General features: G+C 69.3%; 114 protein-coding genes, 1 tRNA gene, 1 pseudogene and 1 riboswitch (2 of these 117 cut by a window edge). Of the genes and pseudogenes, 75 read left to right on the forward strand and 41 right to left on the reverse strand.

From position 1 onward, the window contains the following. The 13 genes from ACQY76_RS13065 to ACQY76_RS13125 all read left to right on the forward strand — a co-directional run. Positions 1 to 387, forward strand: the 3' portion of a protein-coding gene (locus tag ACQY76_RS13065; protein WP_428029169.1) for a heme o synthase. It extends 570 nt beyond the left edge of the window; 387 of the gene's 957 nt are visible here — the last part of the coding sequence; the start codon falls outside the window, past its left edge; its stop codon occupies positions 385 to 387. A gap of 22 nt (positions 388 to 409) precedes the next feature. Beyond that, entirely contained in the window at positions 410 to 592 is a 183-nt protein-coding gene (locus ACQY76_RS13070) for a hypothetical protein (protein WP_428029170.1), read from the forward strand. 7 nt (positions 593 to 599) lie between these two features. Next, positions 600 to 1229, forward strand: coding sequence for a cytochrome c oxidase assembly protein (locus ACQY76_RS13075; RefSeq protein ID WP_428029171.1), 630 nt, complete (start codon positions 600 to 602; stop codon positions 1227 to 1229). A gap of 73 nt (positions 1230 to 1302) precedes the next feature. Continuing rightward, entirely contained in the window at positions 1303 to 2139 is an 837-nt protein-coding gene (locus ACQY76_RS13080; protein ID WP_428029172.1) for a cytochrome c oxidase subunit 3, read from the forward strand. A 103-nt stretch (positions 2140 to 2242) separates the two neighbouring features. Next, positions 2243 to 2629: a DUF983 domain-containing protein gene (locus tag ACQY76_RS13085; protein WP_428029173.1), complete on the forward strand. Its 387-nt coding sequence runs from the start codon at positions 2243 to 2245 to the stop codon at positions 2627 to 2629. Continuing rightward, entirely contained in the window at positions 2626 to 3372 is a 747-nt protein-coding gene (locus ACQY76_RS13090) for an SURF1 family protein (RefSeq protein WP_428029174.1), read from the forward strand. The genes ACQY76_RS13085 and ACQY76_RS13090 overlap by 4 nt, the downstream gene beginning before the upstream one ends. A gap of 203 nt (positions 3373 to 3575) precedes the next feature. Then, positions 3576 to 4985, forward strand: coding sequence for a threonine synthase (thrC, locus tag ACQY76_RS13095; RefSeq protein WP_428029175.1), 1410 nt, complete (start codon positions 3576 to 3578; stop codon positions 4983 to 4985). A 68-nt stretch (positions 4986 to 5053) separates the two neighbouring features. Continuing rightward, positions 5054 to 6268, forward strand: coding sequence for a M16 family metallopeptidase (locus tag ACQY76_RS13100; RefSeq protein WP_428033008.1), 1215 nt, complete (start codon positions 5054 to 5056; stop codon positions 6266 to 6268). Positions 6269 to 6289: 21 nt separating this feature from the next. Next, complete coding sequence (locus tag ACQY76_RS13105) at positions 6290 to 6946, forward strand: GNAT family N-acetyltransferase (protein ID WP_428029176.1); 657 nt, start codon at positions 6290 to 6292, stop codon at positions 6944 to 6946. Positions 6947 to 7113: 167 nt separating this feature from the next. Beyond that, a complete protein-coding gene (locus ACQY76_RS13110; RefSeq protein ID WP_428029177.1) occupies positions 7114 to 7572 on the forward strand; it encodes a (2Fe-2S)-binding protein in 459 nt (152 codons plus the stop codon). 201 nt (positions 7573 to 7773) lie between these two features. After that, positions 7774 to 8250, forward strand: a complete 477-nt coding sequence (gene bfr, locus ACQY76_RS13115) for a bacterioferritin (protein WP_428029178.1) — start codon at positions 7774 to 7776, stop codon at positions 8248 to 8250. A 282-nt stretch (positions 8251 to 8532) separates the two neighbouring features. Then, entirely contained in the window at positions 8533 to 9573 is a 1041-nt protein-coding gene (locus tag ACQY76_RS13120) for an extracellular solute-binding protein (RefSeq protein ID WP_428029179.1), read from the forward strand. 94 nt (positions 9574 to 9667) lie between these two features. Beyond that, positions 9668 to 11332 (forward strand): ABC transporter permease, encoded by a 1665-nt coding sequence (locus ACQY76_RS13125; protein ID WP_428029180.1) that lies wholly within the window; start codon positions 9668 to 9670, stop codon positions 11330 to 11332. A gap of 136 nt (positions 11333 to 11468) precedes the next feature. Here the strand turns inward: ACQY76_RS13125 and ACQY76_RS13130 are convergent, their stop codons facing one another. Then, positions 11469 to 13466 carry an acetoacetate--CoA ligase gene (locus tag ACQY76_RS13130; protein ID WP_428029181.1) on the reverse strand — a complete coding sequence of 666 codons (1998 nt, stop codon included), beginning with the start codon at positions 13464 to 13466 and terminating at the stop codon, positions 11469 to 11471. Positions 13467 to 13691: 225 nt separating this feature from the next. Between ACQY76_RS13130 and ACQY76_RS13135 the strand changes: the two genes are divergently transcribed. Beyond that, positions 13692 to 15614 (forward strand): AsmA family protein, encoded by a 1923-nt coding sequence (locus ACQY76_RS13135; protein ID WP_428029182.1) that lies wholly within the window; start codon positions 13692 to 13694, stop codon positions 15612 to 15614. Positions 15615 to 15623: 9 nt separating this feature from the next. Here the strand turns inward: ACQY76_RS13135 and ACQY76_RS13140 are convergent, their stop codons facing one another. Next, positions 15624 to 17741 (reverse strand): DEAD/DEAH box helicase, encoded by a 2118-nt coding sequence (locus tag ACQY76_RS13140; protein ID WP_428033009.1) that lies wholly within the window; start codon positions 17739 to 17741, stop codon positions 15624 to 15626. A 157-nt stretch (positions 17742 to 17898) separates the two neighbouring features. Next, positions 17899 to 20577 (reverse strand): PAS domain-containing sensor histidine kinase, encoded by a 2679-nt coding sequence (locus tag ACQY76_RS13145; RefSeq protein ID WP_428029183.1) that lies wholly within the window; start codon positions 20575 to 20577, stop codon positions 17899 to 17901. A 319-nt stretch (positions 20578 to 20896) separates the two neighbouring features. Here ACQY76_RS13145 and ACQY76_RS13150 point away from each other — a divergent pair, with 319 nt between their 5' ends. From ACQY76_RS13150 to groL, 4 genes are all read left to right on the forward strand, one after another. Beyond that, the gene (locus ACQY76_RS13150) at positions 20897 to 21280 is read left to right on the forward strand and encodes a phasin family protein (RefSeq protein WP_428029184.1); all 384 of its coding nucleotides are present in this window, start codon (positions 20897 to 20899) and stop codon (positions 21278 to 21280) included. Between the two features lie 220 nt (positions 21281 to 21500). Then, positions 21501 to 22010, forward strand: a complete 510-nt coding sequence (locus ACQY76_RS13155; RefSeq protein WP_428029185.1) for a phasin — start codon at positions 21501 to 21503, stop codon at positions 22008 to 22010. Positions 22011 to 22248: 238 nt separating this feature from the next. Further along, the gene (locus ACQY76_RS13160; protein ID WP_018389796.1) at positions 22249 to 22545 is read left to right on the forward strand and encodes a co-chaperone GroES; all 297 of its coding nucleotides are present in this window, start codon (positions 22249 to 22251) and stop codon (positions 22543 to 22545) included. Between the two features lie 47 nt (positions 22546 to 22592). Then, positions 22593 to 24233 carry a chaperonin GroEL gene (gene groL / locus ACQY76_RS13165; RefSeq protein ID WP_428029186.1) on the forward strand — a complete coding sequence of 547 codons (1641 nt, stop codon included), beginning with the start codon at positions 22593 to 22595 and terminating at the stop codon, positions 24231 to 24233. Positions 24234 to 24786: 553 nt separating this feature from the next. Here groL and ACQY76_RS13170 read toward each other — a convergent pair. Continuing rightward, entirely contained in the window at positions 24787 to 25410 is a 624-nt protein-coding gene (locus ACQY76_RS13170; RefSeq protein WP_428029187.1) for a MarC family protein, read from the reverse strand. Positions 25411 to 25545: 135 nt separating this feature from the next. Here ACQY76_RS13170 and ACQY76_RS13175 point away from each other — a divergent pair, with 135 nt between their 5' ends. Then, positions 25546 to 26196 (forward strand): ribonuclease HII, encoded by a 651-nt coding sequence (locus ACQY76_RS13175; RefSeq protein WP_428029188.1) that lies wholly within the window; start codon positions 25546 to 25548, stop codon positions 26194 to 26196. Between the two features lie 7 nt (positions 26197 to 26203). Here ACQY76_RS13175 and ACQY76_RS13180 read toward each other — a convergent pair whose 3' ends face one another. From ACQY76_RS13180 to ACQY76_RS13195, 4 genes are all read right to left on the reverse strand, one after another. Next, positions 26204 to 26647: an SRPBCC family protein gene (locus ACQY76_RS13180; RefSeq protein ID WP_428029189.1), complete on the reverse strand. Its 444-nt coding sequence runs from the start codon at positions 26645 to 26647 to the stop codon at positions 26204 to 26206. A 117-nt stretch (positions 26648 to 26764) separates the two neighbouring features. Beyond that, positions 26765 to 27787, reverse strand: a complete 1023-nt coding sequence (gene cydB / locus ACQY76_RS13185) for a cytochrome d ubiquinol oxidase subunit II (RefSeq protein ID WP_428029190.1) — start codon at positions 27785 to 27787, stop codon at positions 26765 to 26767. Between the two features lie 2 nt (positions 27788 to 27789). Then, positions 27790 to 29199, reverse strand: a complete 1410-nt coding sequence (locus ACQY76_RS13190; RefSeq protein ID WP_428029191.1) for a cytochrome ubiquinol oxidase subunit I — start codon at positions 29197 to 29199, stop codon at positions 27790 to 27792. A 162-nt stretch (positions 29200 to 29361) separates the two neighbouring features. After that, positions 29362 to 30282, reverse strand: a complete 921-nt coding sequence (locus tag ACQY76_RS13195; RefSeq protein WP_428029192.1) for a uracil-DNA glycosylase — start codon at positions 30280 to 30282, stop codon at positions 29362 to 29364. Between the two features lie 112 nt (positions 30283 to 30394). On the opposite strand from ACQY76_RS13195, the gene ACQY76_RS13200 reads away from it, so the two are divergent. From ACQY76_RS13200 to ACQY76_RS13210, 3 genes are read left to right on the forward strand one after another with little or no spacing between them, the layout of a single operon-like run. Then, a complete protein-coding gene (locus tag ACQY76_RS13200; protein WP_428029193.1) occupies positions 30395 to 32053 on the forward strand; it encodes an electron transfer flavoprotein-ubiquinone oxidoreductase in 1659 nt (552 codons plus the stop codon). Positions 32054 to 32060: 7 nt separating this feature from the next. After that, entirely contained in the window at positions 32061 to 33101 is a 1041-nt protein-coding gene (locus ACQY76_RS13205) for a hypothetical protein (RefSeq protein ID WP_428029194.1), read from the forward strand. A gap of 35 nt (positions 33102 to 33136) precedes the next feature. Further along, positions 33137 to 34030: an alpha/beta hydrolase gene (locus tag ACQY76_RS13210; protein ID WP_428029195.1), complete on the forward strand. Its 894-nt coding sequence runs from the start codon at positions 33137 to 33139 to the stop codon at positions 34028 to 34030. On the opposite strand, the gene ACQY76_RS13215 is transcribed toward ACQY76_RS13210, so the two are convergent. Then, positions 34017 to 34478, reverse strand: a complete 462-nt coding sequence (locus ACQY76_RS13215; RefSeq protein WP_428029196.1) for a hypothetical protein — start codon at positions 34476 to 34478, stop codon at positions 34017 to 34019. The two genes, ACQY76_RS13210 and ACQY76_RS13215, sit on opposite strands and share 14 nt — an antisense overlap. Before the next feature lie 279 nt (positions 34479 to 34757). On the opposite strand from ACQY76_RS13215, the gene phnC reads away from it, so the two are divergent. From phnC to ACQY76_RS13235, 4 genes are all read left to right on the forward strand, one after another. Then, the gene (gene phnC, locus ACQY76_RS13220) at positions 34758 to 35600 is read left to right on the forward strand and encodes a phosphonate ABC transporter ATP-binding protein (protein WP_428029197.1); all 843 of its coding nucleotides are present in this window, start codon (positions 34758 to 34760) and stop codon (positions 35598 to 35600) included. Positions 35601 to 35613: 13 nt separating this feature from the next. After that, the gene (phnD, locus tag ACQY76_RS13225) at positions 35614 to 36615 is read left to right on the forward strand and encodes a phosphonate ABC transporter substrate-binding protein (protein WP_428029198.1); all 1002 of its coding nucleotides are present in this window, start codon (positions 35614 to 35616) and stop codon (positions 36613 to 36615) included. 140 nt (positions 36616 to 36755) lie between these two features. Beyond that, positions 36756 to 37580, forward strand: a complete 825-nt coding sequence (phnE, locus tag ACQY76_RS13230; RefSeq protein WP_428029199.1) for a phosphonate ABC transporter, permease protein PhnE — start codon at positions 36756 to 36758, stop codon at positions 37578 to 37580. Positions 37581 to 37776: 196 nt separating this feature from the next. After that, entirely contained in the window at positions 37777 to 39522 is a 1746-nt protein-coding gene (locus tag ACQY76_RS13235) for an ABC transporter ATP-binding protein/permease (RefSeq protein ID WP_428029200.1), read from the forward strand. A 2-nt stretch (positions 39523 to 39524) separates the two neighbouring features. Here the strand turns inward: ACQY76_RS13235 and clcA are convergent, their stop codons facing one another. From clcA to ACQY76_RS13255, 4 genes are all read right to left on the reverse strand, one after another. Next, a complete protein-coding gene (gene clcA, locus ACQY76_RS13240) occupies positions 39525 to 40826 on the reverse strand; it encodes a H(+)/Cl(-) exchange transporter ClcA (RefSeq protein ID WP_428029201.1) in 1302 nt (433 codons plus the stop codon). A gap of 115 nt (positions 40827 to 40941) precedes the next feature. Continuing rightward, entirely contained in the window at positions 40942 to 41886 is a 945-nt protein-coding gene (locus ACQY76_RS13245; protein ID WP_428029202.1) for an ABC transporter substrate-binding protein, read from the reverse strand. 75 nt (positions 41887 to 41961) lie between these two features. Beyond that, a riboswitch (TPP riboswitch) is annotated at positions 41962 to 42078 on the reverse strand. 236 nt (positions 42079 to 42314) lie between these two features. Further along, a complete protein-coding gene (locus ACQY76_RS13250; protein WP_428029203.1) occupies positions 42315 to 43514 on the reverse strand; it encodes a winged helix-turn-helix domain-containing protein in 1200 nt (399 codons plus the stop codon). Continuing rightward, positions 43511 to 44263: an ABC transporter permease gene (locus ACQY76_RS13255; protein ID WP_428029204.1), complete on the reverse strand. Its 753-nt coding sequence runs from the start codon at positions 44261 to 44263 to the stop codon at positions 43511 to 43513. The genes ACQY76_RS13250 and ACQY76_RS13255 overlap by 4 nt, the downstream gene beginning before the upstream one ends. A gap of 152 nt (positions 44264 to 44415) precedes the next feature. Here ACQY76_RS13255 and ACQY76_RS13260 point away from each other — a divergent pair, with 152 nt between their 5' ends. The 3 genes from ACQY76_RS13260 (at position 44416) to ACQY76_RS13270 (ending at position 46850) form a co-directional block, all read left to right on the forward strand. Next, positions 44416 to 45261: a universal stress protein gene (locus tag ACQY76_RS13260; protein WP_428029205.1), complete on the forward strand. Its 846-nt coding sequence runs from the start codon at positions 44416 to 44418 to the stop codon at positions 45259 to 45261. 195 nt (positions 45262 to 45456) lie between these two features. Continuing rightward, positions 45457 to 46557, forward strand: a complete 1101-nt coding sequence (locus tag ACQY76_RS13265; protein ID WP_428029206.1) for a choloylglycine hydrolase family protein — start codon at positions 45457 to 45459, stop codon at positions 46555 to 46557. A gap of 98 nt (positions 46558 to 46655) precedes the next feature. Further along, positions 46656 to 46850, forward strand: coding sequence for a hypothetical protein (locus ACQY76_RS13270; RefSeq protein WP_428029207.1), 195 nt, complete (start codon positions 46656 to 46658; stop codon positions 46848 to 46850). A 57-nt stretch (positions 46851 to 46907) separates the two neighbouring features. On the opposite strand, the gene ACQY76_RS13275 is transcribed toward ACQY76_RS13270, so the two are convergent. Both ACQY76_RS13275 and ACQY76_RS13280 read right to left on the reverse strand, forming a co-directional pair. Then, a complete protein-coding gene (locus tag ACQY76_RS13275; RefSeq protein WP_428029208.1) occupies positions 46908 to 47270 on the reverse strand; it encodes an A1S_2505 family phage non-structural protein in 363 nt (120 codons plus the stop codon). A 132-nt stretch (positions 47271 to 47402) separates the two neighbouring features. After that, positions 47403 to 47479, reverse strand: a tRNA-His gene (locus ACQY76_RS13280). 178 nt (positions 47480 to 47657) lie between these two features. On the opposite strand from ACQY76_RS13280, the gene ACQY76_RS13285 reads away from it, so the two are divergent. Together ACQY76_RS13285 and ACQY76_RS13290 are read left to right on the forward strand one after the other, a co-directional pair. After that, positions 47658 to 47873, forward strand: a complete 216-nt coding sequence (locus ACQY76_RS13285) for a DUF4089 domain-containing protein (protein WP_428029209.1) — start codon at positions 47658 to 47660, stop codon at positions 47871 to 47873. A gap of 8 nt (positions 47874 to 47881) precedes the next feature. Further along, complete coding sequence (locus ACQY76_RS13290) at positions 47882 to 49306, forward strand: AtzE family amidohydrolase (protein ID WP_428029210.1); 1425 nt, start codon at positions 47882 to 47884, stop codon at positions 49304 to 49306. Between the two features lie 3 nt (positions 49307 to 49309). Here the strand turns inward: ACQY76_RS13290 and ACQY76_RS13295 are convergent, their stop codons facing one another. Both ACQY76_RS13295 and ACQY76_RS13300 read right to left on the reverse strand, forming a co-directional pair. Then, complete coding sequence (locus tag ACQY76_RS13295; protein ID WP_428029211.1) at positions 49310 to 50083, reverse strand: TIGR02186 family protein; 774 nt, start codon at positions 50081 to 50083, stop codon at positions 49310 to 49312. After that, on the reverse strand, positions 50080 to 51006 hold the full coding sequence (locus ACQY76_RS13300) for a sulfite exporter TauE/SafE family protein (RefSeq protein ID WP_428029212.1): 927 nt from the start codon (positions 51004 to 51006) through the stop codon (positions 50080 to 50082). The genes ACQY76_RS13295 and ACQY76_RS13300 overlap by 4 nt, the downstream gene beginning before the upstream one ends. A gap of 310 nt (positions 51007 to 51316) precedes the next feature. On the opposite strand from ACQY76_RS13300, the gene ACQY76_RS13305 reads away from it, so the two are divergent. Both ACQY76_RS13305 and ACQY76_RS13310 read left to right on the forward strand, forming a co-directional pair. Then, on the forward strand, positions 51317 to 52597 hold the full coding sequence (locus ACQY76_RS13305; RefSeq protein WP_428029213.1) for a PQQ-dependent sugar dehydrogenase: 1281 nt from the start codon (positions 51317 to 51319) through the stop codon (positions 52595 to 52597). 71 nt (positions 52598 to 52668) lie between these two features. Further along, on the forward strand, positions 52669 to 52986 hold the full coding sequence (locus tag ACQY76_RS13310) for a c-type cytochrome (RefSeq protein ID WP_428033010.1): 318 nt from the start codon (positions 52669 to 52671) through the stop codon (positions 52984 to 52986). A gap of 88 nt (positions 52987 to 53074) precedes the next feature. Here the strand turns inward: ACQY76_RS13310 and ACQY76_RS13315 are convergent, their stop codons facing one another. The 6 genes from ACQY76_RS13315 to ACQY76_RS13340 form a co-directional block, all read right to left on the reverse strand. Continuing rightward, complete coding sequence (locus ACQY76_RS13315; RefSeq protein WP_428029214.1) at positions 53075 to 53707, reverse strand: peptidase C15; 633 nt, start codon at positions 53705 to 53707, stop codon at positions 53075 to 53077. Further along, complete coding sequence (locus ACQY76_RS13320) at positions 53707 to 54093, reverse strand: response regulator (RefSeq protein WP_428029215.1); 387 nt, start codon at positions 54091 to 54093, stop codon at positions 53707 to 53709. The genes ACQY76_RS13315 and ACQY76_RS13320 overlap by 1 nt, the downstream gene beginning before the upstream one ends. Positions 54094 to 54206: 113 nt before the next feature. Further along, positions 54207 to 55139 carry a methylmalonyl Co-A mutase-associated GTPase MeaB gene (meaB, locus tag ACQY76_RS13325; protein WP_428033011.1) on the reverse strand — a complete coding sequence of 311 codons (933 nt, stop codon included), beginning with the start codon at positions 55137 to 55139 and terminating at the stop codon, positions 54207 to 54209. Positions 55140 to 55261: 122 nt separating this feature from the next. Continuing rightward, the gene (locus tag ACQY76_RS13330; protein WP_428029216.1) at positions 55262 to 56122 is read right to left on the reverse strand and encodes a branched-chain amino acid aminotransferase; all 861 of its coding nucleotides are present in this window, start codon (positions 56120 to 56122) and stop codon (positions 55262 to 55264) included. A gap of 8 nt (positions 56123 to 56130) precedes the next feature. Further along, a complete protein-coding gene (locus ACQY76_RS13335) occupies positions 56131 to 57513 on the reverse strand; it encodes a dipeptidase (protein ID WP_428029217.1) in 1383 nt (460 codons plus the stop codon). Between the two features lie 9 nt (positions 57514 to 57522). Further along, positions 57523 to 59202, reverse strand: a complete 1680-nt coding sequence (locus tag ACQY76_RS13340) for a helicase HerA-like domain-containing protein (protein WP_428029218.1) — start codon at positions 59200 to 59202, stop codon at positions 57523 to 57525. A 162-nt stretch (positions 59203 to 59364) separates the two neighbouring features. Here ACQY76_RS13340 and folP point away from each other — a divergent pair, with 162 nt between their 5' ends. Next, complete coding sequence (gene folP, locus ACQY76_RS13345; RefSeq protein WP_428033012.1) at positions 59365 to 60207, forward strand: dihydropteroate synthase; 843 nt, start codon at positions 59365 to 59367, stop codon at positions 60205 to 60207. After that, complete coding sequence (gene folK / locus ACQY76_RS13350) at positions 60197 to 60748, forward strand: 2-amino-4-hydroxy-6-hydroxymethyldihydropteridine diphosphokinase (RefSeq protein ID WP_428029219.1); 552 nt, start codon at positions 60197 to 60199, stop codon at positions 60746 to 60748. Before folP ends, folK begins: the two co-directional genes overlap by 11 nt. A gap of 68 nt (positions 60749 to 60816) precedes the next feature. On the opposite strand, the gene ACQY76_RS13355 is transcribed toward folK, so the two are convergent. Continuing rightward, positions 60817 to 61194 (reverse strand): hypothetical protein, encoded by a 378-nt coding sequence (locus tag ACQY76_RS13355; RefSeq protein WP_428029220.1) that lies wholly within the window; start codon positions 61192 to 61194, stop codon positions 60817 to 60819. 185 nt (positions 61195 to 61379) lie between these two features. Here ACQY76_RS13355 and ACQY76_RS13360 point away from each other — a divergent pair, with 185 nt between their 5' ends. Together ACQY76_RS13360 and ACQY76_RS13365 are read left to right on the forward strand one after the other, a co-directional pair. Beyond that, positions 61380 to 62369, forward strand: a complete 990-nt coding sequence (locus ACQY76_RS13360) for a zinc transporter ZntB (RefSeq protein ID WP_428029221.1) — start codon at positions 61380 to 61382, stop codon at positions 62367 to 62369. Positions 62370 to 62449: 80 nt separating this feature from the next. Continuing rightward, complete coding sequence (locus ACQY76_RS13365) at positions 62450 to 62824, forward strand: hypothetical protein (RefSeq protein WP_428029222.1); 375 nt, start codon at positions 62450 to 62452, stop codon at positions 62822 to 62824. Positions 62825 to 62893: 69 nt separating this feature from the next. Here ACQY76_RS13365 and ACQY76_RS13370 read toward each other — a convergent pair whose 3' ends face one another. After that, a complete protein-coding gene (locus ACQY76_RS13370) occupies positions 62894 to 63490 on the reverse strand; it encodes a superoxide dismutase (RefSeq protein WP_428029223.1) in 597 nt (198 codons plus the stop codon). Between the two features lie 127 nt (positions 63491 to 63617). On the opposite strand from ACQY76_RS13370, the gene ACQY76_RS13375 reads away from it, so the two are divergent. Next, positions 63618 to 64796, forward strand: coding sequence for a hypothetical protein (locus ACQY76_RS13375; protein WP_428029224.1), 1179 nt, complete (start codon positions 63618 to 63620; stop codon positions 64794 to 64796). A gap of 79 nt (positions 64797 to 64875) precedes the next feature. Here ACQY76_RS13375 and ACQY76_RS13380 read toward each other — a convergent pair whose 3' ends face one another. After that, the gene (locus ACQY76_RS13380; RefSeq protein WP_428029225.1) at positions 64876 to 66966 is read right to left on the reverse strand and encodes a S9 family peptidase; all 2091 of its coding nucleotides are present in this window, start codon (positions 66964 to 66966) and stop codon (positions 64876 to 64878) included. Beyond that, positions 66963 to 67400 (reverse strand): peptide-methionine (R)-S-oxide reductase MsrB, encoded by a 438-nt coding sequence (msrB, locus tag ACQY76_RS13385; protein WP_428029226.1) that lies wholly within the window; start codon positions 67398 to 67400, stop codon positions 66963 to 66965. The genes ACQY76_RS13380 and msrB overlap by 4 nt, the downstream gene beginning before the upstream one ends. Before the next feature lie 366 nt (positions 67401 to 67766). Between msrB and ACQY76_RS13390 the strand changes: the two genes are divergently transcribed. The 3 genes from ACQY76_RS13390 to ACQY76_RS13400 all read left to right on the forward strand — a co-directional run bounded on the left by ACQY76_RS13390 (position 67767) and on the right by ACQY76_RS13400 (position 69648). After that, complete coding sequence (locus ACQY76_RS13390) at positions 67767 to 68192, forward strand: MucR family transcriptional regulator (protein ID WP_428029227.1); 426 nt, start codon at positions 67767 to 67769, stop codon at positions 68190 to 68192. A 549-nt stretch (positions 68193 to 68741) separates the two neighbouring features. Continuing rightward, positions 68742 to 69104, forward strand: a complete 363-nt coding sequence (locus tag ACQY76_RS13395) for a helix-turn-helix domain-containing protein (protein ID WP_428029228.1) — start codon at positions 68742 to 68744, stop codon at positions 69102 to 69104. Then, a complete protein-coding gene (locus tag ACQY76_RS13400) occupies positions 69097 to 69648 on the forward strand; it encodes a DUF6456 domain-containing protein (RefSeq protein ID WP_428029229.1) in 552 nt (183 codons plus the stop codon). The genes ACQY76_RS13395 and ACQY76_RS13400 overlap by 8 nt, the downstream gene beginning before the upstream one ends. Here ACQY76_RS13400 and ACQY76_RS13405 read toward each other — a convergent pair. Together ACQY76_RS13405 and ACQY76_RS13410 are read right to left on the reverse strand one after the other, a co-directional pair. Continuing rightward, positions 69645 to 70079 (reverse strand): SufE family protein, encoded by a 435-nt coding sequence (locus ACQY76_RS13405; protein ID WP_428029230.1) that lies wholly within the window; start codon positions 70077 to 70079, stop codon positions 69645 to 69647. The genes ACQY76_RS13400 and ACQY76_RS13405 overlap by 4 nt on opposite strands. Before the next feature lie 61 nt (positions 70080 to 70140). Next, positions 70141 to 70677: a DUF5330 domain-containing protein gene (locus ACQY76_RS13410; protein WP_428029231.1), complete on the reverse strand. Its 537-nt coding sequence runs from the start codon at positions 70675 to 70677 to the stop codon at positions 70141 to 70143. Between the two features lie 252 nt (positions 70678 to 70929). Between ACQY76_RS13410 and ACQY76_RS13415 the strand changes: the two genes are divergently transcribed. Together ACQY76_RS13415 and ACQY76_RS13420 are read left to right on the forward strand one after the other, a co-directional pair. After that, complete coding sequence (locus tag ACQY76_RS13415) at positions 70930 to 71595, forward strand: peptidoglycan-binding domain-containing protein (RefSeq protein ID WP_428029232.1); 666 nt, start codon at positions 70930 to 70932, stop codon at positions 71593 to 71595. A 5-nt stretch (positions 71596 to 71600) separates the two neighbouring features. Next, entirely contained in the window at positions 71601 to 71948 is a 348-nt protein-coding gene (locus ACQY76_RS13420) for a DUF1491 family protein (RefSeq protein ID WP_428029233.1), read from the forward strand. A gap of 32 nt (positions 71949 to 71980) precedes the next feature. Here the strand turns inward: ACQY76_RS13420 and ACQY76_RS13425 are convergent, their stop codons facing one another. The 4 genes from ACQY76_RS13425 to ACQY76_RS13440 all read right to left on the reverse strand — a co-directional run bounded on the left by ACQY76_RS13425 (position 71981) and on the right by ACQY76_RS13440 (position 76942). Next, a complete protein-coding gene (locus tag ACQY76_RS13425) occupies positions 71981 to 73057 on the reverse strand; it encodes a DUF2336 domain-containing protein (protein WP_428029234.1) in 1077 nt (358 codons plus the stop codon). 407 nt (positions 73058 to 73464) lie between these two features. Next, positions 73465 to 74010 carry a DUF1254 domain-containing protein gene (locus tag ACQY76_RS13430; RefSeq protein WP_428029235.1) on the reverse strand — a complete coding sequence of 182 codons (546 nt, stop codon included), beginning with the start codon at positions 74008 to 74010 and terminating at the stop codon, positions 73465 to 73467. Positions 74011 to 74056: 46 nt separating this feature from the next. Next, positions 74057 to 74647: a DUF1214 domain-containing protein gene (locus tag ACQY76_RS13435; protein WP_428029236.1), complete on the reverse strand. Its 591-nt coding sequence runs from the start codon at positions 74645 to 74647 to the stop codon at positions 74057 to 74059. A gap of 72 nt (positions 74648 to 74719) precedes the next feature. Then, complete coding sequence (locus ACQY76_RS13440) at positions 74720 to 76942, reverse strand: transglycosylase domain-containing protein (protein ID WP_428029237.1); 2223 nt, start codon at positions 76940 to 76942, stop codon at positions 74720 to 74722. Positions 76943 to 77115: 173 nt separating this feature from the next. Here ACQY76_RS13440 and ACQY76_RS13445 point away from each other — a divergent pair, with 173 nt between their 5' ends. After that, the gene (locus ACQY76_RS13445; protein ID WP_428029238.1) at positions 77116 to 77619 is read left to right on the forward strand and encodes a YcgN family cysteine cluster protein; all 504 of its coding nucleotides are present in this window, start codon (positions 77116 to 77118) and stop codon (positions 77617 to 77619) included. Between the two features lie 244 nt (positions 77620 to 77863). On the opposite strand, the gene ACQY76_RS13450 is transcribed toward ACQY76_RS13445, so the two are convergent. Further along, the gene (locus tag ACQY76_RS13450; protein ID WP_428029239.1) at positions 77864 to 79003 is read right to left on the reverse strand and encodes an alpha-hydroxy acid oxidase; all 1140 of its coding nucleotides are present in this window, start codon (positions 79001 to 79003) and stop codon (positions 77864 to 77866) included. A gap of 223 nt (positions 79004 to 79226) precedes the next feature. Here ACQY76_RS13450 and ACQY76_RS13455 point away from each other — a divergent pair, with 223 nt between their 5' ends. Beyond that, a complete protein-coding gene (locus tag ACQY76_RS13455; protein ID WP_428029240.1) occupies positions 79227 to 79988 on the forward strand; it encodes an FCD domain-containing protein in 762 nt (253 codons plus the stop codon). Positions 79989 to 80209: 221 nt separating this feature from the next. On the opposite strand, the gene ACQY76_RS13460 is transcribed toward ACQY76_RS13455, so the two are convergent. Next, positions 80210 to 81109 carry a DMT family transporter gene (locus ACQY76_RS13460; RefSeq protein ID WP_428029241.1) on the reverse strand — a complete coding sequence of 300 codons (900 nt, stop codon included), beginning with the start codon at positions 81107 to 81109 and terminating at the stop codon, positions 80210 to 80212. Between the two features lie 112 nt (positions 81110 to 81221). On the opposite strand from ACQY76_RS13460, the gene ACQY76_RS13465 reads away from it, so the two are divergent. Further along, complete coding sequence (locus ACQY76_RS13465; RefSeq protein ID WP_428029242.1) at positions 81222 to 81599, forward strand: DUF6481 family protein; 378 nt, start codon at positions 81222 to 81224, stop codon at positions 81597 to 81599. An 85-nt stretch (positions 81600 to 81684) separates the two neighbouring features. Here ACQY76_RS13465 and dcd read toward each other — a convergent pair whose 3' ends face one another. Next, positions 81685 to 82245 (reverse strand): dCTP deaminase, encoded by a 561-nt coding sequence (gene dcd, locus ACQY76_RS13470; RefSeq protein ID WP_428029243.1) that lies wholly within the window; start codon positions 82243 to 82245, stop codon positions 81685 to 81687. Between the two features lie 233 nt (positions 82246 to 82478). Here dcd and ACQY76_RS13475 point away from each other — a divergent pair, with 233 nt between their 5' ends. The 8 genes and pseudogenes from ACQY76_RS13475 (at position 82479) to ACQY76_RS13510 (ending at position 91610) form a co-directional block, all read left to right on the forward strand. Next, positions 82479 to 83048: an NADPH-dependent FMN reductase gene (locus ACQY76_RS13475; RefSeq protein ID WP_428029244.1), complete on the forward strand. Its 570-nt coding sequence runs from the start codon at positions 82479 to 82481 to the stop codon at positions 83046 to 83048. A gap of 1128 nt (positions 83049 to 84176) precedes the next feature. Beyond that, the gene (locus ACQY76_RS13480) at positions 84177 to 85733 is read left to right on the forward strand and encodes a serine hydrolase (protein ID WP_428029245.1); all 1557 of its coding nucleotides are present in this window, start codon (positions 84177 to 84179) and stop codon (positions 85731 to 85733) included. Positions 85734 to 86238: 505 nt separating this feature from the next. Continuing rightward, on the forward strand, positions 86239 to 86817 hold the full coding sequence (locus ACQY76_RS13485) for a hypothetical protein (RefSeq protein ID WP_428029246.1): 579 nt from the start codon (positions 86239 to 86241) through the stop codon (positions 86815 to 86817). Then, positions 86783 to 88105: pseudogene (locus ACQY76_RS13490) on the forward strand (DNA-packaging protein). The gene ACQY76_RS13485 and the pseudogene ACQY76_RS13490 overlap by 35 nt, the downstream one beginning before the upstream one ends. A 944-nt stretch (positions 88106 to 89049) precedes the next feature. Further along, complete coding sequence (locus tag ACQY76_RS13495; RefSeq protein WP_428029247.1) at positions 89050 to 89238, forward strand: hypothetical protein; 189 nt, start codon at positions 89050 to 89052, stop codon at positions 89236 to 89238. After that, positions 89235 to 89435: a hypothetical protein gene (locus tag ACQY76_RS13500; RefSeq protein WP_428029248.1), complete on the forward strand. Its 201-nt coding sequence runs from the start codon at positions 89235 to 89237 to the stop codon at positions 89433 to 89435. Before ACQY76_RS13495 ends, ACQY76_RS13500 begins: the two co-directional genes overlap by 4 nt. Continuing rightward, complete coding sequence (locus ACQY76_RS13505) at positions 89432 to 90043, forward strand: HK97 family phage prohead protease (RefSeq protein WP_428029249.1); 612 nt, start codon at positions 89432 to 89434, stop codon at positions 90041 to 90043. Before ACQY76_RS13500 ends, ACQY76_RS13505 begins: the two co-directional genes overlap by 4 nt. A gap of 319 nt (positions 90044 to 90362) precedes the next feature. Then, a complete protein-coding gene (locus tag ACQY76_RS13510; protein ID WP_428029250.1) occupies positions 90363 to 91610 on the forward strand; it encodes a phage major capsid protein in 1248 nt (415 codons plus the stop codon). Positions 91611 to 91687: 77 nt separating this feature from the next. Here the strand turns inward: ACQY76_RS13510 and ACQY76_RS13515 are convergent, their stop codons facing one another. From ACQY76_RS13515 to ACQY76_RS13525, 3 genes are all read right to left on the reverse strand, one after another. Next, positions 91688 to 91912: a hypothetical protein gene (locus ACQY76_RS13515; RefSeq protein WP_428029251.1), complete on the reverse strand. Its 225-nt coding sequence runs from the start codon at positions 91910 to 91912 to the stop codon at positions 91688 to 91690. 71 nt (positions 91913 to 91983) lie between these two features. Then, positions 91984 to 92208: a hypothetical protein gene (locus ACQY76_RS13520; RefSeq protein ID WP_428029252.1), complete on the reverse strand. Its 225-nt coding sequence runs from the start codon at positions 92206 to 92208 to the stop codon at positions 91984 to 91986. 70 nt (positions 92209 to 92278) lie between these two features. Next, on the reverse strand, positions 92279 to 92491 hold the full coding sequence (locus ACQY76_RS13525; protein WP_428029253.1) for a hypothetical protein: 213 nt from the start codon (positions 92489 to 92491) through the stop codon (positions 92279 to 92281). A 299-nt stretch (positions 92492 to 92790) separates the two neighbouring features. Here ACQY76_RS13525 and ACQY76_RS13530 point away from each other — a divergent pair, with 299 nt between their 5' ends. After that, a complete protein-coding gene (locus ACQY76_RS13530) occupies positions 92791 to 93114 on the forward strand; it encodes a low molecular weight protein tyrosine phosphatase family protein (protein ID WP_428029254.1) in 324 nt (107 codons plus the stop codon). 26 nt (positions 93115 to 93140) lie between these two features. On the opposite strand, the gene ACQY76_RS13535 is transcribed toward ACQY76_RS13530, so the two are convergent. Continuing rightward, the gene (locus tag ACQY76_RS13535) at positions 93141 to 93860 is read right to left on the reverse strand and encodes a S1 family peptidase (protein WP_428029255.1); all 720 of its coding nucleotides are present in this window, start codon (positions 93858 to 93860) and stop codon (positions 93141 to 93143) included. Positions 93861 to 93944: 84 nt separating this feature from the next. Here ACQY76_RS13535 and ACQY76_RS13540 point away from each other — a divergent pair, with 84 nt between their 5' ends. From ACQY76_RS13540 to ACQY76_RS13610, 15 genes are all read left to right on the forward strand, one after another. Then, on the forward strand, positions 93945 to 94511 hold the full coding sequence (locus ACQY76_RS13540; protein ID WP_428029256.1) for a head-tail connector protein: 567 nt from the start codon (positions 93945 to 93947) through the stop codon (positions 94509 to 94511). Next, complete coding sequence (locus ACQY76_RS13545) at positions 94508 to 94828, forward strand: phage head closure protein (RefSeq protein WP_428029257.1); 321 nt, start codon at positions 94508 to 94510, stop codon at positions 94826 to 94828. The genes ACQY76_RS13540 and ACQY76_RS13545 overlap by 4 nt, the downstream gene beginning before the upstream one ends. 73 nt (positions 94829 to 94901) lie before the next feature. Continuing rightward, entirely contained in the window at positions 94902 to 95312 is a 411-nt protein-coding gene (locus ACQY76_RS13550; protein WP_428029258.1) for a DUF3168 domain-containing protein, read from the forward strand. Between the two features lie 222 nt (positions 95313 to 95534). Then, entirely contained in the window at positions 95535 to 95942 is a 408-nt protein-coding gene (locus ACQY76_RS13555; protein ID WP_428029259.1) for a phage major tail protein, TP901-1 family, read from the forward strand. A gap of 73 nt (positions 95943 to 96015) precedes the next feature. Then, complete coding sequence (locus ACQY76_RS13560) at positions 96016 to 96372, forward strand: gene transfer agent family protein (RefSeq protein WP_428029260.1); 357 nt, start codon at positions 96016 to 96018, stop codon at positions 96370 to 96372. A 35-nt stretch (positions 96373 to 96407) separates the two neighbouring features. Beyond that, positions 96408 to 96566, forward strand: coding sequence for a phage tail assembly chaperone (locus ACQY76_RS13565; RefSeq protein WP_428029261.1), 159 nt, complete (start codon positions 96408 to 96410; stop codon positions 96564 to 96566). Between the two features lie 108 nt (positions 96567 to 96674). Beyond that, positions 96675 to 97274: a phage tail tape measure protein gene (locus ACQY76_RS13570; RefSeq protein ID WP_428029262.1), complete on the forward strand. Its 600-nt coding sequence runs from the start codon at positions 96675 to 96677 to the stop codon at positions 97272 to 97274. Further along, the gene (locus tag ACQY76_RS13575; protein WP_428029263.1) at positions 97275 to 97916 is read left to right on the forward strand and encodes a phage distal tail protein, Rcc01695 family; all 642 of its coding nucleotides are present in this window, start codon (positions 97275 to 97277) and stop codon (positions 97914 to 97916) included. Then, the gene (locus ACQY76_RS13580) at positions 97913 to 98776 is read left to right on the forward strand and encodes a DUF2163 domain-containing protein (protein ID WP_428029264.1); all 864 of its coding nucleotides are present in this window, start codon (positions 97913 to 97915) and stop codon (positions 98774 to 98776) included. The genes ACQY76_RS13575 and ACQY76_RS13580 overlap by 4 nt, the downstream gene beginning before the upstream one ends. Beyond that, the gene (locus ACQY76_RS13585) at positions 98776 to 99213 is read left to right on the forward strand and encodes an NlpC/P60 family protein (RefSeq protein WP_428029265.1); all 438 of its coding nucleotides are present in this window, start codon (positions 98776 to 98778) and stop codon (positions 99211 to 99213) included. The genes ACQY76_RS13580 and ACQY76_RS13585 overlap by 1 nt, the downstream gene beginning before the upstream one ends. Positions 99214 to 99391: 178 nt before the next feature. Beyond that, entirely contained in the window at positions 99392 to 103294 is a 3903-nt protein-coding gene (locus ACQY76_RS13590; RefSeq protein ID WP_428029266.1) for a baseplate multidomain protein megatron, read from the forward strand. A gap of 86 nt (positions 103295 to 103380) precedes the next feature. Then, entirely contained in the window at positions 103381 to 104070 is a 690-nt protein-coding gene (locus ACQY76_RS13595; protein ID WP_428029267.1) for a DUF2793 domain-containing protein, read from the forward strand. 16 nt (positions 104071 to 104086) lie between these two features. Further along, complete coding sequence (locus ACQY76_RS13600) at positions 104087 to 104392, forward strand: spike base protein, RCAP_Rcc01079 family (protein WP_428029268.1); 306 nt, start codon at positions 104087 to 104089, stop codon at positions 104390 to 104392. Position 104393: 1 nt separating this feature from the next. Continuing rightward, a complete protein-coding gene (locus ACQY76_RS13605) occupies positions 104394 to 105284 on the forward strand; it encodes an arabinofuranosidase catalytic domain-containing protein (RefSeq protein ID WP_428029269.1) in 891 nt (296 codons plus the stop codon). After that, on the forward strand, positions 105281 to 105556 hold the full coding sequence (locus tag ACQY76_RS13610) for a hypothetical protein (RefSeq protein WP_428029270.1): 276 nt from the start codon (positions 105281 to 105283) through the stop codon (positions 105554 to 105556). The genes ACQY76_RS13605 and ACQY76_RS13610 overlap by 4 nt, the downstream gene beginning before the upstream one ends. A gap of 9 nt (positions 105557 to 105565) precedes the next feature. Here the strand turns inward: ACQY76_RS13610 and ACQY76_RS13615 are convergent, their stop codons facing one another. Further along, positions 105566 to 106051: a hypothetical protein gene (locus tag ACQY76_RS13615; RefSeq protein ID WP_428029271.1), complete on the reverse strand. Its 486-nt coding sequence runs from the start codon at positions 106049 to 106051 to the stop codon at positions 105566 to 105568. A gap of 148 nt (positions 106052 to 106199) precedes the next feature. Here ACQY76_RS13615 and ACQY76_RS13620 point away from each other — a divergent pair, with 148 nt between their 5' ends. From ACQY76_RS13620 to ACQY76_RS13640, 5 genes are all read left to right on the forward strand, one after another. Continuing rightward, on the forward strand, positions 106200 to 106997 hold the full coding sequence (locus ACQY76_RS13620; protein ID WP_428029272.1) for a glycoside hydrolase family 108 protein: 798 nt from the start codon (positions 106200 to 106202) through the stop codon (positions 106995 to 106997). Next, positions 106997 to 107242 carry a hypothetical protein gene (locus tag ACQY76_RS13625; RefSeq protein ID WP_428029273.1) on the forward strand — a complete coding sequence of 82 codons (246 nt, stop codon included), beginning with the start codon at positions 106997 to 106999 and terminating at the stop codon, positions 107240 to 107242. Before ACQY76_RS13620 ends, ACQY76_RS13625 begins: the two co-directional genes overlap by 1 nt. A gap of 295 nt (positions 107243 to 107537) precedes the next feature. Then, on the forward strand, positions 107538 to 107822 hold the full coding sequence (locus ACQY76_RS13630) for a hypothetical protein (protein ID WP_428029274.1): 285 nt from the start codon (positions 107538 to 107540) through the stop codon (positions 107820 to 107822). A gap of 84 nt (positions 107823 to 107906) precedes the next feature. Then, positions 107907 to 108608, forward strand: a complete 702-nt coding sequence (locus ACQY76_RS13635; protein WP_428029275.1) for a response regulator transcription factor — start codon at positions 107907 to 107909, stop codon at positions 108606 to 108608. After that, on the forward strand, positions 108608 to 109877 hold the 5' portion of the coding sequence (locus ACQY76_RS13640; protein ID WP_428029276.1) for a sensor histidine kinase. Its footprint extends 116 nt past the window's final position; the window shows 1270 of its 1386 coding nt (coding positions 1-1270); the start codon lies at positions 108608 to 108610; its stop codon lies beyond the right edge, outside the window. The genes ACQY76_RS13635 and ACQY76_RS13640 overlap by 1 nt, the downstream gene beginning before the upstream one ends.

The following is a 109877-nucleotide window of genomic DNA, read 5'->3' on the forward strand; positions in this document are numbered from 1 at the left end:
CTCATCATCTTCTTCTGGACGCCGCCGCATTTCTGGGCGCTGGCGCTCTACAAGTCCGACGATTATGCCCGCGCCGGCGTGCCCATGCTGCCGGTCGTCTCCGGCACCGCCGAGACCCGCCGCCAGATCCTGCTCTACACGCTGCTGCTGGTGCCGCTGGCCATGTCGCCCTTCTTTCTGGGCATGGCGGGCCTCGCCTATGGCATCGTCTCGGGCATTTCCGGCGCGCTGATGCTGCTGCTGGCGGTGCAGGTGTATCGCCGCCGCGAGGGCGCGCCGGCCGAGCTGGCGGCCCGCCGGCTGTTCGGCTTCTCGATCCTTTTTCTTTTCCTGCTCTTCGCGGTCCTCCTCGTGGAGGCGGTCGCGCCGGCCTGGTTCGGGCTGTGAGCGCATGCTGGCAGGTGCTGGAATGACCGACGACAACAAGATGCCGGGCCTCGAGCCCGAAGGCGTGGTGCTGACAGAGGAGCAGAAGCGCCGCCGGCGCGCGCGCTCCGTCGCCATCGCGCTGGTGCTCGCAGCGCTATGCGTGCTGTTCTACGCCGTCACCATCGTCAAGCTCGGCCCCGCCGTGCTGATCCGGCCGCTGTGAGGGTGCAATGGCAGCAGGACGCGAAGACCCGGTAGGAGCCCGCGGCGCGGCAGAAGGCCCGGAGCGTCGCCGCTCCCGCAGCCACCGCGTGGTGGCGCTGAGCTGCGCCGCCTTCGTCGCCACCATGGTCGGTGCCGCCTATGCCGCCGTGCCGCTCTACCAGATGTTCTGCCAGGTCACCGGCTTCGGCGGCGCCACCCGCGTGGCGGGCGCGGCGCCTACCGCCCCGCTGGAGCGCACGGTGGAAGTGCGGTTCGACGCCAATATCTCGCCGGGCCTCGACTGGAGCTTCGAGCCGGAGGCGCGCTCCGTCACCGTGCGGGTCGGCGAGACCAAGCTGGCCTTCTACCGCGCCCATAACCGCAGCTCGCAGCCGGTGACGGCGTCGGCGACTTACAACGTCACCCCCGCCCAGTCGGGCTATCATTTCGCGAAGATGCAGTGCTTCTGCTTCACTGACCAGACGCTGCAGCCTGGCGAGACGCTCGATATGCCCGTCGTCTTCTTCGTCGATCCCGCCTTTGCCGAGGATCCGGAGATGAAGGGCGTGAAGACCATCACCCTTTCCTATACCTTCTTCCCCAAGGCGACCCCGCTCGCCGCCGGCAAGACGAAGGACGGGAAAGCGCCCCTGTGAAGGGGGCGGAACGCCACATTGCGGCCGCGCCGACGGCCCGCTAGAGAAGCAGACGGAACGGAGAGCGCGACCCATGGCTGACGCCCACGCCAAGCATCACGACTACCACCTCGTCGACCCGAGCCCGTGGCCGTTCGTCATCTCGATCTTCGCCTTCATCCTGGCGGTGGGCGCCGTGTTCTGGATGCATGGCCAGCTCACCTCGCTGGTCATGATCGCGGGCTTCATCGGCGTCGTCTACACGATGATCGTGTGGTGGCGGGACATCATCCGCGAGGCGGAGCACGAGCACGCGCACACCCCGGTGGTGCAGTTGCATCTGCGCTACGGCATGATCCTGTTCATTGCCTCCGAAGTGATGTTCTTCGTGGCGTGGTTCTGGGCCTTCTTCGATGCCTCGCTCTTCGTCGGCGAGGAGATCAATTACGCCCGCGCCGAGGTCACCGGCGGTCACTGGCCGCCGACCGGGATCGAGACCTTCGACCCCTGGCACCTGCCGCTGCTGAACACGCTGATCCTGCTGACCTCCGGCACGACGCTCACCTGGGCGCATCACGCGCTGGTGCATGGTGACCGGCAGAGCGCCAAGTGGGGCCTGTGGCTCACGGTCGGCCTTGGCGTGCTGTTCTCGATGCTGCAGGGCTTCGAGTACAGCCATGCCGAGTTCGCCTTCTCGGGCAACATCTACGGCGCCACCTTCTTCATGGCGACCGGCTTCCACGGTTTCCACGTCATCGTCGGCACCATCTTCCTCGCCGTGTGCCTGGGCCGCCTCTATGCCGGCCACTTCACCCCGACGCACCATTTCGGCTTCGAAGCGGCGGCGTGGTACTGGCACTTCGTCGACGTGGTGTGGCTGTTCCTCTTCACCTTCATCTATGTGTGGGGCAGTGCCGGCGCGGCGCACTGACGTCATCGCTAAAGTCAGGCGGGGGGCGGCTTAAGGCCGCCCTTTTCGTTTGGCGCGCGATTGCGGCTGGTGCCGCCCGGCCGATAGGGAGTAGAAGCCGCGCATGGACCTTCAGCCTTTCCATAGCGATGTTTCGCCCTACACGGCGGGCCTGACCTGCCGCTGCCCGCGCTGCGGGCGTGGCCGCCTGTTCACGGGTTTCCTCACCGTGGCGCCCGCCTGCACGCAGTGCGGGCTCGACTACAGCTTCGATGATTCCGGCGACGGTCCGGTGGTGTTCATCATCCTCGCCGCCGGTGCGCTGGTGGTCGGCCTTGCCCTGTGGGTGGAACTCACCTGGCAGCCACCCTTCTGGGTGCATGCCCTGCTGTGGACGCCGCTGGTCCTCATCTCGACGCTCGGCCTGCTGCGGCCGCTGAAGGCGACGCTGATCGCCCTGCAATATTCCAAGCGCGCGCAGGAAGGCCGTCTCGACAAGGGGGATGCGTGAGCCTCACCACGTCATCCTGGCGCAGGCTGCTGCCGGTGGCGCTCACGACGCTGGTGGCGTTCGGCGTTCTCGTCGGCCTCGGCGTCTGGCAGCTGGAGCGCCTCGCCTGGAAGCAGTCGCTCATCGCGCAGGTGCAGGCTCGCGTGCATCAGGCACCGGTGGATCTGCCGCCGGAAACCAACTGGAGCGAGATCGACTTTGCCCGCGACGAATATCGCCACGTCACCGCGCAGGGCCGCTTCCGCCATGATCTCGAAGTGCAGGTCTACGCCTTGGTGGACCAGGAGCCGGACGGTTTCGGCGGCCCCGGCTATTGGGTGGTGACGCCGCTCGGGCTGGGCGACGGGTCGTTCGTGCTGGTCAATCGCGGTTTCGTGCCGCTCGATCGCAAGGCGCCGTCGACGCGGCTGGAAGGGCAGGTCGACGGCCTCGTGACCGTTACCGGCCTGCTGCGCCTGCCGGAAGAGGCGACGGCGTTCACCCCGGCCAATGATCCTGCCGGCGACAACTGGTATGTGCGGGACCCGGAGGCGATTGCCAGCGCCAAGGAACTGGTGCGCGTTGCCCCCTTCCTCATAGACGCGGATGCGAGCCCCAACGCCGGCGGTCTGCCGCGCGGCGGGCTCACCCGGATCGCGTTTCCCAACCGGCACCTTGAATACGCCCTGACCTGGTTCGGCCTCGCGGCTTCGCTGCTCGGCGTGTTCGCCGCCTATGCCTGGGGCCGGGTGCGGCGCCGCTGAGCGGGGCGGGATCGCCGAGGTGTTGTCTTCGTTGGGTCCCGGATCGGCGCTCCGCCTACGGCGTCACGTATCCGGAAGACGGGAGCGCCTCGCCGCGCCCCCCGGCCGTTGCTCTCAACCTTGCGCCCGTCCTTTCGGCCCCGTGCTTGCGCCCGGCGGCCCCCACCACTAGGTTGCGGCCACTTTCTCCAGCGGAGGCGCGCGTGCGCTATATCTCGACCCGCGGCGAAGCCCCCGTGCTCGCCTTCTCCGACGCCCTGCTCGCCGGCCTCGCGCGCGACGGCGGTCTTTACGTGCCCGAAATCTTTCCGGTGCTCGCCCCGCCGGAGATCGCGGCGCTGGCCGGGCGCTCCTATGCCGAGGTCGCGGGGCGGGTGATCGCGCCCTTCGTCGATCCCGTCTTCGCGCCGGATGTGCTGAAGCCGATGCTGGAGGAGGCCTATGCGAGCTTCCGCCACCCGGCCACGACGCCGCTGGTGCAGATCGCCCCCAACCGCTTCGTGCTGGAGCTGTTCCACGGCCCGACGCTCGCCTTCAAGGACGTGGCGATGCAGTTGCTGGGCCGGATGATGGACCATGTGCTCACCGTCCGCGACCAGCGCGCCACCATCGTCGGCGCCACCTCCGGCGACACCGGCAGCGCCGCCATCGAGGCATTCCGGGGCAGCGCGCGCACCGACGTGTTCATCCTCTACCCCGCCGGCCGCGTCTCCGAAGTACAGCGCCGGCAGATGACCGGCGTGCCGGACGCCAATGTCCACGCCATCGCCATCGAGGGCACGTTCGACGACTGCCAGGCGCATGTGAAGGCGCTGTTCAACAATCTCGGCTTCCGCGACCGGCTGCATCTCGCCGGCGTCAACTCGATCAACTGGGCCCGCATCGTCGCGCAGGTGGTGTATTATTTCGTCGCCGGCGCCGCGCTGGGCTCGCCGCACCGCAAGATGTCGTTCGTGGTGCCGACCGGCAATTTCGGCGACGTGCTCGCCGGCTATGTCGCCAAGCGCATGGGCCTGCCGATCGACCGGCTGGTGGTGGCGACCAATGTGAACGACATCCTTGCCCGCACCCTGACCAGCGGGCGCTACGAGGTGACCGGCGTGGTGCCCTCGTCCTCGCCCTCCATGGACATCCAGGTGTCGTCGAATTTCGAACGCGTGCTGTTCGAGGCGCTGGACCGCGATGCGGGCGCGCTGCGCGGGCTGATGGCGTCGCTGGGGCAGTCGGGCGCGTTCTCGCCGCCGAGTTCGGCGATGAAGGCGATCCACGCCGATTTCGACGCCGGCCGCACCGACGAGGCGCAGACCGTCGAGACCATCGCCCGGGTGCGGGCGGAGACCGGCTATCTGCTCGACCCGCACACGGCGGTCGCGGTCTCGGTGGCCGAGCGCATCGCGCATGATCGCCATGTGCCGCAGGTGGTGCTCGCCACCGCCCATCCCGCCAAGTTCCCCGACGCGGTGGCGCGGGCCTGCGGCGAGCGCCCGGCGCTGCCGCCGCACCTCGCCGACCTGATGGACCGCCCGGAGCGCACGCCGACATTGCCCAACGACATCACCGCCATCGAAGCCTATATCGCCCGGCACGCCCGGGCCTCGGAGAGTGCCGCGTGAGCAAGGACTTCCCCGCCGGACCGCGCATCACCACGCTCGACAACGGCGTCACCGTCGTTACCGATTCCATGCCGCATCTGGCGACCACCTCGCTCGGCATCTGGGTGGGCTCCGGCTCGCGCGACGAGGAAGCGGACGAGCACGGCATCTCGCATCTGCTGGAGCACATGGCGTTCAAGGGCACGCGCCGCCGCTCGGCGCGGGGCATTGCCGAGGAGATCGAGGCGGTCGGCGGCGACATCAACGCCGCGACCAGCGTCGAGCACACCTCCTACAATGCCCGCGTGCTGGGCGAGGACATGCCGCTGGCGCTCGACGTGCTGTCCGACATCCTCGCCGCACCGGCCTTCGACCCGGAGGAACTGGCGCGCGAGCACAATGTGATCGAGCAGGAGATCGGCGCCGCGCTCGACACGCCCGACGACCTGGTGTTCGACCTGTTCCAGGAGCGGGCCTTTCCCGGCCAGCCCATCGGCCGCTCCATCCTCGGCACGCCGGAAAGCGTGCGCTCCTTCGGCCCGGACCGGCTGCGCACCTATCTCGCGCGCAATTACCGCGCGCCGAAGATGATCGTCGCGGCGGCGGGGGCGGTCGAGCATGAGGCGCTAGTGGCGGAAGCGGCGCAGCGTTTCGCGAGCTTCGCCCCCGAGGACAAGCCGGCCGTGGTGCCGGCGCGCTACGAGGGCGGCGTCGAGATCGGCGGCGGGCGCGATCTGGAGCAGGCGCACCTGCTGATCGGCCTTCCCGGCCTTTCCTATCGCGATCCGGGCATCCACGCGCTGCAGGTGTTCACCAATATTCTGGGCGGGGGCATGTCGTCGCGGCTGTTCCAGGAGGTCCGCGAGGCGCGGGGCCTGTGCTACGCGGTGTATTCCTTCCACTGGGGTTATGCCGATACCGGCCTGTTCGGCGTCTATGCCGGCACCGATGGCGGCGATGTCAGCGAACTGGTCGACGTCGCCGTGGACCAGATACTGGCGACGATCGACACCATGACCGAGGCGGAGCTTGCGCGCTCGAAGGCGCAGGCCAAGGTCGGGCTGCTGGCGGCGCTGGAGAGTTCGGGCGCGCGGGCGGACCAGTTGGCGCGGCAGATGCTGGCTTTCGGGCGGCCGATCCCGCTCGAGGAGATCGTCGCCAAGGTGGAGGCCGTGACGCTGGACGATGCGCGGGCAGCCGGAAAGGCGCTTGTCGGGCGCGGACGGCCGACCTTTACGGCGCTCGGACCGGGAAAATCGCTTGAATCGGCGGCGCGCATCGCGGAACGTCTCAGCGCGGCATAATCCGCCGGCCCGGCAGCGACCATGGCTCTGTTTCGTACGGTTTCCTGGCATGAGCCTCCGATGCTCGTCGAAGGCGAGACCGTGCTGCTGCGCATGCCGCAAATGGCGGATTTCGCCGCGTGGTCGGCGTTGCGCGAGCGCAGCCGCGAGTTTCTCGTCCCCTGGGAACCGATCTGGCCGGTGCATGATCTCACGCGCGGCTCGTTCCGGCGCCGGATGCGGCGCTATCTGCGCGACGTGCGCGAGGATGCGGCCTACCCGTTTCTCGTCATCCGGCGGGCCGACAGGGCGCTGCTCGGCGGGGTGTCGCTCTCCAATGTGCGCCGTGGCGTGACCCAGACGGCAAGCCTGGGCTACTGGATGGGCGCGCCTTTTGCCGGACGAGGCTATATGAGCGCCGCCGTCCGCACCTTGCTGCCCTTCGCCCACACTACGCTGGGCCTGCGCCGTATCGAGGCGGCCTGCCTGCCCAACAACGCGCCCTCGATGCGGCTTCTGGAGGGCGCGGGTTTCCACCGCGAAGGCTATGGCCGCGAATATCTCTGCATCAACGGCACCTGGCAGGACCATGTGCTCTATGCCCGGCTGGCCGGCGACCCGATTGCCCGATTGCCCGGTTTCGAGACGGCCAGTTTAGTGCCGTTCGAAAGTGGAAGAGAGATGAGCGGACCGCGCTAGTCTGGAACATCTCAAAGCTGTTGGCGTAAAGGCCAAGACGATTGCCTCACATGATCGGCAGATCGGCTTTTGCCGATTGACGGCCTGGCGGAATAGCGCGAAAACAGAAGACGAAGGCAGAATTTAGAATAATTCTAAACGCCTGAAAGCTACGGTTTCGCGCCGCGATGATCGTCTGTTCCTGCAATGTGCTTTCCGATCGCCAGATCCGCAGCGCGGTGACGGAGACGCAGGCGCCTGTCCGCACGGTGGGGCAGGTGTACCGGTGTCTCGGCTGCAGTGCCCAGTGCGGGCGCTGCGCGCGCACCATTCGCAAATTGCTGGACGACGTGAACGCGAGCGCCTGCTCGGCCTGCCCGTTGGAGTGCCCCGTTTCGGCACAGGCGCCGGGACAGCCCGCGCACCTGCACGGAGAGAACGGGCAGGCCGCGCACGCCCATGCCGCGCACACTCATGCCGCCCATACACATGCCACCCACTCCCATGCTGCGCGCCCTCATGGCGAGAACACCCACGCGCACGGGCGGCATGCGCATGGCGAGCATGCTCATGGCGAGCATGCTCATGGCGAGCACGCTCATTCGCGCCCCTCGCGCTCGCTGGGCCTTGCCGTCGCCGCCGAGTGACGCTGCCGCTGCGGTTGTTTTCCGACTCTGCATGGACCAACCCGCCAGCCCCGTCGCCGGCGATGGAAGCCGGCCGCCCGTGCATGGGCGAAACAGGTGAAAACCCTGCCCGGTCGACGGCAAGGGGCCACAGAACGGTTGCCTATTCATTAGAATTTTTCTAAACAGGTGGTGCAAGCTCGAAGAAGGAGAGGCGCCGCCATGAAGGGCGATTCAAAAGTCATCGAATATCTCAACCGCGGCGTTCGGTCTGAGCTCACCGCGATCAACCAGTACTGGCTGCATTACCGCATGCTGGACAATTGGGGCTTCAAGAAGCTCGCGGCCAAGTGGCGCGCCGAGTCGATCGAGGAAATGCAGCATGCCGACCGCTTCGTCGATCGCATCCTGTTCCTCGAAGGCCTGCCGAACCTGCAGGTGCTGGACCCGCTGCGCATCGGCCAGGACATCAAGGAAGTGATCGAGTGCGATCTCGCCGCCGAGATCGAGGCGCGGGCGCTCTACCAGGAGGCCGCAACCTATTGCGATTCCGTGCAGGACTATCCCAGCCGCGACCTGTTCAAGGAACTGATGGCGGATGAGGAAGGCCATATCGACTTCCTCGAAACCCAGCTCGACCTGATCGCCAATCTCGGCATCCAGCTCTACGCCCAGCACCATATTGGCGGGCTCGACTGAACGTTCCAGACATCATCGGCATGTTCGAAAAGGGGGCCGGTCGCGAGACCGGCCTTCGGCATTTCAGCCCGCCGCGTGCCGGGTTGGCCGTGCCCACCCCGCGCCGTTTCCCCAGCGGCCGGCTGGCTTGTCGCTCCAGTTTTTGATTAGACTTATTCCAAGCTATTGACGTCACTTAGCTTTTCGTTGACCGGCGGGCGTCCGTCGGATACCGCCTGCGGTAGACGTAAGGTCAACCATGCGATCGCCTGCTGATCGGCGATCCGCACGCAGGAGACGCCGATGCACGCCAAGCCCGTTCTCGCCCGCCTTGCGCTGGGGGGCTTCATCGCCGCCAGCCTGGCCTTCGCGCCGATGGCCGCGTCCGCCGAAGAGGTCGTCAACATCTACACGACCCGCGAGCCGGGCCTCGCCAAGCCGCTGTTCGATGCCTTCACCGAGAAGACCGGCGTCAAGGTGAACAGCGTGTTCGTGAAGGACGGCCTCGCCGAGCGCGTGAAGGCGGAGGGCGAGGGATCGCCGGCCGACCTGCTGATGACCGTGGATGTCGGCGCTCTGCTCGACCTGGTCGACCAGGGCGTGACCCAGCCGGTGACCTCGGACGTGCTGGCGAAGGCTATTCCGGCCAATCTGCGCGGCGCCAATGGCGACTGGTTCGCGCTCTCCGCCCGTGCCCGCGTCGCCTACACCTCGAAGGACCGGGTGAAGGCCACGGCGATCACCTATGAGGAGTTCGCCGATCCGAAGTTCAAGGGCGAGGTCTGCATCCGTTCGGGCAAGCACCCCTACAACACCGCGCTGATCGCCGCCTATATCGTCCATCACGGCGAGGCGAAGGCGGAGGAGTGGCTGAAGGGCGTGAAGGCCAACCTCGCCCGCAAGGCCGCCGGCGGCGACCGCGAAGTGGCGCGCGACATTCTCGGCGACATCTGCGATCTCGGCCTCGCCAATTCCTACTATGTCGGCCTGATGCGTTCCGGCAAGGGCGGCCCCGAGCAGGAAGAATGGGCGAAGGCGATCAATGTCGTGCTCCCCACCTTCGAGGGCGGCGGCACGCATGTGAACATCTCCGGCGCCAGCGTGGCCAAGAACGCGCCGAACAAGGGCAATGCCGTCAAGCTGCTGGAATATCTCGTCTCCCCGGAAGCGCAGGAACTCTACGCCAAGGGTAATTTCGAGTATCCCGTGGTGCCCGGCGCGCCGGTCGACCCGATCATCGCCGCCTTCGGCCCGCTGAAGGTCGATAATGTCGATCTGGTCGCGCTCGCCAAGGCCCGCAAGGCGGCGGCGGACCTCGCCGACAAGGTCGGCTTCGACAACTGATCCCCACGCGGCGGGGCGGCCATGCGGACGCCCTGCCATCCTCCGACACGTCTATCGATCCCGGGGTGCCCTGTGCCCCGGGACGTCTCGTGACATGAACGTGGCCATCACCGACGCCCATCGGACCGTTTCCGCCTCCGGCCATCCTCTGCTGAGGGCGGCAGCGGGGGCGGTCGTGCTTCTGGTGCTGCTGCCGCTGCTGGCGCTGGCCTGGACAGCGCTGCAGGGGTCGGGCGACCTCTGGCCGCATCTCATCGCCAACGTCATCCCGCATGCGCTCACCGAGACGACTCTGCTGGTCGCCGGCGTCGGCGTCTTCGTCGGCATTGTCGGCACCGTCACGGCGTGGCTGGTGGCGGTGTGCCGCTTTCCCGGGCGCGGCGTGTTCGAATGGGCGCTGCTGCTGCCGCTCGCCATCCCGACCTATATCCAGGCCTTCGTCTATGTCGACGCGGTGCACCCGCTCGGGCCGATCCCGACGCTGATCCGCAGCACGTTCGGCCTCCGCCCGCGCGATCTCTGGCTGCCGGAGGTGCGCTCGTTGCCGGGCTGCATCATCCTGCTCGGCCTGGTGCTCTACCCCTATGTCTACCTCTCGGCCCGCGCCGCCTTCCTGGTGCAGACCGCCTCGGTGCTCGACGCCGCCCGCACGCTGGGGGCGGGGGCGGGGGAGGCGTTCTTCCGCATCGCCCTGCCGCTCGCCCGCCCGGCCATCGCGGTGGGGGTGACACTGGCGCTGATGGAGACGGTGAACGACATCGGCGCCTCCGAATTCCTCGGCGTGCAGACCCTGACGCTGTCGATCTATTCCACCTGGCTGAACCGCTCCAGCCTGCCCGGCGCGGCGCAGATCGCGCTGTGCATGCTGGTCGTCATGTTCGCGCTGGTGATGCTGGAGCGCTGGGGGCGCCGCCATCTGAAGACCGGCAATATCGGCGACCGCGCCCGCCCGCCGGCGCGGCGCACGCTCAGCCCCGGTGCGGCCGTGCTCGCCTTCCTCGCCTGCCTGCTCCCCGTTCTGCTCGGCTTCATCCTGCCGGCGGGGCATCTCGCCCTCGCGGCGTGGAAGCGGGTGTCGTTCCATGGCGTCTCCGAGACGATCCTCGTCGAGACGGTGAACACCGCGCTGTTCGCCGCGCTCGGCACGGCGCTCGCCCTGCTGCTCGGCTTTGCCGTGGTGGTGGCGCTGCGCTCCGGGGCGCTGCGCTCCGGGCTGGCGCTGCGCCTCGCCGGGCTGGGCTATGCCGTCCCCGGCACGGTGCTGGCGGTGGGACTGCTGGTGCCGCTGGCCGGCTTCGACAATCTCGTCTCGGGCCTGAGCCAGCGCTTCACTGGAATCTCCACCGGCCTGCTGCTGTCCGGCTCCGGCGCGGCGCTGATCATCGCCTATGTCATCCGCTTCCTCGCCATCCCGGTCGGCGGGCTGGAGGCCGGCTATGGCAAGATCGGCACGACGCTGGACATGGCGGCGCGCAGCCTCGGCGAGAAGCCGGGCGGGGTGGTGCGGCTCATCCACCTGCCGATGCTGCGCCCCGCGCTGGGCACCGCCGCGCTGCTGGTGTTCGTCGACTGCATGAAGGAACTGCCGGCGACGCTGATGCTGCGCCCGCTGAACTTCGAGACGCTGGCAAGCCACGTCTATGCCGAGGCCGCGCGCGGCACCTATGAGGACGGCGCGCTGGCGGCGCTGCTCATCGTGCTGGTCGGCCTCGTGCCGGTGATCCTGCTGGCGCGGCTGAGCCGGCCAAGGCAGGGGTGAGGGTGTGCGTCCTTCGAGGCTCGGCGGTGCCGGGCGCAGCCCGGCCTCGAAGCACGTTGGCGCGCAGGGCCAAGATTTGGATCCCCGGGCCAAGCCCGGGGAAGACGGGAGGGCGTGACGTGCGCCCGCCACACCTCTACTCCGCCAGTTCGGGCCGGTTGCGGAAGAATTCCAGCGATTCCGGGTTGGCGAGCGCCTCGGTGTTCTTCACCGGGCGGCCATGCACCACGTCGCGCACCGCGAGTTCGGTGATCTTGCCCGAGCGGGTGCGCGGAATGTCGGCGACGGCGACGATGCGCGCCGGCACATGGCGCGGGCTGGCTCCCATGCGGATCTGGGTGCGGATGCGCCTGTCGAGTTCCGCGTCGAGTTCGACACCCGGCTTCAGCCGCACGAACAGCACCACGCGCACATCATTGTCCCACTCCTGGCCGATGGCGATGGCCTCGACGATTTCGGGGATCTGCTCGGCTTGCGCGTAAATCTCGGCGGTGCCGATGCGCACGCCCTGGGGGTTCAGCGTGGCGTCGGAACGGCCATGGATGATGAGCCCGCCATGCGCGGTCCACTCTGCGAAGTCGCCATGGCACCAGATGTTGGGAAAGCGCTCGAAATAGGCGGCGCGGTACTTGGCGCCTTCCGGGTCGTTCCAGAACATCACCGGCATGCAGGGAAAGGGCTTCGTGCAGACCAGTTCACCGCGCTCGCCGGTGACGGGCGTGCCCTCGTCCGACCACACCTCGATCGCCATGCCGAGGCCGGCCGCCTGGATCTCGCCCTTGTAGACCGGCGCGGTCGGGTCGCCGAGCACGAAGCAGGAGACGATATCGGTACCGCCGGAGATGGAGGCGAGGTGGAGGTCCGGCTTGATGGCCTCGTAGACATAGGCGAAATCCGCCGGCGCCAGCGGCGAGCCGGTCGAGGTCATCGCCCTGAGCGCCGACAGGTCGTGCGTCTCGCCGGGCCGCACGCCTTCCTTGCGCAGCGAATCGATGTATTTGGCCGAGGTGCCGAACAGCGCGAAACGTTCCTGCTGCGCGTAGTCCCACAATACGGAAGGCGCGGGCGCGAAGGGCGAGCCGTCGAACAGGCAGAGGGTCAGTTCGCTGGCAAGGCCGGTCACCAGCCAGTTCCACATCATCCAGCCGCAGGTGGTGAAGTAGAACAGCCGGTCGCCCGGCACGAGGTCGCATTGCAGCCGGTGTTCCTTGATGTGCTGGAGCAGCGTGCCACCGGCGCCGTGGACGATGCATTTCGGCACGCCTGTGGTGCCGGAGGAAAACAGGATGAAGGCCGGGTGGTTGAAGGGCAGCCGCTCGAAGGTGAGGGGGGCGGGCGCATAGGGGGCGATGAACGCGTCGAGCGTCACCCCGTTGGGCAGGCCGGCGGCCACCTCTTCCGCCCGGCCGAGATAGGGCACGATCACCGTGCGCGTCACGCTCGGCAGATGCGGAACGGCGGCACGCAGCTTCTCCGCGATAGCGACGGGCTTGCCATTGTACCAGTAGCCGTCGCAGGCGACGTAGACCTTGGGCTCGATCTGGCCGAAGCGGTCGAGAATGCCGCGTTCGCCGAAATCCGGCGAGCAGGAGGAGAACACCGCGCCGAGCGAGGAGGTCGCGAGCATCACGGCGATGGTTTCGGGCAGGTTCGGCAGCGTGGCCGCGACACGGTCGCCAACCCCGACGCCGGCCGCGCGCAGGGCCTGCTGCAGGCGCGAAACGAGATCGCAGAGTTCGCCGAAGCTGACATGGCGCTCGACCTTGTCCTCGCCGCGAAACACCAGTGCCAGGCTGGAGGGGTCGCGCGGGCGCAGCAGGTTCTCGGCGTAGTTCAGCCGGGCCTCGGGGAAGAACAGCGCGCCGGGCATCCGGTCGCCATCGACCAGCGAGGGGCCGGTGCGCGTGCCGATCACCTCGCCGAGGTCCCAGATCTCCTCCCAGAAGGCGGCGGGGTGGGCGATGGACCACGCATGGAGTGCGCGGTAATCGGCGAGCGCGGTGCCGTGGCGGGCATTCACCCGCGCAATGAACGCGGCGATCTGCGTGCCCGCAACCCGTTCAGGACTGGGCCTCCAAAGCGGTTCCGCGCCGGCACCCTGCAAACCCGCCTCGCCCAGACCCGTCCCGCCCATTGGCTCCGTCCCCTTGCCGGTCTCGTCCCGTCACCGCGTTGCTTCGCAGTGCAGCAGTCATAGCGCCGGGCGGTTCTCCTGTCAGGCCATCAAACAGACACAGACGGCCAACATGTTGCGGCAACTTTGGTACGGCACCCGCGCTCGATCGTGCCTGTTGGGCGCGCCTTTGCTTGCGCGGCTTCGCACCTGTGCGGTAGCGAGTGCCGGGAGCATGACGACGCAATGAAGAAGTTCCTTCCCTTCCTCCTTTTGCCGCTCGCCGGGGCGCTGGCTGCCGCCGTTCTGGCGCCGAAGCTCGCCTCCGAGGAGCGGCTGCGGGACGAGGCCGTGGCGATGATCGCGGCGGCGACGCACCACCCGCCGGTGATCGGCAGCGTGACCTTCTCGGTGCTGCCCTGGCCGGCGCTGACTATCGAGCGGATGAGCATCGACGACCCGCGTGCGCGCCTCGACGTGACGTCGGCGCGCGTGGTGCTCGACGTGCTGCCGCTGCTGACCGGGCGGGCGCGGGCGGACTACATCGAACTCACCGATGCCAGCCTGACCCTGACCGATCCCGGCGATGGCCTCGCGGCGCTGGGCGGCTTTGTGGCGGCGCTCGGCACGGCGGAGACGCGCGGCGATCTCGTCGTGACCAATGGCAGCCTCAGGATCACTCGCGGCGGCGTCGCGGAGGTGCTGATCCCGCAGGCCGACCTTGCCATCGACTGGCGCGGCGGGCACAGCGTCAGGGCGGCCGGCAAAGCGGTCTGGCGCGGCGAGCCGGTCGATATCGACGCCAGCCTGACCGGGCTCGATGCGCTCGCCACGGGCGGCGCGGGCGGGCTGAACCTGTCGCTGTCCGGCGCGCCGGCGGCGCTGTCCTTCAGCGGCGGCGCGCGCATCGCCGGCGGCCCGGTCGTGACCGGCAGCCTGACCGCGAGCGCGCGCGAGCTGCGCGGCGCACTGGAATGGCTGGGCATGGAGGCGCCGACCGAACGCGGCTTCGGCGCTTTCGAGCTGCGGGCGGTGGCGTTGCTCTCGGCGCAGGGCGCGGTGCTGAACCAGGCGCGGATCGACCTCGATGGCAATTCCGGCATGGGCGCCTTCAATCTGCGGATCGATGGCGAGCGGGCGATGCTGCAGGGCTCGCTGGCCAGCGAATCGGTGGACCTCACGCCCTATGGCGAGCTGACCTTCTCCAATCCCCATGACGGGACATGGAGCCGCGACGACATCGATCTCAGTCGCACCCGGGCGCTCGATGTCGACCTGCGGCTCTCTGCCGGCAAGGTGCGCTTCGGCGGCGCCGAGCTCCAGCGCATGGCGGCCAGCGCCACCGCGAAGGGCGGGCGCCTCTCGCTCACCATCGGCGAGGCGGAGGCGTGGGGCGGCATTTTCCGGGCCTCGGCACAGCTGGCCCCGCGCGATGCCGGGCCCGGCGTGAACATGCGCGTGGACCTCTCCGGCGACGATGTGGCGCTGCGGCGGTCGCTGGGCCAGCTGTTCGACTTCCAGCAGTTGCAGGGCACCGGATCGTTCCGGCTTTCGGCGGCGGGAGGGGGCGCGAGCATCCTCGATATCGCGCAGAATCTGAGCGGCGCCTTCACCCTCAGCGGCGAGAAGGGCGCGCTGGTCGGCATCGACGTCGGGCGCATCCTCACGCGGCTGGAAAAGCGGCCGCTGTCCGGCGGCGGCGACCTGCGCGGCGGGCGCACGCCCTATGCCGACATCGTCGTCGACGCCAGCATCCGAGGGGGGGTGGTGAAGCTCGACCGTCTCGATCTCACCAGCGACACGCTGCATGTGGCGCTGGCCGGCGAAAGCTCCGTCGCGCTGCGTGCCCTCGATTTCAGCGGGGTGGCTCAGCTGGTGCGGGCGGCGCCGGCCATGGCGACCCGGGCAAACGGCGCCGCTGCGGCCGCCGTGCTGCCGGCCGCCAGCCCGGGCGGGGTCGCGGCGCCGGTTGGCGCGACCACCGCGAACGACGGCGCCACGCCCGCCAAGCCGACGGAAGTGGCGTTCGAGCTGCCCTTCATCGTGCGCGGCGACTGGCAGCGGCCGATCGTGCTGCCCGATCCGCAGGCGCTTATCCGCCGGTCGGGCGCGGGGCGGGCGCTGCTCGGCGGCTCGGAGAAGCTGGACGTCTCCGCGCCGGCCCCCTGACACCCGCCATCAGGGACGGCGCGGCGGCTTGCCCTTCGGCTTCTTGAAGTCCGGCTTGTTGAAATCCGGCTTCTTGAAGTCCGATTTCTTGCCGTCCGGCTTTTTAAAGTCAGGCTTGGCGCCCTCGAAGCGTTTTCCCTCGAACGTCTTGCCTTCCTTCCGGCCCTCCGGCCGGGGTTTCGGCTTGCCGTCGAACCCCGGCGGGCGAGGGCTCGTCGCCGGCTTTTCGCCGTCGGTCCTGGCCAATGGGTCCCATTCGCGGGGCTTCTCGAACCCGCCCTTGCGGTGCGGGGTCTTCTCCCGCTGGGGCATGGCGCGGTCCGGCCTGCCCTCGGCCGGGCCTGCCGATGAGGGCTCGTATCGCGGCTTGCGCTCCCGGAAGGGCGCCTCGTGCGGAGGCTTCTCGGAGGCCGGCTTGTCATAGACCGGCTTCTCATAGGCCGGCTTGGCATGCGGCGCCCTGTCCGGCTGGGGCCTGTCGCGCATCGGCCTGCCGGCGGGCGGACGCGTGGAGCGCCCCTCCGGCGGACCGCCGGGCAGCGGCTCGATCACGACGTCGCCGCCTTCGATCTTGCGCACCGATTTGGCGAAGCGGTCGGCGGCGGCGAGGCTGACCTCGAAGGCGGTCTCCTCGTCGAGGATACGGATGACGCCGATCTCCTTGCGCGTCACGTTTCCGCGCCGGCAGATGAGCGGCAGCAGCCATTTCGGGTCGGCATTGCTGCGGCGGCCGACATTGAGACGGAACCAGGCGCTGCCGGCGCCCGCCCCGCCGCCGAATTCGCGGTCGGCGGCACGGTCGCGCACGGCGCCGCCGCGCGGCTCGCCGGGGTCGGCGACTTCCTCCGGGGCCGGCAGGCCGGCGCGGTAGAGCCGCACCAGCGCGGCGGCGAGGTGCTCGGGCGGATGGGCGGCGAGCAGGGTGCCGCCGGCGGCAAGGTCTTCCTCGTTGGGCTCGTCGGTCAGCACCGCGTCGCGCAGCATGCGCTCATGGTCGAGCTTGCGGATTTCCTCGGAGGTCGGCGGCCCCGACCAGGCGGGGGCGATGCCCAGCCCGCGCATCATGTCCTCGACGCGGCGACGCCGGAACGGCGGCACCAGCAGCACGCTCACGCCCTTGCGCCCCGCCCGCCCGGTGCGGCCGCTGCGGTGCTGCAGGCTTTCCGTGTCGTTGGGCAGGTCGGCGTGGATGACGAGGCCGAGATTGGGCAGATCGATGCCGCGCGCGGCGACATCGGTGGCGACGCAGACCCGCGCCCGCCCGTCGCGCAGCGCCTGCAGCGCGTGGTTGCGGTCGTTCTGGCTCAGTTCGCCGGAAAGCGCGACGGCGGAAAACTGCCGCTCCTGCAGCATGGCGTGCAGGCGGCGCACCGCCTCGCGGGTGTTGCAGAACACGATGGCGCTCGGGGTGTCGTAGAAGCGCAGCACGTTCACCACCGCATGATCGACCTCGGTCGGGGCGACGCGGATGGTGCGGTATTCGATATCGGCGTGGCCGCCCTCGGCGCTCGCCACCTCGATGCGCAGCGCGTCGCGCTGGTAACGCTTGGCAAGCGCGGTGATGCCGCGCGGCATGGTGGCGGAGAACAGCAGGCTGCGCCGCTCCGGCGGGGTGGCGTCGAGGATGAATTCGAGGTCCTCGCGGAAGCCGAGATCGAGCATCTCGTCGGCTTCGTCGAGCACCGCGACCGTCAGCGCCGACAGGTCGAGCCGGCCGCGCTCCAGATGGTCGCGCAGGCGCCCGGGCGTGCCGACGACGATGTGCGCGCCCTGGTTCAGCAGGCGCTGCTCCTGTCGCGGGTCCATGCCGCCGACGCAGGAGACGATGCGCGCGCCGGTGGCGGCATAGAGCCAGACGAATTCCCGCTGCACCTGCAGCGCCAGCTCGCGCGTCGGCGCCACCACCAGCGCGAGCGGCGCCCCGGCGGGCGCAAAGCGCTCTTCCACGCCGAGCAGCGTCTCGGCCATGGCGAGGCCATAGGCGACGGTCTTGCCCGAGCCCGTCTGGGCCGAGACGAGGAGGTCGCGCGAGGACGCCTCGGGCGCCAGCACGGCGAGTTGCACCGGCGTCGGGTTGTTGTAGTCCCGCTCGGCCAGCGCGCGGGCAAGCGCCGGGTTGGTTGTCATGAAGGGCACGGCTGGGTCCACCTGTCTCGCAGTATCGTCAGGCGTCGGAGGGGAGCCATCGGAAAATGTCTGGAAACCCCTTCCTTAATCCGTGAGGCGCGCCGACGCCACTCTCCTGCCAGCATGCCTGCTGCGCGGCACCTTGCGCCGGCCGCCCTTACTCGGCCAGCACCCGCGTCGAAGGGAAGATGATCTCGACGATGGTGCCGACATCCACGGCGCTGCGGATGTTGAAGGCGGCGCGGTTGGCTTCGGCCAGCGCCTTGGTCAGCGGCAGGCCCAGGCCCGTGCCGCCGGAGCCGGCGCGCGACGAGGTGGTGATCTGCCGGAACGGCTCCATGGCGATGGTCACGTCGGCTTCCGACATGCCGACGCCGGTGTCGCGCACGCGCAGGACGACCTCGCCCTCCTCGGTCAGCGTCGTCGACAGGATGACCTGGCCGCCGGGCTGGGTGAACTTGATCGAGTTGGAGACGAGGTTCAGCACGATCTGCCGGATCGAGCGGGCGTCCGCCACCACGGGCGGCAAATCGGTGGCGAGCGAGGAGCGGATGATGATGCGCTCGCGATTGGCCTGCGGCTGCATGATGCCCATGCATTGCTGCACCATCTCGTTCAGCGAGACACTGGTGAAGGCGAGCTCGAGCTTGCCGGCCTCGATCTTGGAGAGGTCGAGCAGGTCGTTGATCAGCGAGATGAGATGCTCGCCCGAGGCGTGGATGTCGCGCAGATAGTCGCGGTAGCGCTGGTTCTCGATGCCGCCGAAGCGCTCCTCCATCATCACTTCCGAGAAGCCGATAATGGCGTTGAGCGGGGTGCGGATCTCGTGGCTGATCTTGGCGAGGAAGTCCGACTTGGCGAGGTTGGCGCGCTCGGCGAGCCGCTTGGCCTCGATCAGTTCCTCCTCGGCGCGCTTCCACTGGGTGATGTCGCGCAGCACGGCGCAGAATTTGGTGGGGTCGTCGCCGACCCGGCCGACCGTCATGAACAGCGGAATGAGCCCGCCCTCGCGCACGCGGCCGATCACCTCGCGCCCGTCGTTCAGCACGCTGGCGACGCCGTTGGAGGCGAGGCCGTCGAGGTAGTCCACGGCGGCGCGGTGGCTTTCGGGGGCCAGCAGCAGGGTGAAGGATTCGCCCTGCACCTCGCCGGCATTGAAGCCGAACAGCGCTTCGGCCGGGTGGTTCATCGACAGCACCGTGCCGGCGGCGTCGATCAGCACCACGCCGTCGGTGGCGGTGTCGAGAATGGCGCGCAGCTCGCGCCCCGCGCTTTCCGCCTCGCGCAAGGCGAGCTCGGCCTGCCGCAGGCGCTCATCGGCGAACGGGTCGACGGCCGCCGGCACCGGGGCGGCGGCGCGGTGGAGGACGTACAGCATCGCCGGGCCGCCCTCCCAGGGGGTGGACATCAGCCGCGCATCGACGCGGATGGCCTCGCCCTGCGCGCCGACAAGCGTCAGCGGGCGGTCTTCGTCGGGTTCTGCCGCGGCCGTGGCGCCGAACAGGGTGGAGAGCCCGCCTGCCGCCTCGATGGCGGCGAGTTCGGCATGGCCGGTCCATTCCAGCAAGGCGCGGTTGGCATAGAGCAGCCGGTCGCCGCGGAAGGCGAGAAGGCCGAGCGGCAGCCGGTCCAGCACCGGGCGCTCGCTCTCATCGGCCAGGAAGCGGCGCAGGCCCTCGCTCTTGCCCTCGCCCTCGCCCTCGCTCTCACCCTCACGCCGCGCCGCCGCGTCGGGCGTCGCATCGTTCGCCGGCACCTCCGGCAGCGGTACGGGTGCTTTGGCGAAAGCGGGCTCGAGCGGCGCGGCCGCCACGGGCGCGGGCCCGGCAGAGGTCGGCTCGGCCGGATCGGCGGGATCGTCGACGCCCTCCAGCCGGGCGCCAAGCGCGCGGGCGATCTCGCGGAAGGCATTGCGCTCGCCGGTCGACAGCCCCTCCCACGAGGCGCGCACATTGTCGCGGCCAGCCTCGCCATTGCCGGCGCGCAGCGGCACGACATTGGCGGGCGAGGGGACCAGGCTCAACGTGACGCGCATGGGAGGAACATCGGGCGCGGCGGGCTGCTGCGGCTCTGCGTCGGGACGTGCGGGGACGGCGGGAGCCGGGTTGGCCGCGCGCGGCGGCGCCATGAGCGGTTCGGCAATCGCCTCCAGCGGCCGGCGGCCCTTCACCACGCCGAAGCCGCGCATGCCGGCGCCGCGAATGGGCGCGCCGCCGAGTTCGACATCGAGCGCGTCGCCCCGGCCGGTCGGCAGCCGCACGGGAAGATGGTTGAAGCTCAGCCCGTCGAGCACCGCCTGGTGCAGGCCGGGAGCGCCGAGCGCGCGCCAGTCAAGGCCGGCGATCTCGTCCGGCGCGCGGTCGAGCGCGGCGGCAAGGCGCGGGTCGATGCGGTTCAGCCTCGCATCGACGCCGGTGCTCCAGGTGAAGCGGGCGGGGATGGGCAGAAGCTCCTGCGCCGTGAGCGGGGTGGACGGCTCGGCCGGCGCGGTGGCGGGCACCGCATCGAGGCCGACCAGAAGCACGGCGCGGGCGCTGCCGGCGGCGAGCAGGGAGCAGGCGAAGGTCGCGGGCGTCAGCCGGCCCGGCAGCCGCAGCCGCTCCAGCCGCGCCGGCCGCGCCGGGCGCAGCGTGGCGGACAGGCGCGGGGCGAGGGCGGCGAGCGCGGCGGCCAGGTTGCCGGTCTCCAGCAGCGCGCGGCCTCCGGCATTGGCGGCGATCAGCGTGCCATCGACATGGGCGAGCACAGCCGGCGCCGCCGCCGCCAGGGCGGTGGCCGCCTGGGCGCGGAGCGCCTGCGTCGCCGCGCTGCCGAAACCGTCCGTCGGTGTGTTCATGATCGCCTGAGTGACCCCGCCGGTGCGAACCGGATGCCGGTGCCGGGCCCGGAAAGGAGCCGCCGCCGCATCTCAACAATAATGCGGGCGGAGGCGCCTTGCCATGCGTCAGCCCGCCTGTCGCTGCAGCTTCACCTTTTCCGGTTAATTGGTTGACACCGATCCCGGTTAATCACTTGCAACCATCCCACGCGCGGACGGTGGAATTGGGTTGCCTTTCGCCGCGTGCCTCCTACTTTGGTTGTAGGCATCAGGCCGGATATCCGGCGGGCCGTCCGCGTTTAAACTGCCGCATGGTCGCCAGCAGGGAGTTTCCGACATGGCCGACACCCCGAAGCTCGAAATTCCCCCGGAACTGCGCAACATCGCCGAGCAGGGCATGGGTCAGGCCCGCGTGGCGATGGACGGTTTTCTGTCCGCCGCGCACAAGGCGCTCGACGATGCCGGCCGGCACGTCGACACGGCGCAGGGCAGCGCCCGCGACCTCGGCCGCACGACGCTGGATTTCGCCGAGGCCAACATCGCCGCCGGATTCGATTTCGCCTCCCGCCTCGCCAAGGCGACGACGGTGGACGAATGGGCGCGGCTGCACGCCGATTATGTGCAGGAGCAGGCAGCGCGCCTGACCGAGCAGGCCAAGGCGATGGGCGAGCGAACGAGCGCCGCCGCGTCTTTCGCTACAGGCACCAAACCGGGCAAATAAGCCCGGGACCGGGCGGTATTCCCGCGCGGGTCCACCAAAAAAACGCGGATTTAGGTCGATTGTGCATTGCAATATGATGCTGCAATGCACAATTATAGGCGACGAGACGAGGCAGGGGGTTCGGGCTTGGCCTGAACACGCCTTTGCCGGTCAGGGCCTGGTCGCAAGCGCGGAGCGGCCACCGCCATCCTGAATCCGCCGCGAAGCGTGGAGAAAACCCATGGTTGAGGCTACCCCGATCACCCCGTCCCCGAAGAAGGCCGCCAAGGCCGCCACCTCGGCTTTCGAAGCGACGATGCCCAAATTCGAAGTGCCCAAATTCGACATGCCGGGCCAGCTCGAAGTTCCCGCCGCCGTGCGCGAGATGGCCGAGAAGAACGTGCAGAGCGCGCGCGACGCCTATGAGAAGATGAAGGCCAGCGCCGAAGAGACCACCGACCTGCTCGAAGACACCTACAGCACCGCTTCGAAGGGCATGGTCGAGTACAATGCCGTGGCGCTGGAGTCGCTGCGCACCAATGTGAACGCCGCCTTCGACTATGTCGGCGCGCTGTTCGGCGCCAAGAGCGTCTCGGAAGCGGTGGAGCTTTCCACCGGCCACATGCGCAAGCAGTTCGACGTGCTGTCGGCCCAGGCCAAGGAACTGTCGACGCTGGCCCAGAAGGTTGCCGCCGATACCGCCGAGCCGATCAAGGCCTCGGTCGAGAAGACCATCAAGAAGTCGGTCTGACCGACGCTTCACCCGAATTCAGAACCCGGTTCGCGCCATGCGCGGGCCGGGTTTTTTCATGCCCGCGTCACGCCGCCGCCGCAACATGCTGTCTAACGTGCATTCCCCGTGAGCCGCGCTTGACTCACCCCCGCACCGTTCCTATTTCGGCGGCGGTTTGGCACTCATCCCCGAAGAGTGCTAGTAGCTCTCCACCAGCGCCACGCCGGCGCGCGACATGAAGACCGAGGATCGACCCATGGCCAAGCTGAAGTTTCGCCCCCTGCACGACCGTATCGTGGTGAAGCGCCTTGACGCGGAAGAGAAGACCGCAGGCGGCATCATCATCCCGGACAGCGCCAAGGAAAAGCCTTCGCAGGGCGAAGTCCTCTCCGTCGGCCCCGGCGCCCGCGACGAAGCCGGCAAGCTCGTGCCGCTCGACGTGAAGGCCGGCGACAAGGTGCTGTTCGGCAAGTGGTCGGGCACCGAGGTCAAGATCGACGGTCAGGACCTCCTGATCATGAAGGAATCGGACGTCATGGGCATCGTCGGCTGAGCCGACCTTATCCTTCCCGGACATACTGAATTTCAGGAGTAGGCCAGATGGCTGCCAAGGACGTTAAATTTGCCGGCGACGCTCGCGAGCGGATGCTGCGCGGCGTCGATATCCTCGCCAATGCGGTGAAGGTCACGCTCGGCCCCAAGGGCCGCAATGTCGTCATCGAGAAGAGCTTCGGCGCTCCCCGCATCACCAAGGACGGCGTCACTGTCGCCAAGGAGATCGAGCTCGAGGACAAGTTCGAGAACCTCGGCGCCCAGCTCGTGCGCGAGGTCGCTTCCAAGACCAATGACCTCGCCGGCGACGGCACCACCACCGCCACCGTTCTCGCCCAGTCCATCGTCCGTGAAGGCGCCAAGTTCGTCGCCGCCGGCATGAACCCGATGGACCTGAAGCGCGGCGTCGACCTTGCGGTCGCCGAGGCGATCAAGGATATCGAGAAGCGCGCCAAGAAGGTGAAGAACACCGACGAAGTCGCGCAGGTCGGCACCATCTCCGCCAATGGCGATGCCTCCATCGGCGAGATGATCGCCGGCGCGATGCAGCGCGTGGGCAACGAGGGTGTCATCACCGTCGAGGAAGCCAAGACCGCCGAGACCGAGCTCGACGTGGTCGAGGGCATGCAGTTCGACCGTGGCTATCTCTCGCCCTACTTCATCACCAATGCCGAAAAGATGACGGTGGATCTCGAAGATCCCTACATGCTCATCTTCGACAAGAAGCTTTCCGGCCTGCAGGCGATCCTGCCGGTGCTCGAAGCCGTGGTGCAGTCGGGCAAGCCGCTGCTGATCGTCGCCGAGGACGTGGAGGGCGAGGCCCTCGCCACGCTCGTCGTCAACAAGCTGCGCGGCGGCCTGAAGGTCGCGGCGGTGAAGGCTCCGGGCTTCGGTGACCGCCGCAAGGCCATGCTGGAAGACATCGCCGTCCTCACCGGCGGCCAGGTCATCTCCGAAGAGCTCGGCATCAAGCTGGAGAGCGTCAATCTCACCATGCTCGGCCGCGCCAAGAAGGTGATCATCGAGAAGGAAAAGACCACCGTCATCGATGGCGCCGGCAAGAAGAAGGACATCGAGGGCCGGGTCGCGCAGATCAAGGCGCAGATCGAGGAGACCACCTCGGACTACGACCGTGAGAAGCTGCAGGAGCGTCTGGCCAAGCTCGCCGGCGGCGTCGCGGTCATCCGCGTCGGCGGCGCGACCGAGGTCGAGGTTAAGGAAAAGAAGGACCGCGTCGACGACGCGCTCAACGCCACCCGCGCTGCCGTGCAGGAAGGCATCGTCCCCGGCGGCGGCATCGCCCTGCTGCGCGCCAAGAAGGCCGTGGAGAAGCTGACCTCCGACAACCCGGACATCCAGGCCGGCATCAAGATCGTGCTGCGCGCGCTTGAGGCCCCGATCCGCCAGATCGCCGAGAATTCCGGCGTCGAGGGCTCGATCGTGGTCGGCAAGGTGCTGGAATCGAAGGACCCGAACTTCGGCTTCAACGCCCAGACCGAGCAGTTCGTCGACATGATCGCCTCCGGCATCGTCGACCCGGCGAAGGTCGTGCGCACGGCGCTGCAGGACGCGGCTTCCGTCGCCGGCCTGCTCATCACCACCGAAGCCATGATCGCCGACGCGCCCAAGCGCGACGGCGGCGCCCCGGCGATGCCGGGCGGCGGCGGCATGGGCGGCATGGACTTCTGAGGACGTCCATTCGCCCCTGCTTCTCGCTGGGTGCCGAAACCGGGCAGGCCCGGTTTCGGCAGCGGCATGGACTTCCTCGGCGGTCCATTCGCGCCTGCGGGTTCACGGAATGAAAAGGGCGCGGCGCAAGCCGCGCCCTTTTTGTTGGGCGATTGCCTCCAAAAGCCCCGTCATCCCCGGGCCCGGGATCCACGATTTGGCCGATCAGCGCTCAGCAAGACATGAATGGCCGGGACAAGCCCGGCCATGACGTCGCGCGCGGAGGAGCGCCGGCGGTGACCCGCAACAGCGATGGGGGAGGCGCGGTTGCCGCAGGCACGTGACGCCCGTCGTTAGTCGGGGAAGCCTTAGCCCCTAAAGTCGTCGCAACAAAAGCCCCGTCATCCCCGGGCTCGGCCCGGGGATCCACGCTTTGGTCGAGGATGCGACAAGCGCAGAGAGACATGGATGGCCGGGACATGCCCGGCCATGACGTAGCGCGCGGAGAAGCGTCGGCGGGCGCCGGCCGAAGGCCGCCGCAATTGCGCGTCCCGCCGGCCGGCACCGTCCGCGCTCAGATCGGCGGCAGGTGCAGCCATCGTGCCGTGGCGCTGAGGATGAGATCGACCGCCAGCGCGGCGAGGATCATGCCCATCACCCGGCTGATGATCGAAGCGCCGCCGCGGCCGATGACGTGCGCCAGCCGCCCGGCCGCCAGCATGATGGCGAGCGTCATCAGCAGCACCAGGCTGAAGGTGACGATGGTCACCGCCCGCTCGGTGAAGTCGTGGCGGGCGCTGTCGGTCAGCACCACCGCCGCCAGCATCGCGCCGGGGCTGGCGATGGAAGGGATCGCCAGCGGGTAGATGGCGATTTCCACCGGGTTGAGTTCCGCCGGCGCGTGCGGGTCGGCATGGCCCCTGCCGTGGATCATGGTGAGCGCGAACAGGAACAGCACGATGCCGCCGGCGATCTGGAACGACTCGATCGACACGTCCATCGAGCGCAGCAGCCAGTGGCCCGCCATGGCGAAGAACACCAGCACGCCGAAGGAGACCAGGGTCGAGATGAACGCCGCCTTGGTGCGGTCCCGCGCGCTGAGGCCTGCGGTAACCGCCAGGAACACGGGAAGCGTTCCCAGCGGGTCGATGACCACCCAGAGGGTGACGAAATCCTGAATACGTTCGGCCCAGCTCATGATCTCGTCCGAAAAGGTTGCCGCTCGCTTATAGCCACTTTTCCCGCGCGGCGGCGAGGTTGCATCGCCTCCGCCCGGTCGGCATGTTGCGCGTCGGCACCCGGCGTCGCCGATTCGTATGAGAGACCCTGGAACATGGCCGAGCCGCGACAGAAACCGGACTTTTCGCAGGAGCGCGCCGCCCACCGGGCCGGCGAGGCGCCCGTGGCCGGGGCGGACGAGGTGGGACGCGGCCCCTGGGCCGGGCCGGTGGTCGCCTGCGCCGTGGTGCTGGACCCCGCGCGCGTGCCCGAGGGACTCGACGATTCGAAGCGGCTCTCGGCGATGCAGCGCGAGCGGCTGTTCGAGATCATCTGCGCCACCGCCGAGGTCTCGCTCGCCTTCGCCCCGCCCACCCGGATCGACGGCCACAATATCCGCCAGGCGACGCTGTGGGCGCTCGCCCGGGCGGTGGCGGGGCTGCCCTGTGCGCCGCGCCTGGTGCTGGTGGATGGCAATGACCTGCCGCCGGTGCCCTGTGCCGCCCGCACCATCATCGGCGGCGACGGGCTGGTTGCGTCCATCGCCGCGGCGTCGATCGTGGCCAAGGTGACGCGTGACCGGCTGATGGCCTCGCTCGGTGCCGCCCATCCCGGCTACGGCTTCGAGCGCCATATGGGCTATGGCACGCCCGAGCACTCGCAGGCGCTGGCCACGCTCGGCGCGTGCCGCCACCACCGCACCACCTTCGCGCCGGTGCGGGCGCGGCTGGCGCTGGGGATGGCGACGCCCGAAGCGGCGGAATGACGGCGCGCTACTGCCGGATGTCCGGCTCCACCAGCCGGGCGAGGCCGCGCAGCGATTCCTGCCAGCCGAGATAGCAGGCCTCGGGCGGGATGAGATCGGGAATGCCGGCCTGCGCGATGTCGATCTCGGTGCCGACCGACACGCTCTTCAGCGTTACCGTCACCTCCATCTCGCCCGGCAGGTTGGGGTCGTCGAAGCGGTCATTGTAACGTAGCTTCTCGCCGGGCACGAGTTCGAGATAGGTGCCGCCAAAGGCATGGCTGTCGCCGGTGGTGAAGTTGCGGAACGTCATGCGGAACGTGCCGCCCACGGTGGGCTCGAAATGCTGGACGGTGCAGGTAAAACCGTTGGGCGGCAGCCATTTCGCCAGCGCGTCCGCCTCCAGGAAGGCGCGGTAGACCTTGTCCGCCGGGGCGGTCAGGACGCGGTGCAGGCGGATGGTGCTGGGCATGGCGGGTTCCCTCGTGAACGGGTGGAAGCGTGCCGGCGGGCGGGCACGCCGCCTTCCACGAGGACGAACGGCGCCCCGCCGATCCGACAGGGCGCCGACGATTCTCCATCCCGGCCCTCAGTGGTAGCCCTCGCCCTCGCGCACCTTGCCGCGGAACAGCCAGTAGACGAAGGCGATGTAGCCGAGGATCACCGGCAGCAGGAACACCGTGCCGATGAGCATGAAGACTTGGCTCGCCGGCGCGGCGGCGGTTTCCCACACGGTGAGGGTGGGCGGCACCAGATAGGGGAAGATCGAGACGCCGATGCCGAAATAGCCGAGCAGGAAAAGCCCGATGACGCCGAAGAAGGGCAGGTTGTCATGCCCCTTTTCCAGCCAGCGCCAGACATAATAGGACAGCGCCACGGTGAGCAGCGGCACCGGGGCGAGGTAGAACAGGTTCGGTGTGGTGAACCAGCGCTCGGCGATGCGCGGGAAGGCCAGCGGGGTCCACAGGCTGATGACGGCCATGAAGCCGAGCACGACCGGCAGCAGCATCTTGGCCCGGGCGCGCGAGCGGATGGCGGCGGCGCCCTCGGTCTTCATCACCAGCCACACGCTGCCGATGAGCGCATAGCCCGCCACCACGGCGATGCCGCAGAACAGCGCGAAGGGCGTCAGCCAGTCCAGCGCGCTGCCGGAAAAGGCGTTGTTCTCGACCTTGATGCCCTGCACGAAGCCGCCGAGCAGCACGCCCTGGAAGAAGGCGGCCAGGGTGGAGCCGCCGGCGAAGGCGATGTTCCACAGGAAGCGGCTGGTGTCCGCCACGTGCCGGAACTCGAAGGCGACGCCCCGGAACACGAGGGACAGCAGCATGAAGATCACCGGCAGGTACAGCGCCGGCATGACGATGGAATAGGCGAGGGGGAAGGCGACCAGCAGGCCGCCGCCGCCCAGCACCAGCCAGGTCTCGTTGCCGTCCCAGAACGGGGCGACCGAGCTCATCATCTGGTCCTTTTCCCGCTCGCTGGCCGCGAAGGGGAAGAGGATGCCCATGCCGAGGTCGAAGCCGTCCAGCACCACATACATGGCGATGGCGACCGCCAGCAGCAGCGACCAGATGACGGGCAGATACCATTCCATGCCGGAGCCGACGAACATGCTCATTCCCCCGGGTTGTTGATGGCGGCCCGCGTCGCCTGGTTGGCGGAGGCGAGCGGACGGTTCGGCAGGCCTACGGGCGGCTCGACCGCCGACCCCTGCGGGCCCCGCGCGATCAGCCGGTTGATGTAGTAGATGCCGCCGGAGAACACGATGCCGTAGACCACGACGAACAGCGCCAGCGTGGTGGCCACGGCCCAGCCCTCCACCGGCGAGACCGCGTCCGCCGTTCGCAGGATGCCATAGGCGAGCCAGGGCTGGCGGCCGACCTCGGTGACGAACCAGCCCGACAGGATGGTGACGAAGCCGATGGGCCAGATGTGCTGGAGCGGCGCCAGATACCAGTCGGTCTGGAACAGCCGCCGGCGCCAGAGCAGCCAGATGCCCAGCCAGCTGACGGCGATCATGAGAAGGCCGAGCCCGACCATGACGCGGAAGGCGAAGAAGGGGATGGCGACCGGCGGGCGGTCGGCGCGGGGGAAGTCCTTCAGCCCCTGGATGGTGTCGGTCCAGCTATGGGTGAGGATGAGGCTGCCCAGATGCGGGATGGCGATCTGGTAGTCGTTGCGCTCCTCCTCGTCATTGGGAATGGCGAACAGCACCAGCGGCACGCCGCTTTCGCCGGGGACGTTTTCCCAGTGCGCTTCGATGGCGGCGATCTTCGCCGGCTGGTGCTTCAGCGTGTTCAGCCCGTGCGCATCGCCGATGAAGGCCTGCAGCGGCGCCAGGATGCAGATGAGGCCCAGCGCCATGCGCATCATGGTGCGCCCGTCTTCCGGGAAGCGGCCGGAATAGACATAGCGCGCGCCCACCGCCAGCACGACGAAGGCGGTGGTGAGGTAGCAGGCGGTCACCATGTGGGCGAGGCGGTAGGGGAAGCTCGGGTTGAAGATCACCGCGAGCCAGTCCACCGGATGGGCGATGCCGTCGATGATCTCATGGCCGGCGGGGGTCTGCATCCAGCTATTGGCGGAGAGGATCCAGAACGCGGAAAGCGTGGTGCCCATCGCCACCATGACGCAGGCGAAGACATGCAGCCCGCGCGGCACCCGGTTCCAGCCGAACAGCATGATGCCGAGGAAGGTCGCTTCCAGGAAGAAGGCGGTCAGCACCTCGTAGCCGATCAGCGGCCCCACGACATTGCCGACGACGTGCGAGAAGCGGCTCCAATTGGTGCCGAACTGGTAGGACAGCACGATGCCGGAGACCACGCCCATGGCGAAGGACACGGCGAAAATCTTGGTGAGGAAGCGGGCGATGCGGTGGTAGCGCTCATGCCCGGTGGCGACCCAGAGCACCTCAAGCGTCGCGATATAGGCCGCGAGGCCGATGGTGAAGCTCGGGAAGATGATGTGGAAGGAAACCGTGAAGGCGAACTGGATGCGCGCCAGGATGGTGGGATCGAAATCCATCGCTTGTGCCCCTGCCGTCACCGCTTACGATAGGTGACGCCGGGTAGGGTAGGCCGGTCCGCCCCACAATGGAATGCCTCAAATCGGCCACAGCGCGGTCGAATTGTCTCGCCCCGTGGAAGGGGCGCCGGCCCGGCCGTGCTGCACACGGCAAGGGATGAGCTATTCCCCTGACGTGCCTGAGCTTTTTTCGCCCAGCTTCGCCTCGATGGACAGCATGTCACGCCAGACCATGCGCTTGCCAAGCGGCGTGCGCAGCAGATAGGCCGGGTGAAATGTGGCAAGCGCCGGGATGACCCGGCTGCCGGTGTCGTACTCCACCCAGCGCCCGCGGGCCTTTGTAATGCCGTCGCGAATGCCCAGCAGGGTCTGCGCCGAGGGGCCGCCGAGGCACACCAGCAGGTCGGGATTCGCCAGCTCGATCTGCCGCCGGATGAAGGGCAGGCAGATGGCGGTTTCCTGCGGCGTCGGCGTGCGGTTGCCCGGCGGGCGCCAGGGCACGACATTGGCAATGTAGGCGTTGGTGCGGTCGATGCCGATGGCGGCCAGCATGCGGTCGAGCAGCTTGCCCGAGCGCCCGACAAACGGCTTGCCCTCGATATCCTCGTCGCGGCCGGGCGCTTCGCCCACCAGCATCAGGCGGGCGGCGGGGTTGCCGTCGGCGAAGACCAGCCGGGTCGCGGTGTGCTTGAGCGGGCAGCCCTCGAAGCGCTCCAGCAGCGCGCGCAGTGCGTCGATATCCGGCGCCGAGGCGGCGGCCTCGCGTGCCTCCAGCGCGGCCACATCGGGCGGCGGCGGCGAAGGTTCGGCGGTGATGGCCGCCGGCGCGGGGCGGGCAGGGGCGGCGGCGCGCGGTGGCGCGGCGCGCGAGCCATCCGGAACAGCGACGGGCGGCGCGACGCGCACCGCCTGCGTGCCGGCGGCATTACGCCCGGCCTCGCTTTCGGCAAAGCGGTCGACCGGCGCTTCGCCCAGCGCGACATCGACTCCCGCCTCCACATGGAAGGCGAGAATGTCGGCGATCGCGTCGAGGCCGCCATTCCAGTCGTCGCCATCCCCGCTATTGCTAAGTGTCGAACTCATAAGGCGCATTCTTCCTGTCGCTTGGGTGATCCTATCCGTCGCGGCGAGAGTTGTCAGGCCGGGGCAAGCGTGGAAGAAGTCCAATCAGTAGCTGCGGCAGCGGAGACACGGGATGGATGCGGCGGAACTGCCAGAACGCGAGGCCATGGAGTTCGACGTCGTGGTCGTCGGCGCGGGCCCTGCCGGCCTTGCGGCGGCCATCCGCCTGAAGCAGCTCGACGCAGACCTCTCGGTGGTGGTGGTCGAGAAAGGCTCGGAGGTCGGCGCCCATATCCTCTCCGGCGCGGTGATCGATCCGGCGGGGCTCGACAAGCTGTTTCCCGACTGGCGCGGCGAGGCCGAGGCCCCGTTGAAGACGCCCGTCACCGATGATCGCTTCTATGTCCTCGGCCCGGCGGGTGCGCTGCGCCTGCCCAATGCGCTCCTGCCGCCGCTGATGAGCAATCACGGCGCCTATATCGGCTCGCTCGGCACGGTCTGCCGCTGGCTGGCGGCCAAGGCGGAGGCGCTGGGTGTCGAGATCTATCCCGGCTTCGCGGCCAATGAGGTGCTGTTCGAGGACGCCGCCGTGGCGGGAATTGCCACCGGCGACATGGGCGTCGGCCGCGACGGCGAAATCACCGACCGCTTCACGCGCGGCATGGAATTGCGGGCGAAGTACACGCTGTTCGCCGAAGGCGCGCGCGGCCAGCTTTCCAAACAGCTCATCGCCCATTACCGGCTCGACGCCGGACGCGAACCGCAGAAATACGGCATCGGGCTGAAGGAGCTGTGGACCGTGCCGGCGGAGCAGCACCGGCCCGGGCTGGTGCAGCATTCCTTCGGCTGGCCGCTGGGCAATGCCACCGGCGGCGGCTCCTTCCTCTACCACATGGAGGACCGGCAGGTGATGGTGGGCTTCGTGGTCCACCTTAACTACGCCAATCCCTGGCTGGCGCCGTTCGAGGAATTCCAGCGCTTCAAGACGCACCCGCTGGTGCGCGGAACGCTGGAAGGCGGCAAGCGGGTTTCCTATGGGGCGCGCGCCATCACCGAAGGCGGCTACCAGTCGGTGCCGAAGCTGGTGTTTCCGGGCGGCGCGCTCGTCGGCTGCGCGGCCGGCTTCGTCAACGTGCCGCGCATCAAGGGCAGCCATAATGCCGTGCTCTCCGGCATGCTCGCCGCCGAAGAGGTGGCGAAGGCGCTGGGCGAGGGGCGGGCGCATGACGAGCTTGCCGGCTATGAGGCCGGCTGGCGCGATTCCGCCATCGGGCGCGATCTGTGGAAGGTGCGCAACGCCAAACCGCTCTGGTCGAAGCTCGGCACGCTGGCCGGCATCGCGCTGGGCGGGCTCGACATGTGGCTGAACACTTTGTTCGGCGTCTCGCCCTTCGGCACGCTGGGGCATGGCAAGCCGGATTCGGCAACGCTGGTGCCGGCGGCGCAGGCGAAGCGGATCGACTATCCCAAGCCCGACAACGTCGTGTCCTTCGACCGCCTATCCTCGGTGTTCCTGTCCAACACCAATCACGAGGAAGACCAGCCGGTCCACCTCAAGGTCGCCGACATGGCCTTGCAGAAGGCCTCGGAGCACGATGTGTTTGCCGGTCCGTCTGCGCGCTACTGCCCGGCGGGGGTGTATGAATGGGTGGAGGAGGGCGGCGAGCCGCGCTTCGTGATCAACGCCCAGAACTGCGTTCACTGCAAGACCTGCGATATCAAGGACCCGAACCGCAATATCACCTGGGTGGCGCCGGAAGGCGGCGGCGGCCCGAACTACCCCAATATGTGAGGCGCATATGTTCGCTCGGCTTTCCCAGGCCCTTCTGATCGGCTCCGGCCTCCTCTTCGGGGCCGGCCTGCCGGCGCTCGCACAGGAGCGACCCGATTATGAGCCCTATCGCGAGGGGCTTTTCCTGCGCTACCTCAATGCCGAGCCGGGCGAGATCGACGGCGTGCCGCGCATCGGCCTCTCCTTCGGCGGCAGGCCGCTGCGGGCGGAACTCGATTCAGGCTCGACCGGCATCGTGGTGGCGTCGGAATTCGTGCCGGGCTTCGAGCAGATGCCCTCGCAGGGGCCGGCCAAGCTCACCTATACGAGCTCCGGCCGGGTGATGGTGGGCCAGTGGGTCGTCACCCCGGTCTCGCTGGTCGGCCGCGAAGGGGCGAGCGTGACGACGCAGCCGCTGCCGGTGATGGTGGTGACCGAGGTCCAGTGCCTCGACTATGCGCGCGAATGCCGGCCGACGATGAGCCCGCGCAACATCGCCATGGTCGGCATCGGCTTTGCCCGCGAGGGCGACAAGCAGAGCCAGAGCACGCCGGACAAGAATCCGCTGCTGCATGTCACCGGCGGAGAGGGGCGTCGCCGCCAGGGCTACATCCTCTCGCCCGAGGGCGTGCATATCGGCCTCACCGCCGCCAATACGCGCGGGGCCTTCCGCTATGTGAAGCTCGCGCGCCGGCCGGACGGCGCCGACTGGGCGTCGCTGCCGGCCTGCATCGCGCTGGGCGGCTCGACCCTGCCGGCCTGCGGCTCGGTGCTGGTCGATACCGGCGTCTCGGTGATGTACATGACGGTGCCGGCCTCGCAGGCGGCGGGTGCCGAGGGCACGCTGCCGCCGGGCACGCAGGTGGCGATCAGCATCGGCGAGGAGGGCAGCGCCTTCCCGCTCTACAGCTTCGCCGTCGGCGATGGCTCGCCCATGGCGCCGAGCGCCGTGCATCTGCGGGTGGCGGACAACGCCCCGCCCTTCGTCAACACCAGCTACCACCTGCTGAACGGCTTCGACGTGCTGTATGATGGCGAAGGCGGCTATGTCGGCTTCCGGCCGCACTAGCGGACGGCGTCCGGCACCGGCGGGGCGGGGAGCGGATGGTGCGGGACATTGACGAACTGAGGCAGCTCTTCACCGGCCAGCCGCGCCCGACCAGCTGGGCGGAGCGCCGGCAGCGTATGGACGACATCTGCGCCATCGATCCGCCGCCCGATGACGTGCCCTTCACGCCGGTCGACATTGCCGGGCTGCCGGCCGAATGGTCGCTGGCGCCGGGCAGCGATGCGACGCGGGTGCTGCTGTATTTCCACGGCGGCGGCTATTGTTCCGGCTCGCTCCGCAGCCATCGCGCCATGGTCGGTGCCCTCGGCAAGCAGGCGGGCATCCGTACCCTCGCCGTCGGCTACCGGCTGGCGCCGGAGCATCCTTATCCCGCCGCGCTGGACGACGCCCTTGCCGCCTGGCGCTTCCTGCGGTCTCAGGGCTATGCGCCGGAGACCATCGCCATCGGCGGCGACAGTGCCGGCGGCAACCTGACGCTCGCCACCCTCATTGCCCTGCGTGAGGCCGGGGAGGCGATGCCGGCGGCGGCGTGGCTGGTGTCGCCCTGGACCGATCTGACGATGAGCGGCGCGACGCTCGACAGCAAGGCGGCGGTCGACCCGCTGATCAGCCGCGACTACCTCGTCGGGCTGGCGCAGGCCTTTCTGGCGGGACGCGCGGCGAATGACCCGGCGGTCTCGCCGCTCTTCGCCGACCTTGCCGGCCTGCCGCCGACGCTGGTTCAGGTCGGGTCGAGCGAGGGATTGCTGGACGATGCGGTGAGCATCGCCCGCGCGCTCGGCGCGGCCGAGGTTCCGGTGGTGCTGGAGGTGTGGCCGCAGATGATCCACGCCTGGATGGTGTGGGCCGCGCGGCTTGCCGATGGCCGCGCCGGCCTGGCAAACGCCGCCGGATGGCTGCGCGTGCGGTTCGGCCTCAAAACAGGCTGAACAGGAACACCGCCAGCAGGATGGCGGCGGCCCAGAGGTCCGTCACCATCGCCACCGTCTCGCGCATGGTGCGGTGCGGGCGCATGAGGTGGTTGACGCCGGCAAAGCCGAGGAACAGGCCGCCGATGAACGCCACCGGCAGCGCCCAGATCGAGAACAGGATCGACAGCAGCCCGGCGAGCCCGATGGAGGCATTGGCGAAGCCGAGCTCCTGCACCACCACATGGGCGCGCGCCTCGTCCACGCCGAAGATGCCCTTCAGCGTGTAGCCCGGCCGCAGGATCTGGGTGAGGCCCGCCAGCAGCAGCCGCACCCCCACCGCCCAGAAGGCGAACCATTTGGTGGCGACGATGATGAGGCCGCCAAGCCCGGTGATATTGGGATATTCCGCTGCGATGCTCAGCAGCGGCGCCACCACCATGGTCAGCGCGACGATTGCGTAATACATGCGGCCCCCGCTCCGGTTCAGCCTTCCCGGTCCCCGCGCGAGTGTGGTGACGAAGCCCGTTCGAAGTCAATGAAGCCGATGCGGCGGCAGGGTTTTTCCCCATCTGACGGCGCCCGCCGCCGCGGCTGCCCCTGACTCCGGGGAGGCACTCCCGCACCCTGCAGCGCGCGCCGGCGGCGACGGGCAGGGTTGTGTCACAAAACTGCAATCCAAATTTCATCCACCCGTCACCGCGCAGGGCTACCCCAAGCCGGTCTTCAACAGGCCGGCGGAGCACCGATGGCGGCAGCCCTTCAACTCGACCGAGTGAGCAAGACCTACGGGCAGATGCGCGCGGTGGAGAATGTCTCGCTCACCATCCAGCCCGGCGAGCGTGTCGCCCTCATCGGCGCCTCGGGGTCGGGCAAGTCGACGCTGATCCGCCTCGCCGCCGGCCTGATCCTGGCCGATGGCAGCGGGTCGGGCTCCGGTGCCATCCATTCCTTCGGCATCAAGGTGCAGGAAGCCGGCCGGCTGGCGCGCGACGTGCGCGCCGCGCGCCGCCATATCGGCCTCGTCTTCCAGCAATTCGCGCTGTCCGGCCGGCTGTCGGTGATGACCAATGTGCTGGTCGGCGCGCTCGGGCGGATGAACGCGCTGCGCGGCACCTTCGGCCTGTTCAACGCCGATGAGCGCCGCACCGCCTATGCCGCGCTGGCCGAGGTCGGCATCGCCCAGCACGCCGGGAAGCGGGCGCGGGAGCTTTCCGGCGGCCAGCAGCAGCGCGTCGCCATCGCCCGCGCGCTGGTGCAGGGCGCCAAGCTGGTGCTGGCCGACGAGCCCATCGCCTCGCTCGACCCCAAGAGCGCCAAGCGGGTGATGGACACGCTGGTGACCATGAGCCGCGACCACGGCATCGCCCTGGTCGTCTCGCTGCACCAGGTGGATTACGCCACCGCCTATTTCGACCGCGTGGTCGCGATGAATGCCGGCAAGGTCGTGTTCGACGGCCCGGCCTCGCAGATCAACGCCGCCTTCCTTACCGAGCTCTACGGCGCCAGCGCCGAGGAGCTGATCCTGCCCAGCCAGTTCGTGGTGCCGGCCCCCGCCGAAACCGCTTCTCTCTCCCAGCCCGTTTCCTGAACAGGAGCCACCCATGAAGCGCCTCATTGCCGCCGGCCTTGCGCTGGCCGCCCTTGCGGTTCCGGCCCGCGCCGAAGAGATCAAGGAGCTGAACTTCGGCTTCATCTCCACGGAGTCCTCGGCGAACCTCGCCAAGAGCTTCGAGCCGCTGATCAAGGACATGGAAAAGGCCATCGGCGTGCCGGTGAAGCCGTTCTTCGTCGGCGACTATGCCGGCGTCATCGAAGGCATGCGCTTCAAGAAGGTCGACATCGCCTGGTACGGCAACAAGTCGGCCATGGAAGCGGTGGACCGCGCCGGCGGCGAAGTGTTCGTGAAGACCGCCAAGCCGGACGGTTCCTCGGGCTACTACTCGCTGATCGTCACCAATGTCGACCGCAACGACATCAACGATCTCAAGGACATTCTCGACTGCTCGAAGGGCTACAACTTCGGCAATGGCGACCCGAACTCCACCTCGGGCTTCCTGGTCCCCAGCTACTACGTCTTCGCGCTGAACAATGTCGACCCGCAGAAGTGCTACAAGCGCGTCGTGTCGTCGAACCATGAAGGCAACCTGCTCGCGGTTGCCAACAAGCAGATCGACTTCGCCACCAACAACACCGAGAACGTGTCGCGCCTCCAGCAGACGCGCCCGGCGGAAGCCGCCAAGATCAAGGAAGTGTGGCGCTCGCCGCTGATCGCCGGCGACCCGATCGTGTGGCGCAAGGACCTGCCGTCGGACCTGAAGGCGAAGATCTACACCTTCTTCATGACCTATGGCCGCAACGGTACGCCGGAAGAGATCGCCCACGCCCGTGAGGTGCTCGCCAAGACCTCTGACGGCTGGGGCCCGTTCCTCGCCTCCTCCGACGCGCAGCTGATCCCGATCCGCCAGCTTGAGCTCTTCAAGTCGAAGGTGAAGGTCCAGAACGACGAGAAGCTCTCCGCCGACGAGAAGGCCGCGAAGGTCAAGGAGATCGACGCCAAGCTCGCCGCTCTCGACGACCAGCAGAAGAAGCTGCCCAGCATGTGAGGCGCGCGGGAGCGCAGGCGCGGTCCCGCATCCTCGCTGCCGACAACGTCATCCCGGACGGCTGAAAGGCCGCTCCGGGATCGCGGCGACAGAGCCCGCCGGAAACGCTCGGCCGGGACGACCACGGAGAAATGCGCCCCATGTTTGCCGCTGCCGATGCCGCCCATCGCACCGCCACGCGCGCCATGCCGGCGCCGCCGGTGACGCCGCTCACCACCCGGCTGTTCCGCCTGGTGCTGGCCGCCGTCACGGTCGTCATCCTGGTGGCCGCCTGGTACGAGGCGGAGATGAACCCGGCACAGCTCTGGCGCGACTCCGGCAACATGGCAACCCTCGGCGCCGATTTCCTGCGTCCCGATTTCAGCGACTGGGACGTCTATACCAACGCCATGCTGGAAACGCTGGCGATTGCCATCTGGGGCACCGTGCTGGCGGTGATTGCCGGCATCCCGCTCGGCATCCTCTCGGCCGAGAATGTCGCGCCCCACTGGCTCGCCTTCGCGGTGCGCCGATTGATGGACGCCTGCCGCGCCATCAACGAGCTGGTCTTCGCGCTGATCTTCATCGCCGCCGTGGGCCTCGGCCCCTTTGCCGGCGTGCTGGCGCTGTTCGTCCACACCACCGGCGTGGTCGCCAAGCTGTTTTCCGAGGCGGTCGAGGCCATCGACCCGGCGCCGGTCGAGGGCATTCGCGGCACCGGCGGCACCTGGCTGCAGGAGATCATCTATGGCGTGCTGCCGCAGGTGATGCCGCTGTGGATCTCCTATGCGCTCTACCGCTTCGAATCCAATGTTCGCTCGGCCACCGTGCTCGGCATCGTCGGCGGCGGCGGCATCGGCATGACCTTCAACGAGACGATGCGCGGCTTCCTCTACTCGCAGGCCTCGGCGATCCTCATCATGGTGATCATCACCGTCTCGCTGCTCGACATGGTCAGCCAGCGCATCCGCAAGAAGTTCATCTGACGCAGCGGCCTCAAGCCTTCGCAGCCATGGGATGACGCGTGGGCGCATGGCGTCCGCGCTGTCGTTTCGACCGCCGGCGGCGGCGGTAGCGGGCCATGGCGCGCAAGCTCTCCAAACGGTAATGTTGCGGACACCGTCCCGCCAGCTTCGCCCGGCGTAGATGAGGTGATTGCGACCTCTGCCCGGAGTAGCCCCCTTGCGTGCCATCACCTCCCTGCTCGCCGATGTCTGGCGGCTGTCCATCCCCTATTTTCGCGGCGAGGACAGATGGCGCGGGCTCGCCCTTCTCGTGGCGGTGATCGCCCTGGAGGTTGGCTGGGTCTATGCCAGCGTGCTGATCAACCAGTGGAACGCCGAGTTCTACAACGCGATCCAGGAGAAGAATTATCCCGCCTTCGTCCATCTTCTCTGGATGTTCGCCTTATACGCCGCCGGCGCGATCGCGGTCGCGGTCTATCAGGTCTATCTGCGCCAATGGCTGCAGATACGCTGGCGTACCTGGATGACGGAGAAATACCTCACCGCCTGGCTGGCGGATGAGACCCATTACCGCATGCGGCTGAAGGGCGACGAGGCCGACAACCCCGACCAGCGTATTGCAGAAGATATCAACTCCTATGTCAGCCAGACCTTGGGCCTGTTTCTCGGCCTGCTCGGCGCGGTGATGACGCTGACCTCCTTCGCCGTCATCCTGTGGGGGCTTTCTGGCGATTTCGCCTTCAACCTGTTCGGGGGAAGCTGGCACATACCGGGCTATCTCGTCTGGGCGGCGTTTGCCTATGCGGCGGTTGGCACGCTTATCGCCCATCTCATCGGCCGGGTGCTGGTGAAGCTGAACTATGACCAGCAGCGCTACGAGGCCAATTACCGCGTCGACCTGGTGCGGGTGCGCGAGAATGGCGAGCAGATCGCGCTCATGCAGGGTGGGCCGGTGGAGCGGGCGCGCCTCCTCTCCCGCTTCGGCTATGTCGTGCACAATTACTGGGGCATCATGATCGCGCAGAAGCGGCTGACCTGGTTCACCGCCGGCTATGGCCAGCTTTCGAACATCTTTCCCTTTATCGTTGTGGCACCGGCCTATTTCAGCGGCGCGATCCCGCTCGGCCAGATGATGCAGACCGGCTCCGCCTTCGGCCAGGTGCAGGGCTCATTCTCTTTCTTCATCAACGCCTATACGACGCTGGCCGAATGGAAATCGGTGGTCGACCGGCTCGTCGGCTTCGAGAAGTCCGTCATGGTGACGCAGGCCGAGGCGCTGCGCAGCGATTTCCACCGCGTGCCGGCGACCGGCGCCGCGCCGCTGGCGGTCCGCGCCATGGAGGTTCGCCTGCCGGACGGGCGGGCGCTGCTGGACGTGGCGGCGCTCGATCTGGCGCGTGGCGAGCGCGTGCTGCTCTCCGGCCCCTCGGGCAGCGGCAAGAGCACGCTGCTGCGCGCCATTGCCGGCATCTGGCCGCATGGCCATGGCGAGGTGGCGGTGGCGCCCGACGCGCGGGTGCTGACCCTGCCGCAGCGGCCCTATCTGCCCGTCGGCACGCTGCGCGGCGCGCTGGCCTACCCCGACCCGCTGGAGATGTTTGGCGACGAGGAGCTGCGCGAGGCGCTGGAGGCGGTGGGGCTTCCCGCCCTTGCAGGGCGGCTGGACGAGAGCGCACCCTGGGCCTCGGTGTTGTCGGGTGGAGAGCAGCAGCGCCTTGCCGTGGCGCGTGCGCTGCTGGTGAAGCCGGACGTGCTCATGCTGGACGAGGCCACCTCGGCGCTCGACGAGGCCAGCGAGGCGGCGCTCTACCGGCTGCTGCGCGAAAGGCTGCCGCAGACCGCCCTGCTCTCCATCGGCCACCGCTCCACCCTGATCGAGCAGCACGAGCGGCAAATGGTGCTGAGCCGCGAGGGCAACGGCCCGGCGCGGCTGGTGGACCTTGCGACGGCCTCCGCCGATTGAACCTAGCGCGAGGCGGCGGCGCGGGCCTCCGCCTCGATGGCCAGTGTGCGCTCCAGCAGGATCTCGTAGATCGGCCGCCCGCCCAGCGCCAGGAACACCATGTGCGCGAAGATGGCGCAGATCATGACAGGCACCAGCACCGCATAGGCGCTGGTCAGCTCCAGCACCAGCACCATGCCGACCAGCGGCGCGCCGATGGTGGCGGCGAACAGCCCGCCCATGGCGGCGATGGCGAAGGTGGTGTGCGCCTGGTCCGGCAGGGTGAAGAACAGGTCGAGCGTGGTGCCGTAGCAAAGCCCGATGGTGGTCGCGAGCGCCAGGATAGGCGCGAAGATGCCGCCGGCGACGCCGGTGGAATAGCTCGCCATGGTCATGACGAAGCGCAGCAGCACCACGAAGACCAGCATGGCCAGCGGCAGGTTCTCGCGGGTGAGCTGCACCGCCAGCAATTCGCCGCCCTGCGTCGCCTCCGGCCGCACGAACATCAAGACGCCCACCGTCAGGCCGACAAAGGTCGGGAAGATGTAGAACGAGGTGCGCATGCCCAGCCGCCGCACATGGTCCAGCGACCAGACCAGCGTGCGGTTGAAGACGAAACCCGCCACGCCGAGAATGCCGCCGAGCACCACGAAGGCCGGCAGCCAGCCATAGGGAATGGTGGCGGCCTCCAGCAGCATGTAGGGCCGGGCGCCGGTGAGATATTCGGTGACGATGGCGCTGGCGATGGAGGCCAGCACCACGGCGATATAGGTGCGCGAGGAATAGGGGAACTGCCGCCGCGTTTCCTCGATGACGAACAGCACGGCGGCGAGCGGTGCGTTGAAGGCGGCGGCAAGGCCGGCCGCGCCGCCGGCGGCGAGCAGGCCGCGCATGTCCTCGCCCGACCATTTCATCAGGTCGGACGCTGCCTTGGCGACCGAGGCGCCGATATGGATGGTCGGTCCCTCGCGCCCTAGCACCATGCCGGAGGACAGCGAGAGCAGGCCGGCGACGAACTTCACCGGCAGCACGCGATGCCAGCGCACCTCGCGCAGCCCTTCCATCGCGCCTTCGATTTCCGGCACGCCGGAACCGCTCGCCTCGGGAGCGAAGCGGCGCACCAGCCAGAGCGAGACGAGCGTCATCGCGGCGGCGACCAGCGCGGCGGCGGCATAGAGGGGAAAGCCGTCGAGCCCGAGGCCGGTGTCGAGATAGGCCGGCCAGGCGGCGGTGAGCTTCTCGACGCCGACATGGAAGGCCGAGCCGAGCAGGCCGACAACGGCCCCCACCAGAATCGCCACCGCGTGATACGGCACATTGCTCATGCCTGCCCCTCTGCGTCCCAGCTGCCCCGCATCGGTTAGCATCGCTGGGCGGGGATCGGAAGACCGGGCGGCGCCGTGCACGCGGGCGCCGCCCGGCAATGAGGTCCGGCGGCGCCTATGGCAGCGTCGGCGCGTAGACCGACACCGGCTCGACCGTGTCGATCAGGCCGTGGCTTTTCATGAACTCGCCGAAGCGGGCGTAGCGGCCTGCGTCCAGCGCCGCCGGCGCGTGGGCGAAGCGGCGCAGCGTGTCGGTCCAGGCGGTACGGTTCAGCTCGTCGTCGAGCTTGGGGTTGGCCTTGACGAACAGGCCCCACGCCTCGTCGGGATGGTTGAGGATGTAGATGGTGGCGTCCTCCACCGCCGCGAGGAAGCGCTTCAGCCGGGGATCGCCGATCTTGTCCTTGTGGGTGACATAGATCAGCTCGTCGAACACCGGCACGCCGTGCTCCTCGGGGAAGAAGGCGCGGCCTTCCTTGCCCTCCAGCCGGATCTGGGTGAGCTCGAAATTGCGATAGGCGCCGATGACCGCATCGACCTTGCCGGCGACAAGGGCGGGGGAGAGGGCGAAATTGACGTTGATCATCGTCACGTCCGAGGGCTTCAGCCCGGCGCTCGCCAGCATGGTGCCGAGCAGCGCATCCTCCAGCCCGGCGACGGAGTAGCCTACCGTCTTGCCCTTGAGGTCGGCGATGGAGGTGATGGGCCCGTCCTTCAGCGTCACCAGCGCGGTGAGCGGGGTGGAGATCAGCGTGCCGAAGCGCACCAGCGGCAGGCCCTCCTTCACCGAGAGATAGAGGCTGGGCTGGTAGCTGACCGCGATCTCGGCCTGCCCGGCGGCGACAAGGCGCGGCGGCGCGGACGGGTCGGCCGGGGCGACGAGCTCGACGTCGAGGTCGTGCGCTTTGAAGAAGCCCTTCTCCTGCGCCAGGATCAGCGGCGCATGGTCGGGGTTCACATACCAGTCAAGCAGGACGGTGAGCTTGTCGGCGGCGCTTGCGGGCGCGGCCGAGAAGGCGAGGGCGCAGGCGATGCCTGCGGCGGCGATGGTCTTAAGCATGGATCTCCTCCAGAGTTGGAGACCCGGCGCGAGCTTTCGGGGGAAATCCGGCGCGGGAGTCACGCGCCGCGTGAGGCCCCGCCGTCGCTCCGTCCCTTCGCCGGCATGACCCGGATCAGGTTCAAAGGGTCTGGCGGCTGCCATCTCAGCCCCTTCAGCCTTGCGGCCGGCGGGACACCCCTCGGACAGGCGGAGGCTAGCAGAGCCGGCAAGGAGGGGCAAATGGGGTGGCGCCCGGGAGATTCTAATAGCCCAGCTATCCCGGATCGGTCGGAAGAGAACGTGTTGTCATCCCGGCCGCAGCGAAGCGGAGAGCCGGGACCGCGCGCCCATGCTGCGCGTCCAGCGATCCCGGATCGACGCGGTGCGTCGTCCGGGATGACGGCGCATGGAACCGGGAGGCGCATGGAACCGGGAGGCGCCGCGCCTTACTCTCCCCGCCAGCCGTCGAGATACACCGTGCGCTCGACCCCGGCGAAGCGGCCGAGGCGGGCGAGTTCGGCGTCCAGCGCGTCGAGCCGGCCCTGCGAGGCGCGCACCCCCGGCTCCAGCCAGAGGCGGCGCACGTCGAGCGTGCCGGCCTTGCGGTCCGCCTTCATGTCGATGCGCCCGACCATGCGGTCGCCCTCCAGCAGCGGGAAGACGTAATAGCCATAGACGCGCTTTTCCGCCGGCACGAACACCTCGATGCGGTAGCTGAAGCCGAACAGCCGCTCCGCCCGGGCCCGGTCGCGCAGCAGCGGGTCGAACGGGCTCAGCACCCGCAGCCGGGCGGGCGGGGGCGGCAGCGAATCGAAAATCGCCGCGCTGCCGGCAAAGGCGTGCGAGGCGCGGGGCTTGCCCTCGACGCCCTCGACCAGCACGGGCTCCAGCCGGTCGCCCTGCGCGGCGACCCACGCCTTGGCCTCCTCCGGCGAGACGAGGTCCCAGAACGCGGCGATCTCGCCGGACGTGGCGAAGCCGAGCCGCTCCAGCGCCGAGGTGCAGGCCCAGTCGACGAAGGCTTCCGCACTCACCTCGGCGTCGAGATGGCGGGCGGGGATCACGCGCGCGGTGAGGTCGTAGACCTTCTGGAAGCCTTCGCGCCCGGCAATGGCGAGTGCGCCGGTGCGCCAGTGATATTCCAGAGCGGTCTTTTCCGGGTGCCAGTTCCACCAGCCGCCGGGCGGGCGCTTGCCGGCGACCGGGTCCTGCTCGAAGTCGCGGGCCATCAGCCGGCCTTCGGTGCGCACCCGCTCCAGCACGTGGTCGACATAGGTCTCGAAGCCGTTCTCGTGCCAGCTGCGCCAGCGATCGGCTAGCGTCTGCGTGGCCCGCGCGAAGCGATGCTTCCAATAGGGATAGAAGGCGGTGGGGATGATGGCGGCGTCGTGCGTCCAGTGCTCGAACAGCGCGCCGTCCTTCTCCAGCAGCGCGGTGAGGTGCGCGCGCTTGTAGGTCGGGTTGCGGGCGAACAGGATGTGGTGGTGCGCCCGCTCGACGGTGGAAATGCTGTCGACCTGAACGAAGCCGATCGTCTCGATGAGTTCCAGCAGCCCCGCCTTGCTGAGCGCGCCGCGCGGCCGGCTGAGGCCCTGCTTCGCCAGGAAGACCCGCCGGGCGTCGGCGTTCGAGAGGTTGAGGGTCATGACGGCGCGGTCTCCGGCGCCCAGGGCACCAGGCGCGTCAGCCCGCGATCGACCAGGGTGAACAGGATCAGCGCCATGGCGAGCAACACGGCGAGCGCGGCGAACACCATGTCGGTCTGCATGCGGGCGTTGGAATAGATCATGAGGTAGCCGAGCCCGGCCGAGGCGCCGACCCATTCGCCCACCACCGCGCCGATGGGCGCGACGGCGGTGGCGACCTTGAGGCCGGAGGCGAGCGACGGCAGCGCGGCGGGAATGCGGATGAAGCGCAGCGTCTTCAGCGTACCGGCCCCGCCGAGCCGCGCGAGGTCGACGAGGCCCTGCTCGGTGCGCGCCAGCCCGTCATGAAAGGCCGAGGCGACGGGGAAGAAGATGATGAGGCTCGCCATCACGATCTTCGAGGCGAGGCCGAAGCCGAACCAGATGACCAGCAGCGGCGCGATGGCAAACACCGGCAGCGCCTGCGCCACCAGCAGCACCGGGCGCATGGCGCGGCGCGCCAGCGGCGAGGCGGCCATGGCCAGCGCGCAGGCGATGCCCAGCAACGAGCCGCACAGCAGCCCGAGCAGCATCTCCCCCAGCGTGATGCTGGCATTGTGGGCCAGCACGCCGGCATTGTTCCACGCCGTCATGCCGATGCGCAGCGGGCCGGGCAAGATGTAGGCGGGCACCGCGAGCAGGCGCACCGCGCCTTCCCACAGCCCCAGCAGAACGAGAGTGACGGCAAGCGCGCGCCCGGTGGCGGCCATGGGGAGAATCCTGCATGCGTTGCAGCACTTATAGCCGCCAGCCGGCAAATGCGCGACGCTTGTGCCGGCCTGGAGAGGCTTGACGACCATCAACGCCGTGCCCCTTCATGGCGTCGAAAAAAGTTTCGAGCGGAAACAGGGGAGGAACCCAGATGATCAAGGACATTCTCGTCAGCCTTCGCGTGGGAACAGACGGCGAAGACGTCGCCGTGGATTACGCGGTTTCCGCCGCCGCCGCGCTCGGCGCGCACCTGACCGGCATCGCCGTCAGCTACGAGATCGACGTGCCGCCGGTCTATACGGAAGCATTCTCCACCGATTTCATCGAGTCGCAGCGCGAAGAGAGCCAGCGCCAGGCCAAGACCTCGGTCGAGCGCTTCGGCGAGGCGGCGCGCTCGCTCGGCCTGTCGGGCGAGGTCCGGCTGATCGACGGCACCCCCGGCGGCGCCGCCGAGCAGATCGGCGTGATGGCCCGCCTTTACGACCTCACCATCGTCAACCAGGCCGACCCGGACCGGATGGGCGCCGAGGAGGTCATCACCGAGGCCGTTCTGTTCGATTCCGGCCGGCCGGTGCTGGTGGTGCCGCGCGCGCAGCAGAAACCATTTTCCGCCAAGCGCATCATGGTCGCCTGGGACGGCGGGCGGCCCTCGGCGCGCGCGGTGGCGGAGGCGCGGGCGCTGCTCGGCCACGCCCATCTCGTCGAGGCCGTGGTGGTCGAGACCCCCAAATCGCTGCGGAAAAAGAGCGTGGACCTGCCCGGCGCCGACCTTGCCCGGCATCTGGCGCGGCACGACAAATCAGTGGAACTGCGCAAGCTGGTGCCGGCCAGCGGCGAGGGCATCGCCGATGTGCTGCTGCGGGAAGTGGCGGAGCGCGACATCGATATCGTGGTGATGGGCGGCTACGGCCATTCGCGGCTACGCGAATTCGTGATGGGCGGCGTCACCCGCGACATGCTGGAGCGCATGACGGTGCCGCTGTTCCTCGCCCATTGAGCGCGCCGACACGGTGAACGGCTGCAAGCCCGGCGCCCGCGCCGGGCTTTTGCGTTTCCGGGCCTGTTTCGCTCGATTGCCGGCGGCGGCACGCGCCACGAAGCGACAGGTGATCTCAAGATGTGAAGCGACAGTTCGGTCGTCTGGCTCTACCTATCCACCTCTGTCTGCGGCAGTGACATCAAAGGAAAGACGATGAAAAGGCTCCTCGCCACCGCGCTGGCCCTGATGGCCACCGTCAACATGTCGCTGGCCTGCACGGCGGTGGATATTGTCGCCAAGGATGGCAGCGTCATCGCCGGGCGCACCATGGAATGGGCGTTCGACATGCAGTGGCAGCTGGTGAGCCAGCCCAAGGGCACGGAACTGACGCTGACCGCGCCCACCGCTCTCAACCTGCCGGCCCACAAGGTCGCGACCAGATATGCGGTGGTGGGCGTCAATGCCGGCATCATTCCGGGCGGGGCGCTGCTCGACGGGCAGAATTCCGAAGGCCTGTCGATGAGCGGAAATTTCCTGCCGGGCTTCACCCAGTACCAGACCGTGACCAAGGACGACACGCAGTACCAGACCGTGCTGACCTTCGGCTCCTGGGCGCTCGGCAGCTTCGCCACCGTGGCGGAACTGCGCGCGGCGCTGGCCACCATGAAGGTGTGGGCGGATGACACGCTGCAGAGCGGGCCGACGCCGCCGACCATCCATTTCGTCTTCGTCGACCGCAGCGGCGCCGGCATGGTGGTGGAATATGTAAAGGGCGAGGTGCAGATCCACGACAATGTCGCGCATGTGCTTACCAATGCGCCGACCTATGACTGGCACCTGACCAATGCCCGCAACTATCTGAGCCTGACCACCGTCGGCGTGCCGAGCCAGCAGGTCGGCAGCGTCAACGTGACCGAACTCGGCCAAGGCGGCGGGCTGCTCGGCCTGCCGGGCGACTACACGCCGCCCTCGCGCTTCGTGCGTGCCGCCATGCTGCGCCACAATGTGACCGAGCCGCAGAATGCTGCCGCCGCGGCGCAGGCGGTTGCCCACATTCTCAACAATGTCGACATCCCGCTTGGCATCGCCCAGTCCCGGCTGAAGGACGGCTCGCTTATCTCCGACTATACCCAGTGGGTGGTGGTGAAGGACCTGACCAACAACCGGCTGATGATCGCCGATTACGACAACCGGCTGAACTACCTCACCATCGACCTCGCCCCGCTCTTCGCGCAGACGACGCCGGCGGCGCGGCTGGTCACCGAGCTGCCCTATCCCAAGTCCAGCGCCGGCGCCGAGGTGCTGGCGCCGTGATCGCGGCCGCCGGTCGGCCTCATAGCGGGCCGGCGGTTTGATCCTGTCTGGCCGCAGGCTTGCATAACCTTCGCATCCATTGTGAGGAGGCCGTGCCCATGACGTCCAAGGCCATGCCACCCCCGATCGCCGTGCCGGCGGCCCTTACCGAGGAGCGCGTGCGCGCCGCCGATGCGTTCGCCATCGCCTATGCCCGCAAAAGGGGCGGACGGGTCCGCGTGCGGCCGGATGTGTGGCTGGAGCTGCGCGCGGCCGGCGCGGACATGACGCTCTACATCTGCGACACGCGCTGATCCGGGCCGTCGCGCCATCTTCTGGTGTGTACGAGGCGCCGCTTCCCCCGAGCGCCTCTACAGGCCGAGCACGGCCTTGAACTCATCCGGCAGCGCCACATTGGGCGTGGCGTCCTTGAACATCGGGGCGATCTGCGCCGGCGTGTAGCCGGCATGGCCACAGCCGATGGGCGAGAGCTGGAAGGCGAGGTCCGGCCGGGCGGCGGCGAATTTCAGGAAGCGGCGAACGAATTTCTGGATCTCGGGAAGCGGCAGCGTCTCGATGTCCCAGTCCTTCGTGGGAATGGCAAAGGCGGTGCCGGTCAGCCCGAAGCCGACGCCCCATTCGGCGCCGCGATTGTCATGCGCCCAGCGCGCCGCGCCGCCGGCATGGATGCCGGCGAGATTCGAGCCGAAGACAAAGACCGGGTTGCGCTCCATATCGCTCCTCCTGCGCCTCTTCTTCTTTGGCCGCGAGCAGGTCGCCGCGTCAATGGGGCGGGAGGAAAACGGCCCATGCCCAAGGCGGTTTCCCGCCGCCCGGGCATCGCAGCGATTCGCGTGGGAGGATTCTGGTACAGCTGGGTGGGCTCGAACCACCGACCTCCGGTTCCACAGACCGGCGCTCTAACCAACTGAGCTACAGCTGCGTGCCAGAACGGCGCGGAACCTACTTGGGCGGCCCGCGCTTTGCAAGACCACCGCGCACGCTTCCGCATCGGGCGTGGACAACCTTGCGCCCACCCCTCATATCCGGCGGCGCGCCCGCGCGTGGCATGCTTCCTGTATGATCCTGTCAACCACGGGCGCAAGGGCAGGGAAGACAGCATGCAGACGTCGGAAGCGATCGCGCACGAGGCGGAAAGCCGCGCGAATCTCGGAGCGTTTCTGGACGCCGGGCTGAAGCTCGCCGGTCTGCCGCTGGAGCCGGAGCTGCGCCCGCGCGTACTGATGCATCTTGAGACCGCCGTGGCGATGGCCGGGTTGGTGACGGCCTTCGACCTGCCCGACGAGGCCGAGCCGGCCCCGGTATACCAGCCGTGAGCGCCGCAATGTCTGCCGATTCCGATGCCACGCGTCTGCTCGCGGTGGATCTCCTTGCCGGTCCTGTCACCGAACTCGCCGCCGCCGTGCGCGAGGGCCGGGTGAGTGCCCGCGTCATTGCCGAAGTGGCGCTGGCGCGGATCGACGCCGTCGATCCCGTGCTGAACGCCTTCACCGACGTCACGCGCGCGCGCGCCCTCGCCGAGGCCGACGCTCTCGACGCCGCGCGGGCGGCCGGCGCCGCGCTGGGACCGCTGGCGGGCGTGCCCTTCGCGGTGAAGAACCTGTTCGATCTCAAGGGCCTGCCGACGCGGGCGGGGTCCAGGATCAACCGCGACCGCGCACCGGCGGAGCGCGACGCGACCCTCGTGGAACGTCTCACGGCGGCGGGGGCGGTGTGTGTCGGCGGGCTGAACATGGGCGAGTATGCCTATGATTTCACCGGCGAGAACCTGCATGATGGCGCCTCGCGCAACCCGCACGACCCCGCGCATATGTCCGGCGGCTCCTCGGGCGGCTCAGGTTCGGCGGTGGGCGGCAAGCTGGTGCCGCTGGCGCTGGGCTCGGACACCAATGGCTCGATCCGCGTTCCTTCGTCCTTCTGCGGCATATTCGGGCTGAAGCCGACCTATGGAAGGCTGTCGCGGGCGCGCAGCTTCCCCTTCGTGGCGAGCCTCGACCATCTCGGCCCCTTCGCCCGCCATGTCGGCGACCTCGCCGCCTCCTATGACGCGCTGCTCGGACCGGATGCGGACGATCCCGCGCTCGCCGACAAGCCCTTCGCGCCGACCCTCCCCACGCTCGACGCGCCCGGCGATCTCAAGGTGGCCGTGCTGGGCGGCTGGTTCGCCCGGCAGGGCACGCCGCAGGCCTATGAGGCGGTGGCGCGCGCCGCCACGGCGCTGGGCGCAACCACGACGGTGGAGCTTCCCGAGGTCGAGCGGGCGCGCGCGGCGGCGTATCTCATCTCGATGGCGGAGGGCGCGGCGCTGCATGCGGCGCGGCTGCGCGAGCGGCCGGGCGATTTCGACCCGGCAGTGCGCGAGCGCCTGCTCGCCGGCTCGGTGCTGCCGGCAAGCTGGATCGCAAAGGCGCAGATCTTCCGCCGCTGGTTCCGCGAGCGGGCGCTGGAACTCTACGCCGACTGGGACGTGCTGATCGCCCCCTCCACGCCGGTGCCGGCGCCGCGCGGCGGGCAGACCACCTTCGTGCTCGACGGGCGCGAAATGCTGGTGCGGCCGAATATCGGCATCTACACCCAGCCGATCTCCTTCATTGGCCTGCCGGTGGTGGCGGCCCCGATCCCCACCGGCGAGCGCCTGCCGATCGGCGTGCAGCTCATCGCGGCGCCGTGGCAGGAGGAAAAGGCCCTGCGCGCCGCCCGCGTGCTGGAGCGTGCCGGGATCGCCTTTTCCCCGGAGCCGGCGGTGTGAGCCTCAGTCGCGCCGGAAGGCGAGATTGGCGATAAAGCCGACGCACAGGGCCGCGAGGGCGGTGACGAGGCCGTAGAGCCATGGGTGGTCCTGCGCCGCCGTGGCCACCGTCTGCTCGAAATCGATCTTCGCCACCTCGAAGCCCAGCGCCCCCCGGCCAAGCAGGGCGCCACCGGCGAAGGTCTTGACCACCACCTCGTAGCGGCCGATAGGCGCCGAGCCGGGGATGGGGATGGAGGCCCGAAACACGTTCGGGGCGATGAATTCCACCCCGGCGGGCCGTTCGACATACAGGCCCTGCGCCTGCTTCACCCGCAGGAAGGCCTGCCGGAAGGGGTCCTCGGGCACGACATCGGCGTAATCGGAGCCGATCCGCTGCAGCAGGTGGTTGTTGTTCAGCCCCGCCTGCTCCTGCCGGAGCAGCTCGGCATCGGCCATCAGCGCCGGGTCGCGGCTGGCGAGCACGGCGAGATAGGAGGGGGCGGCGAGGAAGCTGCGGCTGTCGGCATTGACCCAGATGCCGAGAAAGCGCTCCTTGCGCCAGGTGGTGAAGCTCTCATTGGGCCCGCGCACGGTGACGACGACATCCTGCGCAGCGGTGCCGGCCGAGGCCGTGCCGGGATCGATCACGCCGAACAGCACGAGCGTGTCGCCGGTGAAGTTCGAGGTGATCGTGACCCGCGCCTTGGACAGCGAGAGCACCAGCTCCGCGCTCCGCGCCTCGCCGCCGGCAAGGGCGAGCGAGAGGAGAAACAGCAGGCCCGCGATCCCCCTCATCGCGCCGCCTCGTCGATGGTGACGACGTAGCGGTCGGCCGGCGTGACGATCTGGTCGATGGCAACGCGCAGGCCAACGCCCAGCACCAGCAGCCCGAGCAGCAGGCGCAGCTTTTCCGGCCGCATCGCCTGCCCGGCGCGGGTGCCGAACTGCGCGCCGATCGTGCCGCCGACCATGAGCACCAGGCCCAGCACCGCGTCGACCGTCTGGTTGAGCACGGCGTGCATGAGGATGGCGGCGGTCATCGTCACCAGCGTCAGCATCAGCGCGGTGGCGATGGAGGTGAGCGTGGGCACGCGCAGCAGATAGATCAGCGCCGGCACCAGGATGAAGCCGCCGCCAATGCCCATCAGCGCACCGAGGAAGCCGATGGCGAAGCCGATCGCCACCACGGGAATGACCGAGACATAGATCCGCGACTGGCGGAAGCGCATCTTGAACGGCATGCGCAGGAACCATGGATGCGCCCCCGGCCGCTTCACCTGCGCCTTCTCGCCGCGCCATTCGCGCAGCAGCGCGCGCAGGCTCTCCGTCAGCATGAGCGAGCCGATGGTGCCGAGCATGACGATATAGGTGACGGCGATGACCAGATCGAGCTGGCCCTGGCGCCGCAGCAGCATGAAGGTGACGACGCCGGCCAGCGTTCCCGTCAGCCCCCCTGTCAGCAGCACCAGCCCCAGCCGCACATCCACCAGCTTTCGCCGGAGATAGGTGAGCGTGCCGGAGAAGGAGGAGGCGGCCATGTGGGTGGAGACGCTGGCCACCGCCACGGCGGGCGGCACGCCGAGGAAGATCAGCAACGGCGTCATCAGGAAGCCGCCGCCCACGCCGAACATGCCGGAAATGAAGCCGACCGCGATCCCCAGCGCGAGGAGCGTGAAGAGGTTTACCGGCAGTTCCGCTATCGGCAGATAGATCGTCACGGGCAGGTCCGGCAGCGTCGGGGCGTCAAGAGCCCATAGCAGGATTCGCGCGACAAGGATTTAACGACGGCCGCCGGGCGGGCGCGTGCCTTCCCTAATGTAATACATTATGCGCGATAATGTCGATTATCCAATTAAAGCATCATGTAGTATAATGCTGTTGCATTGTCGGATGTGGTAATAAATTTTGTCCGCGAATCTGATTTAAGCGCCGAAATGCCAGTGTTACTGACTTAACCTTTCGTAGCGTCATGCTAGCCTGCCGCGTCAACGGGCCCGAGCGAGGTCCGGCATGCCAGGAGGAAACCCCATGTCTATTTTCCGGCGCGGCCAGCGTAGCGCTGCGCTGCTCGCTTCCACCATGTTCGCGGGCGTGGTGATGGTGTCGGCTGCGGCTCAGGCCCAGTCGACCGACAACATGCAGAAGCTCTCGAACTTCCAGCAGACCGGCGCCTCCATGGAAATGGAAACGGTGCCGCAGACCGGCCCGCGCGTCGACGCCTTCAACCGCACGCTGGCGGGCATCAAGCTGCCGGATGGTTTCCGGATCAAGCTCTACGCGGTCGTGCCGGACGCGCGCGAAATGGCGGTGGGGCCGACCACCGGCGCGGTCTTCGTCGGCACCCGCAAGGCGAAGATCTGGGCCGTCACCGACCGCGACAAGGACCGCGTCGCCGACGAGGTGAAGGTGTTCGCCCCGTCCATCCAGTTCAAGCTGCCGAACGGCGTGTGCTTCTCCAAGGACGGCTTCCTGTTCGTTGCCGAGCAGAACCGCGTCCTTCTCTTCCCCGCCGCCGAATTCTTCTATGAGGGCCCGGACGTCGCCGCCTTCGAGGTAGTGAAGCAGGGTGAACTCATTCCCCCCAGCGAGGAATCCTACAACCACACCGCCCGCGTCTGCCGCATCGGGCCGGACGACAAGCTCTACATCACGCTCGGACAACCCTTCAACGTGTTCGCGCCGGAGAAATACGACCTCTACAAGAAGAACGGCATTGGCGGCATCGTGCGCATGGACCGCGACGGCAAGAACCGCGAAGTCCATGCCTGGGGCGTGCGTAATTCGGTGGGCATGGACTTCAACCCGAAGGACAAGACCCTGTGGTTCACCGACAATCAGGTCGACGGCATGGGTGACAACATCCCGCCCGGCGAACTGAACCGGGCCACCAAGGCCGGCCAGAACTTCGGCTTCCCCTATTTCGGCGGCGGCACCGTTCGCACGGTGGAATACAAGGACCAGACCCCGCCGGCCGACGCGGTGAAGCCGGAGGTCGAGATGGAGGCGCACGCCGCCGATCTCGGCATGACCTTCTACACCGGCAAGCAGTTCCCGGCGAAGTATCGCGGCGGCATCTTCTCGGTGCAGCACGGCTCGTGGAACCGCACCACTCCGGTCGGCGCGCGGGTGATGTTCACCTCGCTGAACGAGGACGGCACCGCCGCCAAGACCGAGCCCTTCGCCGAGGGCTGGCTGTCGAACGGTGAGTATCTCGGTCGTCCGGCCTCGGTAGCGCAGCTTAATGACGGCTCGCTGCTGGTGTCCGACGACACGTCGGGGGCGATCTACCGCATCTCCTACGAGAAGTGAGCCGCCTTCGCCCCTGCGCCTTCGGGCGCGGGGGCACGTTCTTCTTTTGCCGGGAACAATCGATGAAACGAATGATCAGCGTGTCGCTGCTGGCGGCATCGGCGCTCTGGTGCGCTCCGGCCGTGGCGCAGGACGCCAAGGCCGGCCGCGCCAAGGCCTCCGCCCAATGCGCGGTCTGCCACGGCACGGACGGCATCGCGCAACTGCCGACGGCGGCCAACCTCGCCGGCCAGCAGGAGGTCTATCTGGTCAAGGCGCTGGAGGACTTCCGGGCCGGCCGGCGCGTCAACGAGATGATGACGGTGGTGTCCAAAGACCTGACCGATGCCGACATCGCCAATCTCGCCGCGTGGTACGCCGCGATGAAGGTCACCGTGCAGGTGCCCTGAAGCGCAGGCCCTCAGCCTTTTGAGAAACCGATCGGGCGGATGTCACGGGGAGCCGCGGCGTCCGCCTTTCCTTTGGCGGCCGGGTTGCTCACAGGCGCGTGCGGCTCCGCCGGAACTGCGCCAGCAGCGCGACGAGAAGCGCTTCCAGCGCCCGGAGCAGCCGGGCGAGCGCCAGCCGGCCGGGGCGTGGCAGCGGAACATGGACGAAGACCGCGAGCCGTGGGCCGCCATCCGTCCGGCGCCCGGCATGGGCCCAGCCATAGGCGCTCCAGGCAAGGGCATTGCAGACATAGCCTCCGGCGTCGCGCGAGAGCCGCGCCGGCACGCCGGACCCGCGCAGCGCGGCGAGCAGCGGCACCGGCGCCGCGCTCACCCTGCGTTGCGCGGGCGCGCCAGGCGACAGCGGGCGGCAGGCCGGGCGGCGGCGCCCCGCATCTGGAAAGACGCCGGTGGCGTTGCGCGCGACGCATTCGATCGCGACATGCCGACGCCGCGCCGCCACGCCGAGCATCAGCACGATGTCGGGCGCCCTGTCGTCCAGCGTGTCGACGAAGGCAGCGGCCGCGTCCCAGCGGGTGGGCAGCACGTGCGCTTCAAGGCAGGGGCCAGCCCTCAGCCGGCCGCCTGCCACCCGCCGGGCCAGCAGCGCGGCGGGGTTGGCGGGCATGCCGGGGAAGCGGCCGAAGCCGGTGACGAGGACGCGCGGTGTACGCCCGGCCATCAGGCCGCCGGCCTGTCCAGTGCGCGCGAGAGAGCGCCCTGAAGATCGGCAAGCTGAAACGGCTTGTTGAGCACCGGGCAAGAACGCCAGGCGGCATCGATCGCGCTGTCGGTGTAGCCGGTGGAGAAGACGATCGGAATGCCGTGGCCGGCAATGGCTTCGGCGATCGCGTAGCTGTGCCCGGTCCCCAGATTGAGGTCGAGCATGGCGACGTCGATCTCGCCATGGCGGGACGCGACGAAATTCAGGGCGTCGTCGGAACGCGATTCATTGCCGACAACCGTGGCCCCGAGCTCTTCCAGCATGCCCTCGATCATCATCGCGACAAGCGTTTCGTCTTCCACAATGAAGACACGCTGGCCCGACAGCGGGGGCTGATCGTCCATGATGATTACCGTCACTCCTTGCGGCCGGACTTGCTTGCTCGGTGCCGACCACGAACCGTCGCCAAGGCTCGCGTTATTGTTCCATCATTTCGGCTTTTTTGGGAGTCCGCGAGTTAAAGATCGGGCCAGCCGAAAAGAGCCGCAATTTGCGAGGCGCCCAGCGTCGGCGAGAGCGTTCCGCCGGCCACGGCCTGTTCGATGGCGGGCAGTTGCGCGCGGAGCGAGGGCGCGGCGCGCAGGCGCTCGCGCACCCGCTCGTCGAACAGGGTCCACATCCATTTGACCTGCTGCGCCGCGCGCCGCGCGGTCAGGGCGCCGGCGGCCTCGCTGCGCGCCCGGTGCAGGAGCACCTGGTCCCACAGCGCCGCGACGCCCTCGCCGGTGAGCCCGGAATAGGTGAGCACGGGCGTGCTCCAGAACGGCTCGCGCCCGCCCAGCACATGCAGCGCCGCGCGGTACTCACTGGCCGCCGCCCGGGCACGGGCGAGGTTGCCGCCATCGGCCTTGTTCACGGCGACGATGTCGGCGAGCTCGATGATGCCCTTCTTGATGCCCTGCAATTCGTCGCCGGCGCCCGGCAGCATGAGCACGAGGAAAGTGTCGGTCATGTCGGCCACCGCCGTCTCGGACTGGCCGACGCCCACCGTCTCGACCAGGACGACATCATAGCCGGCCGCCTCGCACAGCAGCATGGTCTCCCGCGTGCGCGCCGCCACCCCGCCGAGCGTGCCGCCGGCGGGCGAGGGGCGGATGAAGGCGCGCTCGTCCATCGACAAGCGCGCCATGCGGGTCTTGTCGCCGAGGATGGAGCCGCCCGTCCGGGTGGAGGAGGGGTCGACCGCCAGCACGGCGAGGCGGTGGCCCTGCGCGAGGAGATGACTGCCGAGGGAATCGATCGTCGTCGACTTGCCGACCCCCGGCACGCCGGTGATGCCGACGCGGATTCCTGCAGCTTGATGTGGCAGCAGCGCTTGCAGCAGCGCGCCGGCCCGCGCGCGATGCTCCGCCTTGCGCGATTCCACCAGCGTGATGGCGCGCGCCAGCATCCCGCGATGCCCCCGGCGGACCCCGTCGACCAGCTCATCGAGTGCGGGAAGCGTTGACGCGTGGATCAAATCGGGGCGTCCTGCGCGTGGATGGGAGGAATGCCGGCGGGCGCTAACGTACGTCAGGAATGGGCGAATTCCCAATAGAGCTCGCGCGCGCGGCGATAGACCGGCCCCGGCTGCAGGTCGCGCGTCTCGACCCGCGTCACCGGCGTCACCTTGGAATAATTGCCGGTGGAGAAGATCTCGTCCGCCTCCAGGAAGTCCCGCCAGGTGAGCGCACCTTCCACCACCTCGACCCCGGCCTCGCGCAACAGTTTCAGCGTGCGCGTGCGCGTAATACCCGCCAGAAACGTCCCGTTCGGCGCCGGGGTGAAGGCGACGCCGTCCTTGGCGAGGAAGACGTTGGCGGTGGCGAGTTCGGCGACATTGCCCAGCATGTCGCACAGCACCGCATTGTCGAAGCCCCGGCCATGCGCTTCCACCAGCGCCCGGCTGTTATTGGGGTAGAGGCAGCCGGCCTTGGCGTCGGTGACGGCGCATTCGATGGTCGGGCGGCGGAAGCGCGAAAGGGTGATCGAGGTGCCGTGGTCGGGGCTCGGCATGCCGGCCTCATAGAGGCTGAGGCACCAGCGGGTCGATTCCGGGTCGGCATCGACGGTGCGCGCGCCGGGATATTCCGCCCAGTACATCGGGCGAATGTAGAGCGCGGCGCCGGGCGCGAAGCGCTTGATGCCCTGATGGGTCAGCTCGACCCATTTCTCCACCGAGACAAGCGGCTTCAGCCCCATCGCCACGGCCGAGCGGTTCACCCGCTCGCAGTGCAAGGCGAGGTCCGGCGTCACCCCCTCGAAGGCGCGGGCGCCATCGAACACCGAGGTGCCGAGCCACGCCGCATGGGTGCGCACGCCCATGATCAGGACATTGCCCTCCTGCCACGCGCCGTCGACAAAGCTCCAGGTCTGGGTCCAGTGATGCGACATGGCGCCCGCTACTCCGCCAGCGCGGCCAGGATGCGAACCCAGCTGCGGATGCCCTTGTGGAACGAGGCGAGATTGTATTTCTCGTTCGGCGAGTGGATGCGGTCGTCATCGAGCGCGAAGCCGACCAGCAGCGTGTCTTGACCGAGCGTCTTCTTGAAATGCCCGACGATCGGGATAGAGCCACCCGCCCCGACCGTGACCGGCGGTTTGCCCCATTCATCCGCCAGCGCACCGGCGGCCTTGGCGAGGTCGGGGTTGTCATGCGCCACGGCAACGGCGGGCGAGCCGTCGCCGCTCAGGAATTCCACCGAGCAATCGGCTGGCAGGTGCCCGCGCACGAAGGCACGGACCGCGTCGCGCACATGGACCGGGTCCTGTCCGGCGACGAGGCGGCAGGTGATCTTGGCGGTGGCAATGGAGGGGATGACCGTCTTGGCGCCTTCGCCGATATAGCCGCCCCACATGCCATTGACCTCGAAGGTGGGGCGCGAGGTGGTCATCTCGACCAGGGAGCGACCCTGCTCGCCAATGGGCTGGGACAGGCCGACGGGGCCGAGGAAGTTCTCCGGCGTCAGGTCCAGCGCCGCCCACTGGGCCTTCACCTCATCCGGCGGTTCGACGACGCCGTCATAGAAACCCGGAATGGTGATCCGCCCATCCGACCCATGCACGGCGCCGACGATCCTGGACAGCACATGCAGCGGGTTGGCCGCCGCGCCGCCATAATAGCCGGAATGCAGGTCGCGATTGGCGCAGGTGACGACGATCTCGTCATGCATCATGCCCCGCAGCGACACGGTGATCGCCGGAGTGGTGCTGTTCCACATGCTGGTGTCGCAGACCAGCGCGATATCGGCGGCGAGCTTGCCCCTGTTGGCGGCGAGGAAGGACGGCAAATTGCCGGAACCGTTCTCCTCCTCGCCTTCCACCAGAACGGTGACGTCGACGGGCAGGCTTCCGGTCACCTTGAGATAGGCGCGGCAGGCCTCGACGAAGGTCATCACCTGGCCCTTGTCGTCGGATGAGCCACGCGCGACGATCCGCCGGCTGCCGTCCGGTCCGTCGACCAGCTGGGGTTCGAAGGGCGGGCTCCCCCACAGTTCGAGCGGATCGACCGGCTGCACGTCGTAATGGCCATAGAACATCACGCGGCGGGCGGCGCCCTGCTCCGAGCGGGCCGTGACGATGGGATGGCCGGGCGTGTCGTTGAGCCTTGCCGTCAGCCCGAGCGAGGCGAGATCGTCCACCAGCCACTGCCCGGCGCGCCGGCACTCGGCTGCATAGGCGCGGTCGGTGGAGATGGAGGGGATGCGCAGGAGGGCAAACAGACGCTCGATGCTGGCATCGAGGTCGGCATCCACGGCAGCGAGAACGCGGTCGAGATCACTCATCGGATGGGGTCACTTGCGGCGGTTGGATGGTTTGGAACCGGTGAAGCTGTCGAAAATCTGGGCGAGATCGTCGGTGGATTTGGCGCTGGAAGCTCGCGTGGGCGGCGAGGACATGGCGCGGGTGGTCGTGCGGGCACGGCCGCCCAGCACATTGCGCAGGATGGCCTTCGTCACCTGATTGGTGACCTCGCGGGCGACCTGCCGGGTCACCTGCTCGCCCACGCTCATGCGACCGCGCGAGGGCGTGCCGAAGATGCCGCCGAGCACGCTGCCGAGCCATCCGCCGCCGGCGGCATCGGCCTCGGTGGGCGCGGGCGCGCTGCCGGGGGAAGGCGCTGCCGGGGCCTCGGCGGGGGCGTTCGCCTCCGCGCGCTTGGTGAGCATTTCATAGGCCGACTCGCGGTCGAGCGTCTCGTCATAGAGGCCCCGCACCGGGCTCTGCGCGATGGCGACCTTGCGCAGTTCCGGCGTGATGGGGCCGACCCGGCCGGCCGGCGGGGCGATGAGCGTGCGCTCGACGATGGAAGGCGTGCCGTTGCCTTCCAGCATCGATACCAGCGCTTCGCCCTTGCCGAGCTCGGTGATGACCTGCGCGGTGTTCAGCTTCGGGTTGGGGCGGAACGTGTCGGCCGCGGCCTTCACCGCTTTCTGGTCGCGGGGGGTGAACGCCCGCAGGGCGTGCTGCACGCGGTTGCCGAGCTGCGCCAGCACGCTGTCGGGCACGTCGAGCGGGTTCTGGGTGACGAAATACACACCCACGCCCTTGGAGCGGATGAGGCGCACGACCTGCTCGACCTTCTGCAGCAGCGCCTTGGGCGCCTCATCGAACAGCAGATGCGCTTCGTCGAAGAAGAACACCACCTTCGGCTTGTCCGGGTCGCCGATCTCCGGAAGCTCCTCGAACAGCTCGGAGAGCAGCCAAAGAAGGAAGGTGGCGTAGAGCTGGGGGGAGCCCATCAGCCTGTCGGCCGCGAGCAGCGAGATGGTGCCATAGCCCGAGCGCGGATCGACGCGCATGATGTCGCTGATCTTCAGCGCCGGCTCACCGAAGAACGAATCCGCACCCTGATTTTCCAGCACCAGCAGCGAGCGCTGGATGGCGCCGACCGTGGCGGACGAAACATTGCCATAGGTGGTGGTGAGCTTGGCCGCGTTCTCCGCCACGAAGGCGAGCATGGCCCGCAGGTCCTTCAGGTCGAGAAGCAGCAGTCCCTGCTCGTCGGCGATGCGGAAGACGACATTGAGCACGCCCTCCTGCACGTCGTTGAGGTTCATCAGCCGCGCCAGCAGCAGCGGCCCCATCTCGGAGACGGTGGTGCGGACCGGATGGCCCTGCTCGCCGAACAGGTCCCAGAAGATCACCGGGAACTCGTCCGGAACATAGTCGACGCCGATCTCGGCGCAGCGCTTGACGATCCAGTCCTGCCCCTCGCCGGGCATGGCGACGCCGGAGAGGTCGCCCTTGATGTCGGCGGCGAAGACCGGAACGCCGGCGCGGGAAAAACCTTCCGCCAAGGTCTGCAGGGTCACGGTCTTGCCGGTGCCGGTCGCGCCGGTGGCAAGGCCATGGCGGTTGGCGAGCTTCAGGGAGAGGTATTCGGGCTTGCCGCCTTCCTCGCCGCTGTCCTTGCCGCCATCGCCCGACGTGCTGCGGCCGACGAAAATCTTGCCGTCGATGTCACCGGGCATGGCCGTCTCCTCCGCACGCTCGCGTTGTCTCCTTTAGAGCGCAGGCGGGGGCGGTTCGGCAAGCTGCACCGCAACGTCAAAAGCCATTGCCCGTCAGGAGGCGCTTGCGTTCCGCGTGGCGGCGGGCGATTTGGGAGGCAAGACAGCAACGCCGGGAACATGATGGCTCCTCTCATCCCGCCTACCCAGCGCGTGTTCGATGCGCGCGGCCGCCGGCTCGACTATGCCGGCCGCACGCTGGTGATGGGCATTCTCAATGTGACGCCGGATTCCTTCTCCGATGGCGGGCGCAGTGCCGCACTGGACGACGCGCTGGCCAACGCCCACCGGCTGGTGGCCGAGGGCGCCGACATTCTCGACATTGGCGGCGAATCGACCCGACCCGGCCACACGCCCGTGCCGGCGGAGGAGGAACTACGCCGCGTGCTCCCGGCGGTCGAGGCGCTGGCGGGCCTGCCGGTGCCCATTTCCATCGACACCCAGAAAGCGGCGGTCGCGGACGAGGCGCTGAAGGCCGGGGCTAGCATCGTCAACGATATATGGGGGCTGATGGGCGATCCGGAGATGGCCCGGGTGGCGGCCGCCCATGAGGCCGGCGTGGTGGCGATGCACAACCGCGCCAATGTCGACCCGGCAGTGGACATCGTTGCCGACATCCTCGCCTTCTTCGAGCAGTTGCTGGAGCGGGCGGCGCGCGCCGGCATCCGCCCCGACCGCATCAGCCTCGATCCCGGCATCGGCTTCGGCAAGACCTTCGAGCAGAACCTGAAGGCGCTGGGCTCGCTCGCCGTCTTCGGCAGGCTCGGCTTTCCGGTGCTGCTCGGTACTTCGCGCAAATCGCTGATCGGCAAAGTGATCGAAGCGACGCCCGCCGAGCGCCTGCCGGGCACCATCGCTTCAAACGTGATCGGCATTCTGGCCGGCTGCGCGATCATCCGCGTGCACGATGTCGCCGCCCATGTGCAGGCGGCACGGGTGACGGAGGCGATCCGAAATGCCTCCTAAGTTGCCTCCTGAGTTCTTCATCCGACGGCCGCGCAAGGTCGAGAAGCGCGTCGCCTATCTCTGTCTCGGCTCCAATCTCGGTGACCGCGCGGGAACCATGGCGAAGGCGGTGGGGCTGATCGCCCGCACGGGGCTGAAGATCATTGCCCGCTCCTCGCTCTACGAGACGCCGCCCTGGGGGCCGGTGCCGCAGGGGCCGTATCTGAACATGGTGGTGGCGGTGGAGACCGAGCTTTCCGCAAGGGAACTTCTCCACATGTTGCTGGGTGTCGAGCATGGCTTCGGGCGCGACCGCACCCGCGAGGTGCGCTTCGGGCCGCGGACCATCGACATCGACATCCTGCTGTATGGCGACGAGGTGATTGCCGAGCCCGACCTCGAAATCCCGCATCCGCGCATGATGGAGCGTGCCTTCGCGCTCATCCCGCTGAGCGAACTGGCGCCGGACCTCGTGGTCGGCGGCGTGGCGGTCACAGTGGCCCTGGCGCAGCTCGACCGCAGCGGCATCGTCAAGGTGGAGCCGCAGCCGGCCGGGGACTGAAACGCGAAGGGGCGACGGATCGCTCCGCCGCCCTTTCCCAAATATCGCTCAGACAGTGGAGGGCGCACTCAGCGGCACACCTCGACGTCGCGATAATAGGGCTGGCCCCAGCCATTATAGAGGGTGCGCGTCTCCATCCAGCAGCTCGGACGATAATAGTTGTTGGCGGCACCGGCCGCGATCGCGCCGACCGCGAGTCCGCCAATGATGCCGGCGGCGACGGCGGCGCCGTTATTGTTGCGCGGGCCATAATAATAGCCGGGGCCACCCCAGCCCGGACCGCGCCAACCCGGGCCGGGACCCGGACGGCCCCAGCCGGGGCCGCCGCCATGACCGCGCCAGCCCGGGCCACGCCAGCCATCGGCGGCGGCGGGAACGGCGGAGAGAAGGGTGGCGCCCGCGAGAGCGAGCGCGGCGAGCTTGCTGATCTTGGTGAAGCGGACCATGGCGAAATCCTCGGGTGAAACTCTGCGTGTCGCTCGCGGCCGGTCTTGGCCGTTGACTGACGCCACATTAGGCGCCCCCTGCCGAACCCAATCTGAACCTGCTGTTGCAAAAGGTTCATCAAACTGAACGCATTCCAATCCGTCCGTTCATCCGGCATTCATTCCGGAAACGCAGGAGCTGAACCTTGCCCGACTATGACAGCGAAGGCCTTGTTTCCGCCTGGACCTTCGACGGCAATGGCGGCGCGCGGCGCATCGGCTGGGAGGAGATCCTGCAAGGCGTGCCGTCCGGCGAACGGTTCCAGTGGATCAATCTCCAGCAGCTTGAGCACCGGCACGCCCGCAACACCTGGCTGGAGACCGGCAGCGGCATCGATCACTCGATCCTCGAGTCGCTGGTCGCCGCCGAAACGCGTCCGCGCTGCGCCCTGTTCGACAATGGCGCCTTCCTCAATCTGCGCGGCATCAACCTGATGCCGTACTCGCTGCCCGACGAAATGCATTCCATCCGCTTCTGGGTGGAGCCGCACCGCATCGTCTCGGTGCGTCGGCGGGCGCTGTCCGCGGTGGGCGATTTCGAGGATGCCATTCAGCGCGGCAGGGCACCGCGCACGCCGGGCGAGTTCGTCGCCGATCTCTCCATGCGCCTCGTCGACCGGATGGACACGGTGATCACCGCGCTGGCCGAGCAGGCGGATGAACTGGAGGAGCATGTGCTGAGCGCCACGCTGTCCAATCTGAGCCCGAAGGTCTCCGAGGTGCGGCGCGTCGCCATCATTCTGCGCCGCTATATCGCCCCGCAGCGCGAGGCGCTGAACCATTTCTCGCTGGAGGACGCCGAATGGCTTTCGCCGCGCGACCGCAACCGGCTGCGCGAGGCGGCCGACCGGGTGACGCGCTTCGCCGAGGAACTGGATTCCGTGCGCGACCGCGCCGCCGTGATCTACGACCAGATGGTGGAGCGGCGCGCCGAACAGATGAACCGCTCCATGCTGGTACTGGCGGCGGTGACGGTGATCTTTGCGCCGCTGACGCTGATCACCGGGCTGATGGGCATGAATGTGGAAGGAATCCCCGGATCGCAGGACCCGAACGGCTTCTGGGCCGTGACCGTCCTCGCTGCGGCGCTCGGTGTCGGTCTTGTGGCGTGGCTGCGGATGATACGGTGGCTGTGACCCCTTTCCGCCGCGCCCGACACGCATACATTCATGACGAGCCGGCCGCGACTTTTCGCCGGCGGCGGGAGGGATCTGCCATGAGCGGGAAAGCGATAGCCGCAGCTGCGATGTTCACCTGTCTGTCGCTTGGAACGACAGGCGGCAAGGCCGAGGCCTATGAATTCACCGGAACCTTTCCCGGCGGCGACTGCCGCAGGATGGCGGCGTCGGTGCCGCCGACGGAGCTCTGGTACGGCCATTTCACCGGCCGCCGCGAATCCGCGTGGAACACCGATTTCATCGAGGGCCGCACGGCCGATGGCTGCTTCCGCAGCAAGGGCGAATGCGAGAACTGGCTCTACCAGTGGCGCTCGGCCTGGCAGCTCAATTTCTGGAACGACTACTGCGTGAAGGGCTGGCCGCCTGCAGGCCGTCCGGCGGGCCCGCGCACCCAGGTGCCGTTCGGGCAGTAGAGGCGGGGCGGCCACGCAAAAAGGGCGCCGTCGGCCTGCGACGGCGCCCCGTTTTTCGTCAGGACGTGATCAGACGGCCTTGGAATAGAGCTCGGCGACGTAGTCCCAGTTCACCAGGTTCTCGACGAACGCCTTGAGGTAGTCCGGGCGGCGGTTGCGGTAGTCGATGTAGTAGGAATGCTCCCACACGTCGCAGCCGAGGATCGGGGTGGCGCCGTGGACCAGCGGGCTTTCGCCATTAGCGGTCTTCATCACGACGATCTTGCCGTCCTTCACCGCGAGCCAGTTCCAGCCCGAGCCGAACTGCGTCACGCCGGCCTGGATGAAGTCTTCCTTCATCTTGTCGACCGAGCCGAGATCCTCGACGATCTTCTTCTCAAGCTCGCCCGGAAGGGCGCCGCCGCCATTCGGCTTCATCCAGTTCCAGAAATGGAGATGGTTGAAATGCTGGCCGGCATTGTTGAACAGGCCGGCATTCTTGCCGAAGGAGCCCGTGACGATCTCCTCCAGCGACTTGCCTTCCCACTCGGTGCCCTTCAGCAGGTTGTTGCCGTTGTTCACATAGGCGAGGTGGTGCTTGTCGTGGTGATATTCGAGCGTCTCGCGCGACATGTAGGGAGCGAGCGCGTCGTAGGAATAGGGAAGCTCGGGAAGCGTGAAGGACATGGAATCTGTCTCCGCAGAATGAAATCCGGCCGCGCCGTTCCGGCGCCCTTCGCGGGTGCGCGGGCACCGCGAAAGAACGGCCCCGACTAGATAGGGCGGTCCGCGGCGGGCGACAACCAAAAGCGTCGTGCGCGCCCGAATTCTTGCTCGGCGGCACGCATGCGGGGCATGCCGACGGTCATTCGACCTCTGCGCTTTCGCTAAAGCTGTACTGCACGTAAAGTCTCGTACAAGAAGGACCGACGGCGAATCGGTCCGGCGGAGTTTCTTTATGGGTGCAATAGTCATCGGAATCGGTGCGGCGCTGGCTGTGCTCGGCGTCGTCTTCGGAGCCATTGGGTTCGGTTCCGCAGAGACGACTTCAGGGGCGGCCCTGATGACGGTCGGCGGCACCGGTTTTGTCGGTGGTCTTCTCATCGTCGCCCTGGGCTTCATTCTGAGGGTCTTGAGCGACATCGCCGAAAAGCTGGAAGGCGCCGTTCATTTCGAGCCGTTCGAGGACGAGGTTCCCGCCGGGCGCATGGAAGCGGCGACCATGGCGCGGGAGGCCGAAAGCCTCGTGCCGGTTTCGCCGGACTTTGCCGAGCCGTCCAAGGCACCCCTGCCGCGCGCGCCGCTGGAACTGCCGCCGGACGATGAGGAGCGGGAGCCGCCTGCCTGGTTTCTGCGCAAGCGCCCCGCCGAGCTTCCGGCGGATGCCGAGCCGGGCTTTGCGACCGAGCCCGACTTCGAGCCCGAGCCGCTGTTTGAACCTGAGCCTGATTTCGAGCCGCTGCCCCCGTTCCGCTCGCCGCTTCCCGAGCCGGTCCGTCCCGAGCCCCCGCGTGCCGAACCGGTACGTCCGGAACCCTTGCGCCCTGCGCCGTTGCGGCCAGACGTCGCCGTGACCGAGCCCGTACGCCCCGAGCCGCCGCGTTCGGAGATACAGAGGCCCGAGCCGGCCCGCCGCGAACCGCCGGCATTCCTGCGGCCGGGGGCTGGCATCGGCGCTCCGGGCGAGCGTCCGGTGTCGGCGCCTGTGGGAGAGGCGCGCCCGCCGCGTCTGCGTGACGAACTCCCCGCCGAGCCCGATGACACGCCCCCCGCTTTCCTGCAGGAGGCGGACCTGCTGGCAGATGAAGCCGAGCCAGAGTCGGTGCCTGCGGCACCGTCTGTCACCGTGCTGAAGTCCGGCACCATCGGCGGCATGAGCTACAAGCTCTATTCGGACGGTTCGATCGAGGCCGACCTGCCCGACGGCACGCTGCGCTTCGCATCCCTGCAGGAATTGCGCGACCATGTCGCCGGCGGCATGCCCCGCGAATAAGCCAACTCGCACATACAAAAACAAAGGGCGCCCCAGCGGGCGCCCTCATCTATAGATCGGTGGGGCGTCCGGCGCCCCGTCACCGACCCGCCACGGCGAGGGCGAAGGCGTAGATCATCGCGGTTTCCTCCAACCGGTCGAACCGGCCCGAAGCGCCGCCATGCCCCGCATCCATGTTAGTGCGCAGCAGCAGCGGGTTCGTATCGGTCTTCGTCTCACGCAGCTTCGCCACCCATTTGGCCGGCTCCCAATAGGTCACGCGCGGGTCGGTGAGCCCGGCAAGGGCGAAGATGGCGGGATAGTTCTTCGCCGCGACATTGTCGTAGGGCGAGTAGCTCTTGATGGTCGCGTACGCCTCTTCATCGGCGATCGGGTTGCCCCATTCCGGCCATTCCGGCGGAGTGAGGGGAAGCGTGTCGTCGAGCATGGTGTTGAGCACATCGACAAAGGGCACTTCCGCGACGATGCCCGCGAACAGATCCGGGCGCATATTGGCCACCGCGCCCATCAGCATGCCGCCGGCCGAGCCGCCATGGGCGACGATGCGGTCCGGCGCGACGATCTTCTGCGCCACGAGGTGCTCGCCCGCAGCGATGAAATCGCTGAAGCTGTTGGTCTTCTTGGCCAGCTTGCCCTCGCGATACCAGCGCCAGCCCTTCTCGGTGCCGCCGCGGATATGGGCGATGGCGAAGACGAACCCGCGATCCACCAGCGAGAGGCGCGATGTGGAGAAGCCGGCGGGGATGGATATGCCGTAGGCGCCATAGCCATAGAGCAGGCATGGCGCGGTGCCGTCGATTGGCGTGTCCCGGGCAAACAGCAGCGACACCGGCACGCGTTCGCCATCGGCTGCCGGGGCCATCAGGCGGCGGGTGACATAGCGCTGTGGGTCATGGCCCGACGGCACCTCCTGGCGCTTGCGCAGCGCGCGGGCGCGGCTTTCCACGTCATAGTCCCAGACCTCGGACGGGGTGGTCATCGAGGAGTAGGTGAAGCGGATCTCGGTCTTGTCAAAGCCGTAGCCGGGATCGAATCCGAGCGAATAGGCCTCTTCCGCAAAGGCAACGACATGCTCGGCGCCATCCGCCAGCGCCCGCACCACGAGGCGCGGCAACCCGTCCTCGCGCTCCAGCCTCAGCAGATGACGACGCAGCACCGTCGTGCCGAGCAGAAGCCGGCCGGGCTTATGCGACACCAGATCGCGCCAGTGAGCACGCCCGGGCGTCGCCAGCGGCGTCGCGACGATCTTGAAGTCTTCGGCGCCATCGGCATTGGTCTCGATGACAAGGCTTTCCACGCCGTCGAGACAGGGGTGGTGCTCGACGCCATAACGCCGGCCCGCCGCGCGGGGCTCGACCAGAGCCGGGGCATCAAGCGGGGCGTCGAGGTCGAGTAGCCAGACCTCGCTGGTATCGTGGTCACCGCAGGAGATCAGGCCGAAGCGGCGCGACTGGGTGCGGCCAAGCGAGACGAAGAATCCCTTGTCCGGCTCCTCATAGATCAGCGCGTCTTCCGAAGGGTCGGTGCCGAGCCTGTGCCGGTAGACGAAACTGGGGCGATGCTCGGCGTCGCGGCGGATGTAGAACAGATGCGCGCCATCCGCGCTCCACAGCACATCGCCGGTCGTCTCGGCAACCAGGTCGGGCAGGTCCGTGCCGGCGTCGATGTCGCGGATGCGCAGCGTGTAGTATTCCGAGCCGGCCTCGTCCGCCGTCCAGGCATAGAGCCGATGGTCCGGCGATTGCTGGGCGTCGCCGAACTGGAAATAGGCCTTGCCATGGGCGAGCGCATCGCCGTCCAGCAGCACCGTCTCCCCCGCGATCGCGCCCGCCGGGCGCCGGCAGATCAAGGGGTGCTGGCCGCCCTGGCGAAAGCGGGTGAAATAGGCGAAGGGCCCGTCTGTCGCCGGAACCGAGGCGTCGTCCTCCTTCAGGCGGCCGCGCATTTCCTTGACGAGTTTCCGGCGCTGTTCCGCATGCGGGGCCAGCCACGCCTCGGCCTCGTTGTTCTCGCTCTCAAGCCAGGCGCGGATGTCCTCCGCGAGCACGGAAGGATCGCGCATGACCTCGCGCCAATTGTCGGCGCGAAGCCACGCGTGAGGGTCCACCAGCGTCTGACCGTGGAATTGGCGGGTCAGCGGCGGGTGGGCGGCAGCGGGATCGGTGCTCACGCCGGGTTTTCCTCGCCGAGGGGCGCATCCGCCTCGAAAGCGAGGGCGACGCCGTTGATGCAGAAGCGCTGGCGCGTGGGAGGCGGTCCGTCGGGAAAGACGTGACCCAGATGGGCATCGCAGGTCGCACAGCGCACCTCCACCCGGTGCATGCCATAGGAGTGGTCGTGGAATTCGGTCACGGCGCCGGTATCGACGGGCTGGAAGAAGCTCGGCCAGCCGGTGCCCGATTCGAACTTCGCGCCCGAGCGGAAAAGGGGAGCCTCGCAGCACACGCAACGGTAGAGGCCGGGCTCCTTCTGGGCGAGATGCGGGCCGCTGAAGGCGCATTCCGTGCCATGGCCGCGCGTGACGCGAAATTGCTCGGCGGTGAGCTGGGCGCGCCACTCCGCTTCCGACTTCACCACTTTCGGGCGGCGGGAGATCTGATCCATGGGCAAATCCTTCAGGTTTTCCGCAGAGATAATAGCCCCCACGGGTAGCGGCAAGTGTTGTCGGCGTTCACGAAGTTTTGCCCGCAACATGGCCGCTGCGTCGTCGACGGCATCAAAGCCTTCACGAAGCGCTGAGCTTGCGCAAGCGGTTGACAGTCTCATGGCCGGCGCTGCGTTGCACACATCATTGCGAGGAATCTCGTCGAAAAACCTTGTTATCCCTGCTGTTCAAGTCTATTTGTCGTTTTATGGCCGGCGGCGGCGCGATTACGTTCAGATACGACGTATTTTCACGTACAATGGCCGACGAGAGAGCGCGCTTCGGCGCTGCATCAAACTTTATCGTAATCATTTGAAGAATGAGCCATGAGCGACACCAACGACGCCGACAGCTATATCGAACTCGCCGCCGATATCGTCTCGGCGTATGTCAGCAATAATGCGGTCTCGGCGAATGAACTTGTCGTCCTCCTTGCAGAAGTGCACGGTGCGTTGCAGCGTGTCGACAAGGGGGAGGTCGAGCCGGTCCTGGAGCCGCTGAAGCCGGCCGTCCCGCTCAAGAAGTCCGTGATGCCCGACTACATCGTGTGCCTCGAAGACGGCAAGAAGTTCAAGTCGCTGAAGCGTCACCTGCGCACGCAGTACGACCTTACCCCCGAGGCGTATCGCGAGAAGTGGGGCCTGCCGGCCGACTATCCGATGGTTGCACCCAACTATGCGGCGGCGCGTTCGGCGCTCGCGAAGGAGATGGGTCTCGGCCAGCAGCGTCGGCGCACCGCAGCAGGCGGCTGAGCGCGGAAGGCACGGCGCCACTGGCGTTTGGCGATGAACGATCAGGAAGGCCGCCACCGCGTGTGGCGGCCTTTTTTGTTGCGCGGCGAACAGTCGGCGGACGTGCGGTCTCCGCCTCGGCGAGCAGCCGGCACAGCGCCGCATGGCGCACCGCGTCGTAACCCACGCCGACATGGGCGGCGCGTCGCTCGGCGCGGAGCAGGCGCCGCAAGACCGTCGCTCGCTCCTCATCGGAACTGCCGAGAAAGACGCGTAGCGCCGCCGTCCGCCGGGCAATGATGTCCTCGCGTTGCTCTGCGCGCAACGCGCGGATGCGGCGCTCCATCCTGGCAAATGTCATGGCTGTCCTCGCTGATCGCGGCGAGTATCGCGCCATGGCGGCAAGTGCGGATAAAAATCCTAGTTCAGGTGGAGGGCGCCAAGCCGCTTGCTGAGGTTTGTTCGTCGGGACAACCGAAGAACCGTATTTTCCGAAATGTTCGCTGTTTGTTCTTGTCGCATGGTGGTCTGTGAATGTAGGCTTAAATTCCTGCAACGGAGATCCCACCCATGCCTGTTCCTTCTGAGCCGGTCACCTTGGCGGCGCCGGGGGCCGAGACGTGCCTCGTCGTCGCGCGGCTGGCGGCCGCGGCCACCGATATCCCGCTCTCCCAGGTGCTGCATGCGCGGCGCCTCGACCGTCGCTGTGCCTCGGCCCGCGCGCTGGCCATGTATCTCGCCCATGTGGCGCTGGGCCTGCCGATGACGCGCGTCGCCGCCGGCTTCGGCCGGCACCGCTCCACCGTCGCCCACGCCTGCCGCAGGATCGAGGAGCGTCGCGAGATCGCCGGCTGGGACCGCTACGTCGCGGCGCTGGAGGACGATGCCCGACGACTCACGCTGTCCGCCAGCGCGGGAGGCGCCCGTGGCTGAGCGCCGGATCGATCATGTGGAGATCGAGATCGAGGGCGTGCGGCGGGCGGTCGCGGTCGATCTCGAGGAAAGCCCGCTCGGCTGGCTCGCGCGCCGTCGCGGCCGGGACGGAAGGAGTTTCGTCACCCCGGTCCAACTGATCGCCGGCGAGCGGTTGAGGGCGGATTTCACCCGCGCCGGCCTTGCTCCGCGCCTGACCGCCAATTGGGACGCGGTGACCCGCGCCGACCGCAGCGGCGGGGCGGCGGGCCTCAATGGGTCTGAGGCCGCGCTTGCGGCACGCCAGCGGCTCTCGCGCGCCATGGAGGGCGTTGGCCCGGAATTCTCCGGGTTGCTGATGGATGTGTGCTGCTTTTTGAAGGGGCTGGAGCAGGTCGAGCAGGAACGGGGCTGGCCGGCGCGCACGGCCAAGGTTGTGCTGGCGCTGGGGCTCGACCGGCTGGCGCGGCATTACGGACTGAGCGAGGCTGCCCGCGGACGCAGTCGCGCCCGCACCCGGGCGTGGCGGGCAACGGATGCGACAAATGGCGGGGAGGGCGGCTAACCGGCGGTGTCCTCCAGCGCGTTGCGGGCCTCCGCACGGATGCGCTCGACCATGGAGCGCAGCCCGTTGGAGCGCTGCGGGGTCAGATGGTCCTTGAGGCCGATGCGCGCGAACACGGCGCCCGGGTCGGTCGCCAGGATGTCGCGCGCCGGACGGTCCGAGTAAAGCGCCAGCAGAATGGCGACGAGGCCACGCACGATGTGCGCGTCGGAATCGCCAAGCAGAGCCAGGCGCGGGCCGTCCGTACCGGTGCGGGTGTCGCTGACCAGCCAGACCTGGCTCGCGCAGCCCTGCACCTTGGACTGCTCGCTACGCCGCTCCTCGGGAAAGGGCGGCAGGGCGCGGCCCAATTCGATGAGGTAGCGGTAGCGGTCGTCCCAATTGTCGAGGAGTTCGAAGTCCTCGATGATGCTGTCGATCTTTGATGTCATCAGCGCCTCTCCGGCCGCATATAGGGGAGGGGGCGGCGCAAGCGCAATGGTGAGCGCGCGTTCAGGCGGGTCGTTTCGGCGGCAACGGAACGCTGCCGGGCGTGGACGGCTGATCGGGCAGCGCTCGCGCGGGGACCGCGTTCGGTGTCGTCGGCGCGGATGTGGAGGAGCCGGTGATGTCCGCGGGCGCCAAGCCGGCCGGCGGCCGCGGGCCCTGCCAGGCGGGACTGAGGTCATGGGTCGTCAGCGTGTCGCCGGCCGGCGAGCCGCCGGAGCGAGCCGCTGCTTTGCGCTTTTCTTCCACGATCTGCTCGGAGAGGTAGCTGAGCGCGAAGCGCGCCCCGGCTTCGGCGCGCTCGCCGATCAGTTCGATGAGGCTGGCCCCGATGGCGCAGGCCTGCGGCTGGCGCGAACAGAAGCCGCCGGCATCCGCCACCGCTGACGTCGCAGCGGAGAGCGCATCCATCGTGCTGATCTTTGTCTCGTCGCCCGCGCGCGTGCCGTCGGCAGGGGCGTGCGACGTCGGTCCGCCGACCACTGCCGGCAGCAGCAGGAAGACGACCGTAAGCCAGAACCCGATTCGCAGCAGGAAGAACATGATCTTCTCGCGGAAACCGCATGCGAGCGCCCGGGAGGGAGCGCTCTTCGCCAGACGTCGAAGACTTCGACCTTCTGATCCTAGCGTCACCGGGTTGCTCAACCGATGTCGGAAACGCGCGAAATAATCCGATTGCGGAAAGCCGATGTTAAGCACGACGGGGGCTTTTAGGGATCGCTTAAACCCCGCATGGCATGGTCGTTTCGTCCGCGCCGATTGCGCTCCCCGATTCGGTTGCCAGAATACGGTTCCATGCCCCGTTCCTACGCCAGCGACCTCCTGGTGGACGACATTGACCTCGTCGGCGAGCGTGCCGCCGGGCGCCCGTACCGTAGCGGCCGGCGGCGGTCGGACCTGTTCATGCTCATTCTCGCCGGCGGCGCTACCGCGGCCGTGCTGTTCAACGCGCTGGCGCTGCAACAGGGCCGGCCCGGCGCGGCAGGACGGGCCGCCGGGCCGGCTTCCGCACCGGCGGAAATCCGCCAGGTGGAAAATCCCCGCCCTGCCGCCAACCCGCCAGCGGTAACGCCTGCAGCATCGACGCCTGCTGCGCCCGCCCAGCCGATGACGCTCGACAGCCTCGCCGGCACGACGACGCCCTTGCCGCCCGCGAAACCCGCCGCCCCGCGCGTCGCCGCGACCCCCGCCGCGCCCGCGCCTGTCGCGGAGAAGGCCAGCGCGCCCGCGCCCGGACTGGTGCCGCCCGGCGAGGTGCCGGTGTCGCCGCGCATCATGGATATCCAGAAGGCGCTGGCGCGCCTGGGCTATGGCCCGATCCGCATCGACGGTGTCTTCGGCGCCGCGACGCAGGAGGCGATAGAGCGCTTCGAGCGTGACCGCCGGCTGCCCGTCACCGGCCAGATGTCGGAACGCGTGATACGCGAGCTGAACGCGGTCTCCGGCTTCACGATCCGGTAGGCGCGATGCGGCTGAAGAGCGCGATCTTCGTCTCCGCCCTCGTGCGGCGGGCCAATGGCGCCGGAGCGTTTGCCGCCGTGCGGCGACGCGGAGCCGAGGATGCCGGCGCGGTGTTCGTCAAGGTGGCGACGCAGGACGGCAAGGCCGCGCTGTACGGCCCCGCACTGCCCTCGCTGGATGGCGCCCCGGCCGATGACGGCACGCGCCTGTTCACCGAAATCGTCCCGGCGGGTGCGCCGGAGAGCGAGGCCGAGGAGCGGATGGCGCGGGAGACGCGCTATGATTCCGATCTCTGGCTCGTCGAGATCGAGGACCGCGCCGGGCGCTGTTTCCTCGATCTTTCCCGCAGCTAGCCGCGCCGCCCGGTTCAGCTCGATCTTTCCACTCAGCTTTTGCGCTGGCGATCCTCGGCGGCGGCCGGCGATGCCGCGCTGGACGCATGCGTCCCGCCATAGCTGCGCATGGACGGTGCATCTTCCGCGCGCTCGCGGACCGGGCGCCGGGCACTTCTCCACGAGGCGACCAGATGCTGGGCGCTGGTGAGCGGCAATTCGTCGAACATCTCCGCCAGCCGCGCCATCTCGCCCGCCGAACGACCCGCCGCGTGCAGGCGGAACAGTACGCGCGACAGGATGGCGAAGGACAGGCCGAGCGTGCGGGCGACCACCGCCAGCGACTGTCCGGTGTCATCGGCGACGATGCGGGCGGCGTTCTCCGGGGTCACGCCCAGCGCCCGCTCCAGCAGCGTGGCGAGCGTGCCCGTGCCCTTGAGCTTTGCGGCGTCCAGCAGCGCGTCGATGACGCTCGCCGCCGCCGCCGACGGCCGCTCGGAAAGTGGCAGCGGCGGCAGCGTCACCAGCCGGGCGATGAGGGCGGCGCGGTCCTCGGGTCCGGCGTTGAAGAAGTCGGGGACGGGGGAGGCGCCGGCGTCCTGCGCGGTCGGCGGCGCCACGGGGGCGTCCTGCAGCCCGAAAACCTCACCGGCACCGGCGGCGCGGGGGGACGAGACCGAGGTTGGCGGCAGGTCTACGGCGCCAGCCGGCTCCGTATGCGGGCTCTCTTCCTCGAATGTCGGGAGGCCAAGCTCGGCGGCGCCTTCGGCACGGCTGCGATGAATGAGTTCGGCGATGCGTTTGGCGAGCGCGGGTGAGACTTCCCGCCGCGCGGCCATGGCGGCGAGATGGGCGGCCCCGGCGCGTTCGGCGAGGTCGGCGAGATCCTTCTCGTCCAGTACCGGCGACAGGCGCAGGACAGGCCCCGCCAGCGAAAGCGGCGCGGTGGCAAGGTGGCGCGCCAGGGCGCGCGGCAGCAACGGATGCGGCGCCAGTTCGCGCACTTGCCGCGCCGCGACCGACACCTCCACGCCCTCGATCAGGCGGACGGCGAGGGTGATGAAGCGCGCTTCCGCTGCCTCCCCGAGCACCGGCTGCTTCAGGAAACCCTGCACCAACAGCCGTAGCATGGCCGGGCGGGTGTCCTGGTAGGGGCGCCGCACCGATTCTGTCGGATGGGAGGGGCCGGAGCCTGACATCAAAGGCATGAAGGCGAACTGCTCGCGATTGGCAACGCGCGCTCCCGGCGGGGAGCACGAAACAAAACTACGGCTCGAACGTTAGAAAGCCGTTAACCATAGGTGCCCCGTACTGGGTGGTGTCCGATGGGCTGGAAATGCGAGGGCGCGATGGGCGCATTAGTGCCGTTTCCGAAGCGCCGTCCCCAACCCGACTCCCTGCGGCCGCCAGCCGAAGGCCCGGCTAAGATCATCATTCTCCCCGTCGTGCAGCTGGTTCGGCCGGTCGTCGTGCCGAAGGCGTCGGCAGGGGGCGAGACGGAACGCCATTGAAACCGGGCGTCCCCGGCGTTGGCCTGTCACGAGGCGGGTGCGCAATTGGCCATCTGCATGCGCACGCGCACGTCGTCGCGCGCGCTGCGTTCGCGCACCAGTGCCCGGATAATCACGATGCCCTCGTCGCTCGGCGAATCCACGATGAGCCGGTCGGCCGCCGTGACTTCGTCATCCTCCGGCAGGGCGGCGCGCTGCCGTGCGTTCATCAGATCGAGTTCGATGATGGAGCGGCCGGCGGAGCGGTCGTTGATGGCGTAAAAGGGCAGGCCGTAGCGGGTGTAGAACGACACGGAGGTGTAGTCCTCGGTGGTCGGCACCCGCACTTTCAGCGGGCCGGCGGCGAGATCGTACAGGCACACGGCCGAGATGAAGGCCGGGTCGGAGGCCGGCAGAACGGCGCCCAGCGCGGAGGGGTCGTCGATCGGTGAGACCTCATTCGGCCCGGCAACTGCCGCAAGGCGCGCATAGGCGTCCTGTTCGGCCAGATAGGGCATCACCAGCACGGCGGCGAGATGGACGATGAGGCCGAGCACCACGCCGGCGAGGACGGTGAGGATGATGCGGCTCATCGGCAGGCCCTCCGGCAGCGGGGGCGGGGCACGGGCGGGAAAGCGATCATGAGCCGCTCTCCCAGGGGCAATGCTCGGTGGTGACCCCGGGCATTTCGGGCGCGTCGCTGGTGCGGTTCGCGAGGCCGACCGAGGTGTCGTAGAGACGGAACGTCAGCACGATGCGGTCGCGTGCGCCTGTGGGCAGCCAGTTGCCGGCGTGGGCGCGGGGGCCGAGGGCGACGTCGAGCGTGCTGTCGCGGTTCCACACCACTTCCGTGCTGGTGAAACTGCTGCGGTCGGCGGCGTTGTCGATCAGCCGGCCCTCGTGGTCGGTGACGGTCAAGGTCCAGAAGCGGGCCTGCGGCAGGCTGCCCGACACGCGGATGTCGCAGCGCCCATCCAGTGCCTTGCCGCTGGAATCGGTCTTGGCGACGAAGGCGATGCCGTCGGCCAGTTCCAAAGGCAGCTCGCCGGCGCGCGCGAAGGCGGCGCGCGCATAGGGGTCCGCCGTCTCGGTGCCGGCCCTTGGCCAGGTTTCCCATGGGCCGGACCGCACCAGCCCTGGCCCATACCCGTTCACCATGGTGATCCAGGTGAGGCCCAGGCCGACGGCAGCGCCGATGGCAAGTGTCAGGAGGAACAACAGGGAGCGCACGGGCAGAAGCTATCCGGTGGAGCGGGCGCCTCATGGATGGGCGCTTGCGGGGACGAGGTCAATCGGGGCGGGTCAGTTGCTTCCCACGAGGCTGCTGCCGGAAGGCCCGGCGGGGGCGACAGCGGCCGTTGGCCGGCGGGTGGGCTCCTCGGCAGCCTCGCGCAGTCGCACGGACAGCCCCATCAACCGCTCCGCCGAAGCGGGCGAGAGCGTGACGGGGCGCTGTACGCCTTCGATATTGAGGGCGGACGCCTGCGCCGCCGCACCGTCGAGCACCGGCGCCGGCTGGTTGCCGAGGCCGGGCGTCGGCTTGAGCTCGATGCCCTGATGGGCGAAGGCCATGACCTTCTGCCACGTCATGGCCGGCAGGGAGCCACCGGTCATCTTGCGCGTCGACTGGTAATCATCATTGCCGAACCAGATGGCGCCGACGTAATTGCCGGTAAATCCGACGAACCAGGCGTCGCGATAGGCATTGGTGGTGCCTGTCTTGCCGGACACTTTGGTGCCGGGAATCATGGCGCGCCGGCCGGTGCCGTTCTCCACCACGCTGTTGAGCATCGGATTGATCATGCCGATGATGTTCGCCGGGATGATCTCCTTCGCCTTCGGCCCGTTCTGCCCGAAGCTCCAGACCGGTTCCCCATTGGGCGTGCGCATCTCGATCACGGCGTGCGCGTCGACCGAATAGCCGCCATTGGCGAACACCGAATAGGCGGTGGCCATGTCCACCACCGTCACCTCGGCGGCGCCGAGGGGGAGGGCGCGGGTGATCTTGAGCTCGGTCTTCAGGCCCATGGCGTGGGCGAGGTCGACGATGCGCCCGCGGCCGATATTCTCGGCCAGCTTCACCGCCACCGTGTTCAGCGAGCGGGTGAGGGCGTTGATCAGGGTGATCGAGCCGGCATAGGAGCGGCCGTAATTCTGCGGGCACCAATTGCCGATGCAGATGGGGCCGTCCACCACGATGGTGCTGGGCTTGTATTTCCCGGTCATCAGCGCCGCGGTGTAGACGAACGGCTTGAACGAGGAGCCGGGCTGGCGCAGCGCGTCGGTGGCACGGTTGAATTGGCTCTCGCCATAATCGCGCCCGCCGACCATGGCGCGCACCGAACCGTTCGGCTCCATCACCACCATGGCCGACTGCTTGGCGCCGTAATCCTTGCCGAACTGGCGCAGGCTGTCGCGAATGGCGGTATCGGCGGCCTTCTGGATGTTGGGATCGAGCGCGGTGCGCACGATGAAGGAGCGCTCGGCATAGTTCTTCGGCAGGGTGTCGACGATGCGCTTCACCTGGTCGAAGGCGTAGTCGAGATAATATTCCGGCAGGTCGTCCTGCTTGCGGTCGACCGGCGTCGCCGGGTTGCGGCGTGCGCCGAACACCTGCCCCTCGGTCATGAAGCCGGCGTCGACGAGATTGTCGAGCACCACGCTGGCGCGCCCGCGCGCCGCCGGGAGATTGATGTGGGGGGCGAATTTCGACGGCGCCTTGAACAGGCCCGCCAGCATCGCCGCCTCCGACAGGTTCACGTCGCGTGCGGATTTGCCGAAATAATACTGCGCCGCCGCGTCCACGCCGAAGGCGCCGCCGCCCATATAGGCGCGGTCGAGATAGAGCTTGAGGATCTGGTTCTTGGTGAGATGGAACTCCAGCCACAGCGCCAGGAAGGCTTCCTTGATCTTGCGCTCCAGCGTGCGCTCATTCGACAGGAACAGGTTCTTGGCGAGCTGCTGGGTGAGCGAGGAGCCGCCCTGCACCACGCCGCCGGCCCGCGCATTGGACAGCACGGCGCGGAAGGTGCCGGGAATGTCGATGCCGAAATGCTCGTAGAAGCGCCGGTCTTCGGTCGCCAGCACGGCCTTGATCAGGTGATCGGGAAATTCCTCCAGCGGCACCGTGTCGTTGTGGCGGATGCCGCGCTCGCCGATGGTGTTGCCATAGCGGTCGAGGAAGGTGACGGACAGCTCGGCGCGCTTCAGCCAGTCGTCCGACGTCTCCTGGAACGCCGGCACGGCCAGCGCCAGCATCAGCACGGCGCCGACGGCGCCCCAGGTCATGCCCTCCGACGCGAGGGAGATGGCGCGGCGGGCGGGGCCCTGCACGTTGAAGCGCTCGGTGAAGGCGACGAAGCCGTCCCAGGTCGAGCGCAGGCTGACGCTGCCGGAATAGATCGTGCTGTCGATCCACGAATCGACAGCGAGCAGGACATGGCGCAGCCGCCGGCGGAAGCGCGACGGCGTCGGCCTGTCCGGCGGTCCCTCCGGCGACGAATCGATATGTGGCGTGTCGTTCAAGCCCATGCTCCGGCGGCGCCGGACGCCGCGATTGCTCTTATAAACCAGCAGGTGCCGCGCGACGAGGGCGGGAACAAGGCTCGCCAGCGCGAGGATGCGACGCTATCTAAGGAGTGATTGCCGGTTCGTGAAGCGCGGACCGCACCTGATGGCCAGCCGGAAGCTCCAGAGCGATGCACGACCCTTCGACCGCCCCCGCAGCGGCGCCGTTCTGGCGCATTAAGACGCTGGAGGAAATGGACCCCGCCGAGTGGGAAAGCCTGTGCGACGGCTGCGGGCGCTGCTGCCTCGTCAAGCTGCAGGACGAGGACACCGAGGCGATCGCCTATACCGACATCGGCTGCAAGCTGCTCGACGATTTCGGCTGCCGCTGCCGCAACTATCCCGACCGGCAGGCGCAGGTTCCCGATTGCGTGCGGTTGACGCCGGAGACGGTGCGGGCGCTCGACTGGCTGCCGCCCTCCTGCGGCTACCGGCTGGTGGAGGAGGGGCGCGATCTCTACTGGTGGCACCATCTCGTCTCCGGCGACCGCGAGAGCGTCCACGCGGCGGGCGTCTCGGTGCGCGGCAAGGTGGCGGCGCTGGAGGACGAGTTGCCGCCGGCGGACTATATCGACCACCTCGTGCGCTGGCCGCTGCGCCTGCCGCGCGGCGCCGTGCGCAAGACGCCGAAGTAGGGCGACGCCGCGATAGCCCGGCGCCGCGCCGCTCTCAGCGCAGCAGCGGCGCGCTCATCAGCATCACCGCGAAGGCCCCGGGAAGGCGCGATGTCCGGGTCCGCGCCTCGAAGGGCTTGGACGCCTGCGGCGGGGTTTATCCTGGGTCCCGGCGCGGCGCTTCGCCCTGCGGCTGCGCTGGGCCGGGACACGGGGGCCGATGCTCCGCAGCGCCGGGAGACGGGTCCCCCGCCGCCCCCCGCCCTCACAACTCCAGCACGCTCCGGTCGACGGCGTTGATGTCGCGCGTGCCGGTGAGCGCCATGGAGACGTCGAGTTCCTTGCGGATGATCTCGATGGCCTGCGCCACGCCGGCCTGGCCGCCGGCGGCGAGGGACCAGAGGAAGGCCTTGCCCATCATGCAGCCCTTCGCGCCCAGGGCGACCGCCTTGAGGATGTCCTGACCCGACTGCACCCCGCCATCGAACCAGATCTCGCTGCTGCCGCCGCCAATGGCGTCGACGATGCGCGGCAGCGCCTTGATCGAGGATACCGCGCCGTCGAGCTGGCGGCCGCCATGGTTGGAGACGACGATGGCATCCGCCCCCGTCTCGGCCGCGATCTTCGCGTCCTCGACGTCGATAATGCCCTTGAGGATGAGCTTGCCGGGCCAGATGGAGCGCACCCATTCGACATCCTTCCACGACAGGGAGGGGTCGAACTGGCCGGCGATCCAGTGCGAGAGCGTGGTGAGGCTGTCGGCCCCCGGCACCCGGTCGGCGAGGTTGCCGAAGGAATGGCGCTTGCCCATCAGCACGCTCGCCGCCCAGCGCGGCTTGGTGGCGATGTCGAGCGCATTGGCGAGGGTGAGCCTGGGCGGCACGGCGAGGCCGTTCTTGATGTCGTTGTGCCGCTGGCCCTGGATCTGCAGATCCAGCGTCAGCACCAGGGCCGAGCATTTGGCGGCCTTGGCGCGCTCCACCAGCGATTCCGAGAATTTGCGGTCGCGCATCACATAGAGCTGGAACCAGAACGGCTTGTCGACGGCGCCCGCGACGTCCTCGATCGAGCAGATCGACATGGTGGAGAGCGTGAAGGGAATGCCGGCGGCATGGGCGGCGCGGCAGCCGTGGATTTCGCCGTCGCCGTGAAACAGGCCGGTCAACCCCGTGGGGGCGATGGCCAGCGGCAGGGCGACTTTCTCGCCGATCATCGTGGTGGCGGTGGACCGGTCGGAGACGTCGATCATCACCCGCTGGCGCAGGCCGATGGCGGCGAGGTCCGCCTTGTTGGCGTGCAGCGTCGTCTCGTCATAGGAGCCACGGTCGGCATAGTGGAAGATGGCGCGGGGCACCTTGCGCTTCGCGATGGCGCGCAAATCCTGAATATTGGTCACGGCGGCCATTGGCGGCTTCCTCCCCGGCTCTTGATCCGGGGCAGGCTGATACGCCTCCGCCGGCTGACGTCAATGGTGGTAGGCGGTGCCGATGCATCGCGGCGGGCACCCGCAGGGTCGCATCTGGTAAAATTTAATGACCATCGAAGTCAATGGCTGCGGATGCGCGGCCGATGGTCCCGATGTAATCTCCGCCGCAACGATCAGGCAAAAAGAACGCGGAGTGAGGGACGTGGAACGCTTGCGCACACCGAAGCTGGCGGAAGCGATCGCCGAGCATATCGAGCGGCTGATCCTGGAGGGCGTGCTGCGCCCGGGGGAAAGGCTGGCCAGCGAGCGCGATCTCGCCGAGCGGCTCGACGTCTCGCGGCCCTCGCTGCGCGACGCGCTGGCGCTGCTGGAACAGCGCGGCCTGCTGGCCACCAGCCGCGACGGCACCCGCGTGACCGAGTTCCTCTCCGGCCTGACCGACCCGCTGGCCGGGCTGCTGCAATCCAACGAGCAGGTGACGGCGGATTATTTCGAGTACCGCGCGGCGGTGGAGCGCACGGCGGCGGGGCTGGCGGCGGTGCGCGCCACCGCGCCGGAGCGGCAGGCGATCCGCGAGTGCCTCGCCGAGATGCAGGCCGCCCATGAGGCGCGCGACCCCGACCGCGAGGCGGAAGCCGACATCGTGCTGCACCGGCTGATCTATGCCGCCTCGCACAACCTGGTCATCCTGCATGTGATGCGGGCGTTTTCCGAGATGCTGCGACGGGACATCTTCTTCAACCGCACCAGCCTGTTCGCGCAGGCCGAATTCCGCGACGCGCTGCTGAGCCAGCACAAGGCGATCGGCGAGGCGGTGGTGGCGGCCGACCCTGATGCGGCGGAGGAGGCGATCTACGCGCACCTGAAATTCACCGGCGAGACGGTGGCCCGCACCCGCCGCGACGCGGCCCGCGTCGATCTCGCCGTCCGCCGCCTCAACCGCTCGACGCTGCTGTCGGGGTGAGGGGGGCAACCTCCGTCCCTCAACCCCGGACCTGATCCGGGGAGGTGGGCGATCAGCGACGATTTTCACGCGCCGGGTGAAGATGAGGGCCGTCATGGCCGGGCGTGTCCCGGCCATCCACGACTTTGCGGCCGCGCCGAAGGGGAAGTCGTGGATCCCCGGGCCGGGCCCGGGGATGACGTTCCACCGCGTGGCGTTGCACAGCCAAAGGCGGGCGGGAGTCACGCCCCCGGATGTTCGACCACCGCCTGCGTGCGGCCGAGGCGGATGACGCCGAGCACCAGCGCGCAGCCGACGCCGATGACCACGCCGCCGGCGACCTGCGGCAGCGAGAGCGGCTCGTCCAGCAGCAGCGTGCCGATGGTGACGGCGACGGCGGTGACGCCGAATTCGACGCTGATGGCGCGGGTAGGGCCGATGGAGGCGATCAGCCGGTAGAAGATCACATAGGTGATGGCGCTCATGACCACGCCGGCGATCAGCAGCGTGCCGATATCCAGCGGCGCCGGCGGACCGGGCACCGGCACGAAGGCGAGCAGCGGCAGGCTGAGAAGCCCGCCGAACAGGAAGGCGCCGATGGTGATTTCCCACGTCCCCGCCCCGGCGAGGCGCCGGCCGGCATAGACGCTGCCGAAGGCCGCCGACAGGGTGGAGCCCAGTGTAGCGGCGCAGCCGATCAGGAATTGCGGCGTCACCGGCCGGGCGGGAAAGCCGACCAGCAGCACGATGCCGGCGGCGCCGAGGACGATGCCGGCCAGGCCACCGAGGCGGATCGGCTCGACCCGCCAGAGCGCGGCGATGAGCATGGTGAAGAGCGGGATGGTGGCGACCAGAATCGCCGACATGGCGGTGCCGATATGCGGCAGCCCATAGCACAGCAGCCCCAGCTGCAGCGCCACCGTGGTGGCGCCCAGCACGAAGAGCGGAAAGATGCCGAAGGAGAAATCCAGCCGCCGGCCGATGGCGCGGGCGACCAGCAGCAGCGTTCCCGCCGCGATGAAGGAACGGAAGGCCACCGCGCCGGCCCAGCCAAAGGCGCGGATGTTGTTGTCCATCACCACGAAGGACATGCCCCAGACGAGCGCCAGGAAGACGTAGGAGGCAATATCTCTGGGAGTCATGAACCGCACACCGCGAGTCGCGCGAGGCGGCTCGGGCGGCCGGATCGCGGGCGGAAACTAGATGGTCGCGGGCGGCTGTCAATCCGTCCGGAAATGGGATAAGGGAAGCGCCATGAAAATAACCGACACCTTTCAAGACCGCCAGAAGACCGCCGCCGAAGCCAAGGCCCGCTTGCTGGAGAAGCTCGCCGCCCGTCCCGGCCCGGACGACCCGGCGATGATCGCCAAGGCCGCCGAGCGCAAGGCCGCCGCCGAGGCGCGCCAGATCGCCAACGAGGCCAAGCAGGCGGCCAAGATCGCCCGCAAGGAGGCCGAGGCCGCCGCGGCGATCGCCGCCGCCGAGGCCGCCGCCGCCGAAGCCATCGCCGCTGCCGAAGCCGAAGTCGCCGCCAAGGCCGCCGCCATTCAGCAGGCCGCCGCTGCCGAGGCCGAGGCCAAGGCCCGCCGCGACGAGCGCTACGCCGCCCGCAAGCAGCGCGCCGGCCGCTGACGCCCCGCGCCGCCCGCGCGCGGCGCGTTCTTCCGCCGATTCGCACCTTCCGCCGATCAGGCCTTCCCGGCTTGGTCGGGCGCGGCTATTGCCCCGCCGCGCGCTGGCCGGCGAACTGCCCGCCATAGCCGCGCTGCGGCACGCCCAGCGTCTGCTCCAGGATGAGCTGGCACACCTTCATTCCCGCCCGCAGGCGAATGGGGCGCGGCCCCAGATTGATGATCTCGAGCTGGATCTGCCCGGTCGAGCCCGCATGGATGGTCGGTGCGGTGAGGTGGACGATGAGGCCGATGCGGGCGAGCGAGCTCTTGCCCTCCACCCGCGCCGCCAGCCGCGCTCCCGGGCGCAGGTCCACCCGCTCCAGCGTCCAGCCCAGCACCAGCCGGCCGGGATCGAGCACGAAGCCCTCCGTGCCGATGTCGATGTCGCCGGCCATGCGGGTGATCGCCTCGCGGAAGGTATAGCCCGGCCCGGCGGGATCGATCACCGGGTCCTCGCCTTCGGCGGGCGCGCGGTAGAGGGTCAGGCGGGCGTCGAGGCGCAGATCGACGCCGTTCGGCGCGTAGAAGGTTTCGGGCGGCGGCGGCTCGATGAGGACCGAGCCATTGGCGATGGCGTCGAGGATGTCGCGGTCTGTCAGGATCACGGGCAGGGCTCTCGCGGATCGGCGCAGTTGCGGGAGGGGTAACATGGGTCCTCCGCCGCGCAAACGCCATGCCGGCGCGGCGATTGGCGCCGCCGGCCCTAAAAATTCCCGTGCGGTGCAAGAGCTTTCTTGCGGCGTTGCGGTGAAAGGGGGTTGAGCCGCGCGCCGTGCCGCCACACTCTGGCGCCGACGCCGTTTGGCCCCCCTTCGGCCCCTTGTGGAGTTCCCCGACCATGACCGACCGCCCGAAACTTCTCGGCATTTCCGGCAGCCTGCGCTCCGGCGCCTATTCCACCGCCGTGCTGGAGGCGCTGAAGGCCGCTTTGGCGCCGACGGCGGATCTCACCGTGCTGACGCTGAACGACGTGCCGCTCTACAACCAGGACGAGGACGGCGCGACCCAGCCGGCCGGCGCCGCGGCGCTGCGCGCGGCCATCGCGGCGGCGGACGGGGTGATCTTCGCCTCGCCGGAATATAATTACGGGCCCTCGGGCGCGATGAAGAACGCGGTGGACTGGGGCTCGCGCCCCTATGCCAAGGGTTCGCTGCTCGGCAAGCCGGTGCTGGTGCTGACCTCCTCGCCCGGCTCCACCGGCGGCATCCGCGCCCAGGCGCAGCTGCGCGAATCGCTGAGCGCGGCGGGCGCCCGCGTGGTGGCCTATCCCCACCTCGCCATTCCCAATGTCGGCGACAAGGTGAAGGACGGCGCCTTCACCGACGAAAAGACCGTGAAGTTCCTCACCGGCGGCGTCGACGCGCTGGTCAAGGAAATCCACCTTCTGGCCGCGCCCGCCAAGGGCTGAGGCACGCGCCCGGCCCGCAGGGCGGGGCCGGGTTTCGGCCGAAGAGCCTCCCCTGGGTCCCGGATCGGCGCGGCACGTTGTGCCGCTGGTCCGGGACGCCGGTGCTGTTCGTTTCCCGGACAAGCCGCGCCTCGCGCGGCGCCGATCCGGGACCCAGGAGCCGCGCCGGCGACGGTAGGTCATGGATGCCCGGCCATCCCGTCATTACCTCGTTTCCCGGACAAGCCGCGCCTTGCGCGGCGCCGATCCGGGACCCAGGGGCCGCGCCGCCGACGGTAGGTCATGGATGCCCGGCCCAAGGTCGGGCCTGGCCTGGCCATCCACGTCCTTGGCTCATGCCAGAGGATGTCATGGATGCCCGGCTCAAGGCCGGGCATGACGGTGTGCGGGCGGGCACGACGATGTTTTGGCGCGGCGCGGGGGACAGCTTTGGCCGAAGAGCCTTCCCTGGGTCCCGGATCGGCGCGGCACGTTGTGCCGCTGGTCCGGGACACGGGTGCTGTTCGTTTCCCGGACAAGCCGCGCCTCGCGCGGCGCCGATCCGGGACCCAGGGGCCGCGCCGGCGACGGCGCTACGTCGGGCAGGCGGCCGGGCGGGCGTTAGGCGGTGCCGCTGGTCCGGGAAGCGGAGGGGTGGCTGTTGCGCTCGGCCCTGCACGGCGCGCGGTCGCCCCCTCACCACGTCATGGCCGGGCTTGGCCCGGCCATCCACGTCCTTGGCTCGTGCCAGAGGAAGTCGTGGATGCCCGGCTCAAGGCCGGGCATGACGGTGTGCGGGCGGGCACGACGATGTTTTGGCTGGCATGCGGGATGGCTTCGGCCGAAGGGTCTCCGCTGGGTCCCGGATCGGCGCGGCACGTTGACCGCTGGTCCGGGACACGGGTGCTGTTCGTTTCCCGGACAAGCCGCGCCTTGCGCGGCGCCGATCCGGGACCCAGGAGCCGCGCCGGCGACGGCAGGTCATGGATGCCCGGCCCAGGGCCGGGCTTGACCCGGCCATCCACGTCTTTGGCTCATGCCAGAGGATGTCATGGATGCCCGGGCCGCACCCGGGCATGACAGCGGCGGGCGGGGTTTGCGCTGGCGTGTGTCTCGTCCACACTGGGGTGCTTCACAGGAGTTGCCCCCATGACGTCCCGCCTTCGTGCCGCGTGCGGTGCTGCGCTGTTTCTTGCCCTCGCATGGCCCGCACAGGCGCAGCAGGTGGCGCAGGACGCGACGCCCGCGGTGACACCCACGCGGCTGGAAGCGGCGCTGCCGCAGCTTGACGCCATGGCCGCCAGGGCGGTGGCGGAGGGGCAGGTGCCGGGCCTCGCCCTCGTGGTGGTGCACCGGGACAAGGTGGTGTTCCTCAAGGGCTATGGCCGGCGCGAGGCGGGCAAGCCCGGCGTGGTGGACGCCGACACGGTGTTCCAGCTCGCCTCCTTCTCCAAGCCGATTTCCGCCACGGTGGTGGCGGCGCTGGTGGGGGAAAAGGTGCTGGACTGGGACAGCACGGTGGCGAGCCTCGACCCGTCCTTCCAGCTGATGGGGGCCTATCCCAGCCAGCAGGTGAGCGTGCGCGACCTGTTCGCCCACCGTTCCGGCCTGCCGGGCGAGGCCGGCAACGAGCTGGAGGCGCTGGGCTTCGAGCGCGAGGCGATCCTGCACCGGCTGCGCTTGGTGCCGCCTTCGTCCAGCTTCCGGGCGGGCTATTCCTATTCCAATTTCGGCCTCACCGCCGGGGCGGTGGCCGCCGCCGCCCCCACCGGCAAGAGCTGGGAGGAGGTGGCGCAGGAAAAGCTCTATGCGCCGCTGGGCATGGCCTCCACCTCCTCGCGCCATGCCGATTTCATCACCCATGAGAACCGCGCCGCGCTGCACATTGGCGGGCCCGGCCACTGGGCGGCGACGCTGGCGCGCCAACCGGACGCGCAGGCCCCGGCCGGCGGCGTCTCTTCCACGGTGCGCGACCTCGCGCAATGGATGCGGCTGGAACTGGCGAACGGCATGTTCGACGGCCGCCGGCTGATTCCCGAGGCCGCGCTCGAGGCGACGCACCAGCCCTTGATGACGCGCGGCGCCAACCCGGTGACGGGCGCGCCCTCCTTCTACGGGCTGGGCTGGGTGGTCGAATTCGGACGCCATGGCGTGAGCTGGGGCCATGCCGGCGCCTTCAGCGTCGGCGCCCGCACGCTGGTGACGCTGTACCCCGAGGCCGAGCTTGGCATCGTCGTGCTGACCAACGCCTTCCCCACCGGCGTGCCGGAAGGGCTGGCGGCCCAGTTCTTCGACCTCGCCTTTGACGGCACGCCGGAGAAGGATTGGATGGGCCCGTGGAACGCCGCCTATGCCGGGATGTTCGCCCCGGCGATGGAGGCCGCCCGCGCCCGCTTCGCCCCGCGCGCCGACGCGCTGCCGGCCGCGCCGTTGGCGGCTTATGAGGGGCGCTACGCCAATGACTATGTCGGCGTCGCCGAGGTGGCGAGCGTGGGCGCCGGGCTGGAGCTGCGGCTGGGCCCGGAGGGGAAGGCGCGCTTCCCGCTGACCCACTTCAACCGCGACATCTTTCTGTATTACCCCACCCCCGAAACGCCCGACGTGCCCTCGGCGGCGAGCTTCACGCTCGGCGCCGAGGGGGTGGCCGGGGCGCTGACGCTGGAGGATTTCGGGCCGAGCGGCCTGGGGCGGCTGGAACGGGAGTGAGGGGAGGGAGGGTCAGCGCGACGCCGATGGCGGCACCTGTCGCGGTGCATTCCGCTTCGCTGCGAGGCGTGCTTCGGCCGGCTTCTTATGCCTTGGGCGGTGCACGAAGAAATCGTGGATCCCCGGCCCGTGCCGGGCATGAGGTCGAATTCAACGCCGCGCCGGTCCATCCGATACGCCGTCATGGCCGGGATGGGCCCGGCCATCCACGCCTTCGAGGCCGTGCGACAGGGACGTCGTGGACCCGGCTAAGGGCCGGGCAGGACGTCGCGCGGTGGGTCGTGGTGCCGGCGGGAGAGACTCGGATTTGCTCATATTCCCATAATAGGAAAATAGTCCTTGACAGCGTGACGCTGGCCGGGTAGCTTTCCCTCATGCTCCACAATTGCGTCGGAAGGCGGCGGGGTCCTGCACCTCCGGTTTCGACTCAGCCTCGGCGGAGTGCTCGTTTTCAGCCGGCCTTCAGGGCCGGCTTTTTCATGTCGGGTCAGGTGGCGGAGGTGGCATGTCGGTTCCCGCACGAGCCATTTCACCGGAAGCGCTGGAGGAGGCGCGCCGGCTCTATGAGCGCACAGGCGTGCCGGTGCAGCAGGTGGCGGACCTGCTCGGCATTTCCAAGTCGACCCTGAATATCCGCCGGCGGCTCTGGGGCTGGAAGCCGCGTATGGCGCGCATTCCGCTTGCCGGGCCAGCCGACATCAGTCCCACCGACCTCGCTACGAGCGGCATGGCGCCTGCCGGTGTCGTGACCGAGGCGAAGCCGGTGGACGCCGCCCCGCCCACCGAGCGGCGCGAACTCATCGCCCGGCTGGTGCGGCGGATCGAGACCGAGATCGCCGCCATCGAGCGGCTGGTCGGGCTCGCCGGGCTCCATGCCGCGACGAACCCGCAGGCCGGCCCCGCCGATGGCGAGCGGGCGGCGCGCACGCTGGCCATTCTGGTGCGCTCGCTGCGCGAACTCGCGGCGCTGGAAAAGCTGGAGCCGGACAGGAACGACGATGACGCCACCCGCGACGCCGACGCCTTCCGACGCGAGCTTGGCCAGACGCTTGAGCGCGTGCTGGCGGGCGGGGAAGCTGGCTGAGGCGCTGGCCGCGCTCGACGCGCCGACCCTCGACTGGCTGCGCCACCACTGGCCGCTGATCGGCCGCCACGGCCAGCAGCCGCCCGCCCTGGCGCAGGGCGGCGGCGACTGGCTGACCTGGCTGATGCTGGGCGGGCGCGGCGCCGGCAAGACGCGGGCCGGCGCCGAATGGGTGCGCGCGCTCGTCCACGGCCGCGCCGGGCCGAAAGCCGGGCGGCTCGCGCTGGTGGCGGAAAGCCATGGCGATGTGCGCTAGGTGATGGTGGAAGGGGTCTCGGGCCTGCTCGCCATCCACCCCCACCATGAGCGCCCGAGCTGGGAGCCGACGCGCCGCCGGCTGGAATGGCCCAATGGCGCGGTGGCGCAGGGCTTTTCCGCCGACGACCCGGAGAGTTTGCGCGGGCCGCAATTCGACGCCGCCTGGTGCGACGAGCTGGCGAAATGGCGCTATGCGCAGGCGGCGTTCGACATGCTGCAATTCGGCCTGCGGCTCGGCGAGCGGCCGCGCCAGATGGTGACGACGACGCCGCGCCCCACCGCGCTGCTGCGCGCCCTGCTCCAGGACCCGCGCACGGCGGTGACGCGGATGGCGACGGGCGAGAACGCCGCGCATCTGGCGCCGAGCTTTCTCGACACCGTGGTTGGCCGCTATGCCGGCACCCGGCTCGGCCGGCAGGAACTTGCGGGCGAACTGATCGAGGACCGGGCCGACGCGCTGTGGAACCGTGCGGCGCTGGAGACCGCGCGCGCGTGCGCCACGCCGGAACTGGTCGGCCGGATGATCCGCATCGTGGTGGCGGTCGACCCGCCCGCCTCCTCGGGCAAGCGGGCGGATGCCTGCGGCATCATCGCCGCGGGGATCGACGCGGACGGCCTCGTCCATGTGCTGGCCGATGAGAGCGCGCAGGGATTGTCGCCCAATGGCTGGGGCGGGCGCGCCATCGGCCTGTTCCAGAAGCTGGAGGCCGACCGGGTGGTGGTGGAGGTGAACCAGGGCGGCGAGATGGTGCGGACCATCCTCGCCGGCATCGATCCCACTGTTCCCGTCGCCGAGGTGCGGGCGACGCGCGGAAAATGGCTGCGCGCCGAGCCGGTGGCCGCGCTCTACGAGCAGGGAAGGGTGCGCCATGCCGGGCCGTTTCCGGCGCTGGAGGACGAGCTCTGCGATTTCGGCCCGGACGGGCTCTCCAATGGCCGCTCGCCCGACCGGCTCGACGCGCTGGTCTGGGCGATCACCGCCCTGGCGCTCGGCCCCCGCGCCGTGGCGCCACGGGTGCGGCGGGTGTGAGGCGATAGGGTTTTTGCCGCAGGGTCTCTGCGGGGTCCCGGCGCGGCGCTCCGCCGGCGGCGTCGCTGGTCCGGGACACGCGCCCGGCTTCCCGGACAAGCCGCGCCGATCCGGGACCCAGGGGGCCCAGCCCGCGCCGTGGCGCCACGGGTGCGGCGGGTGTGAGGGGTTTTTGTGCCGGTTAAAAAATACCACGTCATGGCCGGGCTTGACCCGGCCATCCCCGACTTTGCTGGCTTGGGGACAGGAAGCCGTGGATCCCCGGGCCAAGCCCGGGGATGACGGCACTTTGTGAGATGCCGCGACGCTGAACCGGGATCGGGTGCCGCCGGGTGAGCGAGGCGGGCTTCCTGACCGACGACGAGAAGCGCCAGGCGGTGGGCTATGGGGTGAGGGGATGAGGAGCCTCGGCCTCGATCCGTGTCCCGGACACGTGACGCCGTAGGCGGAGCGCCGATCCGGGACCCAGCGAAAAGGCTTCGGCCAAGGGTCTCTCCTGGGCCCCGGATCGGCGCCACGCGATGCGTGGCTTGTCCGGGGAACGGGCTGCAACCGCTCGCCACCGCCGTCATCCCGGACGCCGCGACGCGGCGATCCGGGATCGGGTGCCGCCGGGTGAACGAGGCGGGCTTCCTGACCGACGACGAGAAGCGCCAGGCGGTGGGCTATGGGGTGAGGGGATGAGGGGCCTCGGCCTCGATCCGTGTCCCGGACAAGCGACGCCGTGGACGGAACGCCGATCCGGGACCCGGCGAAAAGGTTTCGGCCAGGGGGTCTCTCCTGGGCCCCGGATCGGCGCCACGCGGTGCGTGGCTTGTCCGGGGAACGGGCTGCAACCGGTCGCCACCGCCGTCATCCCGGCTTTGCGCTTCGCTTCGGCCGGGATGACGGTCTTGCCGCTCGCGAAAGCTGCGCGCCAAGCCGATGTGCCGAGGAGGAAACCCATGCAACCGCTCATCACCGCCTTCGCCGAGAAGGCCGATATTGCCCATCTGGCGCTGCTGATGTGGGCGCTGGGGGCTTCCGCTCTGGCCGGGATCGCGCTGCGCGAGCTTGGGCGGGCGGTGCGGCGCTTCGACGATTTCGTGCGCGAGATCGCGCGCTTCAACGCCCTGTTCGGAGACGAGACATGACTTCCAATCCGCGCATCCGGGCCTTTCTGCCCGGCCGTTTCAATGGGATGGCCCCGCGCCTGCCGGCCTCGAACCGGGCGGGCGAGGCGCCGCAGGTGTTTCGCCAGTTCGGCCGCACGCTGGGGCGGCTGGAACGCGCCGCCGCCACCCGCCGGGCGGGAACCGGCCAAGGCACGGGCCAAGGGGAGGGCGCATGAGCGGGCCCGTGAATGTCGGCGGGGCGGCTCCTGCCTCGCGGTTCCCTGCCGCCCCCTTGCACATCAAGGCGGAGACGGCGCCCTTCGCCGGCGCGCTGGCGGATATCGCGCCGGATGGCCGCTTCGAGGGCTATGCGGCGGTGTTCGGCCGGGTCGATCTCGGCCGCGACCTGATCCTGCCCGGCGCCTTCGCCCGTTCGCTCGCCGAGCGGGGCGCGGGCGGGGTGCGCATGCTGTTCCAGCACGACCCGGCCGAGCCCATCGGCACCTGGCTGAGCCTCACCGAGGATTCGGTCGGGCTGCTGGTGCGCGGCCGGCTGACGCTGGATGTCGCCCGCGCCCGCGAGGTGCTGGCGCTGATGCGCGCCGGGGCGATCGACGGACTCTCCATCGGCTTCCGCACGGTGGAAGGCCGCACCGACCCGCGCACGCGCGTGCGTCGGCTCTCGCGCATCGACCTGTGGGAAGTCTCCATCGTGACCTTTCCCATGCAGCCGGACGCGCGCATCGGCGCGGTGAAGCGCGCCGGCGACACGCTCGCCACCGCCATCCGGCGCGGCGCGCGGCGGCTGCGGGCGCTGCCGGGGCTGCGGCCGCTGGCGGTGTGAGGGCCTGCGCGCAGTGAGGCCGGCACGTTGCAGTCGTTTCCCGGCCCAGCGACGCCGCAGGCGGAGCGCCGCACCGGGACCCAGCGAAAGGGTTCCGGCTGGTGATTCTCCCCTGGGCCCCGGATCGGCGCCGCGCGGCGCGCGGCTTGTCCGGGGAACAAGCGGCCCGAGGGTAGCCCCCACTTTCCTTCCCCCCTCATGCCCGGACTTGGCCCGGGCATCCATGACTTTGCCGCACCGCCCGCCTGCTCAAAGGCATGGATCCCGGGCCAAGCCCGGGGATGACGACCCTTTTTGTCTCCTAGACAGGACATCAACCATGGAACCGAGCATGCCCGCCCCTGAGTGCAAGTCCGCCGCCGGCCCGGAGGTTTCGGCCGCTTTCGAGGAGTTCATGAGCGCCTTCGAGGCGTTCAAGGACGCCAATGACCAGCGGCTCGGCGCGCTGGAGCGGCGCGGCGGCGATGTCGTCGCCGACGACAAGGTGGCGCGCATCAATGCGGCGCTCGACACCCAGAAGGCGCTGATCGACGAACTGGTGCTGAAAGCCCGCCGGCCGGCGCTGGGCGGCGGCGATGTCGTCTCCGACCTCGCGGCGCGCGAGCACAAGGCGGCCTTCGATTCCTATGTCCGCACCGGCGAGGCGTCCGGCCTCAAGCGGCTGGAGGCCAAGGCGCTCTCCGCCGGGGTGGGGGCCGATGGCGGCTACACCGTGCCGACCGAGACCGAGCGCGAGATCGGCAAGCGGCTCGCCGCGCTCTCCCCGATCCGCGCCATTGCCGATGTCCGGGTGATTTCGGCCGGCACGTACAAGAAGCCGTTCATGACCTCCGGCCCGGCGGTCGGCTGGGTGGCGGAAACCGGCGCGCGGGCGCAGACCGCCAGCCCGGTGCTGGACGAGATCGCCTTCCCGGCGATGGAGCTCTACGCCATGCCGGCGGCGACCCAGACCCTGCTCGACGATTCGGCGGTGAACATCGACGAGTGGCTGGCGATCGAGGTCGAGGCGGCCTTTGCCAGCCAGGAAGGCACGGCTTTTGTCACCGGCGACGGGGTGGGCAAGCCGAAGGGGTTCCTCGCCTATGACAGCGTGGCGGAAAGCGCCTGGGTGTGGGGCAAGCTCGGCTTCATCGCCACCGGCGCCGCCGGCGACTTCCCCGCTGCCAGCCCTTCCGACCCGCTGGTCGACCTCGTCTATGCGGTGAAGGCCGGCTACCGGCAGAACGGCTCTTTCCTGATGAGCCGGCGCACGCAGGGCGCGGTGCGCAAGCTGAAGGACGAGAATGGCCAGTATCTGTGGGCTCCGCCCACCGCGCCGGGCGCGCCGCCGACCCTGATGGGCTTTGCCGTGCACGAGGCGGAGGAGATGCCGGCCATCGGCGCCGGCAGCCTCTCCGTGGCGTTCGGCGATTTCCGCCGCGGCTATCTCGTGGTCGACCGGGCCGGGGTGCGGGTGCTGCGCGACCCCTATTCCGCCAAGCCCTATGTGCTGTTCTACACCACCAAGCGCGTGGGCGGCGGCGTGCAGGATTTCGACGCCATCAAGCTGCTGAAGTTCGCCGCCTGAGGCGCCGCGCATAAAAAAGGGGCGCCCGGTGAAGGGCGCCCCAATGGAGACGGTCAGTCTCGGAAAGTCCGGTCCGCTCAGCGGGTCGAGCGGGCGTTGGCTTCGACGGCCTGGTTGATATAGGCGTCGGAGACGGTCGGCAGCACGACGGTGGCGTTGCGGCCTTCGACCACGTTCGGCTGCGCGGGCTGCGCCTTGGGGGCAGTGGCGCGGGTGTAGACGGTGGCGTCACGGCCGGCCGCCTGGGCGCCGACGGAACCGAGGGTGGCGAGAGCCACGGCGGCGAGAATGATCTTGTTCATGGTGGATGCTCCTTGAAAGCGGCCGGCGCACGCTCGCGTGGGGGCGCCGGCCAGAGGTGGAAGAGAAGAGATCAGCGGGTCGAGCGGGCGTTCGCCTCGACGGCCTGGTTGATGTAGGCGTCGGAGACGGTGGGCAGCACGACGGTGGCGTTGCGGCCTTCGACGAGCTTCGGCTGAGCCGGCTGCGTCTGCGGGGCGGTGGCGCGGGGATAGAGAGTGGCGTCACGGCCGGCCGCCTGGGCGCCGACAGAACCGAGGGTGGCGAGAGCCACGGCGGCGATGATGATCTTGTTCATGGTGGAGGCTCCTTGAAAGCGGCCGGCGCACGCTCCCGTGGGGGCGCCGGCCAGAGGGGTAGATAAGAGATCAGCGGGTCGAACGGGCGTTCGCCTCGACCGACTGGTTGATGTAGGCGTCGGAGACGGTCGGCAGCGCCACGGCGGCGTTGCGGCCTTCGACAACCTGCGCCTGCGCGGTGGCAGGGGCGCCGTAGAGGCTGGGGTCGCGACCGTCGGCGGCGCTGGCGGTGGCGGCGCCAAAGGCGACGAGAGCGAAGGCGGCGAGGATGATCTTGTTCATTTTGGTCACTCCGAAGTGTGGGTGGCGGGCCCGTGTCGGCCGCGCCGTTTTCATGAAGCGAACTTAGTCAGGGCGGCGTCGCACGGCCAGTTGTGTTTCGGCGCTCACCGGTTTGCATGGATGCAATAACATTCGCGTGTTTGGCCCTAGCGAAGCCGATTTCGAGCGCCTAGGAAGTAAGCGTTATCGATAATATCGTGCGCGGTGGAAATGACTGCGGCAGTTGGCGGGGCTGCGCATGCAGCGTTGCGCACACAGCCCGCGCGCGCCACAGTCGGGTGTCAGCCGCGGAGCCTTCCTTGACGCGCCTTCTGTTCGTCTGCACGCGCAACAAACTGCGCAGCCCGACCGCCGAGCAGGTCTTTGCCGGGCGTCAGGGCCTCGAAATCGCCTCCGCCGGCACCAATCGCGATGCGGACACGCCGCTGACGGCCGAACTAGTGGCGTGGGCCGACATCGTCTTCGTCATGGAAAAGGCGCAGCGGGAGAAGGTGCAGAGCCGCTACCGTGCCGCGCTGAAGGACAAGCGCCTGGTGTGCCTCGACATACCCGACCGCTTTGCCTTCATGGACCCGGCGCTGGTGCAGCTGCTGGAGCGCAAGGTGCGGCCGTTCCTGCGCTGAGGCAATCGCTGCGCTGAGGTGTCGCCCTAGCGGCCGATGCCCCGCAGGGTGGCGTCGATCCAGGCGCGTTGCGGGCCGATGAGGGTGGCGCCGGTGACGCCGCCGCAGCCGCGCGCCCCGCCCGCCGCCGTCGACCAGCCGATGATGCCGGCCACCACGCCCTCGATGAGCACGGGGCCGCCGCTGTCGCCGGTGCAGCCGCCCTTGGCGGCGCCGTCCGACAGGCGAACCATGATGCCGCCCGTAGTGCCGATGCTCGGCAGGGTGACGGCGCGCAGCGTGCCGGCCGATTTGCCGTCGCCGTCCTTCGTGACGCCGTAGCCGACCACGGTGAAGGCGGTGCGCCTTTGCGGCAGCGCGACGTCGCTGGTCAAGGGCGCCGGGCGGAAATCGGTGGGCAAGGTTTCTGACAGCCGCACCAGAGCGAGATCCGGCGTCGGGCGCCGCGTCTCGAAGGAATTCGGGTCGAAGGAGGGGTGCACCGCCTTGCGGTCGATCGGGATCAGCCGTGGCGCGCCCGCTTCGAACACCACCACCGCATAATCCGCCGCCGGCTGCACGCAATGGGCGGCGGTGAGCAGCACGTTCGGCCCCAGTACCACGCCGGTGCAGGTGGCACCGCGCGTCGACACGATCATCGCCGTCTCGCCCTTGAGCGCAGGGTCCGCCGGTCCGCCGCCGACAATGGCGCGGGCCGGGGTGGCGAGGACGGCGGCGGTGAGGACGACGGAAAGCAGGAGGCGCATCGGCTCGTTCCAGTAAGGGGCGGGTCGTTGTGGCGGCGCCCGGCCGCAACGTCAATCGGCGACCCCCATCAATAGAGAGGCACCATGCCCGCGATCCTTCTCGCCGGACCTCCGGCCGAGCCGCTGACGCTCGCCGAGGCCAAGACCTATCTGCGCATCGACCATGAGGCGGAGGACGGTTTGATCGCCTCGCTCATCACCGCGGCGCGCGCCACTGTGGAGGCGCTGACCCGCCGCGTGCTGATTGACCAGGACTGGCGGATTGTGCGCGACGCCTGGCCGGCCTCCGGGCTGATCGCCGTGCCGGTGAACCCGCTCAAGGCGATCACCGCCGCGCGGGTGCTGGACGCGGCGGGCGCGGAGACGGCGCTGCCGCTCGACGCCTTCACCACCGACACGGCGCGGCTGCCGGGGCTGATACGGGTCGCGCGTGGTGCCGTGCCTAACCCCATGCGCTCGCTCGCCGGCATCGTGCTCGACATCACCGCCGGCCACGGGCCGAGCGCCGACCATGTGCCCTCGCCGCTGGTGGAAGCGGTGCGGGTGATTCTTGCCCATTTCTACGAGCATCGCGATGTGGCGGGGCCGGGCGCGGCCTTTCCCGCGCGGCTCGATGCGCTGGTGGCGCCGTTTCGGGTGACCCGGCTGTGAGTGCCATCGGCGGCCTGCGGCACCGGCTGGTGCATGAGACGCCGGTGGAGATGCCGGACGGGATGGGCGGGGTGACGCGCAGCTTCATCAGCGTCGACGCGCTTTGGGGGGCGCTGGAAACGCGCGCCGCACCGGCCGAGATCGCCGACCGGCCCGGCGCGGTGCTGACCCACGCGATCACCGTGCGCGCCCCCGCCACCGTGCAGCCGGGCGACCGGCTGCGGCTGGGCGGGCGACGCTTTCTGGTCGAGGCGGTGAGCGACCCGGACGGGCGCGGCCGCTTCCTCGCCTGCGACTGCCGGGAGGAGACGCCATGAAATTCACCACGCGGCTGAAGGGGCTGGAGGCGCTGCGCCGGCGGCTGGCCATGCTCGCCGCACGGAGGCGGCGATGAGCGCGGGGGCAGCGGTGGCGCTGCGCCGGGCGATCCACGCGGCGCTTGTCGCGGATGCGCCGCTGACCGCTGCCATGGGGGCGGGGCGCGTCCACGACGTGCCGCCGGCGGCGCCGGAATTTCCCTATGTGACGCTCGGCGAGGCGCAGGTGCTGGACTGGTCCACCGCCACCGAGGGCGGCGCCGAGCACCGTCTCACGCTGGCCTGCTGGTCGCGCCAGGGCGGGCATGGCGAGGCGCACGCGCTGGCGCACCTGGTGCAGCAGGCGCTGCACGACGCGCCGCTGGTGCTGGAAGGGCACCGGCTGGTGAATCTGCGCTTCTCCACCGCCGAAATCCGCCGCGAGCCGGGCGGGCGCACCTATCGCGCGCTGCTACGCTTCCGGGCGGTCACAGAAACAGGTTGAGGTTTTCCGAAGTTGTGAGGAAGGCCGCGCAAGGGATTCCGCGGACTCATGAATCCGCGTGAAGTTGAATCAGAACATGAAGTCACTTGGCGGGATTTGCGGAATCAAACTGCGAGGTCGGCAAGACCTCCCGCAGGGGTCGCATGCGCCTAATCTAGCCGATGAAGGTTAACCATCTCTGAATACCTCCGTAGGGAGGCGAACGCCAGAAAGGAGCGGCCGATGGCGGCGCAGAAGGGCAAGGACCTCTTGCTGAAGATTCATGACGGCACGGCCTTCGCCACGGTGGCGGGGCTGCGCTCGCGGCAGATCGCGTTCAACGCCGAGCCGGTGGACGTGACCCATACGGAGAGCGCCGGGCGCTGGCGCGAGCTGCTCGCCGGGGCGGGGGTGAAGCGCGCCTCGGTGGCCGGCTCCGGCGTGTTCAAGGACGGCGCGTCGGACGCGCTGATCCGCCAGAGCTTCTTCGACGGGACCATCCGCAACGCCCAGATCGTGGTGCCCGATTTCGGCACCATCGCCGGGCCGTTCCAGATCACCGCGCTGGAATTCGCCGCCGAGCACGACCGCGAGGTGACGTTCGACATCGCGCTGGAGAGCGCCGGCGAGATCACCTTCGCGGCGCTGTGAGGCGGGAGGTCGCGCGCGTTCACCGTCATCCCCGGGCTTGGCCCGGGGATCCACGACAGGAAGGGACCCCCTCATGGCCAACCGGCATCGCGGCGAGATTTCGGCCGAGCTCGACGGGCGCCGGCGCACGCTGGTGCTGACACTTGGCGCCCTCGCCGAGCTGGAAGACGCCTTCGGCGCGCAGGACCTGGTGGCGCTGACCGAACGATTCGCCACCGGGCGGCTGGCGGCGCGCGACGCCATCCGCATTCTCGCCGCCGGTCTGCGCGGGGCGGGCGAGACGGTGACCGAGGACGAGGTGGCGCGGATGACCATTCCCGGCGGCGCGGCAGGGTTCGCGCGGCTGGTCGGCGAACTGATCGCCGCGACATTTGGCGGGTCGGGGGAAGCTCCCGTCCCTTTGCCCAATCCTCCAGGACCGGCGGGGTAGGCCACGCGCCCGCCGCCTTCCCCTGGGAGGAGGCGATGGCGCTCGGCTTCGGCCGGCTGCGGCTTTCCGCGCGTGATTTCTGGCTCTTGACCCCGCGCGAGCTGGCCGCCGCGCTGCGCGTCTTCACCGGGCCCGTGCGGGCGCCGCTCGACGGTGCGGGGCTGGCGGCGCTGATGGCGCGGTTTCCCGACTGAGGCGCGGCAGGGGTTTGGCGGAAGAGTCTTCGCTGGGTCCCGGCGCGGCGCTCCGGCAGCGCCCCCGCTGGGCCGGGAAACACGACCACCCCACATCAGGAGAGCACGATGGCGGCCGACGAGGGCGATGCGTTCGACGACGGAATGACGGTGCAGATCACCGCCGACACCCGCGCCTTCCAGCGCGAGATCACGGAAGCCGAGCGGCTGGCGCGCGGCTTCGGGCGGGCGGTGGGCGATGCGCTGACCGGCGCGACGGTGAAGGGCCGCGAGGCCGACGACGTGCTGCGCTCGCTGGCGAGCCGGTTGTCGTCACTGGCGCTCGACGTGGCCTTCAAGCCGCTGGAGCAGGGGCTTTCCGGCCTGCTGCAGGGCGCGCTCGGGGGGCTTTCGGGCTTCGCCAAGGGGGCCGCGTTCGAGAACGGACGGGTCACTCCTTTCGCGCAGGGCGGGGTGGTGGCGGCGCCGACCTATTTCCCCATGGCCGGCGGCTCGCTCGGCCTGATGGGCGAACGCGGCGCCGAGGCGATCCTGCCGCTGACGCGCGGCGCCGACGGCAAGCTGGGCGTCGCCGCGCAGGGCGGCGGACGTTCTACCCAGGTGACGGTGAATGTCACCACGCCCGATCCCGGCGCCTTCCGCCGCTCCGACGCCTACTTCTCCGGCCTGATCGCCCGCGCCGTGGCGCGCGGGGAAAGGAGCCTGTGAATGCCCGCCTTTCACGAGACGCTGTTTCCGCTCGACATCGCGCTCGGCGCGGCGGGCGGGCCGGAGCGGGCGACGGAAATCGTCACCACGCTGAGCGGGCGGGAGGAGCGCAATACAAGGCTCGCCCATTCGCGCCGGCGCTGGGATGCCGGCTATGGCGTGACATCGCTGGCGCAGCTCTCCAGCGTCGTTGCCTTCTTCGAGGAGCGGCGCGGGCGGCTGCATGGTTTCCGCTGGCGCGACCGGCTGGACCATGCCTCGGCCGCGCCGGGGGCGGCGGTGACCCCGCTCGACCAGCCGCTGGGAGCGGGCGACGGCGCGCGCATCCAGTTCGCGCTCGCCAAGACCTATGGCGGCGCCCACGCGCCCTATGCGCGGCCGATCGCCAAGCCGGTGGCCGGCACGGTGCGGGTGGCGGTGAACGGGGCCGAGCGGGTGGCCGGCGCGCATTTCACCGTCGAGGCGACGAGCGGCATCGTCAGCTTTCTCGCCGGCCATGTGCCGCCCATGGGGGCGAGCGTGACGGCGGGGTTCCTGTTCGACGTGCCGGTGCGCTTCGACACGGACTTTCTCGAAGTGAACCTCACCGCCTTCGAAGCCGGGGCAATCCCGCGCATCCCGATCCTGGAGATACGTTTATGAGAGAGCTTCCCGCCGGGCTCCAGGCGTCGCTGGCGAGCGGGGTGACGACGCTGGCGCGCTGCTGGCGCATGACCCGCCGCGACGGCGCGGTGGTCGCGCTCACCGAGCATGACGAGGATCTTGCCGTCGACGGCACGCTGTTCCGCGCCGCCAGCGGGGTGACCGGCAGCGAGGATGCCTCGGCGCTGGGATTCGCCGTGGGCGGGGGCGAGATGTCAGCGGCGCTGACGTCGGAGCTGATCGACGACGCCGATCTCGATGCCGGGCGCTATGACGGCGCGGGGATCGAGCTGATCCTGGCCGACTGGTCATCGCCTTCGAACTTCCTGCTGCTGCGCCGGGCGACGCTCGGCGAGGTGCGGCGCAGCGAGGGCAGCTTCACCGCCGAATTGCGCGGGCTCTCCTCGGCGCTGAACATGGTGCGCGGCCGGCTGTTCACCGGCGGCTGCGACGCCGATCTTGGCGACGGGCGCTGCAAGGTCGCGCTGGCCGCGCCGACCTATACCGGCACCGGCACGGTGAGCGTGGCGGAAGGCCCGGGGCTGTTCGTCGCGGGCGGGCTCGGCGCCTATGCGGCGGGGTGGTTCGCGCAGGGGCGGCTGGTGTTCACCGGCGGCGCCAATGAAGGCTTCGCCACCGAGGTGAAGGCCCACACGGTGACGGGCGTCGTGCGGCTGGAGCTGTGGCAGCGCCCGCCGCTGACGCCGCTGCCGGGCGAGAGCTTCACCGTGACGGCGGGCTGCGACAAGCGCTTCGAGACCTGCCGCGACCGCTTTGCCAACACGCTGAACTTCCGCGGCTTTCCCCACATGCCGGGCAATGACGCGGTGCTGCGCGTCGCCCAGCCGGGAGGGCAGTGATGGAGGCGCCGGAACGGCGGGCGCGCCTGATCGCCGAGGCGCGCGACTGGATCGGCACGCCCTATCTGCACCGCGCCTCGCTGAAGGGGCACGGGACGGACTGCCTCGGCCTCATACGCGGGGTGTGGCGGGCGGTGGTGGGGCCGGAGCCGCAAGGCCTGCCCGCCTATGCGCCCGACTGGGCCGAGGCGACCCGGGCCGAGCAGATGGCCGACGCCGCCGGCCGCCACATGCGGGCCGTGCCGCTGGACGCGATCGCGCCCGGCGACGTGCTGCTGTTTCGCTGGCGCGAGGGCTTTCCCGCCAAGCACGCGGCGCTGCTGGTGAGCGGCGACCGCATGGTGCACGCCCATGACGGGGCGGCGGTGGCGGAGGTTTGTCTCGCCCCCTGGTGGCGCCGCCGGCTGGCTTTCGCCTTCGCCTTTCCGGGGGCGTGAGGGCGGGGTGATCGAGCGGTCCGTGTCCCGGCCCGGCGACGCCGCAGGCGGAGCGCCGCGCCGGGACCCGGCGCAAAAGACTTCGGCCGAAGAGTTTCTCCTGGGCCCCGGATCGGCGCCGCGCGCAGCGCGGCTTGTCCGGGGAACGGCCTCTCACGCCAAATGATCGGAAGACACCATGGCCACACTCATTCTCGGCGCGCTGGGCGGGACGATTGGCGGGGCGCTGTTCGGGCCGGTGGGGGCGCTGGCGGGGCGGGCGCTGGGCGCGCTGGGCGGTTCCGCCGTCGACAGCCTGCTGCTCAACCCCGGCCAGCGCAGCGAGGGGCCGCGCCTCACCGAATTCGGCACCATGACCTCCACCGAGGGCGCCGCTATGCCGCGCCTCTACGGCCGGGCGCGGCTTTCCGGGCAGGTGATCTGGGCGGCGCCGGTGCAGGAGGTGGTCTCCACCCAGACATCCTCCTCCGGCGGCAAGGGCGGCGAACTCACGGGCGGCAGCAGCACCACCACCTACCGCTATTTCGGCAGTTTCGCGGTGGGATTGTGCGAGGGGCCGGTGACCCGCATCGGCCGCATCTGGGCCGATGGGCGGCTGCTCGACACGCGGCGGCTGAACCTGCGGCTGCACCTGGGCGGCGAGGACCAGCTTCCCGATCCGCTGATCGAGGCGCGCGAGCCGGGGGCGCCGGCCTATCGCGGGCTGGCCTATCTCGTCTTTGAGCGGCTGCCGCTGGCGCGCTATGGCAACCGCCTCCCGCAGCTCTCGGTCGAGGTGGAGCGCGCGGTGGGGGCGCTGGAGGGCGCGGTGCGGGCGGTGACGCTGATCCCCGGCGCGACCGAGTTCGGCTATGAGCCGCGCGAGGTGGTGCGGGTCGACCGGCCGGGCGTCTACCAGCTGGAAAACCGCCATGTGACCACCCACGCCAGCGATTTCTCGGCCTCGCTCGACCAGTTGCTGGCCACCTGCCCGAATCTGGAGCGGGTGGCGCTGGTGGTGGCGTGGTTCGGCAGCGACCTGCGGGCGGGAAGCTGCCAGATCCGCCCCGGCGTGGAGCGGCGCAGCAAACCGACGCAGATCGCCGGCTTCGCCGAGACCTGGCAGGTGGCGGGGCAGACGCGGGCCAGCGCCACGCTGGTGAGCCAGCATGACGGCGTGCCGGCCTATGGCGGCACGCCGTCCGACGACAGCGTGATCGCGGCCATCGCGGCGCTGAAGGCGCGCGGGCTGAAGGTGACGCTCAACCCCTTCGTGATGATGGACATTCCCGCCGGCAACGCGCTGCCCGACCCGTGGAGCGGGGCGGCCTCGCAGCCGGCCTATCCCTGGCGCGGGCGCATTACCTGCCATCCCGCCCCCGGCGTTGCCGGCTCGCCGGACGGCACGGCAGGCGCGGCCACGCAGGTGGCGGCGCTGTTCGGCACGGCGAGCGCGGCGCATTTCGGCATCGCCGCCGGGCGCGTGACCTATGCCGGGCCGGCGGAATGGACGCTGCGGCGCATGGTGCTGCACTGCGCCGCGCTCGCCCAGATCGCCGGGGGGGTGGAGGCGATGCTCATCGGCTCCGAGATGGTGGCGCTGTCGCGGGTTCGCGCGGCGCCGGGCGTCTATCCGGCTGCCAACGCCTTGGCGGCGCTGGCCGGCGAGGTGAAGGCGATGCTCGGGGACGGCACGCAGATCGGCTATGCCGCCGACTGGACGGAATACGGTGCGCATGTGCGTGACGGCGGCACCGAAGTGCGCTTTCCGCTTGATCCGCTCTGGGCGGCGCCGGCGCTGGATTTCATCGGCATCGACTGGTACCCCCCGCTCGCCGACTGGCGCGACGGCGACGCCCATCTCGATGCCGGCGCCTTCGAGAGTGGGCACGATGTCGCCTATCTCGCCGGCAACCTCAATGGCGGCGAGGCGTTCGACTGGTATTACCCCGACGACGCCGCCCGCGCCGCGCAGGCGCGCGCCCCGATCGCCGATGGCGCCTATGGCGAGCCATGGGTGTTTCGCCAGAAGGACCTCGCCGGCTGGTGGAGCCATGCCCATCACGAGCGGGTCGGCGGGGTGCGGCAGGCAAGCCCGACCGCCTGGGTGCCCGGCGCCAAGCCGCTGCGCCTCACCGAGATCGGCTGCCCGGCGGTGGACAAGGGCGCCAACCGCCCGAGCGCCTTTCCCGATGCCAAATCGGCCGAGGGCGGGCTGCCGCCCTTCTCTAGCGGGCGGCGCGACGACCTGATCCAGCGCCGGCATTTGCAGGCCAGCCTCGACGGCTTCAACGCCTCGACCGCACTCAACCCGCCGGCGGCCGGCCTGCCCGGCGGGCGGATGATCGACCCGGAATCGATCTGTCTCTGGACCTGGGACGCGCGGCCTTTTCCGGTGTTTCCGCGCGCCACCGATGTGTGGGCGGACGGCGCCAACTGGCAGACGGGGCACTGGCTGACCGGGCGGCTCGGCGCCGCGCCGCTGGCCGAGCTGACCGTCCGGCTGGCGGCGGATTTCGGCGTGCCGGGTCTCGCCAGCGGCGCGTTGCGCGGCATCATCGAAGGCTATGTGGTGGACCGGCCGATGACCGCGCGGGCGGCGCTGGAGCCGCTGGCGCGGGCTTTCGCCTTCGACCTTGTGGAGCGCGGCGGCGAATTGGCGCTGCGCCCGCGCGGCGGGCGGGTGCGTGCCGAGCTGACCGACGAGGCTATCGCCACCGGCGAGGGCATCTCCGCGCCCTCCCTCGTGCGGGCGGCGGAGGGAGAACTGCCACTCTCCGCCACGCTCGGCTTCATCGACGGCACGAGTGACTACCGGCAGGCCACGGCGGTCTCGCGGCGGCTCGCCGGGGCGGCGCGGGCTGAGACCGGGCTCGATGTCACCATGGTGGCCGATCCCAGCCTGGCGGCCGGGCTGGCCGATATGTGGCTGCAGGATATGTGGGCGGGGCGGGACACGCTGAGCCTGACGCTGCCGCCCTCGCTCCTCGCGCTGGAGCCGGGTGACGTCGTGCACTGGGAGCGCGACGGGCGGGCGCGGCTGCTGGAGATCACCGCTATCGAGGACCGCGAGGCGCGCGCGGTGAGCGCGCGCGGCATCGACCCGGCCATATTCGCGCTGGCGGTGCGGGACAGTTGGCGTGGCGGGGTGGACCTGCCCGGCAGCGACGGGCCGCCGCTGGTGCACCTGCTCTCGCTGCCGCTGGCGAGCGGCGAGGCGACCCCGACGCTGACCTGGCTCGGCGCCTTCGTCACACCCTGGCCGGGCAGCCTCGCCGTGTGGCGGGCCGTGGATGGCGGCAGCTTCCAGCCGATCGCCACGCTGGCGGCGCCGGCAGTGACCGGGGAGACGCTGACCGTTCTGGATCCCGGCCCCGCCTGGCGCTGGCACCGCGCCAGCCTCGATGTCGAACTCGATGGCGGGCTGATCGCCGGTGCCAGCGAGGAGGCGGTGCTGGGCGGGGCCAATGCGCTGGCGCTGATCGACCCTTCCGGCGCGGTGGAGGTGATCCAGTTCACGGAGGCCGAGCTGATCGGTGCAACACGCTGGCGGCTCTCGGGCCTGCTGCGCGGACAGATCGGCACCGAGGCGCGGGCGGCGAGCGCGTGGCCGGCGGGCACGAAGGTGATGAAGGTCGACACCAATCTGGCGCCGGTGGCGAGCGGGTTCGACCTTGTCGGGCGTTCCGTCGTCTACCGGGTCGGGCCGGCCGACCGCGACCATGGCGATGCCTCCGTCACCGAGATCGCCGTCACGCTTACGCCCGCGGCGCTGCTGCCCTTCGCGCCGGTGCATGCACGGGCGCGCCGCAGCGGGGCCGGCGTGGCGGTGAGCTGGACCCGCCGGACGCGGGGCGGCGGCGATTCCTGGGACCTCGTCGAGGTGCCGCTGGGCGAAACCGCCGAGGCCTATGAGGTCGAGATCCTGAGCGGGGCCAGCGTAAAGCGTCGCTTCACCACGGCGGCGCCCAATCTCCTCTACGCGGCGGCCGACGAGATCGCCGATTTCGGTGCCGTGCAGGCTTTTCACGATGTGCGCATCGCCCAGCTTTCGGCGGAAGCCGGCGCCGGGCCGGCGCTGACCACGCGGCTGCGGGTTTGATCCGGCGGGCATGGCCGCCCGCCTGAGCCCCATGCCTGGCCTCGGGCCGGCCGTTTCCCTCCGTCGACCATCCGATTGGACCTTCCATGAGCGAGACCACACCGCTGCTCGCGCTGCCCTTGCTGGCGGCGGCGCAGGCGCAGAAGCATGTGACCCATAATGAGGCGCTGGTGCTGCTCGATGCGGCGGCGCAGCTCGCCGTGCTCGACCGCACCCGCACCGCGCCACCTTCGGCCTCGGTTTCCGGCGACCGCCATATCGTCGCCGCCGGCGCCAGCGGCGCCTGGGCGGGCCATTCGGGCGAGATCGCGCTCTATGATTCCGGCTGGCGCTTCCTCATCCCACGTGCCGGCTGGCGCGTTTATGTGAGCAGCGAGGCCCGCTCGCTGCTGCATGACGGCACCGCCTGGCGCGACGCGCTTGCGCTCACGCCCTCCGGCGCCACCGCGACGCTGCGCATGGTGGAGGAAGAGCTGAACCTCGCCGGCGCCTTCGTCGCCTCGACCATTCTCATCCCCAGCCGCGCGATCTGCCTCGCGGTGGCCAGCCGCACGGTGACGGCGGTGACCGGGGCCACCTCCTACGAGGTCGGCATCGCCGGGGAAACGTCGAAATTCGGCGGGCTGCTGAGCGTCGCAGCGGGGGCGAGCAATATCGGGGTAATCGGCCCGCAGGCCTTTTACGCCGACACGCCGCTGCGCGTTACCGCCACGGGCGGCAGCTTCACCGGCGGCCGGGTGCGGCTCGTCCTCTCCTTCCTCTCCTTCACCCTTTGAGCCTTCGGAGCGACCCATGCCCTATGATTCCGCCAAGGACCCCTGGCACCGCCGCGCCCTCTCGCCGGCCGGCCTCGGCCGTTCCGGCGCGCTGGTGGTGCCGAGCGACGCCACCGACCTGCCGCGCTATGCGAGGGTACGGGTGTTCGTGCCCGCCACGCTGGCCAGCGCGGATATTCGCATCCTTACCGTCGACGCGGCCGACGACGCGCCGCTGACGCTGCCCTTGCCGCCCGGCCAGGCGAGCGTGCTGGAATTCCTGGTCCGCCGCGTGCTGGCGACCGGAACCACCGCCGGGCTCGTCATCCATCGGGTCGATTGAGATGGCGGCGCCACGTTTCGCGCTCGATCTCACGCCCCGCTGGGGCGGGCGGGCGGCACGGCGGCCGCTCGATATCTTCGCCGGCCAGCTCTACGCCGCCTATGGGCTGCGCCGGCTGCTCTCGGCCTATGCCGGCCCCTGCGTGCGGGTGCGCCGCGCGGCCGACGGGGCCGAGGCCGATATCGGCTTTACCGCCACCGGCGCGCTCGACACTGCGGCGCTGCTCGCCTTCGCCGGCGCCGGCAGCGCCTTTGCCACGGTGTGGTACGACCAAGCGGGTGCCGCCCGCGACGCAAGCCAGCCCACGGGGGCGGCGCAGCCCCGCCTTGTCACCGCCGGCGTGCTGGACGTGGGACCGAACGGCCTGCCGGCGGCGGCGTTCGCCGGCGCCCATTATATGGACGTGCCGAGCGCGGCGGGTTTCCTGCGCAGCATCCCCGTGGCGACCTATGCGGTGATTTCGCGCGCCACAGCGGCAAGCGGGCAGGCGGTGATCGCCAGTTCCGCCGGCTCCTCCGCTGTGCAGGCACGCGCTTTGCTGGCCTATTCGCCCAATGCGACCGCACCGGTGCTGCAGGTGAGGACCACCGATTCCAGCACGCTTTCCAGCCAGCCGGGCGCGGCGGTCGTGTCGGGAGCGTGGACACGGCTGATCGGGCGGGCGCGCTTTGCCGAAGGCGGCATCGACATCGCCGTCAACGGGACGACGAACACCATCGCCCTGTCGCCGGCGCAGAACACGCCCGACGCCAACAGCGTGATCGGGGTGCGAATCGGTGCGTTCACCGGCGGCACGCTGTTTCTCACCGGCGGCATCTCCACCGTCGTTCTGGCGCAGTCGTCGCTCGACCTTGCGGCGCTCGATGCCGCGCTCGCACAGGTGATGCCATGACCTACCTGATCTTTCCGACACTCGGCGCGGCCATGGCGCGCAGCGCGCAGGCCTGGCTCGCCTGCCTCTATCCGGCGGGGGAGACGCGCCTGCTGTGGTCCTGCATCGAGCACCCGCAGGACGGGCGGGCAGCGCTGATCCTTCCGGCCACGCCGGACGCGGCGCAGATCGGGATCTCGCCGGAGGCCTATGAGGCGCTATTGACGCAAGAGGAGCGGCAGGCGCGGCTTGAGGCGCTGCCGGGCGAGGGATGGCCCGATGCCGATGCCTGACGGCGCGGCCTATTCGGCGGGACCGGGAGCCCGCGCCGGCGCGGCCGGCTTCGCCGGGCCGGATGGGGCCGTCGATGCCGTGCCGGGCGGCGTTGCGGACGCCGTCGGCCGGGCTGCCGCCGGGTGTGCCGGGGTGGCGGATGCGGCCTTCGCCGCCGCGGTTACGACGGGCTTGGTCAGGATCGGCGGGCGGGCGATGATGCGCCGCTGCGCCGTCTCCACCACGGAGGCGATCTTCTCGAATCGCTTCAGCCGCACGATCTCGGCGTTCAGCCTGTCGAGTTCGTCGCCAATCGCCCGGCAGATCGCCCTGTAGCTCTCCGGCGCGAGACGGTCGCGCATATAGGCGACGCCGCGCTCGCGCTCCGTCTCGGTGCTCCTGAGCACCACCGGGGCGGCCGCCAGCAACGCTTCGGCCTGCACCTGGCCAGAGCTGCGGCGCGCTTCATCGAAGATGCCGCGCAGATCCTCAACGAGTCGATCTTCTCGTGCCATGCCGAGCGGAGCCCCTTGTCCGTAGCCAGCTATCTCAAAAATGGTCTCGGAAACGCGGTATTTTTGCAACCGTGCCCCGGTAGTGACGTAGTTAACATAGCGTTAATCCCCAGAAATCACCCCCAAAATCTTGCAGCGGAGCCATGCAATGACCGCGTCGAGCTTCGACGAGGCGCTGAAGCGCGTGCTCGTCCATGAGGGCGGCTATGCCGACCACCCCGCCGATCCGGGCGGGGCGACGATGAAGGGCGTCACCCAGCGCGTCTATGATGGCTGGCGCCGGCGCCACGGCGTGCCCGTGCAGGCGGTGCGGCTGATCGAGCCGGGCGAGGTCGCGGCGATCTACCGGCGGCAATATTGGGACGCGGTGCGCGCCGACGACCTGCCGGCCGGGCTCGACTATGCGCTGTTCGATGCGGCGGTGAATTCCGGCGCCGCCCAGGCGGCGAAATGGCTGCAACGCACGCTCGGTGTCGCCGCCGACGGTCAGGTGGGCGAGGCGACGCTGGCGGCGCTGGCGGATCCCGAAGCCGGCGCAGTTATCGACGGCCTGTGCGACCGGCGGCTCGCCATGCTGCGGGCGCTGCGGACCTTCCCCACCTTCGGCGCCGGCTGGACCCGGCGCGTCGCCGACGTGCGCGCCGCCGCCCTGGGAATGGCGGGGCAGGCCGGCGCGGCGGTGGAGCCGACGCCGCAACAGGCCGGCGCGGCGCGGGCGCGGGCGGCCGACACGCGGCTCTCGCGCACGCCGGAAGGCGCGGGTGGCCTGATCAGCGGCGCGGGCGTGCTCGGCGCTGTCGTGGCCGAGCAGGCCGACCGGCTGGCGCCGCTCGCCGGCCTCGCCGAGCCGCTGAAATGGCTGTTCGCCGCGCTGATGCTGGCGGGGGTGGCGCTGACCCTGCGCGGCGCGCTCAGGCGCATCGGCGCCGGCGAGGGGACGCCGTGATGGCGCTGCTCGGCCTGCTGGCGACCCCGCTCGGCCGTGGCGCGGCGCTGCTGCTCGCCGCCCTCGGGCTGGCGGGCGGGCTCTATCTCAAGGGACGCACGGAAGGCCGCGCGGCCTGCATCGCGCAGGGAGAACGGGATGTTCTGGATACGATCGAGCGTGCGAACAGCGCGCGGGCTGATGCTGATCGGCGCAATGCTGACGATGGCCGGCTGCGCGACGACGACCCCTTCCGCCGCGACTAGGGGCGCCTGCGGGGCGTTCCGGGCGATTTCGTGGGCGAAGGCCGACACCGACCCGACCATCCGCCAGGTGAAGGCCCACAACGCCGTCGGGCGGGAACTGTGCGGGTGGCGGGGGAGGGGCGAGGGAGGCGGCGGGTGAGCGGTGTGGCACCCCCGCCCCGACGGCCCCCACGCCCGGAGCGACGCCACTGGCGCGGGAGCTTTGCCGTGGGCGTCGGCGGTCGTCATCCACTTGCCAGCGGCGGGTGGAGGTTCGACGGTAGCAGGGTCATCCAGCCGTTCTCCGGAGCTTCCCATGCAACTCGCGAACATCGACCCGCTTCTCGCCCTCGGCGTGTTCACGTCGACGGCGGCCACCGACACGGTCTATGTGCTGTTCAACGCCTCGATCATGGCGCGGCGGCGCTGGTCGGCGGCGAGCTGGAGCGGGCTCTGGTACATGCTCTCGGCCTTCGCCGTGATCACCTATACGCAAGACTGGGTCTATGTCGCCTTCGCGGCCATCGGCTCGTGGACCGGCGCCTTCGCCACCGTGACCTGGCTCGCCTGGCGGGAACGGGGCGCGGCAACCGTGACCTGATCCGCGCCACCTGACATCCGGTCCGCGCGGTGGCATTCTGCGCGCGCCGCGCCGACCCTGCGCGGCGTGTGTCGAGGAAGTGCCGTGCGCCTGCTTGTCGTCGAGGACGATCCCGATCTGAACCGCCAGATGGTCGAGGCGCTGGTCGAGGCCGGCTATGCCGTCGACCGCGCCCATGACGGCGAGGAAGGCCATTTCCTCGGCGAGACCGAGCCCTATGACGCGGTGGTGCTGGATATCGGCCTGCCGAAGATGGACGGGCTCTCGGTGCTGGAGGCCTGGCGGCGCGAGGGGCGCAAGATGCCGGTGCTGATCCTCACCGCCCGCGACCGCTGGAGCGACAAGGTGCAGGGCTTCGACGCCGGCGCCGACGACTATGTCGCCAAACCCTTCCACATGGAGGAGGTGCTGGCGCGCATCCGCGCGCTGCTGCGCCGTGCCGCCGGCCATGCGGCAAGCGAGCTGACCTGCGGGCCGGTGATGCTCGACACGCGTTCCGGCCGGGTGACGGTGGACGGGCGCCAGGTGAAACTGACCTCGCACGAGCACCGGCTGCTCGCCTATCTCATGCACCATGGCGGACGGGTGGTGTCGCGCACCGAGCTGGTCGAGCACCTCTACGACCAGGATTTCGACCGCGATTCCAACACCATCGAGGTGTTCGTCGGACGGCTGCGCAAGAAGCTCGATGTCGACGTGATCCAGACGGTGCGCGGGCTCGGCTATCTGCTGGTGGCGCCCGAGGCCCCCCGCGCGGACAGCCCCCGCACGGAGACGCCGCGCTGATGCGCGCCGGCTCGCTGGCGCTCCGGCTGTTCGTTTCGGCAACGGTGGTCAGCGTCGCCGTGCTGACGATCACCGGCTTCGCGCTGCACCAGGTCTATCGCGCGGCGGTGGAGCGGGCCTTCGACCAGCGGCTCGACGTCTACCTCAAGACCATCGTGGCCGATGTCGCCAATTCCGCCTCCGGCAGCATGCCGGAGCCGACGACGCTGGGCGACCCGCTGTTCAACTTCCCGATTTCCGGCTGGTACTGGCAGATCACCCGCACCGACGGGGCGGCGGCGCAGGTGAAGACCTCTCGCTCGCTGCCCGAGGGCAAGCTGCCGCTGCTGGTGGCGCGCAGCGAGACCTCCGACGTCTCCGGGCTGCGCGAGGGCTATGCCGATGGCCCCTCCGGGCAGAAGCTGCGCATTGTCGAGCGGGTGGTCGATCTCGGCGAGGACGGGCGCTACGCGGTGGCGGTGGCCGCCGATGCGGGCGAGATCGAGGAGGAGGTCGCCGGCTTCGACCAGGCGCTGGCGATGACGCTGGCGGTGCTGGGCGGCGCCTTCCTGCTGACGCTGGTGTTCCAGGTGCTGTTCGGCCTGCGTCCGCTCAAGCGCATGCTGGCTGCGCTGCACGATGTGCGCACCGGCCGTGCCGACCGGATCGAGGGCGCCTATCCCATCGAGATCGCCCCGCTCGCTGCCGAGGTCAACGCGCTGATCGACACCAATCGCGAGATCGTCGAGCGCGCCCGCACCCATGTCGGCAACCTCGCCCACGCGCTGAAGACCCCGATCTCGGTGCTGCAGAACGAGGCGGCCCGGCCCGGCGTCGCCGAGACGGACGCGGCGCTTGCCGCCAAGGTGACCGAGCAGGCGCAGATCATGAAGGAACAGGTGGCGCACCATCTGGAACGGGCGCGTATGGCGGCGCGGGCCTCCGTCGTCACCACCGTGGAGGAGGTGGAGCCGATCGTCACCCGCCTGGCCGCCACCCTGGCCAAGGTGCATCGCGGCAAGGGCGTGGCGGTGGAGGCGGAGGTCGCCGGCAATGTGCGCTTTCGCGGCGAGCGGCAGGATCTTGAGGAGATCCTCGGCAATCTCGTCGACAATGGCTGCAAATGGGCGCGCTCGCTGGTCGAGGTCGCGGTCTCCCCAGTGCCGGGCGCGGCGGGCGAGCGCGACTATTTCGAGATCGTCATCGATGATGACGGGCCCGGGCTGACGCCCGACCAGCAGACCGAGGCGCTCAAGCGCGGCAAGCGGCTGGACGAGAGCCAGCCGGGCT

It is taken from the genome of Ancylobacter sp. (assembly GCF_965279025.1).
In the GTDB taxonomy this organism is placed as follows: domain Bacteria; phylum Pseudomonadota; class Alphaproteobacteria; order Rhizobiales; family Xanthobacteraceae; genus Ancylobacter.

Bases quoted from the DNA above. Each gene is read 5' to 3' on its own strand.
- ACQY76_RS13070 (WP_428029170.1), top strand. From the start codon at position 410: ATGACCGACGACAACAAGATGCCGGGCCTCGAGCCCGAAGGCGTGGTG.
- ACQY76_RS13075 (WP_428029171.1), top strand. From the start codon at position 600: ATGGCAGCAGGACGCGAAGACCCGGTAGGAGCCCGCGGCGCGGCAGAA.
- ACQY76_RS13080 (WP_428029172.1), top strand. From the start codon at position 1,303: ATGGCTGACGCCCACGCCAAGCATCACGACTACCACCTCGTCGACCCG.
- ACQY76_RS13085 (WP_428029173.1), top strand. From the start codon at position 2,243: ATGGACCTTCAGCCTTTCCATAGCGATGTTTCGCCCTACACGGCGGGC.
- ACQY76_RS13100 (WP_428033008.1), top strand. From the start codon at position 5,054: ATGCCGCATCTGGCGACCACCTCGCTCGGCATCTGGGTGGGCTCCGGC.
- ACQY76_RS13105 (WP_428029176.1), top strand. From the start codon at position 6,290: ATGGCTCTGTTTCGTACGGTTTCCTGGCATGAGCCTCCGATGCTCGTC.
- ACQY76_RS13110 (WP_428029177.1), top strand. From the start codon at position 7,114: ATGATCGTCTGTTCCTGCAATGTGCTTTCCGATCGCCAGATCCGCAGC.
- bfr (WP_428029178.1), top strand. From the start codon at position 7,774: ATGAAGGGCGATTCAAAAGTCATCGAATATCTCAACCGCGGCGTTCGG.
- ACQY76_RS13120 (WP_428029179.1), top strand. From the start codon at position 8,533: ATGCACGCCAAGCCCGTTCTCGCCCGCCTTGCGCTGGGGGGCTTCATC.
- ACQY76_RS13125 (WP_428029180.1), top strand. From the start codon at position 9,668: ATGAACGTGGCCATCACCGACGCCCATCGGACCGTTTCCGCCTCCGGC.
- ACQY76_RS13130 (WP_428029181.1), bottom strand. From the start codon at position 13,466: ATGGGCGGGACGGGTCTGGGCGAGGCGGGTTTGCAGGGTGCCGGCGCG.
- ACQY76_RS13135 (WP_428029182.1), top strand. From the start codon at position 13,692: ATGAAGAAGTTCCTTCCCTTCCTCCTTTTGCCGCTCGCCGGGGCGCTG.
- ACQY76_RS13140 (WP_428033009.1), bottom strand. From the start codon at position 17,741: ATGACAACCAACCCGGCGCTTGCCCGCGCGCTGGCCGAGCGGGACTAC.
- ACQY76_RS13145 (WP_428029183.1), bottom strand. From the start codon at position 20,577: ATGAACACACCGACGGACGGTTTCGGCAGCGCGGCGACGCAGGCGCTC.
- ACQY76_RS13150 (WP_428029184.1), top strand. From the start codon at position 20,897: ATGGCCGACACCCCGAAGCTCGAAATTCCCCCGGAACTGCGCAACATC.
- ACQY76_RS13155 (WP_428029185.1), top strand. From the start codon at position 21,501: ATGGTTGAGGCTACCCCGATCACCCCGTCCCCGAAGAAGGCCGCCAAG.
- ACQY76_RS13160 (WP_018389796.1), top strand. From the start codon at position 22,249: ATGGCCAAGCTGAAGTTTCGCCCCCTGCACGACCGTATCGTGGTGAAG.
- groL (WP_428029186.1), top strand. From the start codon at position 22,593: ATGGCTGCCAAGGACGTTAAATTTGCCGGCGACGCTCGCGAGCGGATG.
- ACQY76_RS13170 (WP_428029187.1), bottom strand. From the start codon at position 25,410: ATGAGCTGGGCCGAACGTATTCAGGATTTCGTCACCCTCTGGGTGGTC.
- ACQY76_RS13175 (WP_428029188.1), top strand. From the start codon at position 25,546: ATGGCCGAGCCGCGACAGAAACCGGACTTTTCGCAGGAGCGCGCCGCC.
- ACQY76_RS13180 (WP_428029189.1), bottom strand. From the start codon at position 26,647: ATGCCCAGCACCATCCGCCTGCACCGCGTCCTGACCGCCCCGGCGGAC.
- cydB (WP_428029190.1), bottom strand. From the start codon at position 27,787: ATGTTCGTCGGCTCCGGCATGGAATGGTATCTGCCCGTCATCTGGTCG.
- ACQY76_RS13190 (WP_428029191.1), bottom strand. From the start codon at position 29,199: ATGGATTTCGATCCCACCATCCTGGCGCGCATCCAGTTCGCCTTCACG.
- ACQY76_RS13195 (WP_428029192.1), bottom strand. From the start codon at position 30,282: ATGAGTTCGACACTTAGCAATAGCGGGGATGGCGACGACTGGAATGGC.
- ACQY76_RS13200 (WP_428029193.1), top strand. From the start codon at position 30,395: ATGGATGCGGCGGAACTGCCAGAACGCGAGGCCATGGAGTTCGACGTC.
- ACQY76_RS13205 (WP_428029194.1), top strand. From the start codon at position 32,061: ATGTTCGCTCGGCTTTCCCAGGCCCTTCTGATCGGCTCCGGCCTCCTC.
- ACQY76_RS13210 (WP_428029195.1), top strand. From the start codon at position 33,137: ATGGTGCGGGACATTGACGAACTGAGGCAGCTCTTCACCGGCCAGCCG.
- ACQY76_RS13215 (WP_428029196.1), bottom strand. From the start codon at position 34,478: ATGTATTACGCAATCGTCGCGCTGACCATGGTGGTGGCGCCGCTGCTG.
- phnC (WP_428029197.1), top strand. From the start codon at position 34,758: ATGGCGGCAGCCCTTCAACTCGACCGAGTGAGCAAGACCTACGGGCAG.
- phnD (WP_428029198.1), top strand. From the start codon at position 35,614: ATGAAGCGCCTCATTGCCGCCGGCCTTGCGCTGGCCGCCCTTGCGGTT.
- phnE (WP_428029199.1), top strand. From the start codon at position 36,756: ATGTTTGCCGCTGCCGATGCCGCCCATCGCACCGCCACGCGCGCCATG.
- clcA (WP_428029201.1), bottom strand. From the start codon at position 40,826: ATGAGCAATGTGCCGTATCACGCGGTGGCGATTCTGGTGGGGGCCGTT.
- ACQY76_RS13245 (WP_428029202.1), bottom strand. From the start codon at position 41,886: ATGCTTAAGACCATCGCCGCCGCAGGCATCGCCTGCGCCCTCGCCTTC.
- ACQY76_RS13250 (WP_428029203.1), bottom strand. From the start codon at position 43,514: ATGACCCTCAACCTCTCGAACGCCGACGCCCGGCGGGTCTTCCTGGCG.
- ACQY76_RS13255 (WP_428029204.1), bottom strand. From the start codon at position 44,263: ATGGCCGCCACCGGGCGCGCGCTTGCCGTCACTCTCGTTCTGCTGGGG.
- ACQY76_RS13260 (WP_428029205.1), top strand. From the start codon at position 44,416: ATGATCAAGGACATTCTCGTCAGCCTTCGCGTGGGAACAGACGGCGAA.
- ACQY76_RS13265 (WP_428029206.1), top strand. From the start codon at position 45,457: ATGAAAAGGCTCCTCGCCACCGCGCTGGCCCTGATGGCCACCGTCAAC.
- ACQY76_RS13270 (WP_428029207.1), top strand. From the start codon at position 46,656: ATGACGTCCAAGGCCATGCCACCCCCGATCGCCGTGCCGGCGGCCCTT.
- ACQY76_RS13275 (WP_428029208.1), bottom strand. From the start codon at position 47,270: ATGGAGCGCAACCCGGTCTTTGTCTTCGGCTCGAATCTCGCCGGCATC.
- ACQY76_RS13285 (WP_428029209.1), top strand. From the start codon at position 47,658: ATGCAGACGTCGGAAGCGATCGCGCACGAGGCGGAAAGCCGCGCGAAT.
- ACQY76_RS13290 (WP_428029210.1), top strand. From the start codon at position 47,882: ATGTCTGCCGATTCCGATGCCACGCGTCTGCTCGCGGTGGATCTCCTT.
- ACQY76_RS13295 (WP_428029211.1), bottom strand. From the start codon at position 50,083: ATGAGGGGGATCGCGGGCCTGCTGTTTCTCCTCTCGCTCGCCCTTGCC.
- ACQY76_RS13305 (WP_428029213.1), top strand. From the start codon at position 51,317: ATGTCTATTTTCCGGCGCGGCCAGCGTAGCGCTGCGCTGCTCGCTTCC.
- ACQY76_RS13310 (WP_428033010.1), top strand. From the start codon at position 52,669: ATGATCAGCGTGTCGCTGCTGGCGGCATCGGCGCTCTGGTGCGCTCCG.
- ACQY76_RS13315 (WP_428029214.1), bottom strand. From the start codon at position 53,707: ATGGCCGGGCGTACACCGCGCGTCCTCGTCACCGGCTTCGGCCGCTTC.
- ACQY76_RS13320 (WP_428029215.1), bottom strand. From the start codon at position 54,093: ATGGACGATCAGCCCCCGCTGTCGGGCCAGCGTGTCTTCATTGTGGAA.
- meaB (WP_428033011.1), bottom strand. From the start codon at position 55,139: ATGCTGGCGCGCGCCATCACGCTGGTGGAATCGCGCAAGGCGGAGCAT.
- ACQY76_RS13330 (WP_428029216.1), bottom strand. From the start codon at position 56,122: ATGTCGCATCACTGGACCCAGACCTGGAGCTTTGTCGACGGCGCGTGG.
- ACQY76_RS13335 (WP_428029217.1), bottom strand. From the start codon at position 57,513: ATGAGTGATCTCGACCGCGTTCTCGCTGCCGTGGATGCCGACCTCGAT.
- ACQY76_RS13340 (WP_428029218.1), bottom strand. From the start codon at position 59,202: ATGCCCGGTGACATCGACGGCAAGATTTTCGTCGGCCGCAGCACGTCG.
- folP (WP_428033012.1), top strand. From the start codon at position 59,365: ATGGCTCCTCTCATCCCGCCTACCCAGCGCGTGTTCGATGCGCGCGGC.
- folK (WP_428029219.1), top strand. From the start codon at position 60,197: ATGCCTCCTAAGTTGCCTCCTGAGTTCTTCATCCGACGGCCGCGCAAG.
- ACQY76_RS13355 (WP_428029220.1), bottom strand. From the start codon at position 61,194: ATGGTCCGCTTCACCAAGATCAGCAAGCTCGCCGCGCTCGCTCTCGCG.
- ACQY76_RS13365 (WP_428029222.1), top strand. From the start codon at position 62,450: ATGAGCGGGAAAGCGATAGCCGCAGCTGCGATGTTCACCTGTCTGTCG.
- ACQY76_RS13370 (WP_428029223.1), bottom strand. From the start codon at position 63,490: ATGTCCTTCACGCTTCCCGAGCTTCCCTATTCCTACGACGCGCTCGCT.
- msrB (WP_428029226.1), bottom strand. From the start codon at position 67,400: ATGGATCAGATCTCCCGCCGCCCGAAAGTGGTGAAGTCGGAAGCGGAG.
- ACQY76_RS13390 (WP_428029227.1), top strand. From the start codon at position 67,767: ATGAGCGACACCAACGACGCCGACAGCTATATCGAACTCGCCGCCGAT.
- ACQY76_RS13395 (WP_428029228.1), top strand. From the start codon at position 68,742: ATGCCTGTTCCTTCTGAGCCGGTCACCTTGGCGGCGCCGGGGGCCGAG.
- ACQY76_RS13405 (WP_428029230.1), bottom strand. From the start codon at position 70,079: ATGACATCAAAGATCGACAGCATCATCGAGGACTTCGAACTCCTCGAC.
- ACQY76_RS13410 (WP_428029231.1), bottom strand. From the start codon at position 70,677: ATGTTCTTCCTGCTGCGAATCGGGTTCTGGCTTACGGTCGTCTTCCTG.
- ACQY76_RS13415 (WP_428029232.1), top strand. From the start codon at position 70,930: ATGCCCCGTTCCTACGCCAGCGACCTCCTGGTGGACGACATTGACCTC.
- ACQY76_RS13420 (WP_428029233.1), top strand. From the start codon at position 71,601: ATGCGGCTGAAGAGCGCGATCTTCGTCTCCGCCCTCGTGCGGCGGGCC.
- ACQY76_RS13425 (WP_428029234.1), bottom strand. From the start codon at position 73,057: ATGCTACGGCTGTTGGTGCAGGGTTTCCTGAAGCAGCCGGTGCTCGGG.
- ACQY76_RS13430 (WP_428029235.1), bottom strand. From the start codon at position 74,010: ATGAGCCGCATCATCCTCACCGTCCTCGCCGGCGTGGTGCTCGGCCTC.
- ACQY76_RS13445 (WP_428029238.1), top strand. From the start codon at position 77,116: ATGCACGACCCTTCGACCGCCCCCGCAGCGGCGCCGTTCTGGCGCATT.
- ACQY76_RS13450 (WP_428029239.1), bottom strand. From the start codon at position 79,003: ATGGCCGCCGTGACCAATATTCAGGATTTGCGCGCCATCGCGAAGCGC.
- ACQY76_RS13460 (WP_428029241.1), bottom strand. From the start codon at position 81,109: ATGACTCCCAGAGATATTGCCTCCTACGTCTTCCTGGCGCTCGTCTGG.
- ACQY76_RS13465 (WP_428029242.1), top strand. From the start codon at position 81,222: ATGAAAATAACCGACACCTTTCAAGACCGCCAGAAGACCGCCGCCGAA.
- ACQY76_RS13475 (WP_428029244.1), top strand. From the start codon at position 82,479: ATGACCGACCGCCCGAAACTTCTCGGCATTTCCGGCAGCCTGCGCTCC.
- ACQY76_RS13480 (WP_428029245.1), top strand. From the start codon at position 84,177: ATGACGTCCCGCCTTCGTGCCGCGTGCGGTGCTGCGCTGTTTCTTGCC.
- ACQY76_RS13485 (WP_428029246.1), top strand. From the start codon at position 86,239: ATGTCGGTTCCCGCACGAGCCATTTCACCGGAAGCGCTGGAGGAGGCG.
- ACQY76_RS13495 (WP_428029247.1), top strand. From the start codon at position 89,050: ATGCAACCGCTCATCACCGCCTTCGCCGAGAAGGCCGATATTGCCCAT.
- ACQY76_RS13500 (WP_428029248.1), top strand. From the start codon at position 89,235: ATGACTTCCAATCCGCGCATCCGGGCCTTTCTGCCCGGCCGTTTCAAT.
- ACQY76_RS13505 (WP_428029249.1), top strand. From the start codon at position 89,432: ATGAGCGGGCCCGTGAATGTCGGCGGGGCGGCTCCTGCCTCGCGGTTC.
- ACQY76_RS13510 (WP_428029250.1), top strand. From the start codon at position 90,363: ATGGAACCGAGCATGCCCGCCCCTGAGTGCAAGTCCGCCGCCGGCCCG.
- ACQY76_RS13515 (WP_428029251.1), bottom strand. From the start codon at position 91,912: ATGAACAAGATCATTCTCGCCGCCGTGGCTCTCGCCACCCTCGGTTCC.
- ACQY76_RS13520 (WP_428029252.1), bottom strand. From the start codon at position 92,208: ATGAACAAGATCATCATCGCCGCCGTGGCTCTCGCCACCCTCGGTTCT.
- ACQY76_RS13525 (WP_428029253.1), bottom strand. From the start codon at position 92,491: ATGAACAAGATCATCCTCGCCGCCTTCGCTCTCGTCGCCTTTGGCGCC.
- ACQY76_RS13535 (WP_428029255.1), bottom strand. From the start codon at position 93,860: ATGCGCCTCCTGCTTTCCGTCGTCCTCACCGCCGCCGTCCTCGCCACC.
- ACQY76_RS13540 (WP_428029256.1), top strand. From the start codon at position 93,945: ATGCCCGCGATCCTTCTCGCCGGACCTCCGGCCGAGCCGCTGACGCTC.
- ACQY76_RS13550 (WP_428029258.1), top strand. From the start codon at position 94,902: ATGAGCGCGGGGGCAGCGGTGGCGCTGCGCCGGGCGATCCACGCGGCG.
- ACQY76_RS13555 (WP_428029259.1), top strand. From the start codon at position 95,535: ATGGCGGCGCAGAAGGGCAAGGACCTCTTGCTGAAGATTCATGACGGC.
- ACQY76_RS13560 (WP_428029260.1), top strand. From the start codon at position 96,016: ATGGCCAACCGGCATCGCGGCGAGATTTCGGCCGAGCTCGACGGGCGC.
- ACQY76_RS13565 (WP_428029261.1), top strand. From the start codon at position 96,408: ATGGCGCTCGGCTTCGGCCGGCTGCGGCTTTCCGCGCGTGATTTCTGG.
- ACQY76_RS13570 (WP_428029262.1), top strand. From the start codon at position 96,675: ATGGCGGCCGACGAGGGCGATGCGTTCGACGACGGAATGACGGTGCAG.
- ACQY76_RS13575 (WP_428029263.1), top strand. From the start codon at position 97,275: ATGCCCGCCTTTCACGAGACGCTGTTTCCGCTCGACATCGCGCTCGGC.
- ACQY76_RS13580 (WP_428029264.1), top strand. From the start codon at position 97,913: ATGAGAGAGCTTCCCGCCGGGCTCCAGGCGTCGCTGGCGAGCGGGGTG.
- ACQY76_RS13585 (WP_428029265.1), top strand. From the start codon at position 98,776: ATGGAGGCGCCGGAACGGCGGGCGCGCCTGATCGCCGAGGCGCGCGAC.
- ACQY76_RS13590 (WP_428029266.1), top strand. From the start codon at position 99,392: ATGGCCACACTCATTCTCGGCGCGCTGGGCGGGACGATTGGCGGGGCG.
- ACQY76_RS13595 (WP_428029267.1), top strand. From the start codon at position 103,381: ATGAGCGAGACCACACCGCTGCTCGCGCTGCCCTTGCTGGCGGCGGCG.
- ACQY76_RS13600 (WP_428029268.1), top strand. From the start codon at position 104,087: ATGCCCTATGATTCCGCCAAGGACCCCTGGCACCGCCGCGCCCTCTCG.
- ACQY76_RS13605 (WP_428029269.1), top strand. From the start codon at position 104,394: ATGGCGGCGCCACGTTTCGCGCTCGATCTCACGCCCCGCTGGGGCGGG.
- ACQY76_RS13610 (WP_428029270.1), top strand. From the start codon at position 105,281: ATGACCTACCTGATCTTTCCGACACTCGGCGCGGCCATGGCGCGCAGC.
- ACQY76_RS13615 (WP_428029271.1), bottom strand. From the start codon at position 106,051: ATGGCACGAGAAGATCGACTCGTTGAGGATCTGCGCGGCATCTTCGAT.
- ACQY76_RS13620 (WP_428029272.1), top strand. From the start codon at position 106,200: ATGACCGCGTCGAGCTTCGACGAGGCGCTGAAGCGCGTGCTCGTCCAT.
- ACQY76_RS13625 (WP_428029273.1), top strand. From the start codon at position 106,997: ATGGCGCTGCTCGGCCTGCTGGCGACCCCGCTCGGCCGTGGCGCGGCG.
- ACQY76_RS13630 (WP_428029274.1), top strand. From the start codon at position 107,538: ATGCAACTCGCGAACATCGACCCGCTTCTCGCCCTCGGCGTGTTCACG.